Here is a 114,925-nt window from a genome sequence, read left to right on the forward strand (position 1 = left end):
GCCGATGATAGTGCGGATACCCGTGTGAAAGTAGGTAATCGTCAGGCTCCCCTTAAAAACCCCTTGCTACCAACGTAGCAAGGGGTTTTTGCTTTCGGGCCGTGCACTTTGATCCCCACCGGGCGATGCCCAGTCGCCAGGCGAAAGCCCGAAGATCCACCTTCCTGATGATCAATCGATCATCCGAACTAGCCTCGATGACGCCGCGTTTCGATATTCGCGCCAATGTCGACCATGAGGCCGAGGGGATCGATGGCATCTGGCGTGCTCGATGGTCCACACGATCAAGTGGATTGGCGAATCCATGCGCGATGTGGCCCTTCGCAGGGTTCATTGAAACGATTCGAATAACTCATCCGGCCATTTACCAACGCCATTGCCGCTCCATTCCTGTTGAATGGCGCCGGTGCGGACTGTGTTGGAAGCCTTATCCGTCCGCCTTACCGCGCCTTTCTCGGCAGAAAATGACTGCTCGTGGTGCGCGCTTGAAGAGCGAAAAGGAAAACGCGCAGGCCGTATAAGACGACTCTTAAAGCGCATGGCGCAGTGCGCGATTCGACATATTGGCGGTTTATGCTGTCCGCTGTTTCGAACAGCAATATGAGCGCTTCGCATTCTCGACGCGGTGCTCACGTAGACCATAAAAAATGAACCAGATGTATGTCCCGGGGTCGCGTCTTCCTCCCGTTATCGTCGTGTCATTAGTCGACAGCCATGAGCGTCGCGCTCACATCACGGCGCAGCTGACCAAAGCGAGCGTCCCATTCAGATTCTTCGATGCGCAGCGCATTGACCAATATCCAGTGACGTACGACGAGGCGACTCGCCTCAAAATGTATTCGAGCCATCTGACGCTCGGAGAGGTGGGCTGCTATGACAGCCACTATCGCATCTGGGAAGCCCTGGCGCGGTCTAACGACGATATCTGGTGTGTCCTGGAAGACGACGTCGAGCTGACGCCTGACTTCTCCGGACGCCTTGCGGCAGCGTTGGACGTCTCGATCCACTGGGGGATCATGAGGTTGAAGGGTGGAGGGGATTCCGGGCGTTGGAAGGTGGGTGAGCTCCCGGATGGTGGCGTCCTCCATGATCACCGCAAGCAGCCTGGCGGCACGCAGGGCTATCTCATCCGTCGCGATGCCGCGTTAGCCCTGTTGGACTACGCCAAACGGATGATCCATCCGGTCGACGATATGCTGAACCGCAATTGGGAGCACGGCGTCCGCATGATCTCGATGTCGCCAGACATTGTTGTGGATGTGGGCAATGATCTCGGTACTACGATCACCGGTCGCCGAAAGGCAGAACGGAGCCTTGTGCAAAAGCTGCGCCGAGAATTCCAAATGGGGAAAGACTGCCTGAACAGTCACATGGACGTTTGGCGTAGACGCTTGTTAGCAGGCGCTCGCTGACTCCGTCTCGGCGATTTTCCGAAATTCAAGATAATCCAACAAATCAAAGAGTTGCCGCGTTCTCGTGATTTTTTTCGGGCCGCAGGCATAGAAACTGCATATTTAATGCGTGGAAGGTGTTGACAAGGCAGGGGGACATCTCCATAATTGCAAATTCTCTGCGGAGGGGTGCCCGAGTGGCTAAAGGGGGCAGACTGTAAATCTGTTGGCTTACGCCTACGTTGGTTCGAATCCAACCTCCTCCACCAGAATGCGGAAGTAATAAGCGCCGGAAACATGAGTTCTCCGGCGCTTGTTACCAAGTGGCGAGAGTCGGAATCCAAGCGGGTGTAGCTCAATGGTAGAGCAGAAGCCTTCCAAGCTTATGACGAGGGTTCGATTCCCTTCACCCGCTCCAGGTGACGCGCAGAACCAGTAGTACAGGATTCGCCCATGTGGCTCAGTGGTAGAGCACTCCCTTGGTAAGGGAGAGGTCGGCAGTTCGATCCTGCCCATGGGCACCAAAAGATAGTGAAGCGCGGCAATCAACATGCCGAGCAACCTCGGCAATAGATAACCCGTTAGGAGTCGGAAATGGCAAAGGAAAAATTCGAGCGGACTAAGCCGCACGTGAACGTCGGTACCATTGGCCACGTTGACCATGGCAAGACCACCCTGACGGCTGCTATCGCAACGGTTCTGTCGGCCAAGTTCGGCGGCGAAGCCAAGAAGTACGACGAAATCGACGCGGCGCCGGAAGAAAAGGCACGTGGTATCACGATCAACACGGCACACATCGAGTACGAAACGGCTACGCGCCACTACGCACACGTTGACTGCCCGGGCCACGCCGACTACGTCAAGAACATGATTACCGGTGCTGCCCAGATGGACGGCGCTATCCTGGTTTGCTCGGCTGCTGACGGCCCGATGCCGCAAACGCGTGAGCACATCCTGCTCGCCCGTCAGGTCGGTGTGCCGTACATCATCGTGTTCCTGAACAAGTGCGACATGGTCGACGACGCCGAGCTGCTCGAGCTGGTCGAAATGGAAGTGCGCGAGCTTCTCTCGAAGTACGACTTCCCGGGTGACGACACCCCGATCATCAAGGGTTCGGCCAAGCTGGCGCTGGAAGGCGACAAGGGCGAACTGGGCGAAGTCGCGATCATGAACCTGGCCGATGCGCTGGATTCGTACATCCCGACGCCGGAGCGCGCTATCGATAAGCCGTTCCTGATGCCGGTGGAAGACGTGTTCTCGATCTCGGGTCGTGGCACGGTGGTGACGGGTCGTATCGAGTCGGGCATCGTCAAGGTCGGCGAAGAAATCGAAATCGTCGGTATCAAGATGGACGGTGACAAGCCGCACATCGACAAGACGACCTGCACGGGCGTTGAAATGTTCCGCAAGCTGCTCGACCAAGGTCAAGCAGGCGACAACGTTGGCCTGCTGCTGCGCGGCACGAAGCGTGAAGACGTCCAGCGTGGTCAGGTTCTGGCCAAGCCGGGCTCGATCAAGCCGCACATGAGCTTCACGGCCGAAGTGTACGTGCTGTCGAAGGACGAAGGCGGCCGTCACACGCCGTTCTTCAACAACTATCGTCCGCAGTTCTACTTCCGTACGACGGACGTGACCGGTTCGATCACCCTGCCGGAAGGCAAGGAAATGGTCATGCCGGGCGACAACGTGTCGATCAGCGTCAAGCTGATCGCTCCGATCGCCATGACCGAAGGTCTGCGCTTCGCAATCCGCGAAGGTGGCCGTACGGTGGGTTCGGGCGTCGTTGCAAAGATCGTAGCTTAAGCCGGTACCTTAACGGTCCGCGCTTACGGGGTCAGCTTTTGGCAGCTGACCTCTCTGCTGTTTTAGGGGTATAGCTCAACTGGCAGAGCGTCGGTCTCCAAAACCGAAGGTTGGGGGTTCGATTCCCTCTGCCCCTGCCAAACAACTGTCTGCAAGCTGGAAATGGCGAATTCTCCCGTAGAAACTGTACGTACGACTGGCGACAAGCTGCTGCTGGCTCTGGCCGGGCTGCTGGTGATTGCTGGCGTCGTGGCGTTCTACGCTTTGGAGCAACAAGCACTGTACGTGCGCGTTGCTGCCATCGTCGTCGTTCTGGCCATCGCAGCAGGTGTTGCATTGGCATCGCAAACTGGCAAAGGCTTCCTGGCTTTTGCCAAGGATGCGTATCGGGAAGTGGGTAAGGTCGTTTGGCCGACCCGTAAAGAGGCTGCCCAAACGACCGCGATTGTCTTCGCGTTCGTCATCATCATGGCGCTGTATCTGTGGATCAGCGACAAGACGATCGAATGGGCAGTGTTCTCTTTGATTCTTGGCTGGAAGTGATATGTCTGATACCGGAGCTGCACCGAGCAAGAAGCGCTGGTACGTCATTCATGCCTACTCCGGCATGGAAAAAAGCGTAGCCAAGCAACTGCAAGAGCGCATTACGCGTGAGGGCATGCAAGATTACTTTGGTCAGATTCTTGTTCCGACCGAAGAAGTTGTTGAAACTACGGCTGGCCATAAGAAGGTCACCGAACGTCGTTTCTTCCCCGGCTATGTGCTGTGTGAGATGGAAATGACGGATGAATCGTGGCACTTGGTGAAGAACACGCCCAAGGTCACGGGCTTTATCGGCGGCACGGGCACGCGTCCGATTCCGATCCGACAAGCTGAAGTCGACAAGATCATGTCGCAAATCAAGGATGGGGTTGAAAAGCCGCGTCCCAAGACGTTGTTCGAAGTGGGCGAGCTGGTTCGAGTCAAGGATGGTCCTTTCACGGACTTCAACGGCTCGGTGGAAGAAGTGAACTACGAAAAGTCCCGCCTCCGTGTCTCCGTCACCATTTTTGGACGGGCAACTCCGGTAGAACTGGAGTTCGGACAAGTCGAAAAGATCTAAGAATAAAATGCGCCGGCGCGACGTCCGGCGCGTTTTTGCGTTGGTGACACCCGTCGCCGAGGAGCGTCAGTAGCCCGTTTTTGGTGAACGCGCGCTATGACTCAACCCCGAATATGCGCCACATATTCGTTCCGGAGTAAACCATGGCAAAGAAAATCATCGGCTTTATCAAGCTGCAGATTCCTGCAGGTAAAGCCAACCCGTCGCCCCCCGTGGGCCCGGCCCTGGGTCAGCGTGGCCTGAACATCATGGAGTTCTGCAAGGCGTTCAACGCGCAAACGCAGAGCCTCGAACCGGGTCTTCCGATTCCGGTGGTGATCACCGCCTTCGCGGACAAGAGCTTCACGTTCGTCCTGAAGACCCCGCCGGCAACGGTGCTGATCAAGAAGGCTGCCAACCTGCAAAAGGGTTCGGCCAAGCCGCACACCGACAAGGTGGGCAAGATCACCCGCGCACAAGCGGAAGAAATCGCGAAGACCAAGATGCCTGACCTTACCGCCTCCGATCTGGACGCCGCGGTTCGCACCATCGCTGGCAGCGCACGTTCGATGGGCATCACGGTGGAGGGTCTGTAATGGCTAAGATCTCGAAGCGTCAACAAGCACTGGCCGCAAAGGTCGACCGCAACAAGCTGTACCCGGTCGGCGACGCTCTGGCCCTGGTCAAGGAATGCGCAAGCGCCAAGTTCGACGAGTCGATCGACGTCGCCGTTCAACTGGGCGTCGATGCGAAGAAGTCGGACCAAGTGGTTCGCGGTTCGGTCGTTCTGCCGGCTGGTACCGGTAAGTCGGTTCGCGTGGCCGTTTTCGCCCAAGGCGAAAAGGCTGAGCAAGCCAAGGCTGCCGGCGCTGAAATCGTCGGTATGGAAGACCTGGCCGAGCAGATCAAGGCCGGCAACATGGACTTCGACATCGTGATCGCTTCGCCGGACACGATGCGTATCGTCGGTACGCTGGGCCAGATCCTCGGCCCGCGCGGCCTGATGCCGAACCCGAAGGTTGGCACGGTCACCCCGGACGTCGCTACGGCAGTGAAGAACGCCAAGGCAGGTCAGGTGCAATACCGTGTCGACAAGGCCGGTATCATCCACGCCACGATCGGTCGCGCTTCGTTTGAAGCCGCTGCTCTGCAGCAGAACCTTTCGGCACTGCTGGAAGCCCTGACGAAGTCGAAGCCGGCTTCGAGCAAGGGTGTCTACCTGCGCAAGATCGCCCTGTCGAGCACGATGGGCGTTGGCGTGCGTGTGGACCAGGCCAGCCTGTCGGCCTAAGCGATAAGTATCGCAATCGCAGGGTGATGGCGTCCCCTGCGATGGCTGAGATCCTTGAGATCGACAGCCTGTAGCAAAAGACTTTGGGCGGAAGCGGATTCTTCGGAAGACGCTTCCGGTTATCAAAGACCGTTGGCGGGAATGGGCATTCACTGACGCTCCCTTAATACGCCAGCCAACGCAGATGGCGAACCCGAACAAGTTATGCAGTCACACCGTCGCACGCGGGCAACCGGGCGCGAGGGTTGAAACTCCAGACATGTCGGTAAGCCGTTAGTGGAACGGCATCACCATGAGGTGATGTCAATTTTGGAGGTTAACCGTGGCACTTAATCTTGATGATAAGAAAGCCGTCGTGGCAGAAGTATCGGCGCAAGTCGCCGGCGCTTCGACCATCGTTGTGGCTGAATATCGCGGAATCACGGTTGGCGATCTGACGAAGCTTCGCGCCAATGCGCGTCAGCAAGGCGTCTACCTGCGCGTTCTGAAGAACACGCTGGCACGCCGTGCAGTGGAAAACACTGCATTTGCTGACCTGGCTGAGCAGATGACCGGTCCTCTGATCTACGGTATCTCGACGGATCCCGTAGCCGCTGCGAAAGTCTTGAACGACTTTTCGAAGGGCAACGACAAGTTGATCTTGAAGGCCGGCTCGTACGACGGCAAGGTGATGGACAAGGCAGGCGTGCAAGCGCTGGCCTCGATCCCGAGCCGCGACGAACTGCTCGCGAAGTTGCTGGGTGTCATGCAAGCGCCGGTTTCCGGCTTTGCTCGCGTCCTGGCTGCCGTGGCAGAGAAGAAGCAAGCGGAAGCTGCTTAATTCTCTCCCCGGTTACACGATCGCTGACTTCGGTCCGAACACAATCTAGGAGTTTTACAAATGGCAATCACGAAAGACGAAATCATCGAAGCCGTAGGCGCGATGTCGGTTATGGAACTGAACGACCTGGTCAAGGCGTTCGAAGAAAAGTTTGGCGTGTCGGCTGCTGCGATGATGGTCGCTGGCGGTGCTGCTGGCGGCGGTGCTGCTGCAGCTGCTGAAGAGCAAACCGAATTCAACGTCATCCTGGCAGAAGTCGGTGCAAACAAGGTCGGCGTCATTAAGGCCGTCCGCGAAATCACCGGCCTGGGCCTGAAGGAAGCCAAGGATCTGGTTGATGGCGCTCCGAAGGCTGTCAAGGAAGGCGTCGACAAGGCTGCTGCTGACGAAGCCAAGAAGAAGCTGGAAGAAGCCGGCGCCAAGGTCGAAGTTAAGTAATTCGGCTCTGCGCGTAGGGAAGGCTGGCGACGAAATGTCGTCAGCCTTTTTGTGCTTTCAGGAGATGCAAATCCCAAAACCGGGATTCCAAATTCGAAAGCGGGCTTGAAGCTAAGCCAAGTTGTTGAAATTGAAGTGATTTCGCTGTGCCTCGTGCGACTCGCACGGTTTCAAACGGGCGTTCGCCCAATGAGACGAGTCCAGGGACATGCGATAGCGGCCGATGTGCCGCACTGGGGAAGTAAGCGAGAGGCCAAAGAAAAAATCGCGACGGGAAGCGTATTCGATGCGTCAGGCATCGGCCCGTGACGGTTTTCTCTTTGTCTTCTGAAGCGACTGCAGAAGGCAAGTTTGGTCGGGCGACGGGCAACACAGGCATCCGTCGCCGTCAGCCAGCGGTTGGTAGCGGCCAACCACCAAGCTCGTTGCTCCGCGGCAAGCCCGCCGTGGGGGACGTCTGGTCTCAGTCGATGAACACCCGTTGGCGATGCCTGCCGTCGTCGTCATCGTAGTGATTCGGAGATCGTAATGCACTATTCCTTCACCGAGAAGAAACGCATTCGCAAGAGTTTTGCGAAGCGTCCGACCGTGCACAAGGTGCCGTTTTTGCTGGCCACCCAGCTCGCCTCGTACACATCGTTCTTGCAAGCCGATGCGCTTGCATCGGAGCGGAAGCCGGAGGGTCTGCAAGCAGCCTTCTCCTCCATTTTCCCGATCGTTTCTCACAACGGGTTCGCACGCCTGGAGTTTGTCAGCTATCTGCTTGGCACGCCTGCGTTCGATGTCAAGGAATGTCAACAGCGCGGCCTGACCTTCTGCTCGGCCCTGCGCGCCAAGGTTCGTCTGGTGATTCTCGATAAAGAATCGCCGAACAAGCCGGTAGTCAAGGAAGTCAAGGAACAAGAAGTGTACATGGGCGAAATTCCGCTCATGACCTCGACGGGTTCCTTCGTCATCAATGGCACGGAACGTGTCATCGTCTCGCAGCTGCACCGTTCGCCGGGCGTGTTCTTCGAACACGACAAGGGCAAGACGCACAGCTCGGGCAAACTGCTGTTCTCCGCGCGTATCATCCCCTACCGCGGCTCGTGGCTCGACTTCGAATTCGATCCGAAGGACATTCTGTACTTCCGCGTTGACCGCCGTCGCAAGATGCCGGTCACGATCCTGCTCAAGGCCATTGGCCTGACGCCGGAACAGATCCTCGCGAACTTCTTCGTGTTCGACAACTTCAAGCTGATGCCGGAAGGCGCACAGATGGAGTTCGTGCCGGAGCGTCTGCGTGGTGAAGTGGCTCGCTTCGACATCACGGATCGCGAAGGCAAGGTCATTGTCCAGAAGGACAAGCGCGTCAACGCCAAGCACATCCGCGACCTCGAGAACGCCAACACCAAGTTCATCTCGGTGCCGGAAGACTATCTCCTCGGCCGTGTGCTCGCGAAGAACGTGGTCGATGGCGACACCGGCGAAGTGATCGCCAACGCTAACGACGAAATCACCGAAAGCGTGCTGCTCAAGCTGCGCGAGTCGGGTGTGTCGGACATCCAGACGCTGTACACGAACGATCTGGACCAGGGTTCGTACATCTCGGCCACGCTGCGTATCGACGAGACCGCCGACAAGACGGCCGCGCGTATCGCGATCTATCGCATGATGCGCCCGGGCGAGCCGCCGACCGAAGATGCGGTCGAAGCCCTGTTCAACCGTTTGTTCTACAGCGAAGAAGCGTACGACCTGTCGAAGGTGGGTCGTATGAAGTTCAACCGTCGTGTTGGCCGTGACGAAGTGCTCGGACCGATGACGCTGGACGACGACGATATTCTCGCGACCATCAAGATCCTCGTGGATCTTCGTAACGGCCGCGGCGAAGTCGACGACATCGACCACTTGGGTAACCGTCGTGTGCGTTGCGTCGGCGAACTGGCAGAGAACCAGTTCCGCGCCGGTCTCGTGCGTGTCGAGCGCGCTGTGAAGGAACGTCTGGGTCAGGCTGAGTCGGAAAACCTGATGCCGCACGACCTGATCAACAGCAAGCCGATTTCGTCGGCCATTCGCGAGTTCTTCGGTTCGTCGCAGCTGTCGCAGTTTATGGATCAGACCAACCCGCTGTCGGAAATCACGCACAAGCGTCGTGTTTCCGCACTGGGCCCGGGCGGTCTGACGCGCGAACGTGCAGGCTTTGAAGTCCGCGACGTGCACCCGACCCACTATGGCCGCGTGTGCCCGATCGAAACGCCGGAAGGTCCGAACATTGGTCTGATCAACTCGCTGGCACTGTACGCCCGCCTGAACGAATACGGCTTCCTCGAGACGCCGTACCGCAAGGTGGAAGACGGCAAGGTCACCGACCAGATCGACTACCTGTCGGCCATTGAAGAAGGTCGTTACGTGATCGCTCAGGCGAACGCGTCGATCGGCGCCAGCGGCGAACTCACCGACGAACTCGTGTCGTCGCGTGAAGCCGGTGAAACGCTGATGGTCACGCCGGACCGCATCCAGTACATGGACGTGGCACCGTCGCAGATCGTCTCGGTCGCAGCTTCGCTGATTCCGTTCCTCGAACACGATGACGCGAACCGCGCATTGATGGGTTCGAACATGCAGCGCCAGGCCGTGCCTTGCCTGCGTCCGGAAAAGGCGGTTGTCGGTACGGGTATCGAACGTACGGTGGCCGTTGACTCGGGTACGACCGTGCAGGCGTTCCGTGGCGGTGTGGTCGACTACGTCGATGCAGGCCGTGTGGTGATTCGCGTGAACGACGACGAAGCCGTTGCCGGTGAAGTCGGCGTGGACATCTACAACCTGATCAAGTACACGCGTTCGAACCAGAACACCAACATCAACCAGCGTCCGATCGTGGAAGTGGGCGATAAGGTTGCGCGCGGCGATGTGATCGCCGACGGCGCGTCGACCGACCTGGGTGAGCTGGCGCTGGGTCAGAACATGCTGATCGCGTTCATGCCGTGGAACGGCTACAACTTCGAAGACTCGATCCTGATCTCGGAACGTGTCGTTGCGGAAGACCGTTACACGTCGATCCACATCGAAGAACTGAACGTTGTCGCTCGCGACACGAAGCTCGGACCGGAAGAAATCACGCGCGACATCTCGAACCTGGCGGAAGTGCAACTGAGCCGTCTGGACGAGTCGGGCATCGTGTACATCGGTGCGGAAGTCGAAGCCGGTGACGTGCTGGTGGGCAAGGTCACGCCGAAGGGCGAAACCCAGCTCACGCCGGAAGAAAAGCTGCTGCGCGCGATCTTCGGCGAGAAGGCTTCGGACGTGAAGGACACCTCGCTGCGCGTGCCGTCGGGCATGAGCGGCACGGTCATCGACGTGCAAGTGTTCACGCGTGAAGGCATTCAGCGCGACAAGCGCGCTCAGCAGATCATCGACGATGAACTGAAGGGCTACCGCCTCGACCTGAACGACCAGCTGCGTATCGTGGAAGGCGACGCATTCCAGCGTCTGGAGCGTTTCCTGGTGGGCAAGACCGCCAATGGCGGTCCGAAGAAGCTCGCCAAGGGCACCAAGATCACCAAGGAATACCTGGCCGATCTGGATCGCTACCACTGGTTCGACATCCGTCTGGCAGAAGACGAAGGTGCGCAACAGCTCGAACAGATCAAGGAATCGATCGAGCAGAAGCGTCACTCGTTCGACCTGGCTTTCGAAGAGAAGCGCAAGAAGCTCACGCAAGGCGACGAACTGCCGCCGGGCGTGCTGAAGATGGTCAAGGTGTACCTGGCAGTCAAGCGTCGTCTGCAGCCTGGCGACAAGATGGCCGGCCGTCACGGTAACAAGGGTGTGGTCTCGAAGATCGTGCCGATCGAGGATATGCCGTACATGGCCGATGGCCGTCCGGCAGACATCGTGCTCAACCCGCTCGGCGTGCCGTCGCGGATGAACGTGGGTCAGATTCTCGAATCGCACCTCGGCTGGGCAGCGAAGGGTCTGGGCTGGCGTATCGGCGAAATGCTGCAAGCGCACACGAAGGTCCAGGAGCTGCGCAAGTTCCTGACGAAGATCTACAACGAGAGCGGTCAGCAAGAAGATATCGACAGCCTGTCGGACGACGAAATCATGTCGTTGGCACGCAACCTGCAGAACGGTGTTCCGTTCGCGACGCCGGTGTTCGATGGCGCGCATGAAGAGGAAATCCGTCGCATGCTGGATCTGGCGTTCCCGGATCACATCGCGAAGGAACTCGGCATGACGAAGTCAAAGAACCAGGTCACGCTGTTCGACGGTCGCACTGGCGAAGCCTTCGAGCGTACGGTCACTTGCGGCTTCATGCACATGCTCAAGCTGCACCACTTGGTCGACGACAAGATGCACGCCCGTTCGACCGGTCCGTACTCGCTGGTGACGCAACAGCCGTTGGGCGGTAAGGCTCAGTTCGGTGGTCAGCGCTTCGGTGAAATGGAAGTGTGGGCACTGGAAGCTTACGGCGCATCGTATGTGCTGCAGGAAATGCTGACGGTGAAGTCGGATGACGTGACGGGTCGTACGAAGGTGTACGAGAACCTCGTCAAGGGCGATCACGTGATCGATGCCGGCATGCCGGAATCGTTCAACGTGCTGGTCAAGGAAATCCGTTCGCTCGGTATCGATATCGACCTGGAGCGCGGTTAATCGCGTTCAGGCAACAGGAGAAAGCAATGAAAGCTTTGCTCGATCTATTCAAGCAAGTCCAGCAGGACGAACAGTTCGACGCGATCAAGATCGGTCTGGCTTCGCCGGACAAGATCCGCTCGTGGTCGTTCGGTGAAGTGAAGAAGCCGGAGACGATCAACTACCGGACCTTCAAGCCCGAACGCGACGGTCTGTTCTGCGCCAAGATCTTCGGTCCGATCAAGGACTACGAGTGCCTTTGCGGCAAGTACAAGCGCCTGAAGCACCGTGGCGTGATATGCGAGAAGTGCGGCGTTGAAGTGACGCTGGCCAAGGTGCGTCGTGAGCGCATGGGCCACATCGAACTGGCTTCGCCGGTCGCGCACATCTGGTTCCTGAAGTCGCTCCCGTCGCGTCTGGGCATGGTGCTCGACATGACGCTGCGCGACATCGAACGCGTGCTGTACTTCGAAGCATATGTGGTGCTCGAGCCGGGCATGACGCCGCTCAAGCGTTGCCAGATCATGACCGAAGAGGATTACTACAACAAGGTCGAGGAATACGGCGACGAATTCCGTGCCGAGATGGGCGCGGAAGGCGTGCGCGAGCTGCTGCGCTCGATCGACATCGACGCACAGGTCGAGCATCTGCGCGCCGAGCTGCAAGCCACGGGCTCGGAAGCCAAGATCAAGAAGTACGCCAAGCGCCTGAAGGTTCTTGAGGCATTCCAGCGCTCGGGCATCAAGCCCGAGTGGATGGTGCTCGAAGTCCTGCCGGTGCTCCCGCCTGAGCTGCGCCCGCTGGTGCCGCTCGACGGTGGCCGCTTCGCGACCTCGGACCTGAACGATCTGTATCGCCGCGTCATCAACCGTAACAACCGTCTGAAGCGTCTGCTCGAGCTGAAGGCCCCGGACATCATCGTGCGCAACGAAAAGCGCATGCTGCAAGAGTCCGTGGACTCGCTGCTCGACAACGGCCGTCGCGGTAAGGCGATGACCGGTGCGAACAAGCGCCCGCTCAAGTCGCTGGCCGACATGATCAAGGGTAAGAGCGGTCGTTTCCGTCAGAACTTGCTGGGTAAGCGCGTTGACTACTCGGGCCGTTCGGTGATTACCGTGGGCCCGACGCTCAAGCTGCATCAGTGCGGTCTGCCGAAGCTGATGGCGCTCGAACTCTTCAAGCCGTTCATCTTCCACAAGCTGGAAGTGATGGGCGTGGCCACGACCATCAAGGCCGCGAAGAAGGAAGTCGAGAACCAGACGGCGGTGGTGTGGGACATCTTGGAAGAGGTGATCCGCGAGCATCCGATCATGCTGAACCGCGCACCGACGCTTCACCGCCTGGGTATTCAGGCGTTCGAGCCGGTGCTGATCGAAGGCAAGGCAATTCAGCTTCACCCGCTGGTTTGCGCGGCGTTCAACGCCGACTTCGACGGTGACCAGATGGCTGTTCACGTGCCGCTGTCGCTCGAAGCGCAGATGGAAGCGCGTACCCTGATGCTGGCCTCGAACAACGTGTTGTTCCCGGCTAACGGCGATCCGTCGATCGTGCCGTCGCAGGATATCGTGCTGGGTCTGTACTACGCGACGCGCGACAAGATCAACGGCAAGGGCGAAGGCCTGTCGTTCATCGACGTGTCCGAAGTGCTGCGTGCGTACGACAACAAGGAAGTCGAACTGGCTTCGCGCGTGAACGTGCGTATTACGGAGTACCTGGTCGACGCGGAAACGGGCGAGAAGACGCCGAAGATCACGCTGTACCCGACGACCGTCGGCCGCGCGATCTTGTCGGAAATTCTGCCGCCGGGCCTGCCGTTCTCGGTGCTGAACAAGTCGCTCAAGAAGAAGGAAATCTCGAAGCTGATCAACACGGCGTTCCGCCGTTGCGGTCTGCGCGAGACGGTGATCTTCGTCGACAAGCTGATGCAGTCGGGCTTCAAGCTCGCAACGCGTGCCGGTATCTCGATCTGCGTCGACGACATGCTCGTGCCGACGAAGAAGGAAGAGCTGATCGGCGAAGCGTCGAAGAAGGTCAAGGAATACGACCGTCAGTACATGTCGGGTCTGGTCACGTCGCAAGAGCGTTACAACAACGTCGTGGACATTTGGGGTGCTACCGGTGACGCCGTGGGTAAGGCGATGATGGAGCAGCTCTCGAAGGAAAAGACCACCGACCGCGATGGCAACGTCGTGGATCAGGAGTCGTTCAACTCGATTTACATGATGGCCGACTCCGGTGCTCGCGGTTCGAGCGCCCAGATTCGCCAGCTCGCCGGTATGCGTGGCCTGATGGCCAAGCCGGACGGCTCGATTATCGAGACGCCGATTACCGCGAACTTCCGCGAAGGCCTGAACGTGTTGCAGTACTTCATCTCGACCCACGGTGCACGTAAGGGTCTGGCCGATACGGCACTGAAGACGGCAAACTCGGGTTACCTGACGCGTCGTCTGGTCGACGTGACGCAGGATCTGGTCGTGGTCGAAGACGACTGCGGCACGAGCAACGGCGTGGCGATGAAGGCGCTGGTCGAGGGCGGTGAAGTGGTCGAAGCCCTGCGTGACCGTATCCTGGGTCGTGTGGCTGTGGCCGACGTCGTGAATCCGGAAACGCAAGAGACGGTGTACGAAGCCGGTACGCTGCTCGACGAAGACATCGTCGAGAACATCGAAGCGCTGGGTATCGACGAAGTGCGCGTGCGCACGCCGTTGACCTGCGATACGCGTTTCGGTCTGTGCGCACTGTGCTATGGCCGTGACCTGGGTCGCGGTTCGCGTGTGAACGTCGGCGAAGCTGTCGGCGTGATCGCAGCACAGTCGATCGGTGAGCCGGGCACGCAGTTGACGATGCGTACGTTCCACATCGGTGGTGCGGCATCGCGTGCGGCAGTGGCCTCGTCGATCGAAGCCAAGTCGAACGGTACGGTTCGCTTCACGGCAACCATGCGTTACGTGACGAACGGCCGCGGCGAGCAGATCGCGATCTCGCGTTCGGGTGAAGTCCTGATCACGGACGATCACGGTCGTGAGCGCGAGCGTCACAAGGTGCCGTACGGCGCGACGCTGCTGCAACTGGACGGCGCACAGGTCAAGGCCGGTGCCCAACTGGGTACGTGGGATCCGCTGACGCGCCCGATCATTACCGAACACGGCGGTTTCGCCAAGTTCGAGAACGTTGAGGAAGGTGTCACGGTTGCCAAGCAGATCGACGATGTGACGGGTCTGTCCACGCTGGTCGTGATCGATCCGAAGCGTCGTGGTCCGGCGTCGAAGAACGTGCGTCCGCAGGTCAAGCTGCTCGACGAGAACGGCGTGGAAGTGAAGATCCCGGGTACGGATCACCCGGTGACGATCGGCTTCCAGGTCGGCGCACTGATCACCATCAAGGATGGTCAGCAAGTGCCGGTGGGTGAAGTGCTCGCACGTATCCCGACTGAAGCGCAGAAGACGCGTGACATTACCGGGGGTCTGCCGCGCGTGGCCGAACTGTTCGAAGCGCGTGCACCGAAGGACGCCGGCATTCTGGCCGAAGTCACGGGTACGACGTCGTTCGGTAAGGACACGAAGGGCAAGCAGCGTCTGGTCATTACCGATCTGGACGGCAACCAGCACGAATTCCTGATTCCGAAGGAAAAGCAGGTGCTGGTGCACGACGGTCAGGTGGTGAACAAGGGCGAAATGATCGTGGACGGCCCGGCCGACCCGCACGACATCCTGCGTCTGCAGGGTATCGAAGCGCTGTCGCGCTACATCGTCGATGAAGTGCAGGACGTGTACCGCTTGCAGGGTGTGAAGATTAACGACAAGCACATCGAGGTGATCGTTCGCCAGATGCTGCGTCGTGTGCAGATCACCGACAACGGCGATACGCGCTTCATCATCGGCGAACAGGTCGAGCGTTCGGACATGCTCTACGAGAACGACGCCATGAACGCCGCGGACAAGCGTCCGGCGCAGTACGAGAACGTGCTGCTGGGTATTACGAAGGCGTCGCTGTCGACGGATTCGTTCATCTCGGCTGCATCGTTCCAGGAAACGACGCGCGTGCTGACCGAAGCCGCCATCATGGGCAAGAAGGACGACCTGCGTGGCCTGAAGGAAAACGTTATCGTTGGCCGTCTGATCCCGGCAGGTACGGGTCTGGCGTATCACAAGGCCCGCAAGGCCCGTGAATCGTCGGATCGCGAGCGTCACGACCAGATCGCTCTGGAAGAGGCGTTTGCCCCGATCCCCACTTCGGTGGAAGAGCCGACGGCAGAGTAAGCCGGACGCGGGCGGCGCTGGCGCAAGCCGGCACCGCCGATTCGGCACTGCGCTGTATCGCTGTACCGTAGTATGAAAGCGGCACCCTTTGCGGGGTGCCGCTTTTCTTTTGCGCGACGGTAAAACATGGTGCCGACGCCCATCCGAGGCAAACTTCCGTCATCGCAATGTCGTTTTAAGTGCTTGAAATGACGATATAATTTTCGCTTCCCTAAGCGATGTGGCGTAACTTTCTACGAACCGGAATATGGCGATAACTCCTGTAATTCTGTGCGGCGGTAGTGGTACACGTTTGTGGCCTTTGTCGCGAGCCAGCTATCCAAAGCAGTATCTCGCGCTCGCCGGTTCGGACACATTGCTCCAGCAGACGGTCAAGCGCGTCGGCGCGCTCGACGGCGTGGCCGCCCCGCTGATCATCTCCAACAACGAACAGCGCTTCCTCGTGGCCGAGCAGTTGCGCGCGATCGACACGACGCCGGGCGCTATCGTGCTCGAACCTGTAGCACGCAACACTGCACCGGCCGTTGCGGCGGCGGCGCTGGTGGCCTTGCGTCAGGACGCCGATGCCACGTTGCTCGTGCTGCCTTCCGATCACGCCATCACCAACGAGGCCAAGTTCCTCGAAGCGGTGCGCGCGGCCAAGACGCTGGCCGACGACGGCTATCTCGTCACCTTCGGCATTCCGCCGACATCCCCGCACACCGGCTACGGCTACATTCGCCGCGGCGCTGCCACGCAAGTGTGCGCGAGCGGGTTCAACATCGACCAGTTCGTCGAGAAGCCGGACGCCGACAAGGCCGCAGCACTCATCGCCGCTGGCAACTGCTACTGGAACAGTGGCATGTTCATGTTCAAGGCATCGGCGTATCTCGATGAACTCGAACGCCTCGCCCCGGCGATGTTCAAGCAGGTGAAGGTGGCGGTGGAGCAGGGCGTGGTGGATATCGACTTCTTCCGTCTGGACAAGGCGAGTCTCGAAGCCTGCCCGTCGGACTCCATCGACTATGCCGTTATGGAGAAGGCGCAGCGTGCCGCTGTGGTGGATGCCGACGGTCTGGGGTGGAACGACATCGGTTCGTGGTCGGCGGTGGCGGAGATTGCCGAGCGTGACGAGAACGGCAATAGCCTGATCGGCGATGTCGTGACGCACGGTGTGAAGAACAGCTATGTCCGTGGCGAGAGCCGGATGGTCGCGGCCATCGGTGTCGAGAATCTCGTGATCGTGGAAACGCCGGACGTCGTGCTGGTCGCGTCGAAAGATCACGTGCAGGACGTCAAGCGCGTGGTCGAGACGCTGATCGCCCAAGGCCGCTCGGAGTCGGTGTTCCATCAACGCGTGTTCCGTCCGTGGGGAGATTACGAAGGCATTTGCGTGGGCGACCGCTTCCAGGTGAAGAAGATCGTCGTGAAGCCGGGCGCTTCGCTGAGCTTGCAGATGCACTTCCACCGCTCGGAGCACTGGATCGTGGTGAAGGGCACGGCGCGTGTGGTGAACGGCGACACGACGACGCTGCTGACTGAGAACCAGTCGACGTACATTCCGCTGGGCACGACGCACCGTCTGGAAAACCCGGGCCGCGTGCCGCTCGAACTGATCGAAGTGCAGTCCGGCGCGTATCTGGGCGAAGACGATATCGTCCGCTTCCAGGACGACTACGGCCGCACGAAGTAAGCACGAAGTAAGCACCGAGCAGTCCCGCTCGCCCCGGTAAAGGGGCGAGCCGCATCACGAAGGCACGCGCAGCACACAAGCCGTTGTTCGATAAAAACACGAATGACACGGGGCAGCGATGAGCGAGGGGGCGAAGGCACGAAGGCCAGCGGTGAGTGCGCGCCAGGAGGGCGCGCCGGTCGTCGGTGATGCATCCGCCGCGACGCCCGCACTCGTCGATAATCGTCCGATCAGCCGCGCCCACGCGCAAATGCGCACCACCATCGACGCCAGTCCACGCACCCGTGCGGTGGCGCAGCAGCAGGCGCTGGCGTCACCGCCGCCGCCCACATCGTCATCTGCACCCATCCAGCGCGTCATCAATTTCTCGCCCGACGTCGAGCGGCAGTACACCAAAGACGCGTATCTGACAAAGCTCATGCACGTCAGTGAGCTGACGTTCGACGAGATTCGGCGGACATGGATCGCCGCCCAAAAATCCTCAGAGCAGATCACACTGCCGGACAACATCGAAATGGCCTGGGCCATGTTGGCGCCGTTCGTGCCCAAGCGACGCCGGGGCACGAAAGCGCCCACGCGGCTGCCGCAATACCCGGAGAACGATGTCCGTCTGCTCGATCAGGCCGCCAGTGCCATTCCGCTGGCGTCGCGCTTCGACGTCGGCAAACATCAGGCCGCCATCAGCAGCCACTTTCAGACGATTTTTCCGCCCGCGAAAGAGGAGTCGGAGCAAGCGCAGCAGCCCTGGAATCCTGAGGAACCCGGCGAATTCGAGGAGCATTTGTCCACGGTCGACTTCACGACGTGGGATAACCTGCTCCCCAAACAGAAGCGGGTGCTACTGCGTAACCGGAACAATCCGAAGGTGCTGATGGGCGAGCTGAAAAGCCTCGTCGCTCACACGTCGGATGGCGCGAACGACTACCTCATCGCGCTGTACAGTCATCTCGCCGCGTTACGGGGAGACGCCCGTGCTGTAGGCGCGGAGGCGGGGCTGCCCGACAAGGGCGCATACCTTCAGACGATCGTCGATATCCGAAGCGGGAAGGCACTCGATGCCGACCCGTACAAACCGCCGAAATTCGGTCAGGTGTCGTCCATCGACTGGACCGACAGAGACGAACTGGTCGAGGATCATCCGTTCCTGCGTCAGCGAAGCGAACAGCTTTACAGGCGTCTGGACGCGCGCCGCGACAGGCGTGCGCTGGACATCCTCACCAAGTGGGCATCTCCGGTCACGGGGGTGCAGAAGAATAACGTGGGCATGGACATCGGCCTCTCGGCCAAGAGCGACACCCCGGGACATGCAGGCCATGACATCGCGTTGCTGGACTCGACACTCGCACGAATTGCGCCCATCGAAGGCACGCTTTACGCCGCCTATCCGAGAAACGATTCGCTTCAGCCGGGCCGACTGTTCAGTCAGGGGACTCCGCTGAGTGCAAGCGAGTCCGCTGGCGGCACGGTCGCCTTCTCGAAGGGCGGGATGAAGAAGAAGGGCGACCAGATGGATCGCTATCGCATCTACGCCAAGGGCATGAACGGCATTCCGATCAGCCCCGTCGCGCCGGATATCGGGCACGGGCAGCGGGAGGTCGTCTTCCGGGCGAGTGCGACGTTCAAGGTGCTCACCGTTGAGGAAGGCAACTACGGCGCGGGCGTCACACGGCTCGTGACGATGGTCGAGCAAGGCGAGTCGACATCGCACGTTGACGCTGTCAAGCAAAGTCAGGAAGCGCTGCTCAACCCCAACGACCGGTGGCTGACACAGCTCGACGGCACGGACATGGATCAGCGCACACAATCGTGGTTCATCTCCAATAGCACCGGCGGCACCGTGGAAGGGCAACGCGACGCCAGTTTTGCGTTTCCGTACGGGAAGAAGACGGCGTACGCATGGCACGACGTCATTACCGACAATGGCATCGATATCTGGTCGATCGACGGATTCCGTACGGTAACCGCGCGCCTGGCGGGTGAGACGCACAGCGAAGTGGAATTCATCACGCAGGACGACGAACCGTCATTCTGGGGCGCACCGGTGAAACTGACATCGCCGGAGAGAAAGACGCTGACCGGACACGGCCTCTCGGTGACAAGCGCGAAGGGCAAAGGCAACAAGGGCCTGTTCAACGTGAGTTACCAGCAGGAAGACAAGGCATCGGCACTCGGTGAGCTGCTTGCGCAGAGCAAGCGGGAGTTCGACACCATTCTTGCCCGGAAACCCAAACCGAAAGGACGTCGCCGGATCGATCCCGAGACGGAAAAGGAAAATGACATCGCCCGGCTGGCGGCGCATGTTCAGCAGCAGATCAGTGTGTTGCATCCGCTGCACGATACTAACGGACGCGTGAGCCGCGCTTACGCGTATCTGATTCTTCGTCGTGCGGGATATGGCGATGGGCCGCTGCGGTTGTTCGATCAGGACAAGGACCAGACCACGTCGCGGGCGGATTGGGAGAACCAGTTCGTCAGCTATCAGCCGGAGGAAGAGGAGGAAGACAACTGGCCGACGAGTAGCGCTCCTGTGACGGATATGGGCGGCGCTCGCACTTTCATCGGCACGTTGGCGGGCGGCTCCATGCCCCGACGGCTGGCGGAGGTCGAGAAAGAGGAAAAGACGCTCGGCGCTCAGCAGGACGTCGAAGACGACGACTTGTGGGTCGAGCGGGAAATGTTGGCGTACGCGTCGAATCGTCCGTCATGGTTGCCGCCGGATTTGGCGCTGGATATGGACGCGTTCGTCGCGTCCGACATGAAGCGCAGGGAGGAGGAAGAAGAGGAGGCGCCAGAAAAGAAGGGGAAGAAGAACAAGAAGAAGCGGGTGCGCGCGACACCGTCGACAAAACCCAAACGCTATGCCGATGCGGTGGCGCTTCAGCATCGGGTGACGATTGCGATATCGGACAGGATTCATACGAGTCTCAACCGGAAGCGAAACTTCGACGAGGTTGAGGAGCAGCGCGCTTCGGACGAAGAGGATTCGGACCGGGACAATGCGTCGGATATCGAGGACGATGAAGAGACGCACTTTTCGACGCGTCGCGTAGTTGTTGGCAGACGTGGCCTGCGTGGTCGCCGTGGCGGTCGCGACCTTTCGGAGGAATCGGAAGACACCGACGAGGACGCATACGAAGCGGACCACGACGACGAAGAAGAAGACCCCGACTATCGACCCGGCGACGATAGGAAGTACAAGAAGCCGAGGAGCCGTCGATAAAAAAGCCCCGCCGTCGAATCGAGGGCAGGGCTTTGTGCTGACGGCAGGGAACGTCGATCAGAACCCGAAGTGTCCTTGCACGTAGACCATGCGCGGTGCGCCGACCATGATGCCGCCGTTCTGGTCAGTGTTGCGCGTGTAGAAGCGCTTGTCGAACACGTTGTTCAGACCCACGGTGATGTCAGCGTTCTTGTAGAACGGCAGCTTGTACAGCGCCTGCAGATTCCACACACGGTAGCCCGGCACCTTGCCGTTCAGGCCGTCGGCCGACGGCGCATCGGTGTTCGCGAGATCCGAGTACTGCGAGCTTTGGTGCGTAGTGGAGACGTTGAACGTCCACTGACCGATCGTGTAGCGCGCGCCGAGGGTGTCGGTGAAGCGCGAGTAGAACGGCACGTCGAGACCTGCTGTCGCCCCCGACTTCTGGATCGCACGTACGTACGTAAAGTTCGCGTACAGGTTCAGGCCGCGCAGCGCGCTGTCACGATCGAACGTGTAATCGATGGCGGTTTCGATACCGTCGTGGTTCGTCGCACCGATGTTCTGGAACGTCGCGGGACTCACGCCCGGCACCTGCAGAATCTGGTTGTCGAACTTCATTCTGAAGGCCGTCAATTCGGCCTTCCAGCGGTTGTCCGTCCAGCGCGTGCCGATTTCATACGTGCGGGCCAGTTCCGGCTCCAGCGGGTTCGACGCCGACATCGAATTGAGCTGTGTGTTCTGCACCGGGCCGAACGACGTGCTGTAGTCCGCGAAGATCGTCCACGCACTGTTCACCAGATACGACAGGTTCACCGAAGGCAGCGGCTTGTTGTTGTCCGTGCGGAAGGTGTTGCCCGAGGCTTTGTCGACACGTTGCGACGCGATCATTTCGTAGCGCAGGCCCGGCGTGAAGCGCCAGTTGCCCCACGCCATGCGGTCGTCGATGTAGAACGCGTTGGCGCTGGTGTAGTTGTAGAACGTCGTCGTGGCGGATGTCTTGCCAGTGGACAGCGTCGTCTGGAAGTTGTTGTCGTCGCCACGCTCACGGATGAAGCGATAGCCGACCGTGACGTCATGCGCCGTCGGACCGAAGAACAGGCGCTGGGTGAAGCGCGGTTCGATGCCGAACGTCTGATAGTTACGCGGCTGGTGAATCTGCACCAGCGGCAGGACCGAGAGGTTCGTCAGCGTGCTTTGACGATAGCTCTCGTTGTAGAACGTGCGGATCTCGAATTCCTGCGTTTCCGAGATCGTGTTCAGGTAGCCGAAGTCGAGGCCGGTGCGATTGCCGCTCCAGTAGTCGGTCGGACGCGTGTTCTGGAACGGATCGGCGTTGTACTGCGCGGCCGTCAGACCGCCCGGGGTCATCGACTTTGCGTCGAAGTACGAGATCTTGCCGTACACCTGCTGGCTCGGCGTGATGTCGTAGCGCCACTTCAACGCCAGATCGTTCACGTGCTCGTCGCTGCCCTTGCGCCAGTCGCGGCCGACCATGCCGGAGTACAGCAGCGCGAGGCCCAGACCGTTGTCCATCTGCGTGCCGAGGAACAGGCCGTACTGCGTGTTCGCCCCGCCACCGGTGGTGTACATGTTTTCACGCACGGTCGCGTCGGCCGTCAGGCCCGGCGTGCTCGGGATCGAACGTGTCTTGAAGTTGATCACGCCCCCCACGTTCTGCGGACCGTAGCGCACGGCACCACCGCTACGTACGACGTCGATGCTCTCGATGTTGAACAGGCTGACCGGTGCGAACGACAACTGCGGCTGACCGTAGGGCGCGACAGCGAGTGGGATGCCGTCGAGCAGCACCGTCGAGCGCGGGCTGAAACGACCCGTGAGGCCACGCACGCCGATGTTCAGCGAGATGGCGCTGCCCGCGGTGCTGGAGTTGTCCGTCGCCTGAACGCCGGGAATGCGGCGCAGGACATCGCCGATGCTTGCGGCACCCGACGCGTCGATCTGCTCCTTCTTCACGACCGTGCGCGCGCCGGGGAACGTCTTCGCGCTGTTGTCGAGACCGGTGCCCAGCCAGTCGCCGGAAACATTCACAGCACCGAGTTCGACGTCGGCTTTGGCTTCGGCCGCCGAGGTCGCCTGTTGGGCGTGCGCGGCACCCAGCGTGGCCATCAGCAAGGCGGCGGCGCAAGCGGTTGCGCGGGGCAGGCGTTGTAGGCGATGGGCGGGAAGAACAGCGGAAATAGCGGCGGGAGCAGCGGGAACAGCGGCGTGGCGACTTGCGGACATCTTCATCTTGGCAGACCTTCGTAACTTCTGGCGGTGGCGAGCGAGGCCGCTGAGGGATGTGCGTAACGGCCATGCCTTGCGGCAAAGCACATCTGCGGCGAGCGAATCGTTATTAGTAAGACGTTGTAATAAAGCGACGCGGATTATAAATGCAAATCACTCTCATTTTTAATGGGTGTCGACGAACGTCTGTCGGTATTTGAGCGATGACATTGCGTAGGGGCGGGGACGAACGGGGAAGCGAGGCAGAATGCACGACATTACGCAGAGATGTCGTGCAATGTCGCAAGGAAACGAGAAGAAGCGATGACAAATGCCGACCGCCGTGTTTGCTTCAACGGTCGGTTGAGACCGTGGCTCCAGCACCACAACCGCACGGCGGATAGGGGTTTCAGGCGGTATCGGATTATCCAGTTTTGCTAATTAATCGCCCAAAATCGATTGATTGTTCGTGGCGCGCCGGGCCGCAAGAATAGGGGACTATTCAAAACAACGCCGACAACGGAGACCCCGCGATGACGAAGCTCGACGCCTCGACCCATCAGGCCCTTGCCCGCGAACTGCACGACGCCGAGCGCAGCCGCACGCCCGTGATGCAGTTCTCCCGCCGTTACCCCGAGATGACGATTGCCGACAGCTATGCGATTTCGCAGGCGTGGCTCGCGCTGAAGTTCGCCGAGGGGCGTCGCGTGATCGGGCACAAGATCGGGCTGACGTCGCGTGCCATGCAGGTTGCCGCCCAGATCACCGAACCCGATCACGGCACGCTGCTCGACGACATGCTGGTCGCCGACGGCGCAACGCTGGAGGCGTCGCGCTTCATCGTGCCGCGTCTCGAAGTGGAGCTGGCGTTCATTCTCGCGAAGCCGCTCAAAGGCCCGGGCGTGACGCTGTTCGACGTACTCGACGCCACCGCCTGGGTGACACCCGCACTGGAATTGATCGACGGTCGTATCGAGCTGTTCGATCGCGACACCAAAGCACCGCGCAAAGTCTTCGACACGATTGCCGACAACGCGGCGAATGCCGCCGTGATTCTCGGCGGCCGTCCCGTGAAACCGGATGCCATCGACCTGCGCTGGGCAGGCGCGTTGCTGTATCGCAACGGCGTGATCGAAGAGTCCGGGTTGAGTGCCGCCGTGCTGAACCATCCGGGCAATGGCATTGCGTGGCTCGCCAACAAGCTGGGCGCCTTCGACGAAGGGTTGCAGGCGGGCGAGATCGTGCTGGCGGGCTCGTTCACGCGACCGGTGGCATGCGCTGCGGGCGACGTCTTCCATGCGGACTACGGTCCGCTCGGCGCCATCGGTGTGCGCTTTGTCTGACGCTTCATCTGCGCTCGGATGCGGCCACCGGCCGCCGCCGAGCGCTCCTCACATCAGGAAGCCCCTGTCATGAAAACACCTCCGAATACCTTCCGTCAGGCGCTGGCACATGGCGAGCGTCAGATCGGCCTGTGGATGGGACTCGCCACGCCGTACGCCGCCGAACTGTGCGCGGGCAGCGGGTTCGACTGGCTCGTGATCGACGGCGAGCACGCGCCCAACGATCTGCGCACGATGCTGGCGACGCTGCAGGCCGTCGCACCCTACCCGGTGCACCCGGTCGTGCGTCTGCCACACGGTGATGCGGCCCTCATCAAGCAAGTGCTCGAAATCGGCGCAACGACGGTGCTCGTGCCGATGGTCGAGTCTGCCGCGATGGCGCGCGATCTCGCGAGTGCCACGCGCTATCCGCCGCAGGGCACGCGTGGTGTCGGCAGCGGGCTGGCGCGCTCGTCGCGCTGGAATCGCTATGAGGATTATCTGCACGCCGCGAACGACACGACGTGTCTGCTCGTTCAGGTAGAGACGGCCGACGCCCTCGCGCAGGTCGACGAGATTGCCGCCGTCGATGGCGTGCACGGCGTGTTCATCGGCCCGGCCGACCTCGCGGCGTCGATGGGCTATCTCGGGCAGGCCACCCACCCGGAGGTGCGAAAAGCCATCGAAGACGGCATCGCGCGCATTCGTCGCGCGGGCAAGGCGGCGGGCATTCTGTGTGTCGACGAGGCGCTCGCGAAACACTACCTCGACCTCGGCGTGACGTTCATCGCGGTCGGGATCGACACCACGTTGCTGGCCAATGCGAGCCGCGCGCTGGCCGCGAAGTTTGGAGACAAGGCATGAGTGATACCCGTTTTGACGTCGCCGGTGTGTCGGTGTCGCCGGACCACTACATCGATGGCCGCCGTGTGGCGTCTGCCGAGACGTTCGAGTGCGTCTCGCCCATCGATCAGACGCCTCTGGGCGACATCGCCAGCGGCAACCTCGGGCACGTCGATGCGGCGGTGACGTCGGCCTCGCTGGCGTTTCCCGCATGGGCGGCACTGAGCGCGGCGCAACGTCAGCCGTATCTTCAGCGCTTCGCCGACGCCATCGGCCGCCGCGCGGACGCGTTCGCCACGCTGGAGAGCGCAGACGCCGGGGTGCTGCGCTCGCGCATGGCACACGGTGTCGTGCCGCGCGCCATGCAGAACATCACGTGGTTCGCCGAGCATGCGCTGACGCTGCAAGAGCACGTGATCGAGACACCGCAGGCACGCCATCTCGTGCGTCACGATCCGGCCGGTGTCGTGGCCATCATCACGCCGTGGAATTCGCCGTTGATGCTGGCGACGTGGAAGATCGGCCCGGCGTTGGCGTCCGGTAACACGGTGGTGCTCAAAGCGCCCGAGTGGGCACCGCTGACGTCGTCGTTGCTGGCGGATTGCGCACACGAGGCGGGATTGCCGCCGGGGGTCTTCAACCTGTTGCAGGGCTCGGGCGCACAGACCGGGGCGGCGCTGGTCAGCGATGCCAGGCTCGCGCGCATCTCGTTCACCGGCTCGGTCGCCACGGCCAAATGGATTGCGAAGACGGCCGCCGACAACCTCGTGCCGTGCAGCCTCGAACTCGGCGGCAAGTCGGCGTTCATCGTGCTGGCCGACGCCGATCTCGACGCGGCCGCCGCCACCGCTGCGCTGATGTACCGCAACGCCGGGCAGGTGTGCCTCGCAGGGACGCGGCTGCTCGTACATGCAGACGTCGCCCCAGTGTTCATCGAAAAGCTGCGCGAGGTGGTCGGACGTCTCGTCGTGGGCGATCCGCGCGACGCCGCGACCGAAGTCGGGCCGATCATCCACATGCGTCAACTGGAGCGTGTGCAGGGGTTCGTCGAGCGGGCGGTTGCGGGCGGCGCTCGCCTGCTGTGGGGCGGCACGCGGCATGACTTCGGCGCGCAGTATTTCGCGCCGACGCTGCTCACCGATCTGCGTCAGCAAGACGAGATCGTGCAGCAGGAGGTCTTCGGCCCGGTGCTCACATTGCAGACATTCGCGAGCGACGACGAAGTCGTCGGCATGGCTAACGGCACCGACTACGGGCTGGGTGGCGTTTGCTACGGCGACGAGGCGCATGCCATCGCGATTGCCGAGCGCGTGCGCACGGGTTTCATCTGGATCAACAGCTTCGGCATTCGCGATCTGGCCGCGCCGTTCGGCGGCATCAAACGTTCGGGCGTCGGACGCGAAGGCGGCGATTGGAGCTTCGAATTCTTCTGCGACGTGAAGGATGTCGTCGTGCCGAAACAACCGTTCAAGGCGAGCTTCAGCCATCGCTGATGGCGCGCTGTCGCATCGTCAAAACAATTAGCAAGACAACAGGACAAGAGGAGAGCAGCATGGGACAGATCGTTGGCGCGGCGCTGGTGTCGCATCACCCCGGCCTGATGCAGTGTGAGGAGTTTCGCGTGTTGCAGGGCGCGGGTGCGGATTCGGACCTGATTCCCGGGTACGCGCGGTTGCGCGAGCGCATTGAAGCGGTGCGTCCGGACGTCGTCATGATTTTCGATTCGCACTGGTTCACGACCGGTTATCACCTGGTCGACGGCGGCGCGGGTTACTCGGGCATGTACACGTCGGACGAGATGCCGTGGTATCTGCACGGTGTGCCGTACGACTATCGCGGACATCCGGAACTGGCGCTTGCTATCGACGCCGTCGCGCGTGAGCGGGGCGTGCGTGCGCGTGCCGTGCAACACCCGGATCTCGCGCGGCATTACCCGACGATCAACGTCATCAAACAGTTGCGCCTCGAAGCAACGCCGATCGTCACCGTGAGCTCGTGCCAGAACTGCGAGACGCAGCACTTCCTGCAATCGGGCGAAGTGATCGGCGAAGCGATTCGCCGCAGCGATCTGCGGGTGGTGATGCTCGCGTCCGGTGCGCTGAGTCACAAGTTCAACGGCCTCGACTGGAAGCCCAATCATCCGCGGATCTTTCACGAGAGCAACGTGTCGCGTCCGGAGAACATCGAGAGCGACAAGCGCGCCATCGAAGCGTTTCGCGAGGGACGTCACGACCGGATTCTGGCGGACTGGGATACGGATTACCGGAAGCGTCCGTGGGAAGCGCATGGCGCGCACTACTTGCAGATGGTCGGTGCGCTCGGCGGGGCCGAGTGCCGTAGCGCGGGCACGGTGCTGTCCGACTACGAGAACGCGCGTGGCACGGGCAACGTGCACATCTGGTTCGATACGATCTGACGAGGCGACATCATGGATTTCGAATTTCCGCTGCGTGAATTGCCTGCAGTGATGCGCGGCCCGCGTGTCGAGCGTCGCCATATTCTGCTGGGCGGCAGCGCGTACTGGGGCACGATGGTCGAGGAGGCCGGTGAGGCGCACGGCATGCTGCGACTCGACGACGGACGTCTGGTCGATCCGCAAACGGTGACGCATCTCCCGCCGGTGAATCCGTCGAAGATCATCGCCGTGCACATCTCCTATCGCTCGCGTAGCATGGAGACGCGCAACAAGCCCAAGCCCACCGACACGCCGACGTACTTCATGAAGCCGACGACGTCCCTGAACGGGCATGACGGCCAGATTCTGAAGCCGACGGATTGCCGGTATCTGAACTACGAAAGCGAGTATGCCGTGGTGATCGGGCGCACGTGTCGCAATGTGCTGCCGGACGAAGCATGGGATTACATCGAGGGCTTCTGCCCGGCGCTGGACATGGGCTTGCAGGACTTTCGCGACACCGATCAGGGATCGATGCTGCGGGTGAAGGGCGCGGACACGCTGCTGCCCATCGGACCGGGTATCGTGCGGGGCGTGAACCTGTTCGAGCAGACGTTGCGCACCTATCGCAACGGACGCGTCGTGCAAGAAGCGCACATCGGAGACGAAACGATCTGGGGGCCGCATTACGTGATCGCGGACATTGCGCGTCACATCACGCTGCTGCCGGGCGACGTCATTCTGATGGGCACGCCATGCCACTCGCGTTCGGTGGATGCGGGCGATCTGGTGGAGTGCGAGATTACGGGGTTGGGACGGCTCTCTGGCCGGGTCGTGCAGATCGATGCGCCGCGTGCGGCGGCGCTCGGTGTGGGCCATCCGCCGGGCGACAGTCCGGAAGTGCGCCGTGTGGCGCTGGGCTTTGACGAACGTGTGCCGGAGCGATTCAAGGAGAACTATCGTCTCGCGGCACATCAACCGGAGTGAACGGATGAAGGTGACGATCATTGGCGCGGGCGCCATCGGTGGGCTGATCGGGCAACGACTTGCGGCGACGGGCGAAGCGCAGGTCAGCGCGCTGGCGCGTGGCGCGACGCTGGCCGCACTGCGCGAGCGGGGCTGGCGGGTAAAGCAAGGCGAGACGCTGGCGACCGGCCCGGTGGCGGCGGCGCATCCGTTGGAAGACGCGGCGAAGCTTGGCGAGCAGGATCTGGTGGTGATTGCGGTGAAGGGACCGGCGCTGGCGCAGGTCGCGTCGTCGGTGGTGCCGTTGCTCGGTCCGCAAACGCTCGTGTTGCCTGCGATGAACGGCGTGCCGTGGTGGTTCTGTCAGGGCGTGCCGGGGTTTGGCGATGCGACGCTGACGAGCATCGATCCGGAGGGTGCCATCGGTGCGGCGATTCCGCTGGCGAACGTGATCGGTTGCGTGGTGCACGCGAGTGCTTCGACGCCGGAGCCGGGGCTGGTCGATCACAAGATGGGGCGTGGGCTGATCATCGGCGAGCCGGGCGGTGGTGCGAGCGAGCGCGTGCAGCGTCTGGCGGCGTTGCTTGAGCGTGCGGGTTTCGAGGCGAAGGCGTCGGAGAACGTGCGTCTGGACATCTGGTACAAGCTCTGGGGCAATCTCACGATGAACCCGGTGTCGGCGATCACGGGCGCGACCATCGACCGGTTGCTCGACGATCCGCTGGTGCGCGATTTCTGCTCGGCAGCGATGCGCGAGGCGGCCGCCATCGGTGCGAAGATCGGCTGCGCCATCGACCAGTCGCCGGAAGACCGGCATCAGGTGACGGCAAAGCTGGGGGCGTTCAAGACGTCGATGTTGCAGGACGTGGAAGCCAACCGCCCTATCGAACTCGACGCGCTGGTTACAGTAGTGCGCGAGATCGGCCAACGTGTGGGTGTACCGACCCCGAACATCGATGCGCTGCTGGGCCTGACCCGATTGTTCGGTCGGGTGCATGGGTTGTACCCTCAGTAAGTCGTCGTTCGCTATCGTCGATATTGTCGTCGTCGATGCAAAAGAGAAGGGGCACCGAGGTGCCCCTTTGCTATTGGTCCGTCTGCTTTCCTACTTCCACCTGATCAGCGCACGCCCGTGTGGCGGTACACCTGACTCAGCGCCATCAGTCCCACGGCGGCGGCGGCCATCATGTAGAAGCTCGGGGCGAGTTTGCTGCCCGTCGCGGTGATCAGCCAGGTCAGAATGAACGGGGCGAAGCCGCCGAAGAACGTCACCGACAGGTTGTACGACAGCGACAGGCCCGTCGTGCGCGTCTTGACCGGGAAGATCTCCGAGGCCAGCGCCGGAAGCGGTGCGAAGTACATCGTCATCAATACGCCCAACACCGTTTGCAATCCCAGCATCACGCCGAAGCTCGGGTGCGTCGACAGCAGCCAGAACATCGGCCAGATCGTCACGAGCAGAAGCGCAGCGGCGATCATCATCGGTTTGGCGCGTCCCACACGGTCCGACCACGCGCCTACGACAGGCGACAGGAACATCTGCACGATCCCCGTTGCGACCGTCGCCGCGAATGCCACCGAAGCAGGCAGACCCAGCTGTTTGATGGCGTACGTCGGCATGTACAGCACGAGATACGTCGACACCGTGGCAACGACCACGGCGCCGACCGCCAGCAACAGGCGCATCTTCTGATGACTCAGCGTGTCGCGCAGCGGCGTTTGTGTCGGTTCGGATTCCAGAAACTCCGGCGTTTCGCTCACGTGACGGCGGATGTAATACGCCACCGGGCCGATCAGCAAACCGAACAGGAACGGCACGCGCCAGCCCCAGCTCATCATCTGATCCGGGGTCAACGTGCTCGTCAGCACCGCGCCGAAGCCCGCCGCGAGCAGCGTCGTCAGCCCCTGACTCGCGACCTGGAAGCTCGCGAAGAAGCCACGCCGTTGCGGCGCGTGTTCGGCGAGGAACGCGGTCGCACTGCCGAACTCACCGCCCGCCGAGAAGCCCTGAATCATGCGCGCGAGCACGATTCCAGCCGGTGCGAGTAAGCCGATGGTCTCGTACGTCGGCATGAACGCGATGATCGCCGTGCCCGCCATCATCAGCAGAATTGTGAGCGTCAGCGCTTCACGACGTCCCCGTCGATCCGCATAGACGCCAATCACAATCGCGCCCAGTGGCCGCATGAAGAACGACACGCCGAACGTGCCGAGCGTGAGCAGCAGCGAGGTCGTATCGTCGTGCGTGGGGAAGAACAGCTTCGAAATCGTGACGGCGAAGAAGCCGTACACGACCAGATCGAACCATTCGAGCGCGTTACCGATGGACGCCGATATCACCGCGCGCCAGGTGTGTGAAGTCGAGTGCCCGCGAATGTGGGCACCGGCAGCCGTTGCAGTGTTCATGATGTCTCCAGTCGTTGTTTTATGTGTTGAGCATGCTGTTCGAGCGTGGTGCGGCGAGCATGCGCGCCGTGCTAATGCCTGGTCAGCGCTGCATCAATGCTGCATAAGCACCTGCGCAATGGCGTTCGCCACGGTGTCGACGTTGCGCGTGTTCAGGCCCGCAACGCACATGCGTCCCGAGCGCAATACATAGACGCCGTGCGTCTCGCGCAGTGTGTCCGCCTGCGCGGCCGACAGGCCCGTGTACGTGAACATGCCGCGTTGCGCGATGTAGCGCGACAGCTTTTCGCCGGTCACGTGCGGTGCCAGACGCGCATGAATCTGCTCGCGCATCGATGCAATGCGCGTGCGCATGCCGTCGAGCTCGGTCTGCCAGGCGCTGCGCAGCGACGGCGTCGTCAGCACTTGCGCAACGAGCCGCGCACCGTGCGTCGGCGGATTGCTGTAGTTCGCACGCACGGTGCCCATCAACTGGCCGAACACGCGCGACGCTTCGTCCGCCGTGGCGCAGACCACCGACAACGCGCCGCAGCGCTCGCCATACAGCGAGAAGTTCTTCGAGAAGGAGTTGGCGACGACCGTCGGCACACCCGCGTCGGTCAGCGCGCGAACCGCGAAGGCATCGGCGTCGAGCCCGTCGCCGAACCCCTGATACGCCATGTCGACGAACGCGATCAGCCCGCGCTCGCGCAGTACCGGCACGAGCGCTTCCCACTGCGCTTGCGAGAGGTCCACGCCGGTCGGGTTGTGGCAGCACGCATGCAGCAGCACGATGCTTTTCGGCGGCAGCGAGGACAGCGTGTCCATCATGGCGTCGAAGCGCAGGCCGCCGGTGGCGTCGTCGTAATAGGGGTAGGACTGCACCGGAAATCCGGCGCTCTCGAACACCACGCGATGGTTGTCCCAGCTCGGGTCGCTGATCCAGAGGGTGCTTTCGGGGAAGTAGCGTTTCAGGAAATCGGCCCCGACGCGCAACGCGCCACCGCCGCCCAGCGTCTGCAAGGTGGCGATGCGTTGTTCGCGCCGTGCGGCGTTCTGCTCGCCGAAGACGAGGGCTTGCACCGCGTCGCGGTAAGCGGGCGTGCCCGCCATCGGCAGATAGGGACGGGGACCGATGTCGGCGAGGACACCCGACTCGGCGTCACGCACGGCCTGCATGACCGGCAGACGGCCGTCGTCGTCGAAGTAGATGCCGATGGACAGGTTGACCTTGTGCTGGCGGGGATCCTGGCCGAAGGCTTCGTTCAGGCTGAGGATGGGGTCGCCAGGGTAGGCGTCGACATGGGAAAACATGAGGCTCGCTCCGTCTCGATCTTCGGTTCACGGGGGAATTTTGAAAATCGATTGTGGGCGACGCCCCTTTGCGGAACAATCAATCGATTCTGGTCCATTCGTAAGTGAAACTTGATAATCGAAACGCCATGCCCCTGACCCGTGTCACGCTGCGCCAGTTCGAAGCACTGGTGGCCATCGCCGAATTGCATAGCTTTGCCGAGGCAGGCAATCGCCTGGGACTCACGTCGTCCGCCATCAGTCAGTTGGTCGCCGAGCTGGAGTCGGTGCTCGGTTTTCGCATCTTCGACCGCACCACGCGACGCGTCGCGCTCTCCAGCGCCGGGCGCGATTTTCTGTCGTCTGCCGAGTCGGTGCTGCGTTATGTGCAGGCCGCAGAGAAAACGGCCGACGACTTGCGCAACCGCGCCGCCGGTATCGTGCGTGTCGGTGCACCGCTGGTGCTGGCCAGCATGGCGTTGCCTGCGGCGATTCGCGAATACGCCGCCTCGCGGCCGAAGGTCGTGGTGCGTGTGGTCGATACCCCCGTCGATGCGCTCATCGATCATGTCGCCAACGGCGATCTCGACATTGCCATCGGTCCGAATCGCGCGACGGGGGCGCATGTGGCCGGAGCGCCCGCATTCGATAGTCCGTGGGTGTTGTGGTGTGCGCCAGAGCATCCGCTTGCGCGCCGCAAACGCGTGCGATGGACCGACCTGCGCGACACGCCGCTCGTCGCCGCCGGACGCGATCACGAGCGCAGCGTCGCGCAGATGCGTCAGTCTGCGCCGCCCGATGCACGCATCACGTCCATCGATGTCGTCGATAACGTGACGACGGCACTCGGCGTCGCCTCGCAAGGATTGGCCGCGACGCTGACGCCTGGCTATGTGGCTGCGCTCGCCCACCCGTTCGGTCTGCTGATGCGCCGTGTGATCTCGCCCGAGACGATTCGGCAAGTGTGTGTTTACCGGCCGGTGTCGCGCGCGCCGTCGCCCGCGGCGGAAGGGTTCGCGCAGTTCCTGCTGGAGTGGTTGCCGCAGTGGAACGCACGGATCATGGAGACCGCGAAGACGTGATTCACGACGCGCGCACGATGATGTTGTGCGCATCGCATGCGTGAGAAAGCAACATTCCAGTAATTAAAATTACGAAAGGAAAGTCGGGTTTGATCATTTAAATAATTAGTTCTCGATACGCGTTGAAATGACGGCGTATCGGCACCTGCGCGTGCTGTAGTTTTCGAGGCGATTGGTTTAGTGTTTACCCAAACATCCTCTGAGATGTTGTGCTTCCAATGCTTCGCATTGCTACTGATGTGTCTGCTTGACTCCATCCCCTGGGAGGTAGAGTGACCCACGCCAAGCACGAATGCTTGCCCCGCCGTCATCCCGTCGCGACGGCGGCTTCTTTGGTCTTTCTTCTCGCTGGTGCCGCAGGTGCCGCGCGCACAAACCTATCCGCTACCCGAAATCGTCTCCGGGACCACGCTCACTTACGAACAGTATTACGACGGCAATGTCGTGCCCGTCGGTGTGATTCAGGGGAGCGTGACGATTCACCCCGCACCGCCCTATCCAGCGCAACTCGGTGGTGCCGGGATCTCGGTATTTCGCGGCGCGAATGTCACGATCAATCCGAATCTCGGTGTCCCCGGAGTTGTGTCCGTGACATCGGACTACCGCGCGGGTGCGCCGAACGACGCGCTTTACATCGCGAACGGCACCGTCAATATCGTCGCGAGTACGGCCGGGGTCCTGCTCACCGGAAACGGCGCGTCGGTTCATGGTGTCTATATGCCCGAGACGTCGTCGGGAACTTCGGTGCTGACCGGTTCCAATGTGACCATCGTCACGAATGGCACGACGGCCGACGGCATGCGCCCCTATGGCGCGACGTCGAGCATCAATCTGAGCAACACGTCGATCACCGTGAATGGTCAGGACAGTTGGGGTGTGCGGTCCTGGGGCGGCAGCAACATCACGCTCACGAATTCGACAGTGACGTCGAACGGTGCGGTCGGTACGGGCACCGGTGCTGGTGCGGGCGGTGTGCAGGTGTACAACGGCTCCATTGCCACCATTAACGGAAACTCGACCATCACGACCGCCGTGGCGGGGAATCTCGGTCTGAATGCCGAGTCGGGCGGCACGCTGAACACGAACACGGATCCCGGCACATCCGGCACCGTGACCGTCAGCACGACCGGCGCGGGCAGTCACGCGGTGCGTATCGGTACGGCGAACGGCAACCTGAACCGGCTGAGTCTCTCCACCACGCAGAATTCGACGTACGGCTTGCTGGTGAACGGCACGTCGACCGTCACCGGGTCGCAGGTCGCGGTGAACACGCAAGGCACCTCCGCTTATGGCATGTGGATTTCCGGCAGCACAACGGCCACGCTGAATGGCGGTTCGATCACTACACAGGGACAGACGGCCTATGGTCTGCTCTCTGGCAGCGGCGCGGCGACGGTGAATCTCTCCGACTTCGCGATCGCCACGCACGGCACGCAGGCCTACGGCATTTATGCGTGGACGGGCAGCACGACCAACTTCGCAGGGGGCGCCATCACGACCGATCAGGCGAGTACCTACGGCGTTTACGCCAACGCGGGGACGGTCAACCTGCTGCGCAGCAGCGCGACTGGCGCGGGGACATCGATCACCACGGCGGGGACCAACGCGTACGCCGTGCGCATCCAGAACGGCGGTATGTTCAATGCGACCGGCGCAGCGATACGGGCCACGGGCGCCGGCACGGCCGCCATTGTGTTCGACGCGCCGCAGACGATCACTGGTGTGCAGACATCCGCACCGACGCCCGGCCTGCCGACCTTGCCCGCGACGACACCGCTGTCGCCATCGACCGATGCGCCGCCTCCGCTCGCCATCGTTACGCCGGTCCCCGCTGCGCCGACGGATCTTGGCAGCGATGTACCGTCGCCCGCACCGACTGCGGTGTCGCGCGCAGGCATCGCGGCCCCGCTGCGCGCAGGCGGCTACAACATGACGTTACAGGACACGACGGTGACGTCGGATAGTGGTGTCGCATTGTGGATCTACGGCGGCATCGCCAACGTCAATCTGACGAACTCGACGCTGAGCGGTGGCGGCGGGGCGATCAATGCATCGACCCGGTCCGGGCTTGGCGCGACACTCAATCTCGACGCCAGCAACTCGACCATCACGGGGCGGATTTACACGGACACCAGCAGCACGTCGGTCGTCAACCTGAGCAACAACAGCGTCTGGCATGTGACGGCGTCGTCCAACGTCACCGAGCTGAATAACACCAACAGCCTGATCGATTTTCCGGTGACGGCGCTGCTCACCTCCGCGCCAACCAGTCAGGGGTCGTATCGCAATGTGACCATCGGCAACGGCTACGTCGGCGGCAGTGGCACGGTCGCGCTCAACACGTATCTGAACGAAGGTGGCGCGCTGTCGAATCAGTACACCGACCGTCTGCTGATTCAAGGCAGCGCGAGCGGCACGACGACGCTGCGCATCAAGCCGACGACGGGCAGCCCGGGCGCGCTGACATCGCCCAGCGGAGTGATCACCAACAACGAAGGGATTTCGCTGGTGCAGGTGTCAGGGGCCTCGACGTTCAACGCGTTCAGTCTGCCGGGCGGTTATGTGGTCGCACCGAATTCGCCGTACGAATACCGGATCTATGCCTACGGTCCCGGTTCGGCGCATGGGACGGCCGACCCGACGCAGAACCTCGTCGGCACCGGTGCGGGCTATTGGGACTACCGGTTGCAGAGTGCCTACGTGTCGCCCGGAGGGGGCGTCGATCCCGAGGAGCCGGGCAACCCCGGTGGTGGCGTCGACGAGCCGGTGCCGCCGGATGCACGACGTGAGGTGGCACCACAGGTGGCGTCTTATCTGAGCGCGCCAGCGGCTTTCCTGCAAGCGGGGATGACGGACATCGACTCGTTGCACCGGCGCTTGGGCGAAGTGCGCGACGACCGGATTCTGGGCCGTGATCGCGGACCGGGTGAGATGTTCATGCGCGGTTACGGCGGTAGCTTCAAGTACCGCTCCAACCAGAGCTTTCAGGCGTTCGGTTACGACATGAACGCCGATTACGGTGCGATTCAGATCGGTGGGAATCTCTTCAAGCACTTCACCGACAACGGCACATGGCGCTTCGGTGCGGCTGGCTCGATGGGATGGCTGCATTACGAACCGACCGCCATCGACGGGCCGAGTACCACGCGTGCGAGCGTCTATCGTTTGTATGGCTACGGGACGTATCAGAGCCAGCAGGGCTGGTACGTGGACGGCATCGCGTCGGTCGGCTGGTTCAACGGGCGCACGACGACCGAAGCGCGCGGCGATGTCGCGCCGATGCGGGGCAACGCCTACGCGGCGTCCATCGAGGCCGGGTATCCGCTCGCGCTCGCGTATGGCATGAATCTCGAACCGCAATTGCAGTTCGTCGGTCAGCACCTCGGCTTCGATAACATGACCGATGCCGATGGACTCTCCGTCAACATCGGCTCACAGAACCAGTTCACCGGACGGCTTGGCGTGCGCCTCACGCGTCCCTTCGACGTCAGCACCGGACGCATCACGCCGTACTTCGGGTTCGACGTCATCCATGCGTTCGTGGGCGGCACCAGCGTGCAGGTCAGCGACGCGATGTTCCAGACCGGGAAGTACGGCGATTCGATGATGTTCTCGCTGGGGGTGAACAGCGTGCAGGGCGCGAGCTTCTCGCTGTATGGTCGTGTGTCATATCAGAAGAGCTTCGGCACGGGGGGCATGCGCGGCGTGCTGGTGAACGTCGGGGCGAAGTACGCCTTCTGAGGCGCTAGCGGCGCACCCGTTGACGCAGTGTCGCGGGGTGCGGTGCGCGTCAGCGCTTAGCGACGCTTGGCGTCGGGCGCGGGGAGCGCGGCGAGGTCTTCGCTCAGTTGCGCACGCAACGTGGCGATGGCCGCTGTGGTGTCGGCGGGCTTCAGTTCCTCACGTGCGATGGCCTCGCGCAGGTGGTGCCGCAGCATCGGATCGCGCGTTTGCGTCAGCGTCTCGCGATAGAACGGCAGGACGTTCTCCGGATGGCCGCCGATGCGATAGAGATGCGCGATCTCCTCGATGGTGCGAGCCGCAGCGAAGCCCGGACCACCGTGACCGGCCGGACCCATAGGGCCACGTGGACCGGGGCCGCCGAAGTGCGGGCCCATGCCCGGCGGCGGAGGCGGCATCTCACCCGGCGTGGCGGCTTGCGTGCGGGCGGGGGGCGGTGCATCGGTGGCGGCCGCAGCGGGCAGGCTGACGCCGGTGGCCGTCAGCGCGAGCATCAGCGCAAGCCCGCTCACGGTCTGGCGCATCGAAATCTTGATCATATGGACTCCGTATCAAATGCGTTCACTGAATTGTCGAACGACGGGGCCAAGCGTAACGCGCCTCGAATGGCAGACAGCGGGGCGGTAACGACATGTAAGGCGGGGGAATGTGTGAGGGGCGACGAGATCGGTCGGCGAAGACGGCAGACGAGTGTCGCCGGAGGCGCCTTGAGGGGATGATGCGCATCGGAGGGCGGCGGTACACTGGCGCGGCTGCCCTGCAAACTTTGCGTGGGTGTTGTTGTCTATCTCGCCTCAGCGTTCGAGGAGCCTGTATGACCACCGAAGCCACCCAAATCAACGCATCTGCCGCATCCACCGGCCATGCGCATCCGGCGAGCGTTACGTCGCTGCGCAGCCCGGTCGACTTCTACGCCACGCTCACGCGCGTGATCGACACGCTGAAGCAGCACGGCATGACCATCTTCGCCGACATCGACCAGAGCGCGGCGGCGGCCTCGGCGGGGACATCGTTGCGTCCGACCCGGCTGGTGCTGTTCGGTAATCCGAAGGGCGGCACACCCGTCATGGCCGCAAATCCCCATGCAGGACTGGAACTGCCATTGAAAGTGATGGTGTGGGCCGCGAGCGCCGACGACGTGCGGGTGGATTTCCTGAATCCCGGACCGTCGCTGAGCGCGCTGTACGGCATCGACTCCGCGCAGGTGGCGGGGTTCGGCGGCGTGGTGAAACTGCTGGAAGCGGCGCTCACGAAAGGGGCGGACTGAGCATCAGTGGGTTCGAACGTCGAAACGATGGGCGACGTAGTACGGGCGACAAGGCGTGATTTCTGCGTCGGGAGGTCGCGGGGTGCGTCGCGTGAAGTGGCGTTGAGCCTTATCTGGCGGGCTTTCCGACGCGCTGTGAATCGTCTCAAAAGTCCCTATACTGATCCGGCCTAACTGCGTCTGGCCAGTTCGAACGTATCGAGTGGCCGCGCCCGATCCCCCGCGGGCGTTGTTCGATGTCAGGGCGCAGGCATTTCCCCCTTTTTGATGGAGCAACTTCCGTGTCGAACAGTCAATGGATTCGTGTTGAAACCGTGGATGGCGCCTTCGATGCCTATCTGGCATTGCCGCCGAACGGTAAGACGGCCAACGCCCAGGGCGTTGTGCTGGTGCAGGAAATCTTCGGCGTGAACGAGCACATTCGTGGCGTGGCCGATCAGTACGCGATGGACGGTTATGTCGTGCTCGCGCCGGACATCTTCTGGCGCTCGGCGCCGCGCGTGGAACTCGGCTACTCGGGCGACGACTGGGGCCGTGCGATGGAGCTGCGCAAGGCGGTCGACGTCGAGAAAGCGGTAAAGGACGTCGAAGCGACGGTGAAGGCGCTGCGCGGCAAGCTGGACGCCAGTGCCAAGGTCGCCGCCATCGGCTACTGCTTCGGCGGTCTGCTGTCGTACCTGAGCGCCGCACGCGGTCTGGTCGACGCTGCCGTGCCGTACTACGGCGGCGGCATTCACAACTATCTGAGCGAAGCGGCCAACCTCAATGTGCCGACGCAGTTCCACTATGGCGCGCTCGACAGCCACATCACGCCGGACATCGTCACGCAGGTGAGCGAGGCGGTGAAGTCGCGTCCGAACACCGAAGTGTTCGTGTACCCGAACGCAGATCACGGTTTCAACTGCTGGTCGCGCGAGTCGTACCATCAGCCGTCGGCCGCGCTGGCCCACGGCCGTGCGCTTGAATTCCTGGCGAAGTCGTTCGCGAAGTAAGGCGTTGTTTTCCCTCGATGGCCAAGTGCTGCCATCGAGTCGGTAAACGCAAAGAAGCCCGCCAATGCGGGCTTCTTCGTTTTCGTACGTCCTGTTCATCGACCTACTGACGAGGTGTCGTCGACCTGGCGTCGGCTTTTAGCGGGTGGCGTCCCGGCTAAAAAAGCCCGTCGCCGAAGCGACGGGCAAAGTCCTGTGCGTCGAACCGCTACGCACAGCGACAGGAGTCTTAGGTCAGAGACCGGAGATCACACTGAGCACCGGCAATCGGTGCGTCGTTATGCGCAGAACGCGCGCCGCGCCGCGGCCTCTCGTCAGGCAAGAGGTCCGCAGCGCGGCGAGTTACATTACGAACCGAAGTAGGTCGTGCCAGCACGTTGCTGAGCGCCCACCGAACCCATCGTGATCGGGGCGGTGGCTGCGACCGGCTGTGCGCTCGGGGCTGCCTTCGGGTAGACGGCGTCGTGTTGCACCACGAGGCCGGCTTGTTGCGCCTGAACGAGTTCTTCACGAACCTGGGCGCGGCTCAGGGCGCTTGTTTGCGGAACCCACGAGAATTCCGAGGGACCGTCGAATGCATCGCTGGCGAAAGCCGAACCGGCCGAAACAGCCAGCATTGCGGAAACCAGAGCCGAAGTAATAAGGGTGCGCTTCATGATATTTCTCCTGTCTTGTGGAGTCTGTTCCTGTCCCATTCGGGCTCGCGTTGCCTGGCCAAAGGGGCGGTCGCGAGGAATGGACCGAAGCGAATATCGGGAATATTCGCGAGGGCCATGACGCGGCGAGCGCCCCTTTGGGTGGGCAACCCGTAGGGAACGTGCCCTGCCGGCCGTCTGGCGGCGTTGCCCGCAGCTTATTTGGGCGACCAAACGGCGCCGCGTGCGCCTTGCCAGTCAGCCGGCAGAACACGTTCGCGAGCCCGAATGGGACAGGAACAGACTCCGATGAGGCGATGTTCAATTCATCGTCGACAGTTGAAGTGTATTAATGCGAACCTTCGCGATAAAGACGACTTATTACAAGCAACTGTTGCTTAGATAGAAATAATCGTTCGGACCTTATAGGAGACATCGGATGCTCTATCTCTGGATCAAGGCGGTGCACCTGATCGCGGTCATCACGTTCATTGCGGGACTTGTGACGATGGCGCTGGGCGGGCGTCTGGCGCAGCCCGAGTGGCGTCGCGTAGCGCGACGGGCGGACTACGCACTGGCGTCGCCTGCATTGATCGTGGTGTGGATCACGGGGCCGACGCTCGCCATCATGGCCAGCTGGTGGCACGCCCCCTGGCTCATGGCCAAGCTCGTGTTCGTGATCGTTGTGTCTGCGTTGCACGGTCGGCTGTCGGCCACACTGCGGCGTCTGGAGCGCGACGCAAGCACGCAGCCGCCCGCAGTGTTCGGACGTGCGCTACCCGTCACCTTCATCTCGATGGCAATCATCGTCGTGCTCGTGATCGTCAAACCGTTTTGAGCGGTGCGCGGGATGCAATGATGCGGTAAGGGATTCGACCCGGATTCGGCCGGGTTGGGGCTTGGTAGGGGCGTGTGGGCGGTGTTACGCTGACGACGTCGCCAAATACGTCCCAAATTTCGCCTTTTTTGAGGCTTGGTCCCAATGCCGATCACCAGTGCGATACCCCTGGAGTTTCAGGCTCATGACCGCCCCGTCGGCGCGTTGGCGAAAGATTACCCCGATGGTCATGTAGTGCGCCCTCACAGTCATCGACGCGCGCAATTGATGTATGCGAGCGCCGGTATTCTGGAAGTCCGCACCGATACGTCGTTTTGGGTGATTCCGCCGCAGCGCGCGTTGTGGATTCCGGCCAACGTCACGCACGAAGTGCGCATGCGCGGCAAGGTGGAGATGCGCACGATCTATGTCGATGTCGAACGACTCGACATGGCAGCCTCCGATGTACCCGTTGTCATCCGTGTCTCGGCGCTGCTGCGAGAGCTGATTCTGCGCGCGATGACGCTGCCGCCCGACTGGTCGCCGCAGGGCAAGGATGCGCTTGTGATTGCACTGCTACTCGAAGAAGTCGAGTGGAAAAGCGATTCGCCGCTCCATTTGCAGGTGCCGCGCGATGCGCGTCTGCGCAAGATCTTCGACACCTATCTGACAACGCCCGCCGACCCCCGCAGTCTTCAGGACTGGGCCGTGGAAGTGGGGGCGTCGAGCCGTACGCTGGAGCGTCGCTTCATGACGGAGTTCGGTTTGCCGTTCCGGGAGTGGCGTCAGCAGATGCGGCTGCTGGGCGCGTTGCCGTTGCTGGGGGCCGGGCGGCCCATCACGCAAGTGGCGCTCGAAGTCGGTTACGACACGCCGAGCGCCTTTTCCACAATGTTCCGCCGTTTTATGGGCGTGACGCCAAGCGAGTACCTGACGCGCGCCCGCGGCCCGGAGTGAGCCAGTGCATGGCGTCCCACATGTCGTCGTAGACCGGGACGCCTTCGTCGAGCAGCGGCGAGCGCTGACGTTTCGAGCCGATGCCGACGAAATCGATGCCGAGCTTGCGCGCAACCTTCAGATCCCACATCCCGTCGCCGATCGAGACCACCGCCCGCGGGCGCGTAATCCCGTAGCCCGCCTGCGCCCGCTTGATCGCCTCGGCCACCAACTGGTCGCGTGAGCTGTATTCGGACGCGGTGATGAGCATCGCGTCCGTGTAATCGATGGCGACGGAGCGCAGCTTGCGGTGACTGACCTGCCGGATGCCACCCGTGGCGAACACCACACCCCAGCGCGAACGGTGCGCGGCCTCGACAAAGGCGCGCGCACCGGGGATCTCGGCCAGCCCGTGCGCGTTGAGCAGGGCGGTGAAGCGCTCGTCGATCTCGTGCTCGAAGCGGGCCAGATCGTGCGGCTGCGGCAAGGCGCGACCGTTCTCCGCGTGGGCGTGAATCAGGATCCCGGTGTCGGTGTGATGCGGATAACTTCCCCAGTCGGTGTTCAATTCATCGAACGCCAGCGATTCCATCGCGCCCAGCAAGGCGCGTTGATGGATGCGCACCGAGTCGGTCAGCGTACCGTCGACATCGAGGACCAAAATACTGTCTTTCTCGAAACTTGCCTGCATGGCGGGTAGTGGACTCGTGTCAGGGCGGAGTGGGGGAGCTGCCGCCGAAATGTGGGAGTGTACGAATTCGCCAGAGTAAGTAAAACGTGCCGAGTGACAGCGGCTACGCCTGATGCGACAGATCGGGCTACGGGAAATGATAGCTTGACGTCGCTCCGTCATTTTCCGAAGCGGGGGCGGGCAAGCCGACTGTACTCCCGATCCAGCCGCTCAAGCATCTCGACTGCCTTGGCCATTTCGTCGAGTGACATGGAGTTGCTGCGCGACGCACGACGCTTCGGAGGCTCGATGGCTTCCGTTGCTTCTGCCGCTTGCGCCGGTATCCCGGACGTCGCAGGTGCCGCCTCGGGGGCGCGGGGTAAGTGCATTGCCGCCGACGGTGTCGAGTCGTCCTGCGGCGCATCGTGTTGTACAGCGTCTACCGGCGCCTCCGACCCGTGCTGCGCGCAGAGCGGTTGCCTGACGTCGGCGTGCGATATCGGCGCGAGTGACTCGCGGGTCGCGCCGTAGGCGAAGTCGTGATATCGCCCGTGTCCGTCATGCAGATGTTTTGCGAGGGTCCGGACGAGATTGGGGCGTCGTATCTCGGCATGCATCGGTAACGGCGTCGCATCGAAATTCTCGGGAATATCGCCGAACAACTGCTGCTGGTGCCGGGTCGCGTGGATTCTGACGTCCTGATCGACCCATTCGACCGTATCCGGCGTGGCTAGCGAGACAAACAGGAGCAACTGCCGGTCGCGGGCAGGAATGCGGATGTACGCGCCTAGCGTGGCGCGTTGGATCTCCGGCGCACCCAGAGGCAGACGCAGGTTGGCGTGTTGAAACGGGACGTCGATGCCATGCCGCCGGGCTTCCGGCACGCTCGTGACCAACCGCGTCACCGACAACTGCGGGATCTCGATATAAGCCCCGGTGTTTTTCAGCAGGCGTTCCATGCCGGGTAATAACTGGTTCAGCCGCTTGGTCAGACGCTGCTCGATGGAGCGAACGGAATATTGGCCCCGCGACTCCGTAGCCCGGGCCTTGGAGAACTCGCGCTCCAATGTCGCGCTGTTACGCCGCTCACGCGACAGCGTTTTGCGCGTCTGCGCATCCAAGGACGCCTCGCAGCCTGCGAGGAGCAGACGGCTGGCGTCGACATTGACCTGAGCGTTGGCAGGCAGGTCGAGAAGACAGTTCCGTGCATCGTCGCGCGCACCGACAACGCACACCGGCCGGACATCGGCCAACCGCTCCGCGAAGACGCGAGCCCGTGTGACCGGCGGGTGCGACCAATTGGAGGATGCGGCGTTTTGCGCGGCGTGCCAGTCCCGGAGGGCAGGCGCAATCATGGTCGATGTGATGGGCGCGGAGGTGGCGCGTGTGAGGTCGTTTGCGACGCGCAGCGTATGGGCTTGTACGTGCATTGCGGGGAGCGCCTTGGCTGCGTTCGTGGCCGATGTCAGCCAATCGGACATTGAGTTGAGGATCATCGTCACTCCGGTTGAGGTCACAGGGATTTCCGTGACCCGGAGTATTCCCGCTGGGGCGAATCGGATTGTCGGGTTGAGGCCGGGATATTTGCAGATGGGGATCGGCGCTTTCGCTGCGTGAGCACGGCGTCAGCGCCGACGATCCGGTGGAACGTCTCACGGCGCGGTGACGCTCAGGCGTGCTGCTCCTTATCCATCCACCGATGCAAGCGGTCGAAGACCTGTGCCCGTTGCCGAGAGCTGAGGCCGTCGAACGTGCCCGCGTCACACAGCGCCTGACGCGCGTTGCGGTGACTGTCCCGGGCGACGCGCTCGCGTGGACCGGCCGCAGCGAACTTGTAGTAGCGCTTCACACCGTTGTGCAGATATCTGGCCAGCGTCTGTTCGATACTGCCCTTGCGGGGAATGGTGTGAAAGGTCGTGGCGTCGGGGTCTTCCGCCAGGTAGTTGGGGCGATGGCCAAACGTGTGTCCGGAGTGCCGAACGAAGTGTTCATGCAGCGCCCGGAATTCGATCTGCGAATCCGTTCGCCTTTCCTCGTCTCCATTGTCTGCGGGTGGCCCGGGCTCCCGGATGTCGTCGATGAGATAGAACCCCGCCAGCGAAACGATGTATGGCTGTACGGCGTGGTCCTTCGGTGGCACAACGTAGGCGCCCAGCATGGCGTCGCGAAGGAAACTACGTTCGTCCATCACGAGCGAGGTGCTGTCGGGCGGATTCGGTTGCACGCCATTGCGACGGGCCTCGTTCGCGCCAGAGTAGAAACGACGAAAACTGTGACGCGGCACCACGATCGATGTCTCGCTGTGGTGGAACGCCTGCTGGATGTCGTCCGGCATGGCGTGAAGCGCGGTTTTGATCCGGGCCTCCAGCGACGCTATCGAATATTTGCCCCGTAAGTCGCGGCTGTATTGCTTTCGATACGCTCGCGCGAGTTGCCAGGCTTCGCGGTCCGTACTGGCGAGTTCGCACGCTATCGCGGGTGGCAGCGACCGGCTGCATCCCGACTCGATCATACGGCTGACCGGCACTATGCTCGGCTCGCCTGGAGGCAGGTCGAGCAGGCAGTTCTTTCGGTCGTCTTGGTTGCCGACGACGCACACGTCGACCAGATCCGCCAATCGGGATTTCAGGAAATGGTGATAGGTCTGTGGTTCGAGCCCTATGGGTGGCAAAACGGGTTTGGGGACCTCGCGCTTTACGTACGGGCATCGCAAATCCGACGTGATATTGCGGGCGCTCTCAAAGGTCTGGCCAGGGCGATCCCTGTAGTTCGCGAACCAGGGGGTGGCGCTCGCCGCCGCCAACACCTGTGTCGCAATATGGCTGATGTGCATGCGCTTGCTCCGGTAGATGGCGCGCGCAACAAGGCGCGCCCGACCGGACTTTGCGTGAGCCCGCAGGCATAGGCTTCTGCCGTGCGCGCTGGGCCTGTCGGTATCGGGACGGAAGCGGGGTGGAAGCCGGACGAAAGCGCTGCGTCCCGTACCCGATGCCGACGGCAGGTCTTAGACGATCGCGGCGCGCAGGCTCGGCGGCGCTTCGCGCAGCAGCGACCGCAGACGCTTGAGCGCACTCGACAGACGCTCCGGATCGCGCACACCGCCCAATGAGATGCGGATGGCGTTGGGCGCGTCCGGCGACAGGCAGAAGGCGTCCGCGGGCGTGACGGCGAGTCCCTCGGCGCGGGCGGCCATGGTCAGTTCGCGGGCTGTCCACGGGGCGGGCAACTCATGCCAGAGGTGAATGCCCTGAGTTGACGGGGCGTTCGCGTCGCCCAAAATCTCGGCGGCGATGGCCTGACGCTGCGCGGCGGCTTCCTTCACCCCATCCATGAGACGGTCGGCGGTGCCGTCGTGGATCCACTGCGTCGCCAATCCGGACATCAACGGCGGCGCCATCAGCGCGAACGAATGCAGCGTACTGAGGAAGACGTCGCGCTTGCGACCGTCGGCCAGACGGACATACGCGGTGCGCAGGCCTGGCGTCAGGCATTTCGACAGCGTGGACACATAGTGCACGCGATGCGGCGAGAGGCGGGCGAGCGGCGGCGGGGCGTCCGGCAAGAGACGCCAGTAGGGGTCGTCTTCGATGAGCGTCAGGTCGAGCTTGTCCGCCACGGCGAGCAGTTCCCGGCGGCGGCGCTCGGGCATCGTGCGCGTGGTCGGGTTCTGGAGCGTGGGGTTCAGATAGACGAGACGCGCGCGGTGCTGGCGGGCGGCAGCGGCCAGCGCATCGGGCAGCATGCCGTCTGCGTCGGTCGCAACGCCCTCCAGACGGCGACCGAGCGAGCGTGCCGCGCCGCGTACCCCCGGATAGACGATCGGCTCACACAACACTGTTTCGTCCCGCTCGGTCTCGGTGAGCAGCAATGCCGCCAGCGTGGCCTGTGCGCCGGGGCAGACGAGCACGTCGGTCGGGGCGAGGGTGCCGAGCATCGGCGCGAGCCAGAGCGTACCGGCCTGACGGTCGGCAACGCCCCCGTCCCCCAATTGGTACGCCATAAGCATTGAAGCATCGGTATGCCGCAGGACTTCGTCGATTCCCTTTTGCAGCAACTCACCAAGGAACTGCCCGGCTGGCGCGGGTGGAATGTTCATACCCAGGTCCAGCACCTGATCGAGTGCCACGCGCGGCTTGCTGACGAAGGTGCCCAGCGGGCCGCGCCCCTCGATGGCGCTCCGGTCGCGCGCCCGGTTGTAGGCGCGCGTGACCGTGGTGAAGTCGATGCCCAGCCACGACGCCAGCTCGCGCTGCGCCGGGAGCCGGTCGCCGGGGCGCAGGCGGCCGTCCGCGACCGACTGCTCGATGAAGCTCGCCAGCCTCAGATAGCGGGGGCCTTTGCCCGCGGTGAGCGCAGGTTTCCAGAAGGTGGCGCGAAGCGTGTCGTGAGAAGTGTCCATAGCCATGTCGGTGTTATGTATGGAAATTCGTACGTAAATCGGCTGTGTATGCAGTGTAGTTTGCATACATATGAGTCGCAAGTCTTGAATTTGGGAGGGGGAGACGCACCTTGAGGCGGTGCCTGCGGCGGTGTGCGATGCGTGGTGACGAAGACCGTGACCTGACCATGACCGTTAACAATCAACGACTTACGGCGAGAATTTGCGCGCGACTGCGTTGACACTTGCCAATAGCGGGGGTATAGTCGCAGGCTCCGGTTTTTCCGGCGGCATGCCCGTGCCTAATGCAAAGTGCTTATGCATCAAGCGTTTAGATGCGGACTATCCGCAAGAGCAGCCGGGGAGTACGCAGTAAAGTCGCATGACGGCCCGCCTTGGCTTTCATGCTTTTGACACGTTTAGGAAATCACAATGCCAACGATTAACCAATTGGTCCGCAAGCCGCGCACCTCTGCTCAAATCAAGAGCAAGAGCCCGGCCCTGCAGGACTGCCCGCAGCGTCGCGGCGTGTGCACCCGTGTGTACACCACGACGCCGAAGAAGCCGAACTCCGCACTTCGTAAGGTTGCCAAGGTGCGCCTGACGAACGGTTTCGAAGTCATTTCGTACATCGGCGGTGAAGGCCACAACCTGCAGGAACACTCGGTCGTGCTGATTCGCGGCGGTCGTGTGAAGGACTTGCCGGGTGTGCGTTACCACATGGTGCGCGGTAGCCTCGACACGCAAGGCGTCAAGGACCGTAAGCAAGCCCGTTCGAAGTACGGCGCGAAGCGTCCGAAGGCCTAAGCGGCTTAGCGGATATACGTTCGGTGATGGTGGTACATCGTCACTGAGTAAGTGGTCACTCGGCCAAAGAATGGCTAGTAGGTGGCCTGGAGCTCTGCTCCAACTGAATTGATTAAGGAAGAAATCATGCCGCGTCGTCGCGAAGTCCCCAAGCGCGAAGTGTTGCCCGATCCGAAGTTCGGCAACGTTGAAGTCGCTAAATTCATGAACGTGCTCATGCTTGCCGGCAAGAAGTCGGTTGCAGAGCGCATCGTTTATGGTGCTTTCGAGCAGATCCAAACCAAGGCGGGCAAGGATCCGCTGGAAGTCTTCAACACGGCTCTCGGTAACGTGAAGCCCGTGGTTGAAGTCAAGAGCCGCCGTGTTGGCGGTGCAAACTATCAAGTTCCGGTCGAAGTGCGTCCGTCGCGTCGTATGGCATTGGCGATGCGTTGGTTGCGTGAGGCCGCGAAGAAGCGTAGCGAGAAGTCGATGGCCCTGCGCCTGGCTGGTGAGCTGATTGAAGCCTCGGAAGGTCGTGGCGGCGCCATGAAGAAGCGTGACGAAGTTCACCGCATGGCTGAAGCCAACAAGGCCTTCTCGCACTTCCGCTTCTGACGCTGGCAAGCAGTACCTAGAGCAGAAACCGGGGCGGGTGCGCATGAGAAATTGCGCCTCGCCCGTTTGTGTTAGTAGCCCCCTCAAAAATGGCGGCTACATTGAAAGAGGCTTAAAGTGGCTCGTACAACCCCTATCGAGCGCTACCGCAACATCGGTATTAGCGCTCACATCGACGCAGGTAAAACCACGACGACCGAGCGCATTTTGTTCTACACCGGTGTGAACCACAAAATCGGTGAAGTGCACGATGGCGCGGCGACGATGGACTGGATGGAGCAGGAACAGGAGCGCGGCATCACGATTACGTCGGCTGCCACGACCTGCTTCTGGTCCGGCATGGCCAACAACTATCAAAAGCACCGCATCAACATCATCGACACCCCGGGTCACGTCGACTTCACGATTGAAGTCGAGCGCTCGATGCGTGTTCTCGATGGTGCATGCATGGTGTATTGCGCCGTGGGTGGTGTTCAGCCCCAGTCGGAAACCGTGTGGCGTCAGGCCAACAAGTACGGCGTGCCGCGTCTGGCATTCGTCAACAAGATGGACCGTACCGGCGCGAACTTCTTCAAGGTCTACGACCAACTGAAGAACCGCCTGAAGGCCAACCCGGTGCCGGTGGTGGTGCCGATCGGCGCTGAAGAAAACTTCAAGGGCGTGGTCGACCTCATCAAGATGAAGGCGATCATTTGGGACGAAGCTTCGCAAGGCATGAAGTTCGACTACGTCGACATCCCGGCCGAGCTGCAAGCAGAAGCCCAGAAGTGGCGCGAAGGCATGGTCGAGGCCGCTGCCGAGTCGAGCGAAGAGATGATGAACAAGTACCTCGAAGAGGGTGACCTCTCCGAAGCTGACATCATCGAAGGCATTCGTCTGCGTACCATCGCTTGCGAAATCCAGCCGATGCTGTGCGGTACCGCGTTCAAGAACAAGGGTGTGCAGCGTATGCTGGACGCCGTGATCGACTTCCTGCCGTCGCCGGTCGACATCCCGCCGGTCAAGGGCACGGATGACAAGGAACAGCCGACGGAGCGTCGCGCTTCGGACGAAGAGAAGTTCTCGTCGCTGGCGTTCAAGATCATGACGGACCCGTTCGTTGGCCAGCTGATCTTCTTCCGCGTCTACTCGGGCGTTGTGAACAAGGGCGACACGCTGCTGAACTCGGTCAAGGGCAAGAAGGAACGCCTGGGTCGCATCGTGCAGATGCACGCGAACCAGCGTGAAGAAATCGACGAAGTGCGCGCTGGCGACATCGCCGCTGCTGTCGGCCTGAAGGATGCGACGACGGGTGACACGCTGTGCGATCCGTCGGCACCGATCGTGCTCGAGCGCATGGTGTTCCCGGAGCCGGTGATTTCGCAGGCTGTCGAGCCGAAGACCAAGGTCGACCAGGAAAAGATGGGCCTCGCCCTGAACCGCCTGGCGCAGGAAGACCCGTCGTTCCGCGTGCAGACCGATGAAGAATCGGGTCAGACCATCATTTCGGGTATGGGCGAGCTCCACCTCGAAATTCTGGTCGATCGCATGAAGCGCGAATTCGGCGTGGAAGCCAACATCGGCGCTCCGCAGGTTGCTTACCGCGAAACCATTCGCGCAACGGCAGCCGACGTGGAAGGCAAGTTCGTCAAGCAGTCGGGCGGTCGCGGCCAGTTCGGTCACGCTGTCATTACGCTTGAGCCGAGCGAGCAAGGCGCTGGTTACAAGTTCTTCGACGAAATCAAGGGTGGTGTGATTCCGCGTGAATACATTCCGGCCGTTGATAAGGGTATCCAGGACACGCTCAAGAGCGGTGTGCTTGCTGGCTTCCCGGTCGTCGACGTGACGGTCCACCTGACGTTCGGTTCGTACCACGATGTGGACTCGAACGAAAACGCGTTCCGTATGGCTGGTTCGATGGCTTTCAAGGAAGCTATGCGCCGTGCCAAGCCGGTCATCCTCGAGCCGATGATGGCCGTGGAAGTGGAAACGCCGGAAGACTACATGGGTAACGTGATGGGCGACTTGTCGAGCCGTCGCGGCATTATCCAGGGCATGGACGACATGGTCGGCGGCGGCAAGATCGTGCGCGCTGAAGTTCCGCTGTCGGAAATGTTCGGCTATTCGACGTCGCTGCGTTCGGCCACGCAAGGCCGCGCCACGTACACGATGGAGTTCAAGCACTACGCTGAAGCTCCGAAGAACGTGAGCGAAGCCATCATCAGCAACAAGAGCAAGTAATTCATTTGTAGGGTGACCGCATCATCCGGTGCGGCACCCGACACACTGTTTAATCGTCTATTCAGTATCTGAGGATTCGGAAATGGCAAAGGAAAAATTCGAGCGGACTAAGCCGCACGTGAACGTCGGTACCATTGGCCACGTTGACCACGGCAAGACCACCCTGACGGCTGCTATCGCAACGGTTCTGTCGGCCAAGTTCGGCGGCGAAGCCAAGAAGTACGACGAAATCGACGCGGCGCCGGAAGAAAAGGCACGTGGTATCACGATCAACACGGCTCACATCGAGTACGAAACGGCTGCGCGTCACTACGCACACGTTGACTGCCCGGGCCACGCCGACTACGTCAAGAACATGATTACCGGTGCTGCCCAGATGGACGGCGCTATCCTGGTTTGCTCGGCTGCTGACGGCCCGATGCCGCAAACGCGTGAGCACATCCTGTTGGCTCGTCAGGTTGGCGTGCCGTACATCATCGTGTTCCTGAACAAGTGCGACATGGTCGACGACGCCGAGCTGCTCGAGCTGGTCGAAATGGAAGTGCGCGAGCTTCTCTCGAAGTACGACTTCCCGGGCGACGACACCCCGATCATCAAGGGTTCGGCCAAGCTGGCGCTGGAAGGCGACAAGGGCGAACTGGGCGAAGTGGCCATCATGAACCTGGCCGACGCACTGGACACGTACATCCCGACGCCGGAACGCGCTGTTGACAAGCCGTTCCTGATGCCGGTGGAAGACGTGTTCTCGATCTCGGGTCGCGGCACGGTGGTGACGGGTCGTATCGAGTCGGGCGTGGTCAAGGTCGGCGAAGAAATCGAAATCGTCGGTATCAAGATGGACGGCGGCAAGCCGGTCATCGACAAGACGACCTGCACGGGCGTTGAAATGTTCCGCAAGCTGCTCGACCAAGGTCAAGCGGGCGACAACGTTGGTCTGCTGCTGCGCGGCACGAAGCGTGAAGACGTCCAGCGTGGTCAAGTTCTGGCCAAGCCGAACTCGATCAAGCCGCACACGGACTTCACGGCCGAAGTGTACGTGCTGTCGAAGGACGAAGGCGGCCGTCACACGCCGTTCTTCAACAACTACCGTCCGCAGTTCTACTTCCGTACGACGGACGTGACGGGCTCGATCAGCCTGCCGGCCGACAAGGAAATGGTCATGCCGGGCGATAACGTGTCGATCACCGTCAAGCTGATCGCCCCGATCGCCATGACCGAAGGTCTGCGCTTCGCAATCCGCGAAGGTGGCCGTACGGTTGGCTCGGGCGTCGTTGCCAAGATCGTCGCCTAATAGCGGATTGAACGACGGTGCGGGGTTTCGGCCCCCATCGTCGTGATTCTGTTTGCTCTTTGTGATTTACCCGGCGCCCGAACGAGGGTTGCCATGCTCTTTGGAGAAATTCCATGCAGAACCAAAAGATCCGTATCCGCCTGAAGGCTTTCGACTACCGCCTGATCGACCAGTCGGCTGCCGAAATCGTTGAAACCGCCAAGCGCACTGGCGCAATCGTCAAGGGCCCGGTGCCCCTGCCGACGCGCATCGAGCGTTTCGACATCCTGCGTTCGCCGCACGTCAACAAGACGTCGCGCGACCAGCTCGAAATCCGCACGCACCAGCGCCTGATGGACATCGTCGATCCGACGGACAAGACGGTTGACGCGCTGATGAAGCTCGATCTGCCGGCTGGCGTCGACGTCGAAATCAAGCTGCAGTAAGGCTTGCGAGCGAATTCGCTCTTGAAAGCCCCGCCAATGCTGGACCGGCGGGGCTTTTGTTATGTGATTTAGCAACACTTGTCAAGCGATAAAAGTCCGCCTATAATGGCGGGCTCAAGTGTAGTTTTGAAAAGATGGCCCACATCCGTGGACCATCCTTTTGTCATTTAGCCCCGGCCAATCGCAGTCGGGAATGGAGAAAATCATGAGCCTTGGCCTTGTCGGTCGCAAGGTTGGCATGACGCGTATTTTCACGGACGACGGCGATTCGATTCCCGTCACCGTGCTCGACGTGTCTAACAACCGTGTGACGCAAATCAAGACGGATGAAACGGACGGCTATACCGCCGTTCAAGTCACTTTTGGCAATCGTCGCGCTTCGCGCGTGACCAAAGCCGCCGCCGGTCACTATGCGAAAGCTGGTGTTGAAGCCGGTGAAATCCTCAAGGAATTCCGCATCGATGCTGCCAAAGCTGCTGAACTGCAGCCGGGCGCAGCCGTTGGTGTCGATCTGTTCCAAGTAGGCCAGAAGGTCGACGTGCAAGGCGTGTCGATCGGTAAGGGCTACGCAGGTACCATCAAGCGTTACAACTTCGCTTCGGGCCGCGCATCGCACGGTAACTCGCGTTCGCACAACGTGCCGGGTTCGATCGGTATGGCGCAGGATCCGGGCCGTGTGTTCCCGGGTAAGCGCATGACGGGTCACCTGGGTGACGTCACGACGACGGTACAGAATCTCGAAATCGCGCGCATTGACGCTGAACGTGGCCTGATCTTCGTGAAGGGTGCCGTTCCGGGCGCCAACGAAGGCAAGGTTTTCGTGACCTCGGCAGTCAAGGCCAAACTCGCGAAGGGAGCGTAACAATGGAACTGAAGCTCCTGAATGAGCAAGGTCAGGAAGGCGCTGCTGTCAACGCGTCGGACGTCGTGTTCGGCCGTGACTACAACGAAGCGCTGATCCATCAGGTTGTGGTGGCTTATCAAGCCAACGCCCGCAGCGGCAATCGTGCGCAGAAGGACCGTGAACAGGTCAAGCACACGACGAAGAAGCCGTGGCGTCAGAAGGGTACGGGCCGTGCTCGTGCCGGTATGTCGTCGAGCCCGCTGTGGCGCGGCGGTGGCCGTATCTTCCCGAATTCGCCGGAAGAGAACTTCACCCACAAGGTCAACAAGAAGATGTACCGCGCCGGTGTGTGCTCGATTCTGTCGCAGCTCGCCCGTGAAGGTCGTCTGTCGGTGGTCGAGGACATCAAGCTGGATGCGCCGAAGACCAAACTGCTCGCTGAAAAGATCAAGGCCATGGGTCTTGAGTCGGTGCTGCTGATCACGGATAGCGTGGACGAGAACCTGTTCCTGGCCTCGCGCAATCTGGCTCACGTTGCCGTCACCGAGCCGCGTTTCGCCGACCCGCTGTCGCTCATCTACTTCAAGAAGGTGCTGCTGACGAAGGGCGCGATCGCCAAGATTGAGGAGATGCTGTCATGAGCGACGTGCGTAAAAACGACCATCGTCTGTACCAGGTCTTGCTCGCGCCGGTGATCTCCGAAAAGGCGACGCTGGTGGCTGACAAGAATGAACAAGTGGTGTTCCAAGTTGCACGCGACGCGAACAAGCAAGAAGTGAAGGCTGCTGTTGAGCTTCTCTTCAAGGTTGAAGTCGAGTCGGTGCAGATCCTGAACCGTAAGGGCAAGCAAAAGCGCTTTGGCCGCTTCATGGGTCGTCGCGACCACGAGAAGAAGGCTTACGTGAGCTTGAAGCCGGGTCAGGAAATCAATTTTGAAGCGGAGGCCAAGTAATCATGGCACTCGTCAAAACGAAACCGACGTCGCCGGGCCGCCGTTCGCTGGTCAAGGTCGTCAACAAGGATCTGCATAAGGGCAAGCCGTTCGCCCCGCTGCTCGATACCAAGAGCAAGACCGCTGGCCGTAACAACAACGGTCACATCACCACCCGTCATATGGGTGGCGGTCACAAGCAGCACTACCGTATCGTCGATTTCCGTCGCAACAAGGACGGCATCACGGCGAAGGTTGAGCGTCTTGAGTACGATCCGAACCGCAGCGCGAACATCGCACTGCTTTGCTACGCCGACGGCGAGCGTCGTTACATTCTTGCTCCGAAGGGTATGACCGTCGGCCAGCAAGTGGTGAGCGGCTCCGAAGCCCCGATCAAGGCTGGCAATGCACTGCCGATCCGCAACATTCCGGTCGGTACCACGATTCACGGCATCGAACTGCTGCCGGGTAAGGGCGCGCAAATTGCCCGTGCCGCTGGTACGTCGGCAATGCTGCTGGCTCGTGAAGGCACGTACGCTCAAGTGCGTCTGCGTTCGGGCGAAGTCCGTCGCGTGCACATCGAGTGCCGCGCCACCATCGGTGAAGTCGGCAACGAAGAGCACAGCCTGCGCCAGTTGGGCAAGGCCGGTGCTAAGCGTTGGCGCGGTATTCGCCCGACCGTTCGCGGTGTGGCGATGAACCCGGTGGATCACCCGCACGGTGGTGGTGAAGGTCGTACGGCAGCTGGTCGTCATCCGGTCAGCCCGTGGGGTCAGCATACCAAGGGTAAGCGTACCCGTTCGACCAAGCGCACCGACAGCATGATCGTTCAGCGTCGCAAGAAGCGCTAATTGGAGCTAGCAAATGACTCGTTCTGTTAAAAAAGGTCCGTTTTGCGACGCTCATCTGCTGAAGAAAGTGGAAGCGGCAGCTGCATCGCGTGACAAGAAGCCGATCAAGACCTGGTCGCGTCGTTCGACCGTCCTGCCCGATTTCATCGGCCTGACGATCGCCGTACACAATGGCCGTCAACACGTGCCGGTGTACGTGACGGAAAACATGGTCGGCCACAAGCTGGGTGAGTTCGCACTTACCCGTACCTTCAAGGGCCATGCGGCCGACAAGAAGGCGAAGAAATAAGGGGCCGATCATGGAAGTGAAAGCAATTCACCGCGGTGCCCGTATCTCGGCGCAGAAGACGCGTCTGGTCGCTGACCAGATTCGCGGCCTGCCGCTGGAGCGTGCGCTGAATGTACTGACCTTCTCGCCGAAGAAGGCCGCGGTCATCATCAAGAAGGTGCTGGAGTCGGCTATCGCCAACGCCGAGCACAATGAAGGTGCTGACATCGACGAACTGCGCGTTAAGGGCATCTTCGTTGACAAGGCGACCTCGCTCAAGCGTTTCACCGCGCGCGCTAAGGGCCGTGGTAACCGCATCGAGAAGCAAACCTGTCACATCACTGTGACGCTGGGCAACTAAGGGGTCACGATGGGACAGAAAATTCATCCGACTGGCTTCCGTCTGGCTGTCAGTCGTAACTGGGCTTCGCGTTGGTACGCGAACAACCAGGACTTCGCGAAAATGCTGCAGGAAGATATCGGCGTTCGCGATTACCTGAAGAAGAAGCTGAAGAACGCTTCGGTTGGCCGCGTGGTCATCGAACGTCCGGCCAAGAATGCTCGCATCACGATTTTCAGCTCGCGTCCGGGCGTTGTGATCGGCAAGAAGGGCGAGGACATCGAAATCCTCAAGGCTGAGCTGCAGAAGCGCATGGGCGTGCCCGTGCACGTGAACATCGAAGAAATCCGCAAGCCGGAAACCGATGCGCAGCTGATCGCCGATTCGATCGCTCAGCAGCTTGAGCGCCGTATCATGTTCCGTCGCGCAATGAAGCGCGCGATGCAGAACGCGATGCGTCTGGGTGCCCAAGGCATCAAGATCATGAGCGCTGGCCGTCTGAACGGTATCGAAATCGCCCGTACCGAGTGGTACCGCGAAGGCCGTGTGCCCCTGCACACCCTGCGCGCTGACATCGACTACGCAACCTCGGAAGCGAAGACGACGTACGGCATCATCGGTATCAAGGTGTGGGTCTACAAGGGTGACACGCTGGGCCGCAACGACGCTCCGGTGGCTGAAGAGCCGGCCGAAGAAAAGCGTCCGCGCCGCAACGCGCGTCCGGGCGACCGTCGCCCCCGTCGTGACGATGCTGGCGACAAGGCCGGTGCGAAGCGCGGTGGTGCACGCCGTCCGGCTGGCAAGCCTGAAGGCGACGCCAAGACTGGAGAATAATCATGCTGCAACCGAAACGCAGAAAGTATCGCAAAGAGCAGAAGGGCCGTAACACTGGCGTCGCCACCCGTGGCAACGAAGTGTCGTTCGGCGAATTCGGTCTGAAGGCGGTCGGTCGTGGTCGTCTGACGGCTCGCCAGATCGAAGCTGCTCGTCGTGCTATGACCCGCCACATCAAGCGTGGTGGCCGTATCTGGATCCGTATTTTCCCGGACAAGCCGATCTCGCAAAAGCCGGCAGAAGTGCGTATGGGTAACGGTAAGGGTAACCCCGAGTACTACGTCGCCGAGATTCAGCCGGGCAAGATGCTGTACGAAATGGACGGTGTGGATGAAGCGCTGGCGCGCGAGGCGTTCCGCCTGGCTGCTGCCAAGCTGCCGATTCAGACGACGTTCTTCGTCCGTCGCCTTGGCGCCTGAAGGGAGAATTTGAAATGAAAGCATCCGAACTTCGTGCCAAGGATGTCGACGGCCTGAACAAGGAACTGTCGGATCTGTTGAAGGCCCAATTCGGTCTTCGCATGCAAGCGGGCACCCAACAGCTGAGCAACACCAGCCAGCTGAAGAAGGTGCGCAAGGACATCGCGCGTGTGCGTACCGTGTTGACTGAGAAGGCGAGCCAGAAATGAACGATACCGCTAAGACTTCGCTGAAGCGCACCCTCGTTGGTCGCGTTGTCAGCGATAAGATGGACAAGACGGTTACCGTGCTGATCGAGCGTCAAATGAAGCACCCGCTCTACGGCAAGTACATCGTGCGCTCGAAGAAGTACCACGCGCACGACGAAACCAACCAGTACAAGGAAGGCGACCTGGTCGAGATTCAAGAATCCCGTCCGTTGTCGAAGACCAAGGCCTGGACGGTTGCCCGTCTCGTGGAAGCTGCCCGTATCATCTAAGGCAGTCTGAAGCGAAGGCATGACTTGCAAGTCCGGAATTACCGATGTATAATTCCGGACTTTCCGCTTCTTTCGCCAAAACCGGTCTTTGGTTTCGCAAGGGAGTGGATGGCTTCCGAAGCCGATTCGTATCCTCTACGGGTCTGGACGAGGTAGCAAGGTTGTCCACTTTTGAACGACTCAACCCAAACGGCACCCTTTGGTGCTGACGGGGACCAAGACTGACCGACGCCTAGGTGTCGGATTAAGTTGGGAAGATAACACCATGATTCAAACTGAAACCCGGCTCGAAGTAGCCGACAACACCGGTGCGCGCGAAGTGATGTGCATCAAGGTGCTGGGCGGCTCCAAGCGTCGCTACGCCGGCATTGGCGACATCATCAAGGTCAGCGTGAAGGATGCTGCCCCGCGCGGTCGCGTCAAGAAGGGCGAAATCTACAACGCAGTGGTCGTGCGCACCGCCAAGGGCGTGCGTCGCCAGGACGGCTCGCTGGTCAAATTCGACGGCAACGCCGCCGTGCTGCTTAACACCAAGCTCGAGCCGATCGGCACCCGTATCTTCGGGCCGGTTACGCGTGAACTGCGTACCGAACGCTTCATGAAGATCGTGTCGCTGGCCCCGGAAGTGCTGTAAGGAGCCGACACATGAACAAGATTCGTAAGGGTGACCAAGTCATCGTTCTGACGGGTAAGGACAAGGCCAAGCGTGGCACGGTTCTGATCGTTGATGGTGACAAGCTGGTCGTCGAAGGCGTGAACGTCGCCAAGAAGCACGTCAAGCCGAACCCGATGAAGGGTACGCAAGGTGGCGTGGTCGACAAAACGATGCCGATCCACGTTTCGAACGTGGCGCTGGTGGATGCCAATGGCAAGCCGTCGCGCGTGGGCATCAAGGTCGAAGACGGCAAGAAGGTCCGCTTCCTCAAGACGACCGGTGCGGTCGTCGGTGCCTAAGGGAGTATAGATAATGGCCCGTTTGCAAGAATTCTATAAGGACAAGATTGTCGCCGAGCTCACCAAGCAGTTCGGTTACAAGTCCGTGATGGAAGTGCCGCGCATTACCAAGATCACCCTGAACATGGGCCTTGGTCAAGCCGTCGCTGACAAGAAGATCATTGAGCACGCCGTTGGCGACCTGACGAAGATTGCCGGTCAAAAGCCGGTGGTGACGAAGGCTCGTAAGGCTATCGCCGGTTTCAAGATCCGCGAAGGTTACCCGATCGGTACGATGGTGACGCTGCGCGGTGAGCGTATGTTCGAATTCCTGGATCGTTTCATCACCGTGGCTCTGCCGCGCGTGCGTGACTTCCGCGGTATTTCGGGTCGTGCGTTCGACGGTCGTGGCAACTACAACATCGGTGTGAAAGAGCAGATCATTTTCCCCGAAATCGAATACGACAAAATCGACGCACTGCGTGGTCTGAACATCAGCATCACGACGACTGCGAAGACTGACGAAGAAGCCAAGGCTCTTCTGTCGGCGTTCAAATTCCCGTTCCGTAACTGAGGTAATCGTGGCTAAACTGGCACTTATCGAACGCGAAAAGAAGCGCGCCCGTCTGGCGGCGAAGTACGCTGGCAAGCGTGCTGACCTCAAAGCGATCATCGAAGACACCAGCAAGTCGGAAGACGAGCGTTATGAAGCACGCCTGGCGCTGCAACAGCTGCCGCGTAACGCCAACCCGACGCGTCAACGCAATCGTTGCGAGCTGACCGGTCGTCCGCGCGGCACGTTCCGCAAATTCGGCCTGGCCCGTAACAAGATCCGTGAAATCGCCTTCCGTGGCGAAATCCCGGGCGTGACCAAAGCAAGCTGGTAATAGGAGAAGCACCATGAGCATGAGCGATCCTATCGCCGATATGCTGACTCGCATCCGCAACGCTCAGATGGTTGAGAAAGCATCGGTGAAGATGCCCTCGTCCAAGCTGAAGGTCTCGATCGCCAAGGTCCTCAAGGACGAAGGCTACATCGAAGACTTCGCGGTTGAAGCAGAAGAAACCAAGCCGGTGCTGAACATCGCACTGAAGTACTACGCTGGCCGTCCGGTGATCGAGCGCCTCGAGCGCGTTTCGCGCCCGGGTCTGCGTGTGTACAAGAGCCGCAACGATATCCCGCAGGTCATGAATGGCCTGGGCGTTGCAATCGTCTCGACCCCGAAGGGCGTGATGACGGATCGCAAAGCACGCGCCACTGGCGTGGGCGGCGAAGTCATCTGCTACGTGGCCTAACCGAGGAGAGTTGAAATGTCTCGAGTAGGTAAGAGTCCCATTGCACTGCCGAAGGGCGTTGAAACGACGCTGGCTGGCAATGTGCTGACGGTCAAGGGTGCCCTGGGTTCGTTGACCCGCGGCGTCAACACCCTTGTGAACGTCAAGATTGAAGACGGCACCATCACCTTCGCCCCGGCTGACGAAAGCCGTGAAGCGAATGCGCTGTATGGTACGGAACGTGCACTGGTCAACAATATGGTGACCGGTGTGAGCAAGGGTTTCGAAAAGAAGCTGCAACTCGTTGGCGTGGGTTACCGTGCCAAGGCTGAAGGTAACAACCTGAAGCTCGAGCTGGGTTTCTCGCACGATGTTGTGCACGCCATGCCGGAAGGCGTGAAGGTAGAGACCCCCACGCAGACTGAGATCATCATCAAAGGCGTTGACAAGCAACGCGTCGGACAAGTGGCTGCGGAAGTTCGCGGTTACCGTCCGCCCGAGCCCTACAAGGGTAAGGGTGTCCGCTATGCGGACGAGACGGTGATCCTCAAGGAAACCAAGAAGAAGTAAGGGTGCGAAACATGGACAAGAAACAATCACGTGTGCGCCGCGCTCGCCAGACTCGTATCAAGCTGGCAGCTCAGAAGGTGCATCGCCTTTCCGTGCATCGCACCAACGTGCACATTTACGCGCAAGTATTCTCGGAAGACGGCACGCAAGTGCTGGCCAGCGCTTCGACGCTGGAAGCCGAAGTGCGCAAGGAACTGGGCGACAAGGAAGGCAAGGGTGGCAACGCTGCCGCTGCTGCGTTGATCGGTCGTCGTATCGCCGAAAAGGCGAAGGCTGCCGGCATCGAAAGCGTGTCTTTCGACCGCTCGGGCTTCCGCTATCACGGTCGCGTTAAGGCTCTCGCCGACGCAGCCCGTGAAGCCGGCCTCAAGTTCTAAGTAAGGATCCGTCATGGCAAAGATGCAAGCGAAAGTTCAGGCTGACGAACGCGACGACGGCCTTCGCGAGAAGATGATCGCGGTCAACCGTGTCACGAAGGTTGTGAAGGGTGGCCGTATTCTCGGTTTTGCCGCGTTGACCGTGGTTGGTGACGGCGATGGCCGCATCGGCATGGGCAAGGGCAAGGCGAAGGAAGTCCCGGTTGCCGTTCAAAAGGCAATGGAACAAGCCCGCCGCAATATGTTCAAGGTTGCTCTGAAGAACGGCACCCTTCAACACAACGTTCTCGGCCAGCATGGCGCCTCGCGTGTCCTGATGTCGCCGGCGAAGGACGGTACTGGCGTGATCGCCGGTGGCCCGATGCGCGCGGTGTTCGAGGTGATGGGCGTGACCAACGTGGTGACGAAGAGCCTTGGCTCGACGAACCCGTACAACCTGGTCCGCGCCACGCTCGACGGCCTGAAGAAACAATCGACTCCTGCTGACATCGCCGCTAAGCGTGGCAAGTCGGTGGAAGAGATCCTCGGCTAAGGGTGATCAATATGTCGCAGCAAACTGTGAAAGTTAAGCTGGTCAAGAGCCTGATCGGTACGCGCGAAGAACATCGCGCCACCGTGAAGGGCCTCGGCCTGCGTCGCCTCAATTCGGTCAGCGAGTTGCAGGATACGCCCGCTGTGCGGGGCATGATCAACAAGGTCTCGTACCTTGTGAAGATCGTCGACTGAGCGAGGGCAAAATGGAATTGAATTCGATTAAGCCGGCAGAAGGCGCCAAGCACGCCAAGCGCCGCGTTGGCCGTGGCATCGGTTCGGGTCTGGGTAAAACCGCCGGCCGTGGTCACAAGGGTCAGAAGTCGCGTTCGGGTGGCTTCCACAAGGTGGGCTTCGAAGGCGGTCAAATGCCGCTGCAACGTCGTCTGCCGAAGCGTGGTTTCAAGTCGCTGACGCGTCGTTTCGTGGGCGAAGTTCGCCTGTCGGACCTGAACAACCTGCCGGTCGACGAGATCGATCTGTTGGTTCTGAAGCAGGCCGGTCTGGTGAGCGAGCTGTCGCTTTCGGCCAAGATCATCGCCGCTGGCGAGATCACCCGCAAGGTCGTTGTGAAGGGTCTGGGCGTCACCAAGGGTGCGCTCACGGCAATTCAAGCGGCTGGCGGTTCGGTCGCAGAGTAAGTTAGGACGCCCCGGAGCCATCATTGGCCAAGTCTCCTAATCTCGCTAAGCCTGGTACGCAGGGCCCGAAGTATGCGGATCTGCGCCGGCGGCTGGTTTTCCTGCTGCTGGCGTTGATCGTCTACCGTATTGGTGCGCATATCCCGGTGCCGGGCATCGACCCCGATCAGCTGGCGCAGTTGTTCCAGCGCCAGTCGGGCGGGATCCTGGGCATGTTCAACATGTTCTCTGGCGGTGCGTTGTCGCGTTTCACGATCTTCGCGCTGGGGATCATGCCGTACATTTCGGCGTCGATCATCATGCAGTTGCTGGCGATGGTTTCGCCTCAACTGGAAGCATTGCGTAAGGAAGGCCAGGCCGGACAACGCAAGATCACGCAGTACACCCGGTATTTCACGGTGGTGCTTGCGCTCTTCCAGGCAGCTGCAATTGCTGTGACGTTGGAAAGCGAGCCGGGGCTCGTCGTCGATCCGGGCATGCTGTTCCGCCTGACGACGGTGATCACGCTCGTGACCGGCACGATGTTCCTGATGTGGCTTGGTGAGCAGATCACCGAACGCGGTCTCGGTAACGGCATTTCGATCATCATCTTCGGTGGTATTGCGGCAGGTTTGCCGAACGCTGTGGGTGGCTTGTTCGAGTTGGTCGGTACCGGTTCGATCGGTCCGTTCTCGGCGATCGTGATCTGTGCCCTGGTGGTGCTCGTGACGTTCTTCGTCGTTTTCGTCGAACGTGGTCAACGCAAGATACTGGTCAACTACGCGAAGCGTCAGGTCGGCAACAAGGTGTACGGTGGTCAGGCTTCGCACCTGCCGCTCAAGCTGAATATGGCAGGCGTGATTCCGCCGATCTTTGCATCGTCGATCATCCTGTTCCCGGCAACGATCGCGAATTGGTTCGGCGCAGGTGATAACGCGCGCTGGCTCAAGGATATCGCGGCGAAGTTGTCGCCGGGTCAGCCGATCTACGTGATGCTCTACGCACTGGCGATCGTGTTCTTCTGCTTCTTTTACACCGCTCTGGTGTTTAACAGCAAGGAGACCGCCGAGAACCTGAAGAAGAGCGGCGCGTTTGTTCCGGGCATCCGCCCGGGCGACCAGACCGCGCGTTATATCGATAAGATCCTGACGCGATTGACACTGGCCGGTGCAGCTTACGTCACCTTGGTGTGTTTGCTGCCTGAGTTCCTGGTGTTGCGCTGGAATGTCCCGTTCTACTTCGGTGGAACCTCACTGCTGATTATCGTGGTGGTGACGATGGACTTCATGGCGCAAGTGCAGTCGTATGTGATGTCGCAACAATATGAGTCGCTGCTCCGCAAGGCGAATTTCAAGGGCGGCAATAACATGACGCTTCGCTGATCATCCAGGATCATGTCGAAAGACGACGTTATTCAAATGCAGGGTGAGGTCGTTGAAAACCTCCCCAATGCCACCTTCCGGGTAAAGCTGGAAAATGGCCATGTAGTACTCGGACATATTTCCGGCAAGATGCGGATGCATTACATCCGCATCCTTCCCGGAGATAAGGTGACGGTAGAGTTGACGCCCTACGATCTGTCGCGTGCGCGGATCGTCTTCCGGGCGAAGTGATTAGAGAGAGGGAATTGTCATGAAAGTTTTGGCATCTGTTAAGTGCATCTGCCGCAATTGCAAGTTTGTGAAGCGCAAAGGCGTGCTGCGCGTGATCTGCAGCTCGGATCCGCGCCACAAGCAACGTCAGGGCTAATCGGCCTTTAACGCTATTTAGTTGGGGAATTACGAATGGCTCGTATCGCAGGGGTTAACATCCCGAACCACCAGCACACTGTCATTGGCCTGACGGCTATTTACGGTGTCGGTCGCACGCGCGCTCGCCAAATTTGCGACGCAGCCGGTGTGGCTCACTCGAAGAAGGTCAAGGACCTCGACGACGCTGATCTCGAAAAGCTGCGTGATCAAGTTGGTCAACTGACGGTTGAGGGTGACCTTCGCCGTGAGACGACCATGAGCATCAAGCGCCTGATGGACCTGGGCTGCTATCGTGGTATGCGTCACCGCAAGGGCTTGCCGCTTCGCGGTCAGCGCACCCGTACCAATGCGCGTACCCGTAAGGGCCCGCGTAAGGCCGGCGTCTCGCTGAAGAAGTAACCAGAGGATAGGAACTCATGGCTAAGCAACAGAACAACGCCGCTTCGCAGCGCGTTCGCAAGAAGGTCAAGAAGAGCGTTGCCGAAGGCGTCGTGCACGTCCACGCTTCGTTCAACAACACCATCATCACGATCACCGATCGTCAGGGCAATGCGCTGGCATGGGCGACGTCGGGTGGCCAGGGCTTCAAGGGTTCGCGTAAATCGACCCCGTTCGCTGCCCAGGTTGCTGCTGAGTCGGCTGGCCGCGTGGCACTGGAATACGGCGTGAAGAACCTCGAAGTTCGCATCAAGGGCCCGGGCCCGGGTCGCGAATCCGCGGTTCGTGCGCTGAATGCGCTGGGTATCAAGATCACGGCCATCTCGGACGTGACGCCGGTCCCGCACAACGGCTGCCGCCCGCCGAAGCGTCGTCGTATCTAAGACGCTTTAGAAAATCCTGCTATAATCGCGGGTTCGCGCACGGTCTCGGCCGTGCGCGTAGTAATTTCTAAGACCACCGTCCGGTACATTGGTACCGGACTTGCGTAGTGGACAAAGTTCGCTGCGTCAAATTTTGAGATAAAGGAACAACCGTGGCACGTTATATCGGCCCGAAGGCCAAACTCTCCCGTCGTGAAGGTACTGACCTCTTCCTGAAGAGCGCACGTCGCTCGCTCGCCGACAAGTGCAAGCTGGATAGCAAGCCGGGTCAGCATGGCCGCACGTCGGGTGCTCGTACGTCGGACTACGGCAACCAGCTGCGCGAAAAGCAGAAGGTTAAGCGTATTTACGGCGTGCTTGAGCGTCAGTTCCGTCGTTATTTCGCGGAAGCCGACCGCGTCAAGGGCAACACGGGTGAAAACCTGCTGCAACTGCTCGAGTCGCGCCTGGACAACGTCGTGTACCGCATGGGCTTTGGTTCGACGCGCGCTGAAGCGCGCCAACTCGTTGGCCACAAGGCCATCGTGGTGAACGGTGTCGTTTCGAACATCCCGTCGATCAAGGTCAAGGCCGGCGACGTGATCAGCATTCGCGAAAAGTCCAAGAAGCAAGTGCGTATTCAAGAAGCGCTGACGCTGGCTGAGCAAGTCGGTTTCCCGATCTGGGTTTCGGTTGACGCCAAGAAGATGGAAGGCACTTTCAAGGCACTGCCGGAACGTAGCGATATCGCGGGCGACATCAACGAAAGCCTGATCGTCGAATTGTATTCGCGTTAATCCGTATGATGCTTGACGCGCCTCACGGCGCGTTTTGCGTTCCGTGCAGGTTGTCACCCATCAGCCTTATCGGTGTAACGAGCCGAGGGTATTGAAAAGGAAACCTATGCAAACCAGTTTGTTGAAGCCCAAGATTATTGCGGTTGAGCCGGTCGGTGAGCATCACGCCAAAGTCGTGATGGAGCCGTTCGAACGTGGCTACGGCCACACCTTGGGCAACGCGCTTCGCCGCGTGCTGTTGTCGTCGATGGTGGGCTACGCGCCGACCGAAGTGACGATCGCCGGCGTTGTGCATGAGTATTCCACCATCGATGGTGTCCAGGAAGATGTCGTCAACTTCCTGCTGAACCTGAAGGGTGTCGTGTTCAAGCTGCATAACCGTGACGAAGTCACCGTTACGCTGCGCAAGGATGGTGAAGGTGTGGTGCGCGCTTCGGATATCGAAGTGCCGCATGATGTGGAACTGATCAACCCCGATCACGTGATCGCGCATCTGGCGAAGGGCGGCAAGCTCGACGTTCAGATCAAGATCGAAAAGGGTCGTGGTTATGTCCCGGGTAACGTGCGCCGTTATGGCGACGAATCGGCCAAGGTTATCGGCCGCATCGTCCTCGACGCGTCGTTCTCGCCGGTCAAGCGTGTGAGCTACGCGGTCGAATCGGCCCGTGTGGAACAGCGTACGGACCTGGACAAGCTCGTGATGAACATCGAAACCAACGGTGTGGTGTCGCCGGAAGAAGCGATCCGTCAATCGGCTCGCATCCTCGTCGACCAGCTGTCGGTGTTCGCTGCGCTGGAAGGCACGGAAGCTGCCAGCGAAGCGCCGTCGCGTGCGCCGCAGATCGATCCGATCCTGCTGCGTCCGGTGGACGATCTCGAGTTGACGGTGCGTTCGGCCAACTGCTTGAAGGCCGAAAACATCTACTACATCGGCGACCTGATCCAGCGTACCGAGAACGAATTGCTCAAGACCCCGAATCTGGGTCGCAAGTCGCTCAACGAGATCAAGGAAGTGCTTGCCTCGCGTGGTCTCACGCTCGGCATGAAGCTCGAAAACTGGCCGCCGGCTGGTCTCGAGAAGTAATGTAACGACATGGCCGCCTTCGGGCGGCCGTGTTGCTACGTAAGTGCGGCACGTCGGGATGTCCGATACGGCCGATTGCGAAGGTACCGGCCCGCGGTGGTTGTCACCGATAGAAGAGCTTGGTCGAAAACTCTGTTTAAAGGAAAGTTAAAATGCGTCACCGTCATGGTTTGCGTAAACTGAACCGTACCAGCAGCCACCGTCTGGCCATGCTGCGTAACATGTCGAATTCGCTGCTCCAGCACGAAGCCATCAAGACCACGCTGCCGAAGGCTAAGGAACTGCGTAAGGTCGTCGAGCCCCTCATCACGCTGGGCAAGAAGGACTCCCTCGCTAACCGTCGCCTGGCGTTCAACCGCCTGCGCGATCGTGAAATGGTCACGAAGCTGTTCAACGAACTCGGCCCGCGTTTTGCCAACCGTCCGGGCGGCTACCTGCGTATCCTGAAGATGGGTTTCCGCGTGGGTGACAACGCTCCGATGGCTTTCGTCGAACTGCTGGATCGTCCGGAAGTCGACACGGAAGCACCGGAAGTCGCTGAGTAAGCGATTCGCGCAACGGTCTTTTGAAGGCCGTCAGCCGTAGAAAGAAGCCAGGTCATTGACCTGGCTTTTTTTGTTTCTGGGCATCGTCCGAGCAGGCATCGGAGCCAGTCCGGAAATCGTTGGCCGCGCGTACATCTTTGCCTGTGTCGGTGTACAGTGAACAACTCTCACGCCTGAACGGTCTACAGCACACCATGGACGCCCTTCTCATCGTCATGACGACCTTTCCCGACGAGGCCAGCGCAGAAGCGGCCATCGACGGCATGCTTGCCGGACGTCTGGCGGCCTGCGTGCAGCAAATGGCGCCGGTGCGGTCGAGTTATCGCTGGCAAGGCAAGCGTGAAACGAGCGTGGAAGTGCCGCTCATGATCAAGACGACTGCCGCGCGTTATGGCGCGCTGGAGCAGTACATCAAAGAACACCATCCATACGACGTCCCGGAGATTGTGGCGTGGCCTGCCACGGCTGCACTGCCTGCTTACGCGCGATGGGTCGAGAATGAAACGCGGGGGGAACTGCATGTTTGATGTGAAGACGTTGGCCGAGCCGGAATTGACGGTTTCTAGCGGCACCGGGAGAGCGACCGTGTCGCATCGTGTTCAGCGACTCTGGATGCTTGCACTGACTGTGCTGGCGATCATGCTGACGTTGGGGGTAGGCCGTGCCCATGCAGCCGACGACTTCCTCGATCCTGACGTCGCCTTCAAGGTGTCGAAATCGGAGCAGCCCAGAGTCGTGGTGCTGCGTTTCGACGTAGCGAAGGGGTATTACCTCTATCGTGAGCGGTTCGCCTTCGCTGCGGATAACCCCGCCGTCAAACTCGGTGCGCCGGTGTTCCCGAAAGGCGAGGTCAAGCACGACGACACCTTCGGCAAGGACATGGAGGTGTATCACGAGCCGATTGATGTTCGGATTCCGGTCGATCAGGCGAACGGACCGTTTACGCTGAACGTCACGATGCAGGGATGCGCAGACAAGGGCCTGTGCTATCCGCCGATGGACAAGCCGCTGAAGATTTCCGCTGCGGCGATTGGCAATGCGGGCGGCGGTACTTCGAGCGCCGGTTCTGCCGTCGGCCCAGCGACGCAGGCACTGCTGGGCGGTGGTGCGCAAGGGGCTGGAAGCGCTTCGCTCGTGTCCCCCGCCGTGGTCGCTCCCGCGGGTGGCTCTGCAGGCGGATGGTTGTCCGCGCGAGACGACTACAACGAAGCGGAGCGGATTCTCTCGGGTGGTAGCTTTGCGTTGGCGCTGGGGATTTTCTTCGTGCTAGGCCTCGGGCTCGCTTTCACCCCGTGCGTTTTGCCAATGGTGCCGATTCTTCTGTCGATCGTCGCAGGTCAGGAAGCCAGTCGTGGGAAGGCGGTGCGTCTGGCCATCGCGTACGTCCTCGGTATGGCCATCGTGAACACCGTCATTGGTGTGGCAGCCGGATTGCTCGGGCAGGGCCTGATTGCCTTCTTGCAGGCCCCTTGGGTGCTTGCCTTGTTCGCGTTGCTGATGGTGGTTCTGTCCCTTTCGATGTTTGGGATGTACGAGATCCAACTGCCTGCCGCGCTGCGTGACCGAATCGATAATGCCGCGCGCAAACAGCAGTCGGGACAGTGGGTCGGTGCGGCAATGATGGGCGTGCTGTCAGGGCTGATCGTCAGTCCGTGCGTGACGGCGCCCCTGGCAGCGGCGTTGGCGTTCATCGCCAAAACCGGGGATGCCGTTTTCGGTGGCGCGACGCTCTTTGCGCTGTCGCTGGGGATGGGACTGCCGCTTGTGATCCTTGCTGGTGGTGGAGGGACGTTGTTGCCGCGCGCGGGCGCATGGATGGACGGCGTGAAGCGGTTCTTCGGTTTCCTGCTGCTCGGCGTTGCGCTGTGGATCGTTCGCCCCCTGCTGTCGACGCCGGTGCTGCTTCTCGGCGCGGGCGTCCTCTTGCTGGTCGCGGCCACGTTCATGCGCGTGTTCGACAACTTGCCCGATGGGGTTAGCGGCGCGCGACGTCTTTTGAAAGGTCTCGGCGTTGCCGTGGCGTTGCTGGGTGCCGTTGCGCTCGTCGGTGCAGCCGCCGGAGCGCGCGATCCGTTAGCGCCGCTGGCTGGTTTGTCGATCGTGGCGTCGGGGAGTGCCAATGCTGGCGCACCCACTGTCGAAGGCGTGAAATTCCAGCGCGTTCGTAGTGTGGCGGAGCTGGATCAGGTGGTGGCGAGCGCCGGGCGTCCGGTGATGTTCGACTTCTATGCGGACTGGTGCATTAGCTGCAAGGAGATGGAGCGTTTCGTTTTTACAGATCCGCGAGTGAAAGCCCGCCTCGATCGGGTAGTGCTCGTACAGGCTGACGTCACGGCCAACAATGCAGACGATCAGGCGCTACTCAAGCGCTTCGGTTTGTTCGGGCCGCCGGGCATCATCTTCTTCGATGGCAGTGGCAAGGAAGTCACCGGAACGCGCGTGATCGGCGCGCAGTCAGCCGATCTGTTCCTGCGAAGCCTCGAAAAAGCATTCGGGCCGGCTGCCTGAGGCACCGACCCGAATCGATCCGAAGCGACTGGCGCCTAGCGAAACACCTTACGCCTGTGCACGAAGCAAGCGTGCGGCGTCGAGTGCGAAGTAAGTCAAAATGCCGTCCGCACCGGCTCGCTTGAACGCCAGCAACGATTCCATCATCACCTTGTCGTGATCGAGCCAGCCGTTCTGTGCGGCGGCCTTGAGCATCGCGTACTCGCCACTGACCTGATAGGCGTACGTGGGGAAACGGAACTCGTCCTTCACGCGCCGCACGATGTCGAGGTACGGCATGCCGGGCTTGACCATCACCATGTCGGCACCTTCCTCGATGTCGAGCGCCACTTCACGGATCGCTTCGTCCGAGTTGGCCGGGTCCATCTGGTAGGTCATCTTGTTGCTCTTGCCGAGGTTCGCGGCCGAGCCGACAGCGTCCCGGAACGGACCATAGAACGCCGATGCGTACTTTGCCGCGTACGCCATGATCCGCGTATGAATATAGCCACCGGCCTCCAGGGCTTCGCGCACGGCACCAATGCGTCCGTCCATCATGTCCGAAGGCGCAACGATATCCACGCCCGCTTCCGCTTGCGTGAGCGCTTGCTTCACGAGCAGGTCCGTCGTCACGTCATTGATGACGTAGCCGTTCTCGTCCAGCACACCGTCCTGTCCGTGGCTGGTGTACGGATCGAGCGCGACGTCGGTCAGAACGCCGAGATCGGGGAAGTTGCGCTTGAGCTCGCGCACTGCACGGGGGATGAGGCCGTCGGGGTTAGTCGCCTCGATGCCGTCCGGCGTCTTGAGCGAAGCTTCGATGTTCGGGAACAGCGCTATGACTGGGACGCCGAGCGTGACGCATGTGTCGGCCACACGCATCAATTCGTCGACGGAAACACGTTCGACGCCGGGCATCGAATCGACAGCCTCGCGGCGGTTCTCACCTTCGAGCACGAACACCGGGTAGATAAGGTCGTCGCAAGTCAGGCGGTTTTCGCGCATCAGACGGCGCGAGAAGTCATCGCGTCGCATGCGGCGCGGACGAAGCAGGGGGTAGGAACTCATGCGATCGGTCCTTTGGACGAAGAATGGCGCGTCGGAAATTCCCGTGAATCGGACGTTTTGACGTGTCCCGAAAACGGTGCTGTCGTTGCGACTGGCTCAACGATTCCGTAAGAGGGAAGGCGCGCAAAAAAGGGCGCTTGCCGGGAAACTTTCGAACGCATGGTATATCATACCAACCGGATGTTCGCACTGCGTGTGACGTCCCCCGCTTCTCCTCCCTGAGCGGGCGCCTGTCGTTCTACGATAAGGCTTATTTAAACCCGCCGTGCCTACACGGCGGTTTTTTTATGTGCGCTCGAATCGTGTCATAACAGCACGGCAACCGCCCGGATCGTCTCGCTTTCCGGTGAGTTCACGCAGACATCATCCGTTCGGCCGATACGACGACTCGCAGCGTCGGCCCGCTCGATTCCCCCGAGACGATCCCGAAACGTCGGTCACCCACCGGCCATCGCCGCGACGATTTGTCGCGCACGGCCGGGGTGCCGAACGTCTACCTTTGGAAGCTGATCCAGCGAACGGGTTGCCAACAGGCGTTTATTTCTTGGCCTTCTCGCGCGCCGGAATGGCAAGCCAGTCTTCGAGAATGCGCTGCGCGGCATCGACGCCGGTGCGCTTGAGCGACGAGAACAGTTGCGCCGTGAATTGCGGTGCAATCGTCGGATCGTCGGACGGCAGTCCATCGGTACGCGGCAGTGCGGACAGGCGTTTCTGCGTCTCCCGCAACACGTTCGTGGCTTCCTGACGCGTCAGCTTGTCGGCTTTCGTCAGCAGGGCATGGATCGGACGTCCGGTGGGCATGAACCAGTCGATCAGCTCGCAATCGAGGTCCGTGAACGGGCGGCGCGAGTCCATCACCAGCACGAGGCCGCGCAATTGCGGACGCTGGACGAGGTAGTCGCCGAGAAGCTGTTGCCAGTGCACCTTCACACCACCGCCGACCTCGGCATAGCCGTACCCCGGCAAATCGACGAGGTAGCCGTAAAGGTGTTCGAGGTGGGCGATCTCGAAATAGTTGATGTGCTGCGTGCGGCCCGGCGTCTTGCTCGAGAAGGCCAGCCGCTTCTGATTGCACAGGATGTTGAGCGCGCTGGATTTGCCCGCGTTCGAGCGACCCGCGAAGGCGACCTCGGGCACGGCCGTAGGCGGCAGATCGCGCAGATGATTGACGGTCGTAAAGAAGCGGGCTTGATGAAGTAGGGACATGACGGAAACCGGGGAGCGCCGCAGCCACTGGAATCGGGCCGCAACGCGGGCGCAGGCACGCAAGACGGTGGGGTTGAACACTCACCGGCGACAGGCCGGGAAGCCCCGTTCTGCGGCCTTCTACATGGAAATCCCCTAAAGCCGGGGAAAGTCTTTATTGTACAATATGAAAGTTAACCTTGGCCTTGCCAAGGCTTGCCCGAACGTCTCGCGCGCCGTGAGGTTGGAGGAGAAACGCGGCGTCGGACGGTGAGTTCGAACGACCGATTTCCCGACAAAACAGATATAAGGTGTGCGAATGAACCGAGGAGTGTGGAAGTCTCTCGCTGCAACACCGTTGGCGCTGGCATGCATTCTTCTGAGCGGTGCAGCACAAGCCGCCGAGCCCCAGACGCCCGCAAAGCCGGACTTGGCCCGGGGACAGGCCATCGCCACGCAAGTATGTGCGGCCTGCCACGCGGCAGACGGCAATAGCCCTGGCGGCGCGTATCCGAAGCTGGCCGGTCAGCATGCCGAATATCTCTACAAGCAGCTCGTCGACTTCAAGGCGCAGCCCGGCAAGACCCCTGCACGTAACAACCCCATCATGGCCGGTATGGTCGCGGCATTGAACGAGCAGGACATGCGTAACGTGTCCGCTTACTTCGCCTCGCAGACCGAAAAGCCGGGCGTCGCCCGCAACAAGGACACCGTGCCGCTCGGCGAGAAGATCTACCGTGGCGGCATCGCGGAGAAGGGCGTGCCGGCGTGTGCGTCATGCCACGGCCCGACCGGTGCTGGCATGCCGTCGCAATACCCGCGCCTGTCCGGGCAATGGGCGGAATACACCGAGGCACAACTCATCGCCTTCCGTAACGAGACGCGCGGCAACAACGCGCCGATGCATACGATTGGCGGACGTCTTTCGGATAAGGAAATCAAGGCCGTCTCCGATTACGTGGCCGGTCTGCGCTAAGCGTGATGATCGGGAGCCCTGCCCTGACATCATGTGAACGTCAGGGTATATTCGCTGACTTATAACGAAACCCACCACGGTGCCGCAGAGCGACCGGGGGTAACTGGTTTAGCATACACAGGGTGGCGGGCGCGTGAGATACGCGTCCCCGCCCTTTTTTGTTGTCGGAAACAGAATGAGCATCAGTACCTCCGGAATGCAGATCAAGGGAGCGCAGCGTTGGGTGCGCGATGGCGTCGAGCTTGTCAGTTCGATGCGTTTCGCCATCAGTCTGCTGACCGTGCTCGCGATTGCCAGCATCGTCGGCACCGTGCTCAAGCAGGGCGACCCTTACCCCAATTACGTCAATCAGTTCGGCCCGTTCTGGGCCGACGTTTTCCGCTCGCTCGGCCTGTACACGGTGTACAGCTCGTGGTGGTTCCTGCTGATCCTCTTCTTCCTGATGGCGTCCACGACGCTGTGCATCGTGCGCAATGCGCCGAAGATGATCGCGGATATCCGCAGCTGGCGCGATCACGTGCGCGAAGGGAGTTTGCGCGCGTTCGGTCACAAGGCCGAGTATGTCGGGCCCCTCTCTCGCCCGGATCTGCTCAAGCGTGTGACGGGCTATCTCGGGCATCGCGGCTACCGCTTTGTCGTGCGCGAGCGTGAAGGGGCGACGCTGGTGGCCGCCAAGGCCGGGGCCATCAACAAGATCGGCTACATCTTCGCGCACAGCGCCATCGTGATCATCTGTCTGGGCGGTCTGGTCGACAGCGACTTGCTGATCCGCGTCCAGATGGCGCTGTTCGGCAAGTCGCCGCTGCAAGGCAATGCCGTCATCGCACAGATTCCCGAGAACCATCGTTTGTCGGCGAACAACCCCGCGTTTCGCGGCTACGCATTCGTACCGGAAGGCGGTAAGTCCACCACGGCGATTCTGAATTTTCAGGATGGCTCGGTCGTGCAGGATCTGCCGTTCTCCATCGAGCTGAAGAAATTCCACGTCGACTATTACTCGACGGGCATGCCGAAGCTGTTCGCCAGTGACATCGTGGTGACGGACCCCGAAACCGGTAAGTCGATGGATGCGACGGTCAAGGTTAACGAACCGTTCATCTTCAAGGGCGTGGCGATCTATCAGTCGAGCTTCGAGGACGGCGGCAGCAAATTGAAGCTGACCGGCTACCCGATGCGCGGTGCCACCGATCGCCCGTTCGCATTCTCCGGCGACATCGGCGGGTCGACCCAACTGCGCGGCGGCGCGGCGGGTAAGGACGCCTACACCGTCGAGTTCAGCGACTTCCGCGCTATCAACGTCGAGAACATCAGCAACGGCGGCGGCGAGCGCGACGTGCGCGGCGTTGCCCGTAAATCGTTGCGCGACGAACTGGGGGCGCAACTGGGTTCCGGTGCGCGAACCGACGTGGGCAAGGATCTGCGCAACGTCGGTCCGTCTGTGCAATACAAGGTGCGCGACCGCAGCGGTCAGGCCAAGGAGTACCGCAACTACATGCTGCCGATTCTGGTGGAAGACGGCGAGCGTGTATTCATGACGGGCGTACGCGATACGCCCGACGGTCCGTTCCAGTACCTGCGCATTCCGGCGGATGCCGATGGCTCCGTCAAGCAATGGATGTTGCTGCGTGCGGCGCTTCAGGACGACGGCGCGCGGACCGAAGCGGCTCGTCGCTTTGCGATGCAATCGCTGCCGTCGCAGACGTCCGCCGAATTGCGCGGGCAACTGCAGGAAAGCGCCAAGCGCGAACTGGACCTTTTCGCCGGTGCGATGCCCGCGAGCAAGAACGGCCACGCGACGGGCGGTTTGCAGGCGATTGCCGAGTTCGTGAACGAGAAGGTGCCGCAGGAACAGCAGTCGAGTGCAGCCGACATGTTCCGTCGGATTCTGGACGGCACGATCTGGCAACTGTGGCAGGTCGCACGCGAGCAGGCGGGGCAGCCGGCGGCGGTACCGTCGCCGGAGACCGAGCGCTTCGTGCACACGGCCACTAACGCGCTGTCCGACAATTTCCTGTATGACGCTCCGGTGTTCCTGCAACTCGATTCGTTCGAGCAGATCCAGGCGAGCGTCTTCCAGCTCACGCGCTCGCCGGGCAAGAAGATCGTGTATCTTGGCAGCTTGCTGCTCGTACTGGGCATCTTCTCGATGTTCTACGTGCGTGAGCGGCGTCTGTGGCTGTGGGTCAAGGACACGCCGGAAGGTGGCAGTTCGGTATTGATGGCAGTGTCGACGACGCGTCGCACCCTGGATTTCGAAAAGGAATTCGCCCGCACGAAGGCGGAGATGAACGAGATCGTCACAAAACGATGAAGGTGAGACAGATGGAGTTATCCCAAGGCTATTCAGAGGTCTCGTGGCTGCGCCGTCGCAGCATCGGCGACTGGTTGTTCGCGCTGGCGCTGGCGCTTGGCGCGGGCTTCGCGCTCAACCGCTACGGCCACTTCATGGACTATTACGAGCACACGATTCTGGTGCTCTCCGTCCCGACGTTTGCGCTGCTCGGCTGGCACTGGCGCTCGGTGCGCTGGCTGATGGCGGGGATCGCGATTCTCGCGCTCTCGGGCATCGGGATGTATCACCACGATCTGGCGCGCGCCGATCAGGCGTTCTTCCTCAAGTACTTCCTGTCGAGCCAGTCCGCCATTTTGTGGATGAGCGCGCTGTTCTTCCTGTCGACACTCTTCTACTGGGGCGGCCTCCTTGCCCGCTCGCCGTTCGGTGCGAGCGTCGGTTCGTCGCTGTGCTGGGCGGCCGTGCTGCTCGGCTTCACCGGCATGATGGTGCGCTGGTATGAGTCCTATCTGGTGGGTGCAGACGTCGGCCATATTCCGATCTCGAATCTGTACGAAGTCTTCGTCCTGTTCTGCCTGATTACATCGCTGTTCTATCTGTACTACGAGCAGCGCTACGAGACGCGCTCGCTCGGCCCGTTCGTGCTGCTCGTGATCAGTGCGGCGGTCGGTTTCAACCTCTGGTACAGCGTGGCGCGCAGCGCCTACGAAATTCAACCGCTGGTGCCTGCGCTGCAAAGCTGGTGGATGAAGATTCATGTGCCCGCGAACTTCATCGGCTACGGCACGTTCGCCCTCGCTGCGATGGTGGCGGTGGCCTACTTGCTCAAGTCGGGGGAGAACAAGCGTCTGGCGGCCAATGGCAAGCCGCTCGACAGCGGATTCTTCTCCTCGCGCCTGCCGTCGCTCGAATTGCTCGACGACGTGATGTACAAGGCGATTGCGGTCGGTTTCGCGTTCTTCACGATCGCCACGATTCTCGGGGCGCTGTGGGCGGCGGATGCCTGGGGCGGTTACTGGAGCTGGGATCCGAAGGAGACCTGGGCGCTGATCGTCTGGTTGAACTACGCGGCCTGGTTGCACATGCGCCTGATGAAGGGCTTGCGTGGCGTGGTGGCGGCATGGTGGTCGCTGACCGGCCTGCTGATCACGACGTTCGCCTTCCTTGGCGTGAACATGTTCCTCTCCGGACTGCATAGTTACGGACAGCTCTGATGCCGCAACGCCCCCTTCACTTTGGGGGGGCGCCTGAAGGGCCATCGCGTTTGAAAAGCCGCCTCACTCACGTGCAGGCGGCTTTTTTCATCCTCATATGTGATTTTTCACAACGCAGCGCCGGGAACGGCATTCTTTGGATGTCGGTCACATCGCCTATAGGTGACAATTGGGCGGCGCGTAGACCGCAACTTGGTGGCACGTCGGTCGGTGTAGACAACTCGGATACGTTCGGGAGGCAGGCATCATGAGTACGAGCAAAGCGCGTCTGCGCGGGGCAGATATCCCGGCGAGCAGCATTACGCCGCGGGAAGTGGCAACAGGTCGGCGGCGTTTCTTGCAGGCGTCCGGTATTGGCTTGACAGGGATGGGCGGTGCGGCACTCGGTTTGCTTCCATCCGGTGGAGCCTTCGCGGCCGACAGTCCTGGCACCGGGCTTGCCAAGCTGGCGGCGACGCGCAACGCACAGTACGTCGTGACCGACAAGCCGACCGATATCAAGGACGTCACCACTTACAACAACTTCTACGAATTCGGCACCGACAAGTCCGATCCGGCACGTCGCGCAGGCACGCTGAAGCCGCGTCCCTGGCAAGTGGCCATCGAGGGCGAGGTCAAGCAACCGAAGATCTACGATCTCGATGCGTTGCTGAAACTCGCGCCGCTCGAAGAGCGTGTCTATCGGATGCGCTGCGTCGAGGGCTGGTCGATGGTGATTCCGTGGGTCGGTTACTCGCTCTCAGCGCTCATCAAGCAGGTGCAGCCGACAGGCAACGCCAGGTATGTGGAGTTCGTGACGCTGGCCGATCCGAAGCAAATGCCAGGATTGTCGTATCCGGTGCTGAGCTGGCCGTACGTGGAGGGACTGCGTATGGACGAAGCCATGCACCCGCTTTCACTGCTGACGTTCGGCCTATACGGCGAAGTGCTGCCGAATCAGAACGGCGCGCCGGTGCGCATGGTGGTGCCGTGGAAGTACGGATTCAAGAGCGCCAAGTCCATCGTGAAGATCCGTTTCGTCGAGAAGATGCCGCTCACGAGCTGGAATCGCGCGGCGTCGAACGAATACGGCTTTTATTCGAACGTGAATCCCGAGGTCGATCATCCTCGCTGGAGTCAGGCCACGGAGCGCCGAATCGGCGAGGGCGGCATCTTCACGCCCAAGCGCAAGACGCTGATGTTCAACGGGTACGCCGACCAGGTCGCCAGCCTGTATCAGGGCATGGATCTACGTAAATTCTTCTGAATCGACGCGCCGTGCTGCCATCCCCTTCTCGATTGCCTCCTACGTCGACACCCGGCAACGCTACCTCGATGTCCAATGCCCGAGACGGCAGTCGCTCAGCGAACCGTCCGAATCGGTGGGTGCCGTGGGCTAAGGTCGTTGTCTTCCTGCTCGCGCTTGCGCCTCTGTTGCGGCTCGTCGTCTACGGACTGACAGACCAGCTAGGCGCGAACCCGGTCGAATTCATCACGCGTTCGACGGGCACGTGGACGCTCGTGATGCTCTGCATCACCCTCGCCGTCACGCCAGTGCGACGCGTGACAGGCATGTCGTGGCTGCTGCGATTTCGTCGCATGCTCGGGCTATTCGCGTGCTTTTACGCGGCCTTGCATTTCGCGACGTATTTCTGGCTCGACCAATGGTTCGACTGGGCCAGCATTTTGCGCGACGTGACGGGCAAACGGCCCTTCATCACGGTGGGATTTGTGGCGTTTGTCCTGATGACGCTGCTCGCGATAACGTCACCGCAAGCGGTGATGCGTCGTCTGGGCGGGCGGCGCTGGCAGCGGCTGCATCGTGCGATTTATGCGATCGCCGTGCTCTCGATCCTGCATTACTGGTGGATGAAGGCGGGCAAGAACGATCTTGCCGAGCCGCTGATCTACGCGATCGTGATGACAGGCCTGCTGGGCGCCCGTGTGATCTGGGCGCTGCGCAGGCCGTCGCGGCGGCAGTCTTAGGCCGGGATGCGGTGTATCCGGCCGATCGCGAGGGTCAGGCCGGGAGCAGCCGTTCGCCTGCGAAGAGCGATTCGACCGTCTCGCGTTCGCGCACGAGATAGGCTTCATTGCCGTCGACCATGACTTCGGCGGCGCGCGGACGCGTGTTGTAGTTCGAGCTCATCGTGAACCCATAGGCACCGGCGGACCGAATGGCGAGCAGGTCGCCAGCGTCGATCGCCAATACGCGGTTACGGCCGAGCCAATCGCCACTCTCGCAAACCGGGCCGACGACGTCGAAGGTTGCGGCATCCCCGGCGCGACGCACCACCGGATCGATCCCGTGGTACGCCTCGTACATGGCAGGACGGGCCAGATCGTTCATCGCGGCATCGACGATGGCGAAGTTCTTCGTCTCGCCATGCTTGAGGAATTCCACGCGCGTGAGCAGCACGCCGGCGTTGCCGACCAGCGAGCGGCCCGGTTCGAACAGCACCTGACGGTGGCCGTGGCCACGCTTGGCGATGTGGTCGAGCAGTGTCGTGGCGAACGCCGTGATGTCCGGCGGCGTCTCGTCGGTATAGGTGATGCCCAGGCCGCCACCCACGTCGATGTGATGCAGCGAAATGCCAGCCGCTTCGAGTTTCTCGACGAGATCGAGCACCTTGTCGGTCGCGTCGAGGTACGGCGAGATTTCGGTGATTTGCGAGCCGATGTGGCAGTCGATGCCGACGACTTCGAGGTGGGGCATGGCGGCCGCCGCGCGATAGGCGTCGAAGGCTTCTTCATACGCTACGCCGAACTTGTTGCCGCGCAGGCCCGTGGAGATGTACGGATGCGTCTTTGCATCGACGTTCGGGTTCACGCGCAACGACACGCGCGCCCGCTTGCCGACTTGCCCGGCCACCGCGTTCAGGCGATCCAGTTCCGGACGCGATTCCACGTTGAAGCAGAACACGTCCTTTTCCAGTGCGAAACGCATTTCGTCTGCGTGCTTGCCGACGCCGGAAAACACAGCGCGCTTCGGATCTCCGCCTGCCGCGATGACGCGTGCGAGCTCACCTGCCGAAACAATGTCGAAGCCCGCGCCCAATTTGGCGAACACGCCGAGGACTGCAAGGTTCGAATTGGCCTTGGCGGCGTAGTGAACTGCGGCGTTACGACCTTCGCAGGCCTTTGCATAGGCCTGATAGGCGTTCGTCAGAGCCGCCTTCGAGTAGACATACAGCGGCGTGCCGAAGCGCTCGGCGAGGGCGGGCAGCGCTACGCCTTCGGCGTGAAGTACGTCGTCGCGGTAGGAGAAGATGGCGTCGGACATCGGAGGTGCTCGGTAATCAACGGGAAAAACAAGGGGCCGCAAGACGGGCCGAAGGCGATGTACCCCGAATGTCGAGGGCACATCCGCCGGAATTCGGCCAACATCGGCTAATTTACGCTTATTCCGGTTTTGCTGCGGGGCGCGACGCGGCCGGGGGCACATCGACGGACGGCCCACGCTCAGGCGTGGGCACGAGCGGCGGCGGAGGCAGCGGCGCGCCCGGGGGCGGCGTCGGTTTCACCGGCTTGGCGGGGAAGTAAAGCGGGCCAGCCTGGCCGCAGCCAGCCAATGCGCTCAACAGAGCAATCGACGCTACAATCGCGCAGGTTCGAATAGGTGCAGTCATGGGGGTATCGCCGCGTGGTGCGGCATGCTAACGATGACGCAAACCGTGGAGTTTAGCATGACGGAAAGTGAATTCCTGGCGCTCGCCGAGGCAGTGTTGACGCAGGTGGAGGCGGCGGTCGAGGCGGTGGTCGACGACAGCGATGTGGATATCGATTGCGAGCGTACGGGGAATGTCCTGACGCTCGAATTCGACGATGGCAGCAAGATCATCGTCAATGTCCAGACGCCGATGAGCGAGATCTGGATTGCCGCACGCTCAGGCGGTTTCCACTTCCGCCTGAAGGGCGACAAGTGGCGCGACACGCGCGACGATTCCGAGTTGTTCGAAGCCTTGTCGCGCTTTGCGTCGCAGCAGGCCGGAGAAACGGTCACGCTTCAGCCGGCCTGATCGAACGTCCCGCTATCCCTGAGTTCGTCAGGGCTTGCTGTTGAACATGTCCAGGATGCGTTGACGCTCCTGGCGGTCCACAGGGGCCGGTGCGGGTGCCGGCATTGTTCCCGGCTGCGCCGGCATCTGACCGGGCAGGGCGCCCGTCGACGGACCTGGGGCTGCCGAGCCGTCCGGTGCCGTCTCGGCACTCAGGCCGACAGTACTGACGGCGCGACCCGGCGGGTAGTCGTCGTAGTAATAATCGCCATTCGCCTGAATGACGCCCGGTGGCATCGCGCGAGGCGACTCCGGCACCCCACGCAGCGCCTTCGACATGTAGTCGATCCAGATTGGCAACGCCAGACCGCCACCGGTTTCACGATCGCCCAGATTGCGCGGCTGATCGAAACCGATCCAGGCAACCCCCACCAACTGAGACTGATACCCGGCGAACCATGCGTCGTGCGAATCGTTCGTCGTGCCCGTCTTGCCCGCGAGGTCGCTGCGCTTGAGCACATTGGTCTTCGCTGCGGTGCCGCGCGTCGCCACGTCGTGCAACATCGAATTCATGATGAAGGCGTTACGCGCCGGAATGGCACGAATCGACTCGTCACCTGCCGCGACCGGCTTCTCTTCCATGATCACGTTGCCCTTCGAATCGGTGATGCGGGCCACAATGAATGGATTGACGCGGAAGCCGCCGTTGGCGAACACCGCAAAACCGCTCGCCATTTGCAGCGGTGTCACCATACCCGCGCCCAGCGCCATCGGCAGATAGGCCGGATGCTTGTCTGCTTCGAAGCCGAATCGCCCGATGAACTTCTGGGCATAGGCCGGCGTAATGCTTTGCAGAATGCGGATCGACACGAGGTTGCGAGACCGCATCAGCGCCACGCGCATCGGTTCCGGTCCGTCGAAGCCGCCGCCGTAGTTCTTGGGCTCCCACGGCTGTCCGCCGGTCTGTGCTGCCGAGAAGTACAGCGGAGCGTCGTTGATGATGGTCGCTGGCGCAAAGCCTTTCTCCAGCGCGGCCGAGTAGATGAACGGCTTGAAGCTCGACCCCGGCTGACGCCATGCCTGCGTCACGTGGTTGAACTTGTTGCGGTTGAAGTCGAACCCGCCGACCAACGAGCGGATGGCGCCGTTCTGCGGATCGAGCGACACGAAGGCTGCTTCGATGTCCGGCATCTGTACGATGCGCCAATTGTCCTTCGCATCCTTCGTCACGCGAATGACCGAGCCCGGACGAATCCGCTGTTTCGGCTGCGCCTTAGCGCTTAACCCGGCGGCCGCGAATCGCAGTCCGTCGCCCGTCACGGTGACATCGTCGCCATTCAGAAGCACGGCTTTCACTTGCTGGGGAGACGCGGCGAGCACTACGGCCGCGACCATGTCGCCACTGTCCGGATGCTCGACCAGCGTGTCGTCGATCAGCTGTTCGCGCTCGTCCTTGCCGTCCGGCAAGTCGATATTCGCTTCGGGGCCGCGATAGCCGTGGCGCAGCTCGTACGCCATGACACCCGCGCGCAGCGCTTCGTATGCCGCTTCCTGATCCGCCGAGTTGATGGTCGTGTAGACGTTAAAGCCACGCGTGTAGATCTCGTCCTTGAACTGCGCGTAGAGCAGTTGACGCACCATTTCCGCAACATAACCGGCGTGCACGCTGAATTCACTGCCCAGCCCGCGCACTACCAGCTCTTGTGCGATTGCCTGATCGTATTCGGCCTTGGATGCGTACCCGAGGTCGTACATGCGCTTCAGGATGTATTCCTGACGCACGCGTGCACGCTTGTAATTGACGATCGGGTTATAGGCCGACGGCGCTTTCGGCAGACCGGCAAGCATGGCGGCCTCGGCAAGCGTGATGTCCTTCAGATCCTTGCCGAAATAGACGCGCGCTGCGCTGGCGAAGCCGTAGGCACGCTCTCCGAGGTAGATCTGATTCATGTACAGCTCGAGAATCTGATCTTTTGTCAGGCGCGATTCGATCTTGTAGGCGAGCAGCGCTTCGTAAATCTTGCGCGTGTACGTCTTCTCGCTGGACAGGAAGAAGTTGCGCGCCACCTGCATGGTGATCGTACTCGCACCCTGCGACGAGCCGCCGCGGGTGAAGTTTGCGAGGCCCGCGCGGAAGATCCCGATGAAGTCGACGCCGCCGTGCTGATAGAAGCGGTCGTCCTCGATGGCGAGGACGGCTTTCTTCATGACGTCGGGAATATCGGCGAAGCGCACGAGATTGCGACGCTCCTCGCCGAATTCGCCGATCTGGATTTCGTCGGCCGTGTAGATGCGCAGCGGAATCTTCGGCCGATAGTCGACGATCGTGTCGAGCGACGGCAGCTGTGGCGTCATCACCACCAGGATGTACCCCGCGAGCAACGCGCCGCAGACGGCCATCGCAGCGATCAGGCCTACGAACCATAGTGCGATGCGCAGCCAGATGGAGCGGCGCGGCTTGGGCGGACGCTTGTCGCGGGGTGTCTCGGTTTGGGGAGTGCTTGCCATGGGAGAACCGGAAAAAACGATGGGCCGATTATAACGAACGCCCCGCAACCTCCCTCGACAGCCCCCGAAATCGGAGTTTGAGCCTATGGGGGCTAGGAATCGTCCGAGCCAAAAACGGCATGAATTCCGAAAGCGCCTTTCGTTCGCCTTTCCCTCGCCAGTATTCGGAATCGTCCGATTGGACCGCCTTGCCGTGCCCGATAGCATCGATCGCATCGATACGACGAAGAGCGGGAGGAAGTCATGATCGCAGCGGTTTTGCGCGGGATGCGTCACATGGGAAGGCAGTGGGCGGCGAGGGGGGTGAGCAACGGTGGTGGCGGTTGTGGTATCCACTTCGACGCCAATGGCATGCAATTCGTTCGCGTCACACGTACCCCGGGAGGCGATCGATTGCGTCTGGACGCGTATGGCGCTGCCGCGCTGGAAGACGACATGCTGCGTGGCGCACTGATCGTCAAGCCGGAGGCTGTGGCGCGTCGCCTGGATGAATTGCTGGAGCGTCTGGGCACGCGGGCGGCGGCGTTGCAGGACGACGCCATCGTCCTGGCACTGCCATCGCACGGACTGAAAACGCAGGTGATCGACTGTCCGGCGGACCTGCCACCGCGCGCGCTGCGGGCGTGGTGCCAGCATCGCGCGGCGCTTTTGCTGCCCGGCGATGGCGACCCCGATTTGCGCAGCCGTGTCGGCGTGGCGTGGGCTGAACCGGGCAGCCATCGTCTCCGGTTGTATGCATGCGAAGCGACGCCGGTCGACGACAGGATGGCCGTGCTTGAAATGTCAGGGCTACGCGCACAAGCCATCGATGCCGCGCATCAGGCGGGGCGGCGTGCGTTTCTGTGGGCGCAGCGTGCAGCACGGCGAACGTCCACATCCAACGAGCGCGACACCTTTGTGCCTGACGCCTCCACCGGCAAAGCGCGATCAGGCGGGCCAGGTGCGTTCTTGCAGATCGATGCCCAGACACTCGATCTGGCGGTATTCGATGGTGCGGTTTGCGTCGGGGATGTTCGTGAGCGCTTTGACGGCGTTCGCGGGCACCCGGAGGCGTTGGCAAGCGTGGTTCGCGATCTGACGCGAGCATTGCCGGTCGCGCCGCGCGTCATCGACATCGCGACGCAAGGGGCCAGCCCGGCGGAACTGGCGGCGATCTGTGACGCTGTGGCAAGCGCATGTGACATGGCTGTGCGTCCTTTCGACCCGCTCGCGACATTCGAGGCTTCCGACCCCGCCGCGCAGCGTCAGGAGACGTTCGTGCCGCGTGCGGCGCTCGCTGTGCCTTGTGGGCTGGCGCTGCGAGCCATGTCGATGCAGGGGGTGGCATGCGAGTGACGAAGGCACTTCCGCCGCTCGATTTCCTTCCCACGCTGGCACAGTGGCGACGCCGCGATATGCGTCGGCAATGGCGAGTCTGGGCGTGCGTTGCGGCGTGCGGCGCCACCGTTTCGCTGGTGCCCATTGCGTGGGACCTTCACCAGCGCCGCGAAATGCAGGCGCAGCAAACGGCATTGCGCGCGACGAACGAGAGGCTGGCCAGTGAGGTGGCAGCGTTCGACATGACGCGGCGGCAGCTCGCCGAACTGCGGGCTCACCGCAGAGCCGTCGTTGCGCTGGTTGAGCGTCGGCCTGCTGTGGCCGAGCGTTTGCTCGACATCATGCGGGCGTGCGCCGATGGCGTGCGGCTGTCGATGGTGAAGACGGTCGACGCGCATCTGCGAATCGAAGGCTATGCGACGACGCAATCACGGGTGCGCGAAACGCAGAAGCGGCTGCGCGCGTTGCCCTGGGTGCGCAAGGTTACCGAGGTGGAATCGAGTGTGGTGCCGGAGAGCGTCCGGCGACAATGGACTGACGCACAGACGCAGGCCGGGGCACTGAACGTTCGTCGCTTTACGCTACGCATTGAGTTAAAACCCGCACCAACACCCGTCGTGCTGGCGGGTGTCGCCGATCTCGACGGCCAAACGACGGAGGAGGTGCCGGATGTACGGTGAAAATCACCCTCCAGACGATGTGCGTGACATGTTTCATGACGTGAAGGCGCGTTGGCGGGCGCGCTGGGTGACATGGTTTTCCCTTTCACCCACCGAATGGTCGCCGGGTATACGGTGGGGTCTCGCGGTTGCTGCGGCCCTGACGGGTTTCTGCCTTGCGTGGTCGATTGGGTGGTTGATGAGTCTCCCGGCGCGTGCAGCCCTGAAACAAGGGCTCGAAGTCGAGCAGCAGATGTTGGCGCGTGCCAACGATGCTGCCGACCGTGTACCCGCGCTCATGCGCCGACTTCGGAACGAAGAGGCAGAAACCAGAACATGGCAACGCATGCTGCCCGTCGTCGAGCCGGGGTCAGGGGAGGTTGCAGGGGCGACCGCAGGCGAGTCGTCAGACTCGTCTACCATGTCAAAGCATGCAAGCGACGCTTCCGAGGCTGACGATGAGACCCTTACGGCATGGCGTGCCGATCTTGAGCGGCTGGTTTCCCGGAGCGGGCTGACGTTGGCGTTTTCGCGACCGGGTCCGGCGGCAGTATCCGGCGAACTGGAAATCGAGCGCGCCGAGTTGCGCGTTCGAGGCACAGTCGCGAATTTGCTCGGCTGGCTTGCCGAGGTGGACCAGCTTCCACGGCATCTGGCGGTCGAGCAGTTTTCGCTGGACGGCCCTCGCGTGCCAACCGGCATAACCGGTACAACCGGCAGCGCAACGCATCCCGACAGCGCAGAAGCTTCGTTAAGTGCCACCGTGTCTGCGTATCGGTGGCGCCGCACGGCCGCACCCGCCGAGTCGCTCGACATGTCGATGACCCATGCGCTCCCTGCGTTGCCGGAACCGCCACCGCGATGGGAGATGCCGACGGATACCGTCGACGTGTTTCGCACGCCCATGACACGTCGGTCTGCCCAAGATGCCGTGATCATGGCCCAATCGATGCCTCACGTGCCCGTCGAGAATGCCGAGCCCGTGGGGGCAATGCGTGCGGGGGCGCGTCGCGTCGTGTTGCGCCGGACCGCAACGGCCGGGCTGTCGGCCACCTGGAGCGATGACGGGGCATTGCCGGGTAAGGCGCTGTCGAATCGTGACCCTTCCGACCCTTCGACGGTGGACGTGGTGTTGCACGGTGCTGACGCAGCCGATGCGCTGCGGGTGTTTGCGAGGTTGACCGGCCGGAGCGTGGCGATTGGCGAGCGCGTCACGGGGCGACTCGAAATGGAGGTGACGGGGGTGCCTGCGGCGACGGCGTTTGACGTCATGATCCGAAGTGCGGGCCTGGGGGTGCAATCCGTGAACGGCGTCGACTGGATTGCGCCGCGCGCCGATCTGCTGGCCGACGAGCGAACGCAACTGGAAGCTGCGGCGAAACGTGAGGCATTGCAGCCACTGGCCGCGCGCCGGTTCCGGCTGAACTATCCGCGGGCCGAGGCGTTGCGGGAGATCATTCTCGGACAGAAGGACAGCAAAGGGCAGCGTCTCTTGTCCGCGCGCGGCGGTCTCATTGCGGATCCCCGGACAAATCAGCTATTCGTCACCGACCTGCCTGAAAAGCTCGATGCGCTGGCGTCGTTTATCGAGCGCATCGATGTGCCCGTTCGACAGGTGCTGATCGAAGCCCGCATCGTCGAAGCCGACGACCGGTTCAGCGAGTCGCTCGGCGTCCGCCTAGCGGGGCAACACAGTGCCGCGAGTACGGACCGTAGCGGCGACAAGCGTCCGACACCGGATGCGGGATCGTTCGATGTGTCAGCGGGCGGGCGCGTCGCGAACGGTGGCACCCGCGGAACGGGCGGCGACACGAACGCTCCCGGCAGCGCGGTGGATGTTGGGCTTTCAGCGGCGGCGCTGGCGGGCGTGGCGCCGCCGAGTCTTGCGATTACGTTGTTCGGCCGGTCCGCAAGCCGTTTCCTGCAACTGGAGCTCTCCGCACTGGAGACCAGTGGACGAGGGCGAGTAGTCTCCCGCCCGCGCGTGGTCACGGCAGACAAGGTGCAGGCGCTCATCGAGCAAGGCACGGAATTGCCATACCAAACGCGCAACGGTCGGCGCAACGTGGCATCCGTGCAGTTCCGCAAGGCGACCCTAAGACTCGAGGTCACGCCCTTGATTACGCCGGACGGGCAAGTGATATTGGATGTGGATGTGCGCAAGGACAGCGTGGGGCAGGCCGTCGCCGAAGGCTTCGCCGTCGATACCCGGCATGTCCGGACACAGGTGCAAGTCGAAAGCGGCGGTACGGTCGCGATCGGTGGGATTTACCAGGAGGTGAAGCGGGGCAGCCGCGCAAGCGTTCCCTGGCTGGGAGACGTACCGGTGCTGGGCGCACTTTTCCGTAACCGCGCCAATGAGGACCGGCGTACGGAGTTGCTGGTGTTCCTGACGCCTAGCGTGGTGCCGGACGGCGCGCCGGTCAGTGCTCCCGGCGCGTTGGGCGACGGCACACCGGAGCGGACAGCCTCGGCGGAAGCCGCGACAGACGCGGACGCAATGTCTGACGTGTCCGGGGAGCCCGATGGGCCCGGCGTGAGCGCCAGCGCGGCGTCGCCGCGTCTGTCGGACGACCTGCGTGGTGACCTGCGTTATGACCTTCCCCCGGGCCATCCCCGGCTTCTCGGGGTGTTCCCCGAGGCGACGCGTTCCGCACGCCCGACGCAGATACCGGTATCATCAGGGATTGGAACCCAAATATCAGCGATTTATGCTGGAAAACGTAATACTTGTCGGACTGATGGGGGCGGGCAAGACCACGGTTGGACGCGCAGTGGCACGACGTCTTGGACGGCAGTTCTATGACTCCGACCATGAGATCGAGGCGCGCACGGGCGTGCGCATTCCGGTCATCTTCGAGCACGAAGGCGAGGACGGCTTCCGTCAGCGCGAAACCCAGACCATCGACGAACTCACCCAACGCAGCGGAATCGTGCTCGCCACCGGCGGCGGCGCGGTGTTGCGCGCAGAAAACCGCGAGTACATCAAATCGCGCGGCACGGTGGTGTACCTGCGCGCCAATCCGCACGATCTGTGGTTACGCACGCGTCGCGATAAGAATCGTCCGTTGCTGCAAACGGCAGATCCGCGTGCGCGACTCGAACAGTTGTATCAGGAGCGCGACGGGCTCTACCGGGAATGCGCGACGTTCGTCATCGAAACCGGGCGGCCAAGCGTCAATGCACTCGTCAATATGGTGCTGATGCAACTGGAAATGGCGGGCATCGTACCGAGCAACGCTGCGCTATTGCCTGATGCGACGGATGCGCTGGATGCAGCGGATGCGACGGACACCTCAGAGAGCGGTCATGGCGATGCCGAAGCGGAACAGCTGCCTCCGGATGATGTCGACGCGACGCATCCCGTGGACACCGGCGAGGCGGTAACGACCGCGCCTGTGACGCCTGGCCGTGATACCTTTCCTCGCTGACAGTGGCCCGCACGGACCAATTTCGCTGAACATGACAACAAGCCAACAAGCGGCATGATTACCCTGAAACTCGACCTTGGCGAGCGCGCCTATCCCATTCATATCGGCACCGATCTGCTGACGCAGGACGCGCTGTTTGCGCCGCACGTGCGTGGCACGCATGCCGTGATCGTGACGAACACGACCGTCGATCCGCTTTATGCGGAACGGGTGGCGGCGACGTTGCAACGTCTCGGTAAGCGCGTGGTGAAGGCGGTGCTGCCCGATGGCGAGGCCTACAAGAACTGGCAGACGCTCAACCTGATCTTCGATGAGCTGCTCGGCGCGCAGGCGGACCGCAAGGCCACGCTGATCGCTCTGGGTGGCGGCGTGGTCGGTGACATGACCGGGTTCGCCGCAGCGTGCTATATGCGCGGCGTGCCCTTCGTTCAGGTGCCGACGACGCTGCTTTCGCAGGTCGACTCTTCGGTTGGCGGCAAGACGGGTATCAATCACCCGCTCGGTAAGAACATGATCGGCGCCTTCTGGCAGCCGAGCGCCGTGCTGGCCGATATCGGCACGCTGTCGACGTTGCCGGATCGTGAGCTGGCCGCCGGTATGGCCGAAGTGATCAAGCACGGCGCGATTGCAGACGAGAAGTATTTCGACTGGATCGAAGCCAATATCGATGCCCTGAACGGTCGCGACACGGCGGCGCTGACGTATGCCGTGCAACGCTCTTGCGAAATCAAGGCGCAGGTCGTGGCCAGCGACGAACGCGAGCAGGGGCTGCGCGCCACGCTCAACTTCGGTCACACGTTCGGTCACGCGATCGAATCCGGCCTGGGCTATGGCGAATGGCTGCACGGCGAGGCCGTGGGCTGCGGCATGGTGATGGGGGCTGACTTGTCGGCGCGTCTGGGCTTTATCGACGAGACGATGGTGCAGCGAATCAAGGCGCTGGTCGCGGCGGCCAAGCTGCCCGTGACGGGACCGGACCTCGGCGAGGACCGGTATATCGATCTGATGCGCGTCGACAAGAAGGCGGAAGGCGGCGATATCCGCTTTGTGCTGCTCAACCGGTTGGGGCAGGCGTTCATGACGAGCGTGCCCGACGCCGAACTTCGCGCCACGCTGCGCGCTAACGTCTGAGACAAGAGGGCTGGCGATGATCGATTACGAAGCGTCGCTTGCCCCCTACGCGGCGCGCTCCACTGCGTCACGTGGCCGTCGCTTCGCGGAAAGCGCGCCCACGACACGCACCGAGTTTCAGCGCGACCGCGACCGCATCATTCACTCGACGGCATTTCGGCGTCTCGAATACAAGACACAGGTCTTCGTGAATCACGAAGGCGATTTGTTCCGCACGCGCCTCACGCACAGTCTCGAAGTGGCGCAAATCGGGCGGTCGATCGCGCGAAATCTGCGCGTCAACGAAGATCTGGTCGAAGCGGTCGCGTTGGCGCACGATCTCGGCCATACGCCGTTCGGTCATGCGGGTCAGGACGCGTTGAATGTCTGCATGCAGGACTACGGCGGGTTCGAGCACAACTTGCAGAGCCTCATCGTGGTCGATGAGCTCGAAGAGCACTACGGCGGCTTTAACGGGCTGAACCTATGCTTCGAGACGCGCGAAGGCATTCTGAAGCACTGCTCGCGAGCGAACGCGCGCGGGCTTGGCGAACTGGGCGAGCGATTCCTTAAAGGGCTTCAGCCTGGCATCGAGGCGCAGATCGCGAATCTGGCGGACGAGATCGCCTATAACAACCACGACATCGACGACGGTGTGAGATCCGGTCTGCTGACGCTCGAACAGCTCGACGAGGTGCCGCTCTGGCACCGGTACTGCACGGAAGCGAAGCTAGCATGGCCGGACATCTCCGGTCGACGTCTGGTGCATGAGACGACGCGACGCATCATCAACGCGCTGATCGTCGATCTGATTGCGACGACACGTCAGCGCGTGGCCGACGCCTCACCGTTCTCCATGGATGACGTACGCGCTTCGGGGCCGCTCGTCGCATTCAGTGCCGAGATGCGCGAACAGGCGGGCAGTCTCAAGCGGTTCCTGTTCGATAACCTTTACCGCCACTATCTCGTGATGCGGATGGCTGCCAAGGCGCAGCGCATCGTGCAGGAGTTGTTCGAGGCCTTCATTTCCGAGCCGCGCCTGTTGCCGCCGAACTACCGTCCGGAGAATCCGGAAGATCAGCCGCGCTGGATTGCTCACTATGTGGCCGGTATGACCGACCGCTATGCGATTAAGGAATACCGCAGACTGTTCAGCGTTGAGCCGACGCTTTGAGTCACGGATGTCGGACGTTCCCTGGCGTTCGGTGACGAGACTGGCGACGAGGGGACGAGAACAAACAAAAAAACAGCCGGCATTTGCCGGCTGTTTTCATTTCAAATCTGATTCAACTGCGGCCGAGGATAAAGCCGAGTACCAGTGCGGCTGCGGCTACCGTGCCGACGGTCTGCCACGGGCGCTCATGCACGTAGCCATCGGCCTCTTCCCAGACTTCATTGGCGCGACGGCGCAGATTCGCACGTGCATCGCCGAAGTCGTCGCGCGCCTGACGCAGCTTATCGCCGATCTCCGCACGAAGCGCTTCGACATCCGACGCCGACTTGGCGTTGGACAGCGCGTGGTCCAGATCGTCGAGCAGATCGCGGACTCGCGACGACACGTCGCCACTTGCCAACCGCGCGGCGCGTGCCGTACGACGACCGGCAAAGCGTGCGTCTTCCATGCTGCTGTTGAGTGCCGTTTCCGCTTTCGAGGCAATTCCCATTTTCAGACTCCCAAGAGGTGGTATTGAAATGCGACGTCCGGTAAACCCGGGAGGACGAACGTCGGTGGAACCCTGAGGCGAGCGGCCATTATGGCCCGCCCACTTGCGTGCGTACACCTGGACAGACAGTTTTGGAAAAAGGAAAGTTGCGGCGTGTTGGCTGAAGATGGTGTCGGAATACGCTGACATGCGCTGAGATGGCGGTTATCCCACCCAGAAATGCGAAAACGCCGCACAAGGCGGCGTTTCCAGTACAGCTTGATGCGACTCGGTGTAACTTGCGTCGTGCGGCGACTTAGAAGCGGTAGCCGAGCGACAGGAACGTCACGACCGGGTTCAGCTTGACCTTGGCTTCGCTGGTCGTCGTGATCGGACCGCGCGTCGTCGTCAGCTTGGCCGTCGTGCTCACCGGGATGTACGACACCGAGAACGCCAGCGTCCAGCGCTTGTCGACGTTCCAGTTAATACCTGCGTTGAACACCGGTGCCCACGAGTTGGTCAGTTGAGCCGTCGTGTTGCCGCCGGCACCGCCGGTCAGGCTTGCGCTGGCGAGCTGCTGGAAGCCCGGCGTCAGTTCGATGTTCGAGTACCAGAAGTAGCTCGCACCGACACCGACGAACGGACGCCACGTATCGCCTGCCTTACCGAAGTAGTACTTCAGCAAGATGGCCGGGCTCCACTGCTTGGCCGAAGCCAGCGAGCTTCCGCCCGGCAGCGCCAGGTTGCCCGTGCCGTACAGGCGGAACTTGGGCGGCACGCCGAACACGCCTTCGACGGCGATGTTGTCGGTGAAGAAGTGGGTCAACGTGAGGCCGAGCGTATCGGCGTCATCGACATTGGCACCCGTGTTGCCCAGACGGCTGTTCACCAGATTTGCCAGTCCCGGAACATTCGATCCCGTCACATGCAGCGGATCACTCGAAACCTGGGGCGAGAGATGGAACCAGCCTGCGCTGACCATCGTATCCCCGGCTTGCTGTGCGAAGGCGGCCCCCGATGCCGTCAGCATAGCCGCGGCAGCAATCGTCAAATGCTTCAACTTCATCGATTTCGTCTCCTGCTCAAGATTCTTTATTGTCGAGAATTTCGTTAAATGAAATTCAGGGCCATTATGCCGACCGTGCAAATTCGCGGATAGCGCGACTCTGGAGGTGTCGCTCTAAAGGTGTTGTATCCACGCATCGACCTATGGAATGCCCTTAGAAAAAAGCGCTGGACGAAAGAAAAGCGTGCCCTTATATGTCAGGCACGCTTTCGGAAATAACTGCGGAGTCCGATATTCTGGCCGCAGCTAGCGGAACGCAATTAGCGTCCCGCCTGCTGGGTTTAGAACTTGTAGCCGACGGATACGAAGGTCACAATCGGGTTGAGCTTGATTTCGGCGTCGGACGACGAGAGTACCGTGCCGTCCTGCGCCTTGATTTTGATGTTCGCAGTGGTTTTGAGCGGCAGGTAGGAGACCGACGCGCTGGCAACCCAGTGCTTGTCGAATGCATAAGAAACACCGGCGTTGAAAACCGGTTGCCACGACGCCGACGATTTGGCTTCGACCGTCGTCGGCCCGTTATGTCCGGAAGTAAAAGCCAGCACACTGCCGAAATTCTGATTCAGCGCCGCTTCAAAATTCGGATTGAGACTGACGTTCGTGAAGAACGTATAACTCACGCCGACACCCAGAAAAGGGCGCCACGTCGAATTGGCTTGTCCAAAGTAGTACTGCAGCACGAGCGCCGGGCTCCACTGGCGCACACTTTGCACGATCGGGTTGTTTTGTGCCGCGCCGAGGTCGATACTCGTGAGCGCGCCGGCCAGTCCCGGTGGCGCAATCACGCCTTGTCCGGTGAGCTTGAATTTGGCGGGCACGCCAGCCACGGTCTGCAAGGCGATGTTGTCTGTGAAGAAGTGCGTGATGACGAGCCCGAGCGTGTCGGCGTTGCTGACCTTCGCGCCGCTGCCGGGTGAAGTAAAGTTCGATGGCACCAGGGTGGGCGTTAAGCCCTCCTGAGTGACGCTGGTGGTCATCGGTTTGCTGGAGTCCTGCGGGGCGATGTGGAACCAACCGAGGTTGACGACGTTATCGCCTGCTTGTTGTGCACTGGCGCTGGTGGACGCCAGGGAAATGCCGAGTCCGAGCGCGCATAAGCACGCCGCGGACCGATAGGTCCGAGTTGTCATTTGTCTTTCCTCCCAAGATTATTTATTTATTTTTCGATGCATTATGCGCTTGGGATTTCGGTGCGCAATCGTCGGATCTAGAACTTTTGTACGAATCAACGGGGTTTAGCTAGATATCAGTATTTAAAGAGATTTTTCATGGTGAAACTCTCTCGCAAATCGTGATGTCCAGCTTTAAAGCATTACATTTGAATCAGCATGGCCCGATTACCGAGACTCTTCATTCCGCGTCAGCCGCAGCACGTGATTCTGCGGGGCAATAACCGGCAAGCCATCTTCGTCGACGACGAGGATCGGCGCGTGTTCCACGACCGTCTGCGCGACGCCGCACGCGCCAACGGCCTGGCCATCCACGCCTGGTGCATGATGCCTAACCATCTGCATCTGGTTGCGACGCCCGCCGACGAGCGCAGCCTTCCCGCCACGTTGCAGGCGGTCGGCCGCTACTACGTGCTCTATTTCAACCGGCGCCATCAGCGCACGGGCACGTTGTGGGAGGGCCGATATCGCGCCACGGTGATCGAGGCGGAGCACTATCTGTTACTCGCCAGCCGCTATGTCGAGCTCAATCCCGTTCGTGCCGGTCTGGTCGACGCTCCGGGTAATTACCTGTGGTCGAGTTACAACCATCACGTCGGTTTGACGGTCGACAGCCTCGTGACGGACCACGCGCTCTATTGGGAATTGGGCAACACGCCGTTCGAGCGTCAGCGCGCTTACGCGGAGGGGTTCTCGATCCCGCTACCGGCATATGAAGTCGACGCATTGCGTACAGCGACGCAAAAGGGATGGCTCCTCGGCGGTCCCGAATATCAGGCGAGAATGTCGCTCGCCGCGAATCGTCGGGTGAGTCCACTCACACGCGGGCGTCCCCGCAAACCGGCACCCAACACCCTCTGATGCAAGAACCCGACAGGCCGGTTCAGGCCTGTCGCTCTCCCTAAGAAGTTCTCCAAGCGTTTGAAATTACGGATTTTTCTGTCATATCTTCATTACATGAAATTAATCTGACCCCAATAAAAACAAGCCTTCTTTTGGTGCGGTTTTTAATTGAAATCTGACCCCATTAAATTCTTTTGTCATTGTGAATTTCATGGCGTATATTCCAACTTCGGCCGATTGGTGCGATGCGGAAAACCGTGCGCGCTGAGTCGGCGCCCTGTGGCGACGCCCGAGAACGACCTTCGACGCGCGCGAATCCGCAGTTCTGGCCCGCCCGGCCAACCCCACTTAACCCGGTCGACCGCGACGATCATGCGCGCGGCGGCCTCGCCAAGAGACGGTGTAACTCGTGGAAAAGAAACAGCAACCGATTGCGACGGCAGCAGCGCTGCCGGGTGAGGCGTACTTGGCGCCGGACGCACAGGGCATGTACGACCCGGCCAACGAACACGATGCCTGCGGCGTCGGCTTCGTGGCACACATCAAGGGCGTGAAGAGCCACGCCATCGTCGAACAGGGTCTGAAGATTCTCGAAAACCTGGATCACCGGGGTGCCGTGGGCGCCGATCCGTTGATGGGCGACGGCGCAGGTATCCTGCTCCAGATCCCCGACCAGTTCTATCGCGAAGAGATGGCCAAGCAAGGCGTGACGTTGCCGCCGGCTGGCGAATATGGCGTCGGCATGATCTTCCTGCCGAAGGAACACGCGTCGCGTCTGGCCTGCGAACAGGAACTCGAGCGCACCGTGAAGGCGGAAGGTCAGGTCGTGCTGGGCTGGCGCGATGTCGCGATCGATCGCGACATGCCGATGTCGCCCAACGTGAAGGCCACTGAGCCGATCATCCGTCAGATCTTCATCGGTCGCGGTCAGGACATCATGGTGACGGACGCCCTCGAGCGTAAGCTGTACGTCATCCGCAAGACCGCCAGCCACCGCATTCAGGCGCTCAAGCTCAAGCACGGCAAGGAATACTTCGTGCCGTCGATGTCGGCGCGCACGATCGTCTACAAGGGCCTGTTGCTGTGCGATCAGGTCGGCCGCTACTACCGCGATCTGTCCGATCCGCGCACGGTTTCGGCACTCGCCCTTGTTCACCAGCGTTTCTCGACGAACACGTTCCCGGCATGGGAACTGGCGCACCCGTACCGCATGGTCGCGCACAACGGTGAAATCAACACCGTGAAGGGCAACGTCAACTGGATCAACGCCCGCACGGGTGCGATCTCGTCGGCCGTGCTCGGCAACGATCTGCAAAAGCTGTGGCCGCTGATCTACCCGGGCCAGTCGGACACGGCATCGTTCGACAACTGCCTCGAAATGCTCACGATGGCAGGCTACCCGCTCGCCCACGCCGTGATGATGATGATCCCGGAAGCCTGGGAACAGCACACGCTGATGGACGAGAACCGCCGCGCGTTCTACGAGTACCACGCTGCGATGATGGAGCCGTGGGACGGCCCCGCCGCCATCGCATTTACCGACGGCCGTCAGATCGGCGCGACGCTCGACCGTAACGGTCTGCGTCCGGCGCGTTTCGTGATCACGGACGACGACGTCGTCATCCTGGCCTCGGAATCGGGCGTGCTGCCGATCCCCGAGTCGAAGATTGTCAAGAAGTGGCGTCTGCAGCCGGGCAAGATGTTCCTGATCGATATGGATCAGGGCCGCATCATCGACGACAAGGAACTCAAGGACAACCTCGCCAACGCGAAGCCGTACAAGAGCTGGATCGACGCCGTGCGCATCAAGCTCGACGAGATCGATTCCAAGGTCGAGGAAGCTGGCGTGCATCACGACACGGCGACGCCGCTGCTCGATCTGCAACAGGCGTTCGGCTACACGCAGGAAGACGTGAAGCTGTTGATGACGCCGATGGCGATTAACGGCGAAGAAGCCACGGGCTCGATGGGCAACGACAGCCCGCTCGCGGTCATGAGCAACAAGAACAAGACGCTCTATCACTACTTCCGTCAGCTGTTCGCGCAGGTGACGAACCCGCCGATCGACCCGATCCGCGAAAACATGGTGATGTCGCTGGTGTCGTTCATCGGCCCGAAGCCGAACCTGCTCGACACGAACAACATCAACCCGCCGATGCGTCTAGAAGTGTCGCAGCCGGTGCTGGACTTCAAGGAAATCTCGAAGATCCGTCACATTGACAAGTACACCGGCGGCAAATTCCGCTCGTACGAGCTGAACATCTGCTACCCGGTCGCATGGGGCAAGGAAGGTATCGAAGCGCGTCTCGCCTCGCTGTGCGCGGAAGCGGTCGATGCCGTGAAGTCGGGCTACAACATCCTCATCGTTTCGGACCGTCTGACGAACCGCGAACAAGTGGCGATGCCTGCGTTGCTCGCCACGTCGGCCGTCCACCAGCATCTGGTCGCACAGGGTCTGCGTACGAGCACGGGCCTCGTGGTCGAAACGGGTTCGGCGCGTGAAGTGCACCACTTCGCATTGCTCGCGGGCTACGGCGCGGAAGCCGTTCACCCGTACCTCGCGATGGAAACGCTCGCGCAGATCGCGCGCAAGCAAGGCGGCGACCTGACGCCCGAGAAGGCCATCAAGCACTTCGTGAAGGCCGTCGGCAAGGGTCTGCACAAGGTCATGTCGAAGATGGGCATCTCGACGTACATGTCGTACACGGGCGCACAGATCTTCGAAGCGATCGGTCTGTCGCAGGAACTGATTCAGAAGTACTTCCAGGGCACGGCGTCGAACGTCGGCGGTATCGGCATCTTCGAAGTGGCCGAAGAAGCGGTGCGTCTGCATCGCGACGCATTCGGCGACAACCCGGTGCTTGCGAACATGCTCGACGCTGGTGGCGAGTACGCGTTCCGTATCCGTGGCGAAGACCACATGTGGTCGCCGGACGCCATTGCCAAGCTCCAGCATTCGACCCGCTCGAACTCGTACCAGACGTACAAGGAATACGCGAATCTGATCAACGACCAGAGCAAGCGTCACATGACGCTGCGCGGCCTGTTCGAGTTCCGCGTCGATCCGCAACGTGCGATCCCGCTCGATCAGGTGGAGTCGGCGAAGGACATCGTCAAGCGTTTCGCCACGGGTGCCATGTCGCTCGGTTCGATCTCGACCGAAGCGCACGCCACGCTGGCCGTTGCCATGAACCGTATCGGCGGCAAGTCGAACACGGGTGAAGGCGGCGAAGATCCGCGTCGCTACCGCAACGAACTCAAGGGCATTCCGATCAAGAAGGGCGAATCGCTCGCCTCGATCGTGGGCCGCGACGTCATCGAGACCGACATCGAACTGCAAGATGGCGACTCGCTGCGCTCGAAGATCAAGCAGGTCGCGTCGGGCCGCTTCGGTGTGACGGCAGACTATCTGGTCTCCGCCGATCAGATTCAGATCAAGATGGCGCAGGGCGCGAAGCCGGGCGAAGGCGGTCAGTTGCCGGGTCACAAGGTGACCGAGTACATCGGCAAGCTGCGTTACTCGGTGCCGGGCGTGGGGCTGATCTCGCCGCCGCCGCACCATGACATCTACTCGATCGAAGATCTGGCGCAGCTCATTCACGATCTGAAGAACGTGAATGCGTCGTCGTCGATCTCGGTGAAACTCGTGTCGGAAGTCGGTGTGGGCACGGTGGCTGCCGGTGTCGCGAAGGCCAAGGCCGATCACGTGGTGATCGCCGGTCACGACGGCGGTACGGGTGCATCGCCGCTGTCGTCGGTGAAGTACGCCGGCACGCCGTGGGAACTGGGCCTGGCCGAGACGCAACAGACGCTGGTGCTCAACCGCCTGCGTGGTCGCATCCGCGTGCAGGCCGACGGTCAGATGAAGACCGGCCGCGACGTGGTGATCGGCGCGCTGCTCGGCGCAGACGAATTCGGCTTCGCGACGGCACCGCTCGTCGTCGAGGGCTGCATCATGATGCGCAAGTGCCATCTGAACACCTGCCCGGTCGGCGTCGCGACGCAAGATCCGGTGCTGCGCCAGAAATTCCAGGGCAAGCCGGAACACGTCGTCAATTACTTCTTCTTCGTGGCCGAGGAAGTGCGCGAAATCATGGCGCAACTGGGCATCGCGAAGTTCGACGACCTGATCGGTCGCGCCGATCTTCTCAACACCAAGTCGGGTGTGGAGCACTGGAAGGCGAAGGGCCTCGATTTCAGCCGCATCTTCCACCTGCCGGAAATGGAAGCCGACGTGCCGCGTCTGCATGTCGAGACGCAGGACCATGGTCTGGCCGGTGCACTCGATCACGCGCTGATCGAGAAGGCAATGCCTGCGCTGGAGAAGGGCGAGCACGTCTCGTTCATCCAGCCGGTGCGTAACCGCAACCGTACGGTCGGCGCGATGCTCTCGGGCGAAGTGGCCAAGCGCTACGGTCACGAAGGTCTGCCGCAAGACACGATCCACGTGCAGCTCAAGGGCACGGCGGGTCAGAGCTTCGGCGCGTTCCTCGCACGCGGCATCACGCTGGATCTCGTGGGCGACGGTAACGACTACGTCGGCAAGGGGCTGTCGGGCGGCCGCATCATCGTGCGTCCGACCAACGACTTCCGCGGCAATGCCGAAGACAACATCATCGTGGGCAACACCGTGATGATCGGCGCCATCGAAGGCGAAGCGTTCTTCAACGGCGTGGCCGGTGAGCGTTTCTGCGTGCGTAACTCGGGCGCCACGGCGGTCGTGGAAGGCACGGGCGACCACGGTTGCGAATACATGACGGGCGGCACGGTGGTCGTGCTGGGCGAGACCGGCCGTAACTTCTCGGCAGGTATGTCGGGCGGTGTGGCCTACGTGTACGACGCTGACGGCACGTTCGCCGCCAAGTGCAACACGGCGATGGTCGCGCTCGATCCGGTGCTGCCGCACGGCGAGCAGGAGCGTACGGTGAGCCAGGGTCTGTGGCATCGCGGCCAGACGGACGAGGCACAGCTGCGCGAGCTCATCGAGCGTCACTTCCAGTACACGGGCTCCACGCGTGCAAAGGCGCTGCTCGAAGACTGGGACGGCGCACGCCGCAAGTTCGTGAAGGTGTTCCCGAGCGAATACAAACGCGCGTTGGGCGAAATGGCCAAGGCGGGCGACAAACAAGCACTGGCGGCCTAAAACCGTTGGCGCGGTCACGCCGCGCGGGGTGAGGGCCCCGCAGGCGTGCCGCGCGCGGGTGAGGCACGGTAACCACAAAACTTTCCGACTGAAGAAACATGGGCAAGGTCACAGGTTTTCTCGAATTCGAGCGCCAGAGCGAGTCTTACGAAGCACCGCTGGCACGCGTGAAGCACTACAAGGAGTTCGTGCTCGCGCTCTCCGACGATCAGGCAAAGGTGCAGGGCGCACGCTGCATGGACTGCGGCATTCCGTTCTGCAACAACGGTTGCCCGGTCAACAACATCATTCCCGACTTCAACGATCTGGTGTATCGCCAGGACTGGAAGTCGGCCATCTCGGTCTTGCACTCGACCAACAACTTCCCGGAATTCACGGGACGTATCTGCCCCGCGCCGTGTGAAGCGGCCTGCACGCTGAACATCAACAGCGACGCAGTGGGTATCAAGTCGATCGAGCACGCGATCATCGACAAGGCCTGGAGCGAAGGCTGGGTCGAGCCGCAACCGGCGAAGCACAAGACCGGCAAGATGGTCGCCGTGGTCGGCTCCGGCCCCGCAGGCATGGCGGTCGCGCAGCAACTCGCGCGCGCCGGTCACGACGTCACCGTGTTCGAGAAGAACGATCGCGTGGGCGGCCTGCTGCGTTACGGCATCCCCGACTTCAAGCTGGAGAAGTGGCTGATCGACCGCCGCATGCGCCAGATGGAAGCCGAAGGCGTGACGTTCCGCACCGGCGTCTACGTGGGCAAAGACGCCCCCGAAGCGCACATCAACAACTTCTCGAAAGAGACGATCACGCCGGACCAGTTGCAGGCGCAGTTCGACGCCGTGGTCATCGCTGGCGGTGCGGAACAGCCGCGCGATCTGCCGGTGCCGGGCCGCGAGCTCGAAGGCATCCATTACGCGATGGAATTCCTGCCGCAGCAAAACAAGGTCAACGCGGGCGATAAGCTGGCGAACCAGATGCTGGCGACGGGCAAGAACGTGATCGTGATCGGCGGTGGCGACACCGGCTCGGATTGCGTGGGCACGTCGAACCGTCACGGCGCGAAGGCAGTCACGCAGTTCGAACTGCTGCCGCAACCGCCGGAGCAGGAAAACAAGCCGATGGTGTGGCCGTACTGGCCGACCAAGCTGCGCACGTCGTCGAGCCACGAAGAGGGCTGCGAGCGCGACTGGTCGGTAGCCACGAAGCGCTTCGAAGGCAAGAACGGCAAGGTCGAAAAGCTGATCGCCGTACGTCTCGAATGGAAGGACGGCAAGATGCAGGAAGTGCCGGGTTCGGAGTTCGAGTTGAAGGCCGACCTCGTGCTGCTCGCGATGGGCTTCGTCTCGCCGCTGCAAACGGTGCTCGACGCGTTCGGTGTGGACAAGGATGCGCGCGGCAACGTGCGTGCCTCGACCGAAGGCGAACGCGCCTACACGACGAACCTGCCGAAGGTGTTCGCGGCCGGTGACGTGCGTCGCGGTCAGTCGCTGGTGGTGTGGGCGATTCGCGAAGGCCGTCAGTGCGCCCGTGCCGTGGACGAGTTCCTGATGGGCCATTCGGAACTGCCGCGCTAAGTCTGGCTAAGTTGGATACGCGCACCTTCGGGTGCGCGCAGGTTTGTGCCTGCCAAAACCACAAATACGGGGTGGTTGTGATTTGAGAGGAGGGGGCGCGGAGGTAGGCATCTGCGTCACTGTGAAGAAGCCGTCCGGATGGAAACGTCCGGGCGGTTTTTTCTTGCCTGTTCCTCCTGTGTTCCCCCTGGTCCGTCGCGATCCCATCTGCCGCCGAAATTCTGTAGGTGGCTAAATATAAGACGTCATACAACAAGACGTCATTTCGTCACATTCACATGTGAGATAACTCTCCCAACATGTGCAAACTTCAACACCTATAAGGCTTATGACGCTGCGGTGATGAATCCGGTCAAAGACTAGGGATTATCCGTAAACCACGTAATCTTTCATTGTCATCGTACATCGTCTCACGTAGGATGCCTCTCCAAGCAAGCGCGATGCTTGCCATAAAAATATCCACGAAAGAGAGACAACCATCATGGCACTGAAGATCAAAGGCCTGCGCTGGTGGATGATCGGACTGCTGACGCTCGGCACCGTCATGAACTACCTCGCACGCAGCTCACTTGCCGTAGCCGCCCCCACGGTGATGAAGGATCTCCACATCACGACCCAGCAGTACGGCTGGATCACGGGCGCTTTCCTTGTGCTGTATCCGATCGGTGCCCCCATCACCGGTTATCTGATGGACCGTATCGGCCTGCGTCTGGGCTTCCTGTTGTGCGGTGTGATGTGGTCGATAGTGTGCATGCTGCACGGTCTGGCCGACGGCTGGGTCGGGTTGTTCGTGCTGCGTGGTCTGCTGGGTCTGGCGGAAGCGTCGTTCATTCCGGCGGGCATGCGTGCCGCCGCGTTCTGGTTCCCGTCGAAGGAGCGTGCGCTCGCGGCCGGTATCTTCAACATCGGCACGTCCATCGGCGCGATTCTCGCGCCGCCGCTGATTGCGTGGTCGATCCTGCGCTACAACTGGGAGACGGCATTCGTCATCGCCGGTGCGCTCGGGCTCGTGTGGGGCGTGCTGTGGTTCGCGTTTTATCGTCACCCGACCGATCACCCGGCGCTCTCGCAGGCCGAATCCGATTACATCAACGAAGGCCGCGTGGTCGATGCCGCCGCCGATGCCCGCAAGCCGAACCTCGGCTCGATCCTGCGTCAGCGCAACTTCTGGGGCATTGCGCTGCCGCGCTTCTTCGCCGATCCGGTGTGGGGCACGATCGTGTTCTGGATGCCGCTGTACCTCAATCAGGCGCGCGGTTTCGATCTGAAGACGATTGCCGCGACCGCGTGGCTGCCGTTCGTCGCGGCCGACATCGGGTGCCTGATGGGCGGCACGGTGTCGGTGTGGCTGAACAAGCACTTCAAGATTACGATCTTCAACGGCAAGCGTGTGGTGTTCACCATCGGCGCGATCATCATGACGGCGATGTGCGGTGTGGGCTTCGTGAAAGACCCGATGATGGCGATCTTCCTGCTGTGCCTTGGCGGCTTCGCGCACCAGACGCTCTCCGTCACCGTGATCTCGATGTCGGCCGACCTGTTCCCGCGTAACGAAGTGGCGACAGTCACCGGTCTGGCGGGGCTGTCCGCCGGGATCGGCAACCTGCTCTTCACGCTGGTGATCGGCACGTTCGTGACGGCAGTCGGCTACGCGCCGTTCTTCGTGGCGTTGGGGTTGGGCGATCTGATCGGCGCGGTGATTCTGTGGACGGTGGTCAAGCCGCACATCACGGGCACGGCCACGCCGTCACCGGTGCAGACTCGCCAAGGCAGCAGCGGTATGGATGTGAACCGGACCGCGAATGCGTAGCGACCAAGACGTTTGATGATTTAGCGTACGCCGCGCTGCACACTCCCCCTTGGGTGTGCGGCGCGGCGTCGGTTTTGTTGTACCGATGAATCAGGAGCAATAAGGATCACTATGAGCCAGACTTCCGGCAAACCCTTCCGCCGTCTTCTGCTGACCGGCGCTGCGGGCAACCTTGGTAAACAACTGCGCGGCAAGCTCGCGGAGTGGGCTGACATCGTGCGCGTGAGCGACATCGTGCCGATCACCGACACCGCTGCGCACGAAGAGTCGATGCAGGTCGACCTCGCCGACCGTGCGGCCGTGCATGCGCTGCTCGAAGGCGTCGATGCGCTGGTGCACCTCGGCGGCGTGTCCGTCGAAGCGCCGTTCGACGACATCCTGCAAGCGAACATCCTCGGGCTGTACAACGTCTACAGCGCCGCGCAGAAGCAAGGCGTGAAGCGCATCGTCTACGCCAGCTCGAACCACGCCGTCGGTTTCCATCCCGTGACGGAAGTGCTCGACGTCGACGCCCCGCATCGTCCCGACGGCATGTACGGCATTTCGAAGTGCTTCGGCGAAGACCTTTCACGCTACTACTTCGACCGCTTCGGTCTGGAGACCGTGTGTCTGCGCATCGGCTCGTCGTTCGAGCAGCCGAAGAATCCGCGCATGATGGTGACGTATCTGAGCTACCGCGACTTCGTCGAACTCGTACGTTGCTCGCTGTTCACGAATCGCGTCGGCCACGCGATCATTTACGGCGTGTCGGATAACCCGACGCTGTGGGTCGACAACACCAAGGCGGCGTTCCTCGGCTTCCGTCCGCAAGACAGCTCGGCCGAATTCGCCGGTCTGTTCCCGGCCAAGGCCCCCGATCCGCAAATGGACGACTGGACGCAACGCTTCCAGGGCGGCCCGTTCGTGCTGATGGGGCCGATGGAGCCCAAGGCGTGAGTGTGGCCGCAGTCTCCATCGAACGGTTGGAGCCGTCGCGCGAGACACCGCATGCGGTCGGCGAAAGCCCGCTTTGGCGCGCTGACGAACAGGCGCTCTACTGGGTCGACATCCCGGCAAAGCAGCTGCATCGCGTGACGCCCGCCGACGGCGAACACCGTCAGTGGACGTTCCCCGAACAGGTCGCGTGCTTCTCGTTCGACACGGCGGGCACGTTGCTCGCCGCGTGTGAAACAGGTGTGTTCGCCGTACGGCTGGGCGCACCGGGCGACGTGGCTGCGTTCGCGTTGACGCGTCTGGCCGCACCGGAATTTCCGGCCTCGGGCATGCGCTTTAACGATGGACGTTGCGACCGTCAGGGCCGCTTCTGGGCGGGCACGATGGTCGCGGATATGTCGCTCGCAAGCGACGCGGGTTCGCTCTATCGCTTCGACGCAAAGGACGGGCTGTCCGCACCGCTCGTCGACGGACTCGTCACGCAGAACGGTCTCGGCTTTTCGCCGGACAGCCGCACGATGTATCTGAGCGATTCGCATCCGACGGTGCGTCGCGTGTGGGCGTTCGATTTCGATGCGGACAGCGGCGCGATCCGCAACCGCCGTCTGTTCGTCGACATGAACCAGTATCCGGGACGCCCCGACGGCGCAGCCGTCGACGCCGACGGGTGTTACTGGACATGCGCCAACGACGGTGGCCGTCTGCTGCGCTTCACGCCAGCGGGTGTGCTGGACCGGGAGATCGTGTTGCCGGTGTCGAAGCCGTCGATGTGCGCGTTTGGCGGGCGCGACTTCGACACGTTGTTCGTCACGTCGATTCGCCCCGGCGCGAATGCGAACGAACACGACGGTCATGTCTTCGCCGTGCGATGCGGTGTGCAAGGATTACCGGAAGTGCCCTATTCAGGCGTGCTGCCGGTGGCAAGAGTGTAGGCGGGGGTACGAAGGTGGCGACGCCGCGCAGTAGTGCATAAGCGGCGCGCACTGAAGCGGTTCCGGGTTGGCTGGCTTACACAATGGCCATCCGGTGAGGCGGCGGGACGTCGGAGCGATCGTGGTGTTCGATCCGGCGTCCCGTTTTGCCATGCTGACCGTTAATGAACGAAGTCGGTCGAGACAAGCGACTTGCCGCGCGTCTCGGGCAGCAGCAGCGCGCACACGACGACGAGCAGATAGCCGCCGCCCGCGACCATCCCGATGGCCTTCACGAGCGAGCCGGTCTGCGCGAGCGTGCCCACTGCGATGGGGAAGAACGAACCGATGCCGCGCCCGAGGTTGTAGCAGAAGCCCTGACCCGAGCCGCGAATGTGGTTCGGATACAGCTCCGTGAGATACGCCCCGATGCCCGCGAAAATGCCCTGCACGACGATGCCCAGCGGGAAGCCGAGCAGCAGCATGGCACTGTCGGTGATCGGCAGCATCGTGTACACCATGCCGAGCACGAACGACGCGATGGCGAAGAAGATGAACGCGCCACGGCGTCCCAGTTTGTCCGAGAGAATCGCACCGACGATATAGCCCACGAACGAGCCGACGATCAGCACGATCAGATAGGCGCTCGTGTTGAACACGGACAGGCCGCGCACCGTCTTCAGATACGTCGGCAGCCACGTCGTGATCGCGTAATAGCCGCCGAGCATCCCGGTGCACAGCAGGCTGCCGAGGATCGTCGTCTTCAGATGCGCCGGTGCGAAGATCTGCGTGAAGTTGCTTTGCAACTGGCCCTCGGCGATCTTGCGGCGCGTTTGCGTGAAGATCTCCGGGTCCGACACGTTGCGACGCACATACGTGATCCACACCGCGGGCAGAATCCCGATCCAGAAGCACGCACGCCATGCGTAGCCTTCATCGAGCACGGCGAAGAAGAACCAGTACAGCAATGCGGCGGCGGCCCAGCCGACCGACCAGCTGCTTTGCACGGTGCCGACCGCTTTCGCGCGATGCTGCGGCGAGCGAATCATCTCGCCCATCATCATCGTGACGACGGTCCATTCGCCGCCGAAGCCGATGCCCTGCAACGTGCGCGTCACGAGCAACTGCCAGAACGAATTCGTGAAGCCCGAGAGGAACGTGAACAGGCAGAAGGTGGCAATCGTCCATTGCAGCACGCGCACGCGGCCGTAGCGATCCGCAAGAATGCCCGCGAGCCATCCCCCGACGGCAGACGAGATCAGCGAACTGGTCGCGATCATGCCCGCCTCGCCCTTCGTCATTCCCCATGCGGCAATGAGCGTGGGGATCAGGAAAGAATAGATCATGAAGTCGAACGCGTCGACGGCATAGCCGCCAAAGCCCGCATACAGGGCCTTGCGCTCCTTCGTGTTGAGTTCTTGGAACCAGGAAAAAAACGCCATGAAGACTCCTCGGTGGATCGTGTGCTTGTCGTTATGTGTGCGACGTGTGGTTGTTGTGTATCGATGTCGGGCATCGAGGGTCGGGTCCACGTCTGACCCGGTGTTCGGCGATCAGTGAGTTGTCAGGGCAGCATCAGAGTGTCAGGCCACCATCGACGTGAATCACCTGACCGGTGATTTGTCGTGCGTGCGGCCCGAGCAGGAAGACGGCAAGGGCGGCGATGTCGTCGGGCTCGCAGAGGCGTCCGGTCGGTGTGGCGTCGGCTGCGCGTTGCCATGCGGCCGGATCGATGGCCGAGTGGCCGCTGTCCTTGCGCGTGTAGCCCGGCGCGACGCAATTGATCGTCACCCCTGCGCGCGCGTATTCGGCGGCGGTGCTTTTCGCCAACGCTTCGATAGCCGCCTTGGCGGCGGCCGTCGCGGGAAAACCGGATTGGTTCGGCGCGAAACGATGCGCCACGAACGAGCTGACGGCGACCACGCTGCCTTGCGACGAACGTTGGAGATCGGGCAGCGCGTGGCGCAACAACGCGGCGAATGCACCGGGCATGGCGGCGAGCGTGCGTGCGAAGGCCTCGTCGTCGATGTCGGCCAGCGACTGACGCGTAGCGAAGCCTGCATTGCTCACGATTTGGTCGACGGGACCGAAGGCGTTATGCGCGGCGTCGACGAGTCGTGCGGCGGACTGCGCGTCCGTCAGGTCGCCGAACCATGTGGCGCACTGCGCACCGGCGTCTTCGCATGCGCGACGCACTTCGGCGAGCCGCGCCTGACTGGCGTCGGACGCGCCGCGTGTGTGGAGCAGCAAGCGGGTGTCAGGGGAGGCGAGACGGCGGGCGATGGCCGCGCCGATGCCGGAAGCGGCACCGGTAACCACGACGGTGCGTCCGTCACGCTGAGGTGAATTCGGCGACTGGCCGGACGAGGTAGCTGAAGTAGTCACGATAAGCCCGGAGTTTGCCTGATGGGGTGCTCGTGATTATGCCAAACCGCCTCGGTGCCGGAACAGCCGCGTCAATATTATTTACGAAGTGAACAAAGTGGAAGAATCGCCCGGTGGGAATGGTGCGGGGCGGCGTGGGATCGTCCGCCCCTTGCACCGTCATTACACCGCGCCGACCACCCGGGGCGGCTCGATCTCGCTCACCGAGTGCAACGTCATCGTGTGCTGATGGAAGCGGGCCAGCGTGTCGCGATGCGCCACACTGACGATGGCTGTATCGGGCAGTTGCGCGTGCAATGCGTCGTACACGGCTTCTTCGGTCTCCACGTCGAGTGCGCTCGTCGCTTCGTCAAGAAACAGGAAGTCGGGCTTTTGCAGCAGTGCGCGCGCGGCTGCCAGTCGCTGTTGCTCGCCGCCGGAGAGACGTCGGGCCCAATGCGCCGAGGTCAGCAGGTCGTCGCCGTATTGCCCGAGGTTCACGGCGTTCAGGGCGTCGCGACACTCGGCGTCGGAAAACGTGTCCGGCGACGACGGGAACGCGAGCGCGGCTTTGAGCGTGTCGATGGGCAGATAGCTTTGCTGCGAGAGGAACAACACGCGGGCGTTGGCGGGGACTTCGATGCGTCCGCTGCCGAACGGCCACAGACCGGCAAGTGCGCGCAGCATCGTGCTCTTGCCGCAACCCGAGCGACCGCGCACCAGCCAGCGCGATCCCGGCGCGAAGGCGAACGATCCGGTGGCGGCGAGCGGTACACCGTTAGGCAACGACAGCCGCAAGTCGGCGGCCGTGAAGGCGGGGACGTCACTGGCGGTCACCACGGCGATGCCGCCTTCAGGGTGCGGTGTGGCGTCGATGACGCGTGTGAATTCGCGCAGACGATTGATCGTCGCCTTCCAGTCGGCCAGTGTCGAGAAGCTGTTCACGAACCAGGAGAATCCATCGCTCACTTGTCCGAAGGCGTCGATGATTCGCATCAGCACACCCAGCGTGAATGCGCCTGCAAAGTAACGGGGTGCTGCCGCCATGATCGGAAAGACGATGGCGATCTGCGCGTAGATCGAGTTCGCGAAGATCAGGCGTTTCGTCACGACCATGATCTGCCACCAGTTGTCGCGCACCGCGCCGAACGCTGACTTTAGTCGCGACAACTCCGCGCCTTCGCCACGATAGAGCGCGACCTGCTCAGCGGATTCACGCAGCCGCACCAGCAGAAAACGAAAGTCGGCTTCGACCTGTTGCTGCCGGTAGCTGAGTCCGACGAGCGGGCGGCCGACCTTGAAGATCAGGAACGAGCCGACGATGGCGTACAGCGCCGCGACCCACACCATGTAGCCCGGAATCGTCACATTCATGCCTGCCAGCGCGAAGGACACCGCGCCCGAGATCGTCCACAGAATCGTGATGAAGGAGAACAGCGAGACGAGCGTCGTCAACAGATCGAGCGACAGCGCGAGCGACGAATTGACGAGCGTGCGGATGTCTTCGGAAATACGCTGATCGGGGTTGTCGGCGAGGTGATCGCGCTCGATGCGGTAGTAGGCGCGATGGGCGAACCACTTCGTGAGGTTCGCGTCCGTCACCCACTGTCGCCAGCGGATCTCCAGCATCTGACGGAAGTAAGTGCGAAACGTCGCGATGATGATGAAGCTGAATGCCAGCACCGCAAATTCGACGAGCGACGACTTGAAGACCGGCCAGTTGCGCTTGTCGAGCGCGTCGTAAAAGCTGGCGTTCCACGCGTTGAGCCGCACGTTGATGAACACGACGGCAAGGTTCAGGGCGATCACGAGCGCAAGCAAGCGTCGGCCCTCCCAACGCTTCTCCGAGACCCAGTAGGGACGGATCAGTTGCCAGGCGGTGGGATGTTTGGGTGGTTTGGGCGGCGGTGCGGCGGTGTCGCCCGAGGGGTGCGGGGCGAGTGGCGTGTGGGTCGGCGTGTTGGCCATGATCGTCGGGCGGCGCGGCCGCAGTGGGGCAACGTTGTTATCTATACGTTTCGCACATATGGCCCATTTGACCGCAGTTCCCGATGGTGCGTTGCACGATTTGCGTCCTGAGCCGCGCGTGACGGGGATTTTCAGTTTACGGACCGTTACAAGCGGCCCGAATCAGGGGCTGAGGATCTCAAAAAACGAGACGCGACGAGCGTGCAATCGCCCGGGAAGCCAGCTTGCACGGGCGTCGGCATCTATGTTGTAATGGCTGCGGGCGAAACAGGGGTGCTCCGTAACTGGCGTAGTCACGTCAAAGAAGTCACGGGGCTGAGAGAGACCCTTTGCACCCGACCCGGGTAATACCGGCGTGGGAAGTTTCCGACTCCTCCATTGGGGTAAGGTGGCCATCACCGTTTCGTCCTTTTGCTTTCATGAGGAAAGGGCCCCATGCGTTGCCTTCCACAACATTCTTCGTATTCCCCTGAGTGCCTGCGCGCCGTGATGGCTTGCGCGGCAATGTGCGTATGAGCGCGACGGCTGCTATTTCTACGTCGCGTCCTGACATTGCCGTGCTGGGCGGCGGGCTGTCCGGCCGTCTGCTGGCGTGGCAACTGATTCGCGCAGGCGCGCGCGTCGCGCTGTACGAGCGGGGCGATGCCGATGGCTCGTCCGCTGCTGGCTGGGTCGCTGCCGCCATGCTCGCGCCACTGGCCGAGGCCGCCGTGGCCGAGCCGAGCATCGTCGAGATGGGCGCGGTCGGACTTGAGCGCTGGCCCGCGCTGATCGACGGCCTTCCCGAACACGTCTTCTTCCAACGCAACGGCACGCTGGTCGTGTGGCATCAGCCCGACCGCGCCGAGGCCGTGATGTTCGATCGTCGGATGCGCGCGAATGCGCCGCCCGAACTGCTGCGTGGCGGCGTCGAACGGATTTCCGGCGCACAACTGAAGGATGTGGAGCCGGCGCTCGCGGGACGTTTCCAGGAAAGCTGGCTGCTGCCGAACGAAGGGCAGCTCGACAACCGTCAGTTGTTGCGTGCGCTGGCCGCAGGCCTTGCGAAGGCGGGTGCGGACCTGCACTGGAACACGGAAATTGCCGAGGGCGCATATCCGGATGCCGGTCTGGTCATCGACTGTCGCGGACTGGGCGCGCGCGAAGCGCTCACTCAACTGCGCGGTGTGCGTGGCGAGGTTGTGCGCATTCACGCGCCGGGGATCGGTCTGCGTCGCCCGGTGCGCTTGCTGCACCCGCGCTATCCGATCTACATCGCGCCCAAGGAAAACGATCTGTACGTGATCGGGGCGACCGAACTCGAATCGGAAGACATGTCGCCGATGACCGTGCGCTCGGCGCTCGAACTGCTCTCGGCGGCGCACTCGCTGAACCCGGCGTTCGGCGAAGCGCGCATTGTCGAGCTGAACGTCAATTGCCGCCCGGCGCTGCCCGACCATCTGCCGCGCGTGCAGTGGGACGGCGCACGGTTGCTGCGCGTGAACGGTCTGTACCGTCACGGCTATCTGCTCGCCCCGGCGGTCACCGGCGAGGCGTGCGCACTGGCGCAGGCATTGATGCAAACGAAGGACGCGCCGTCGGGATCGGCGGACGCGTTCGACTGGGAGACGTGGCGAGCCAGCCGGCCGTGGCCGGACCTGTTTCGTCAGGCATGAGAGGAAGCGGTAGTCAATGGACATCCATATCAATCAACAGATGCTGAGCGTGGCCGATACGGCGACGCTGGCCGAGGCGCTCGCCGCCTACGGCGCCAAGCCGCCTTTCGCGGCGGCGATCAACGGGCAATTCGTGCCCAAGACGCAGTACGCCGCGCGCACGCTCGCGCAGGGCGACAAGATCGATGTCGTGCAACCGGTGGCCGGAGGCTGAAATGAACGCATTCACCGAATCGAACAACGTGGCGGCCAGCAGCACGCGTGACGCGCTCACGCTCTACGACACCCGCTTCGGCAGCCGCTTTTTGCTCGGCACGGCGCGTTATCCGTCGCTGCAAGCGCTGAACGATTCCATCGACGCGGCGCGCCCGGGCATGGTGACGGTGGCATTGCGCCGTCAACTCTCGGGCACCGGGGCGCAAGCGTCGGAAGGTCATTTCTGGGACACGCTGCGCCGCCTTGCGGTGCCGGTGCTGCCCAATACGGCGGGCTGCCATTCGGTGCAGGAAGCGGTGACGACGGCGCAAATGGCGCGCGAAGTCTTCGAGACCGACTGGATCAAGCTCGAACTCATCGGCGACGACTACACGCTTCAGCCCGATCCGTTCGGTCTGGTGACGGCCGCCGAGCAACTGATTCGCGAGGGCTTCAAGGTCCTGCCGTACTGCACGGAAGATCTGGTGCTGTGCCGTCGACTGCTCGACGTCGGCTGTCAGGCGCTGATGCCGTGGGGTGCGCCGATCGGCACCGGCAAGGGCGTGATCAATCCGTACGGTCTGCGTCTGTTGCGTGATCGTCTGCCGGATACGCCGCTGATCGTCGACGCGGGCCTCGGTCTGCCGTCGCACGCCTGTCAGGTGATGGAATGGGGTTACGACGGCGTGCTGCTCAACACCGCCGTTGCGCTCGCCGCGCAACCGGTGGAGATGGCCGGTGCGTTCGCCGGTGCGATCAAGGCAGGGCGCGCCGCGTGGCTCGCGGGTCCGATGGCCGAGCGTGAGAGCGCCGAAGCCAGCACCCCGGTCGTCGGCGTGCCGTTCTGGCATCAGTCCGGTAGCTGAGCGCGCCTGATTTCATGACTAACGGCCGCGCGATGCGGGGCCGGATCAACAAGGATTTTCCATGACGACGCACGCTGGTGCCGCCGGGCCTGTGCCTATGCAGCACGTGCAATGCCTGCCCGCCGACGCACCGCTCGCAGTGGCCTGGCAGCAGGCCGCCGACGCGATCCGCGCGCGCCTTGCACCTTGGCCGGATACGGCGACCTCGCCGCAATGGCGTCTGCATGCTGAGACACCGGTTAGCGCAGGACAGGGCGATGTCGTCTGGATGCCGCTCGTGCCTGAGCATGGATTAGGTACGGCAGCGTCCGTCCGCGTGGATGCATGGCGCGCGAATGGCGCGGTCGTGCTTTGCTCGCACCCGCTCGCGCAGGGGCACGTGGAAGACACGCTGTACACGTCGGACGGCGTCTATCGTGTGGCGAGTGTGGACGATCATGCATTCTTTCCCGCGTTCGCGGCCTTTCTGGACTGCGGATTTGCCCCGCACGACGCACTGGTCCTCGGTCGCGCATGGCGCACGGACGGCAGTCATGCGCGCGCGGAAGACGTCGACACGCTGGGCGCATGGCCGACTGTGCTGGAGACGTTCCCCGCCGTGCTGGGTCAGGTGTCGTCGCCGGGACGCTTTCCGGCATGCCCGGCGCGACTGGGTCTCTACCCGGTGCTGCCCGACGCCGATTGGTGCGAGCGGATGGCCGATCTTCAGGTCGGCACCGTGCAGTTGCGCATCAAGGACCCGGCGCACCTGGGGCTGCGCAGCGAGATCGAACGCACGGTGGCGGCCAGTCGCCGCGTGACGCACGACAGCGCGTGGTTCATCAACGATCACTGGCGCGAGGCGGCGCAGGCCGACGCCTACGGCGTGCATCTCGGTCAGGAAGACATGGCGGCGCTCTCGGCCGACGAAGTCGCGACGCTGCATGCGAGCGGCATGCGGCTGGGCATCAGCACGCACGGCTATTACGAGATTCTCGCGGCGCATCACTTCCGTCCGAGCTATCTGGCCGTCGGCGCGGTGTTCCCGACGACGACCAAGGTCATCGCTACGGCACCGCAAGGGCTGGCGAAGCTGGCGCGTTACGTGAAGCTCATTGCACCGCATTACCCGCTGGTGGCGATTGGCGGTATCGACGCCGCCAACCTGCCGCAGGTGCTCGAAACCGGTGTGGGATGCACGGCCGTCGTGCGCGCCGTGACGGAAGCCGACGACGTGGCAGCAGCGGTCCGTTCGATGCAGCAGGAATTCGCGCGGCGCGCGTGAGTTTGCGAGACGCCGTGAGCGGTGGCTACAGTTCGCGCGTCATGAAGACTGCGCCATCGCCATAGCCCGCCAGTTTGGCGGCGATCTGCGGCGAGACATCCGCGGCGACCCGATACCCGAAGCGGGCCCAGAACCCCTGCGATTGCTGTACTGCCACCAACGCCGAGGCGCGCAGGCCGAGCGATTGTGCCGCCGACAACGCGGCGGCGTAAAGCTGACCGGCCACGCCCGCGCCACGTGTGCGCGGTGCAAGTGCCATGTCGTGCACGTACCAGCAGTCGGGGGCGTCAGGCAGCGTGTCGAGGACGGTGTCCAGCGGCGGCGGTGCGGCGAGACGCCAGGGGTGCGTGAACAGGTAGCCTGCGATGCCCGCGTCCGTGCGCCCGGTCGTTTCAGCATCTGACGCATCCACCGCCACCCAGCAAGTCTTTGGCGACAAGGCCAGACGCGAGGCGAGGGTGGCTTCCGACTCCAGCATCAGGTCGGCGTATGCCAGGGCCTGGACCGTCAGCACATTGGGAAGATCGCCCGGTTGCATCGGACGAATCCGAAAGTCCGGTGTCGCCGTAGTCTGCGGCGCGACGGGGCGGAAAGAGGGAGGGGTAGCGGAAGACATCCCGAGGAACGTTGACAAGGGCGAAACGTCGTATTGTAGCAACGGCGCAACACCAGCGCGGGGCCGGAAGACGATAAGTCCTTGGTGTCGTTGGGTTTTTGCGGCGTTGCGGCTATTGGAACGTTATCGCAGCAATACGTCTGGGGCCTGTAGAATCCCGCGGGGCAGCGTCATTCCTTGCTTTCGCCGATCCGGCGTGGACGGCATCGATTGGTAAACCCCCCTATAATTGGCGTTTTGCGCCGCACTATAAGACCCGAAACGTGCCTACCCCGAATCCGGAAAATCTGCTCGAACTGCGCGACGTCAGCTTTGGTTATGGCGAACGTCTGGTGCTTTCCGGGCTGAATATGCGGTTTCCCCGCGGCAAGGTCATTGCGGTCATGGGCGGTTCCGGTTGCGGTAAAACGACCGTGCTGCGTCTGATCGGCGGTCTCGTGCACGCCAGTAAAGGTCAGGTCGAATTCGACGGGACCGACGTTTCCACGCTCGACCGCGACGGCTGGTACCGCCTGCGTCGCCGCATGGGCATGCTGTTCCAGTTCGGCGCGCTGTTTACCGACATGACGGTGTTCGACAATGTGGCGTTTCCGCTGCGCGAACACACCCGTCTCGACGAAGAACTGATTCGCGACCTCGTACTGATGAAGCTCAATGCCGTGGGCCTGCGTGGCGCTCGCGACATGAAGCCCGCCGAGATCTCGGGCGGGATGGCGCGCCGTGTGGCGCTGGCTCGCACGATTGCGCTCGATCCGGACCTCGTCATGTACGACGAGCCGTTCACGGGTCTGGACCCGATCTCGATGGGGATTACGGCGAATCTGATCCGTAAGCTGAACGACGCGCTGGGTGCGACGTCGATCATCGTCTCGCACGATGTCGCCGAAACGTTCGCCATCGCCGACTACATCTACTTCATTAGCGAAGGCCGTATCGCCGCCGAGGGCGCGCCCGACGCGCTGCGCGCCTCGAACGACCCGACGGTGCGCCAGTTCATCGACGCGCAGCCGGACGGCCCCGTGAAATTCCAGTATCCCGCGCCGCCGCTCGCGGAAGACTTCGGTATCGGAGCGCGTGCATGATTACCACCATCGGCAGTTTTGTTCGCGGCCACGTCGAGCGCCTGGGTTACGGAGCGCGCATGTTCCTGCGCATGCTCGGATCGAGCACCGCGCTGCTGCGCCGTCCGCGTCTGGTGACGGACCAGATTCACTTCGTCGGCAATTATTCGTTCGTCATCATCGCCGTCTCGGGCCTGTTCGTCGGTTTCGTGCTCGGCCTGCAAGGCTATTACACGCTCAACAAGTACGGCTCGGAGCAGGCCCTCGGTCTGCTCGTGGCGCTGTCGCTGGTGCGTGAGCTGGGGCCGGTCGTCACGGCGCTGCTGTTCGCCGGGCGCGCGGGCACGTCGCTCACCGCCGAGATCGGCCTGATGAAGGCGGGCGAACAACTGACCGCGATGGAGATGATGGCAATTGACCCGATCGCCCGCGTGGTCGCGCCGCGTTTCTGGGCGGGCGTGATCGCCATGCCGATCCTGGCTGCGATCTTCTCGGCAGTCGGTATTTTCGGGGGCTACCTCGTCGGCGTCGAGATGATCGGCGTGGATTCCGGTGCGTTCTGGTCGCAGATGCAAGGCGGCGTGGACGTATGGTCGGACGTCGCGAACGGCGTCATCAAGAGCATCGTGTTCGGCATTGCCGTCACCTTCATCGCGCTTTATCAGGGCTTCGAAGCACAGCCGACGCCGGAAGGCGTGTCGCGTGCTACGACGCGTACGGTCGTGCAGGCATCGCTGGCCGTGCTCGGCCTCGACTTCCTGCTTACGGCACTCATGTTCAGCTAAGAGGCCGGCTCGCCTGCCAAGACATAGACAGACAGTTTGCGCACACTGACACAATGAAAAAACACCCTCTCGACTTCTGGGTCGGCCTGTTCGTGGTCCTCGGCTTTGCCGCCCTCCTGTTCCTCGCGCTCAAAGCGGGCAACATGAGTTCGCTGTCGTTCTCGAATACCTATCCGGTCACGGTGCGGTTCGATAACATCGGCGGTCTCAAGCCGCGTGCGGCGGTCAAGAGCGCCGGCGTAGTGGTGGGGCGCGTGGCGTCGATCAAGTTCGACGACAAGCGTTATCTGGCCGACGTCACGCTCAATCTGGATTCGCAGTACCAGTTCCCGAAGGACTCGTCGGCGAAGATTCTGACGTCGGGTCTGCTCGGCGAGCAATACATCGGACTTGAGCCGGGTGGTGATGATCAGATGCTCAAGGGCGGTGATACGATCACGCTCACGCAGTCTGCCATCGTGCTGGAAAACCTGATTGGCCAGTTCCTGTACAACAAGGCAGCAGATGCCGGCGGCGCCCAGGCGGGCGGCGCATCGGCAGCACCGGCGGCAGCGCCGGCGGCTGGGGCAGCACCGGTAACCCAAGGAAAATAAGAGAAAATGACCAGCTTCCGTACTTCGGCAGTGTTGGCCGCTGGCGCGTTGGCGCTGGCAGGCTGTGCCACTGTCACGAACCCCAACCCCGCTGACCCCATCGAAGGTTTCAACCGTTCGATGTACAAGTTCAACGACACGCT

105 protein-coding genes, 4 tRNA genes, 1 pseudogene and 1 riboswitch (1 of these 111 cut by a window edge) are annotated in these 114,925 nt (G+C 61.8%); of the genes and pseudogenes, 89 read left to right on the forward strand and 21 right to left on the reverse strand.

What is annotated here, in order from left to right:
• Positions 1-647: 647 nt before the first annotated feature.
• The 16 genes from ACIQWO_RS24215 (at position 648) to ACIQWO_RS24290 (ending at position 20,589) form a co-directional block, all read left to right on the forward strand.
• Positions 648-1,412, forward strand: a complete 765-nt coding sequence (locus ACIQWO_RS24215; protein ID WP_402829673.1) for a glycosyltransferase family 25 protein — start codon at positions 648-650, stop codon at positions 1,410-1,412.
• Between the two features lie 162 nt (positions 1,413-1,574).
• Positions 1,575-1,660 (forward strand) — tRNA-Tyr (locus ACIQWO_RS24220).
• Positions 1,661-1,735: 75 nt separating this feature from the next.
• A tRNA-Gly gene (locus tag ACIQWO_RS24225) sits at positions 1,736-1,809 on the forward strand.
• 31 nt (positions 1,810-1,840) lie between these two features.
• Positions 1,841-1,915 (forward strand) — tRNA-Thr (locus ACIQWO_RS24230).
• Positions 1,916-1,985: 70 nt separating this feature from the next.
• The gene (tuf, locus tag ACIQWO_RS24235; protein WP_233328418.1) at positions 1,986-3,194 is read left to right on the forward strand and encodes an elongation factor Tu; all 1,209 of its coding nucleotides are present in this window, start codon (positions 1,986-1,988) and stop codon (positions 3,192-3,194) included.
• A 64-nt stretch (positions 3,195-3,258) separates the two neighbouring features.
• Positions 3,259-3,334: transfer RNA gene (locus ACIQWO_RS24240), tRNA-Trp, on the forward strand.
• A 22-nt stretch (positions 3,335-3,356) separates the two neighbouring features.
• A complete protein-coding gene (gene secE / locus ACIQWO_RS24245; RefSeq protein WP_039393786.1) occupies positions 3,357-3,737 on the forward strand; it encodes a preprotein translocase subunit SecE in 381 nt (126 codons plus the stop codon).
• A 1-nt stretch (position 3,738) separates the two neighbouring features.
• Positions 3,739-4,296 carry a transcription termination/antitermination protein NusG gene (nusG, locus tag ACIQWO_RS24250; protein ID WP_039393784.1) on the forward strand — a complete coding sequence of 186 codons (558 nt, stop codon included), beginning with the start codon at positions 3,739-3,741 and terminating at the stop codon, positions 4,294-4,296.
• A 143-nt stretch (positions 4,297-4,439) separates the two neighbouring features.
• The gene (gene rplK / locus ACIQWO_RS24255; RefSeq protein ID WP_039393782.1) at positions 4,440-4,871 is read left to right on the forward strand and encodes a 50S ribosomal protein L11; all 432 of its coding nucleotides are present in this window, start codon (positions 4,440-4,442) and stop codon (positions 4,869-4,871) included.
• Positions 4,871-5,566, forward strand: coding sequence for a 50S ribosomal protein L1 (rplA, locus tag ACIQWO_RS24260; RefSeq protein ID WP_046290063.1), 696 nt, complete (start codon positions 4,871-4,873; stop codon positions 5,564-5,566). The genes rplK and rplA overlap by 1 nt, the downstream gene beginning before the upstream one ends.
• Positions 5,567-5,888: 322 nt before the next feature.
• Entirely contained in the window at positions 5,889-6,386 is a 498-nt protein-coding gene (gene rplJ, locus ACIQWO_RS24265; protein ID WP_046290062.1) for a 50S ribosomal protein L10, read from the forward strand.
• Between the two features lie 60 nt (positions 6,387-6,446).
• Positions 6,447-6,824 (forward strand): 50S ribosomal protein L7/L12, encoded by a 378-nt coding sequence (rplL, locus tag ACIQWO_RS24270; RefSeq protein ID WP_046290061.1) that lies wholly within the window; start codon positions 6,447-6,449, stop codon positions 6,822-6,824.
• Positions 6,825-7,352: 528 nt separating this feature from the next.
• Positions 7,353-11,459, forward strand: coding sequence for a DNA-directed RNA polymerase subunit beta (rpoB, locus tag ACIQWO_RS24275; RefSeq protein WP_150666800.1), 4,107 nt, complete (start codon positions 7,353-7,355; stop codon positions 11,457-11,459).
• 26 nt (positions 11,460-11,485) lie between these two features.
• Positions 11,486-15,697 carry a DNA-directed RNA polymerase subunit beta' gene (gene rpoC / locus ACIQWO_RS24280; RefSeq protein WP_402829683.1) on the forward strand — a complete coding sequence of 1,404 codons (4,212 nt, stop codon included), beginning with the start codon at positions 11,486-11,488 and terminating at the stop codon, positions 15,695-15,697.
• 247 nt (positions 15,698-15,944) lie between these two features.
• On the forward strand, positions 15,945-17,369 hold the full coding sequence (locus ACIQWO_RS24285) for a mannose-1-phosphate guanylyltransferase/mannose-6-phosphate isomerase (protein ID WP_402829686.1): 1,425 nt from the start codon (positions 15,945-15,947) through the stop codon (positions 17,367-17,369).
• 151 nt (positions 17,370-17,520) lie between these two features.
• The gene (locus tag ACIQWO_RS24290) at positions 17,521-20,589 is read left to right on the forward strand and encodes a hypothetical protein (RefSeq protein WP_402829688.1); all 3,069 of its coding nucleotides are present in this window, start codon (positions 17,521-17,523) and stop codon (positions 20,587-20,589) included.
• Between the two features lie 57 nt (positions 20,590-20,646).
• On the opposite strand, the gene ACIQWO_RS24295 is transcribed toward ACIQWO_RS24290, so the two are convergent.
• On the reverse strand, positions 20,647-22,815 hold the full coding sequence (locus ACIQWO_RS24295; RefSeq protein WP_402829691.1) for a TonB-dependent receptor family protein: 2,169 nt from the start codon (positions 22,813-22,815) through the stop codon (positions 20,647-20,649).
• A 515-nt stretch (positions 22,816-23,330) separates the two neighbouring features.
• On the opposite strand from ACIQWO_RS24295, the gene hpaH reads away from it, so the two are divergent.
• The 6 genes from hpaH (at position 23,331) to ACIQWO_RS24325 (ending at position 29,338) form a co-directional block, all read left to right on the forward strand.
• On the forward strand, positions 23,331-24,140 hold the full coding sequence (gene hpaH, locus ACIQWO_RS24300; protein WP_402829693.1) for a 2-oxo-hept-4-ene-1,7-dioate hydratase: 810 nt from the start codon (positions 23,331-23,333) through the stop codon (positions 24,138-24,140).
• 69 nt (positions 24,141-24,209) lie between these two features.
• A complete protein-coding gene (gene hpaI / locus ACIQWO_RS24305) occupies positions 24,210-24,983 on the forward strand; it encodes a 4-hydroxy-2-oxoheptanedioate aldolase (RefSeq protein WP_402829696.1) in 774 nt (257 codons plus the stop codon).
• Entirely contained in the window at positions 24,980-26,455 is a 1,476-nt protein-coding gene (locus ACIQWO_RS24310) for an aldehyde dehydrogenase family protein (RefSeq protein WP_402829698.1), read from the forward strand. Before hpaI ends, ACIQWO_RS24310 begins: the two co-directional genes overlap by 4 nt.
• A 59-nt stretch (positions 26,456-26,514) precedes the next feature.
• A complete protein-coding gene (locus tag ACIQWO_RS24315; RefSeq protein WP_402829700.1) occupies positions 26,515-27,378 on the forward strand; it encodes an extradiol ring-cleavage dioxygenase in 864 nt (287 codons plus the stop codon).
• A 12-nt stretch (positions 27,379-27,390) separates the two neighbouring features.
• Positions 27,391-28,344 carry a fumarylacetoacetate hydrolase family protein gene (locus ACIQWO_RS24320; RefSeq protein WP_402829702.1) on the forward strand — a complete coding sequence of 318 codons (954 nt, stop codon included), beginning with the start codon at positions 27,391-27,393 and terminating at the stop codon, positions 28,342-28,344.
• Positions 28,345-28,348: 4 nt separating this feature from the next.
• On the forward strand, positions 28,349-29,338 hold the full coding sequence (locus tag ACIQWO_RS24325) for a 2-dehydropantoate 2-reductase (protein WP_402829704.1): 990 nt from the start codon (positions 28,349-28,351) through the stop codon (positions 29,336-29,338).
• 104 nt (positions 29,339-29,442) lie between these two features.
• On the opposite strand, the gene ACIQWO_RS24330 is transcribed toward ACIQWO_RS24325, so the two are convergent.
• Both ACIQWO_RS24330 and ACIQWO_RS24335 read right to left on the reverse strand, forming a co-directional pair.
• Complete coding sequence (locus ACIQWO_RS24330) at positions 29,443-30,729, reverse strand: MFS transporter (protein ID WP_402829707.1); 1,287 nt, start codon at positions 30,727-30,729, stop codon at positions 29,443-29,445.
• Positions 30,730-30,822: 93 nt separating this feature from the next.
• Positions 30,823-32,022, reverse strand: a complete 1,200-nt coding sequence (locus tag ACIQWO_RS24335) for an aromatic amino acid transaminase (RefSeq protein WP_402829710.1) — start codon at positions 32,020-32,022, stop codon at positions 30,823-30,825.
• A 128-nt stretch (positions 32,023-32,150) separates the two neighbouring features.
• On the opposite strand from ACIQWO_RS24335, the gene ACIQWO_RS24340 reads away from it, so the two are divergent.
• Together ACIQWO_RS24340 and ACIQWO_RS24345 are read left to right on the forward strand one after the other, a co-directional pair.
• Positions 32,151-33,083 (forward strand): LysR family transcriptional regulator, encoded by a 933-nt coding sequence (locus tag ACIQWO_RS24340; protein WP_402829713.1) that lies wholly within the window; start codon positions 32,151-32,153, stop codon positions 33,081-33,083.
• A gap of 360 nt (positions 33,084-33,443) precedes the next feature.
• Positions 33,444-36,824, forward strand: a complete 3,381-nt coding sequence (locus ACIQWO_RS24345; RefSeq protein ID WP_402829716.1) for an autotransporter outer membrane beta-barrel domain-containing protein — start codon at positions 33,444-33,446, stop codon at positions 36,822-36,824.
• Positions 36,825-36,880: 56 nt separating this feature from the next.
• Here ACIQWO_RS24345 and ACIQWO_RS24350 read toward each other — a convergent pair whose 3' ends face one another.
• Positions 36,881-37,363, reverse strand: a complete 483-nt coding sequence (locus tag ACIQWO_RS24350; RefSeq protein ID WP_402829719.1) for a hypothetical protein — start codon at positions 37,361-37,363, stop codon at positions 36,881-36,883.
• 275 nt (positions 37,364-37,638) lie between these two features.
• On the opposite strand from ACIQWO_RS24350, the gene ACIQWO_RS24355 reads away from it, so the two are divergent.
• Positions 37,639-38,091 carry a DUF302 domain-containing protein gene (locus tag ACIQWO_RS24355; protein ID WP_402829722.1) on the forward strand — a complete coding sequence of 151 codons (453 nt, stop codon included), beginning with the start codon at positions 37,639-37,641 and terminating at the stop codon, positions 38,089-38,091.
• 236 nt (positions 38,092-38,327) lie between these two features.
• Positions 38,328-39,083: a dienelactone hydrolase family protein gene (locus ACIQWO_RS24360; protein ID WP_402829725.1), complete on the forward strand. Its 756-nt coding sequence runs from the start codon at positions 38,328-38,330 to the stop codon at positions 39,081-39,083.
• Between the two features lie 347 nt (positions 39,084-39,430).
• On the opposite strand, the gene ACIQWO_RS24365 is transcribed toward ACIQWO_RS24360, so the two are convergent.
• Positions 39,431-39,739, reverse strand: a complete 309-nt coding sequence (locus tag ACIQWO_RS24365) for a DUF4148 domain-containing protein (RefSeq protein WP_402829728.1) — start codon at positions 39,737-39,739, stop codon at positions 39,431-39,433.
• A gap of 418 nt (positions 39,740-40,157) precedes the next feature.
• On the opposite strand from ACIQWO_RS24365, the gene ACIQWO_RS24370 reads away from it, so the two are divergent.
• Positions 40,158-40,556, forward strand: a complete 399-nt coding sequence (locus tag ACIQWO_RS24370; RefSeq protein WP_402829730.1) for a CopD family protein — start codon at positions 40,158-40,160, stop codon at positions 40,554-40,556.
• Positions 40,557-40,700: 144 nt separating this feature from the next.
• Complete coding sequence (locus ACIQWO_RS24375; protein ID WP_402829731.1) at positions 40,701-41,492, forward strand: AraC family transcriptional regulator; 792 nt, start codon at positions 40,701-40,703, stop codon at positions 41,490-41,492.
• Here the strand turns inward: ACIQWO_RS24375 and ACIQWO_RS24380 are convergent.
• From ACIQWO_RS24380 to ACIQWO_RS24395, 4 genes are all read right to left on the reverse strand, one after another.
• The gene (locus ACIQWO_RS24380; RefSeq protein WP_150578287.1) at positions 41,440-42,162 is read right to left on the reverse strand and encodes an HAD family hydrolase; all 723 of its coding nucleotides are present in this window, start codon (positions 42,160-42,162) and stop codon (positions 41,440-41,442) included. The genes ACIQWO_RS24375 and ACIQWO_RS24380 overlap by 53 nt on opposite strands.
• Before the next feature lie 158 nt (positions 42,163-42,320).
• Entirely contained in the window at positions 42,321-43,637 is a 1,317-nt protein-coding gene (locus tag ACIQWO_RS24385; protein ID WP_402829734.1) for a hypothetical protein, read from the reverse strand.
• A 173-nt stretch (positions 43,638-43,810) separates the two neighbouring features.
• Entirely contained in the window at positions 43,811-44,944 is a 1,134-nt protein-coding gene (locus ACIQWO_RS24390) for a hypothetical protein (protein ID WP_402829737.1), read from the reverse strand.
• 201 nt (positions 44,945-45,145) lie between these two features.
• Entirely contained in the window at positions 45,146-46,540 is a 1,395-nt protein-coding gene (locus ACIQWO_RS24395; protein ID WP_402829739.1) for a PLP-dependent aminotransferase family protein, read from the reverse strand.
• A gap of 411 nt (positions 46,541-46,951) precedes the next feature.
• On the opposite strand from ACIQWO_RS24395, the gene rpsL reads away from it, so the two are divergent.
• The 35 genes from rpsL (at position 46,952) to dsbD (ending at position 68,615) form a co-directional block, all read left to right on the forward strand.
• The gene (rpsL, locus tag ACIQWO_RS24400; RefSeq protein ID WP_010804142.1) at positions 46,952-47,326 is read left to right on the forward strand and encodes a 30S ribosomal protein S12; all 375 of its coding nucleotides are present in this window, start codon (positions 46,952-46,954) and stop codon (positions 47,324-47,326) included.
• Positions 47,327-47,452: 126 nt separating this feature from the next.
• Positions 47,453-47,923 (forward strand): 30S ribosomal protein S7, encoded by a 471-nt coding sequence (gene rpsG / locus ACIQWO_RS24405; RefSeq protein ID WP_023593821.1) that lies wholly within the window; start codon positions 47,453-47,455, stop codon positions 47,921-47,923.
• 117 nt (positions 47,924-48,040) lie between these two features.
• Complete coding sequence (fusA, locus tag ACIQWO_RS24410) at positions 48,041-50,143, forward strand: elongation factor G (protein WP_402829744.1); 2,103 nt, start codon at positions 48,041-48,043, stop codon at positions 50,141-50,143.
• A gap of 82 nt (positions 50,144-50,225) precedes the next feature.
• Positions 50,226-51,434 (forward strand): elongation factor Tu, encoded by a 1,209-nt coding sequence (gene tuf, locus ACIQWO_RS24415; protein WP_402829747.1) that lies wholly within the window; start codon positions 50,226-50,228, stop codon positions 51,432-51,434.
• 113 nt (positions 51,435-51,547) lie between these two features.
• Positions 51,548-51,859, forward strand: coding sequence for a 30S ribosomal protein S10 (rpsJ, locus tag ACIQWO_RS24420; RefSeq protein ID WP_010804138.1), 312 nt, complete (start codon positions 51,548-51,550; stop codon positions 51,857-51,859).
• Between the two features lie 205 nt (positions 51,860-52,064).
• Complete coding sequence (gene rplC / locus ACIQWO_RS24425; protein WP_039401616.1) at positions 52,065-52,721, forward strand: 50S ribosomal protein L3; 657 nt, start codon at positions 52,065-52,067, stop codon at positions 52,719-52,721.
• 2 nt (positions 52,722-52,723) lie between these two features.
• On the forward strand, positions 52,724-53,344 hold the full coding sequence (gene rplD, locus ACIQWO_RS24430; protein ID WP_010804136.1) for a 50S ribosomal protein L4: 621 nt from the start codon (positions 52,724-52,726) through the stop codon (positions 53,342-53,344).
• Entirely contained in the window at positions 53,341-53,655 is a 315-nt protein-coding gene (gene rplW, locus ACIQWO_RS24435) for a 50S ribosomal protein L23 (protein ID WP_010804135.1), read from the forward strand. The genes rplD and rplW overlap by 4 nt, the downstream gene beginning before the upstream one ends.
• A 2-nt stretch (positions 53,656-53,657) precedes the next feature.
• The gene (gene rplB / locus ACIQWO_RS24440; RefSeq protein ID WP_039393727.1) at positions 53,658-54,485 is read left to right on the forward strand and encodes a 50S ribosomal protein L2; all 828 of its coding nucleotides are present in this window, start codon (positions 53,658-53,660) and stop codon (positions 54,483-54,485) included.
• A gap of 13 nt (positions 54,486-54,498) precedes the next feature.
• Positions 54,499-54,774, forward strand: coding sequence for a 30S ribosomal protein S19 (rpsS, locus tag ACIQWO_RS24445; protein ID WP_010804133.1), 276 nt, complete (start codon positions 54,499-54,501; stop codon positions 54,772-54,774).
• A 10-nt stretch (positions 54,775-54,784) separates the two neighbouring features.
• Entirely contained in the window at positions 54,785-55,114 is a 330-nt protein-coding gene (gene rplV / locus ACIQWO_RS24450; protein WP_039393726.1) for a 50S ribosomal protein L22, read from the forward strand.
• Positions 55,115-55,123: 9 nt separating this feature from the next.
• Positions 55,124-55,927: a 30S ribosomal protein S3 gene (rpsC, locus tag ACIQWO_RS24455; RefSeq protein WP_039393724.1), complete on the forward strand. Its 804-nt coding sequence runs from the start codon at positions 55,124-55,126 to the stop codon at positions 55,925-55,927.
• 2 nt (positions 55,928-55,929) lie between these two features.
• A complete protein-coding gene (rplP, locus tag ACIQWO_RS24460; RefSeq protein WP_010804130.1) occupies positions 55,930-56,346 on the forward strand; it encodes a 50S ribosomal protein L16 in 417 nt (138 codons plus the stop codon).
• Between the two features lie 14 nt (positions 56,347-56,360).
• The gene (rpmC, locus tag ACIQWO_RS24465; RefSeq protein WP_010804129.1) at positions 56,361-56,555 is read left to right on the forward strand and encodes a 50S ribosomal protein L29; all 195 of its coding nucleotides are present in this window, start codon (positions 56,361-56,363) and stop codon (positions 56,553-56,555) included.
• The gene (gene rpsQ, locus ACIQWO_RS24470; protein WP_039393722.1) at positions 56,552-56,824 is read left to right on the forward strand and encodes a 30S ribosomal protein S17; all 273 of its coding nucleotides are present in this window, start codon (positions 56,552-56,554) and stop codon (positions 56,822-56,824) included. The genes rpmC and rpsQ overlap by 4 nt, the downstream gene beginning before the upstream one ends.
• Positions 56,825-57,089: 265 nt before the next feature.
• On the forward strand, positions 57,090-57,458 hold the full coding sequence (rplN, locus tag ACIQWO_RS24475; RefSeq protein ID WP_010804127.1) for a 50S ribosomal protein L14: 369 nt from the start codon (positions 57,090-57,092) through the stop codon (positions 57,456-57,458).
• Positions 57,459-57,469: 11 nt separating this feature from the next.
• Positions 57,470-57,778, forward strand: a complete 309-nt coding sequence (gene rplX / locus ACIQWO_RS24480) for a 50S ribosomal protein L24 (protein WP_402829756.1) — start codon at positions 57,470-57,472, stop codon at positions 57,776-57,778.
• A gap of 13 nt (positions 57,779-57,791) precedes the next feature.
• Entirely contained in the window at positions 57,792-58,331 is a 540-nt protein-coding gene (gene rplE, locus ACIQWO_RS24485; RefSeq protein ID WP_023593829.1) for a 50S ribosomal protein L5, read from the forward strand.
• Positions 58,332-58,338: 7 nt separating this feature from the next.
• On the forward strand, positions 58,339-58,644 hold the full coding sequence (gene rpsN / locus ACIQWO_RS24490) for a 30S ribosomal protein S14 (protein WP_039393717.1): 306 nt from the start codon (positions 58,339-58,341) through the stop codon (positions 58,642-58,644).
• A 13-nt stretch (positions 58,645-58,657) separates the two neighbouring features.
• Positions 58,658-59,053: a 30S ribosomal protein S8 gene (gene rpsH / locus ACIQWO_RS24495; RefSeq protein WP_010804123.1), complete on the forward strand. Its 396-nt coding sequence runs from the start codon at positions 58,658-58,660 to the stop codon at positions 59,051-59,053.
• 15 nt (positions 59,054-59,068) lie between these two features.
• Positions 59,069-59,602, forward strand: coding sequence for a 50S ribosomal protein L6 (rplF, locus tag ACIQWO_RS24500; RefSeq protein WP_402829760.1), 534 nt, complete (start codon positions 59,069-59,071; stop codon positions 59,600-59,602).
• 11 nt (positions 59,603-59,613) lie between these two features.
• Positions 59,614-59,979 carry a 50S ribosomal protein L18 gene (rplR, locus tag ACIQWO_RS24505; RefSeq protein ID WP_039393713.1) on the forward strand — a complete coding sequence of 122 codons (366 nt, stop codon included), beginning with the start codon at positions 59,614-59,616 and terminating at the stop codon, positions 59,977-59,979.
• Between the two features lie 13 nt (positions 59,980-59,992).
• Complete coding sequence (gene rpsE / locus ACIQWO_RS24510) at positions 59,993-60,511, forward strand: 30S ribosomal protein S5 (protein WP_039393711.1); 519 nt, start codon at positions 59,993-59,995, stop codon at positions 60,509-60,511.
• A gap of 11 nt (positions 60,512-60,522) precedes the next feature.
• Positions 60,523-60,705: a 50S ribosomal protein L30 gene (rpmD, locus tag ACIQWO_RS24515; protein WP_010804119.1), complete on the forward strand. Its 183-nt coding sequence runs from the start codon at positions 60,523-60,525 to the stop codon at positions 60,703-60,705.
• 11 nt (positions 60,706-60,716) lie between these two features.
• The gene (gene rplO / locus ACIQWO_RS24520) at positions 60,717-61,151 is read left to right on the forward strand and encodes a 50S ribosomal protein L15 (protein WP_039393709.1); all 435 of its coding nucleotides are present in this window, start codon (positions 60,717-60,719) and stop codon (positions 61,149-61,151) included.
• 23 nt (positions 61,152-61,174) lie between these two features.
• Entirely contained in the window at positions 61,175-62,512 is a 1,338-nt protein-coding gene (gene secY / locus ACIQWO_RS24525; RefSeq protein WP_010804117.1) for a preprotein translocase subunit SecY, read from the forward strand.
• A gap of 12 nt (positions 62,513-62,524) precedes the next feature.
• Positions 62,525-62,743, forward strand: a complete 219-nt coding sequence (gene infA, locus ACIQWO_RS24530; protein ID WP_007869286.1) for a translation initiation factor IF-1 — start codon at positions 62,525-62,527, stop codon at positions 62,741-62,743.
• 19 nt (positions 62,744-62,762) lie between these two features.
• Positions 62,763-62,879: a 50S ribosomal protein L36 gene (rpmJ, locus tag ACIQWO_RS24535; RefSeq protein ID WP_010804115.1), complete on the forward strand. Its 117-nt coding sequence runs from the start codon at positions 62,763-62,765 to the stop codon at positions 62,877-62,879.
• A 35-nt stretch (positions 62,880-62,914) separates the two neighbouring features.
• A complete protein-coding gene (gene rpsM / locus ACIQWO_RS24540) occupies positions 62,915-63,280 on the forward strand; it encodes a 30S ribosomal protein S13 (protein WP_039393701.1) in 366 nt (121 codons plus the stop codon).
• Positions 63,281-63,297: 17 nt separating this feature from the next.
• Positions 63,298-63,702: a 30S ribosomal protein S11 gene (rpsK, locus tag ACIQWO_RS24545; RefSeq protein WP_010804113.1), complete on the forward strand. Its 405-nt coding sequence runs from the start codon at positions 63,298-63,300 to the stop codon at positions 63,700-63,702.
• 152 nt (positions 63,703-63,854) lie between these two features.
• Positions 63,855-64,478: a 30S ribosomal protein S4 gene (gene rpsD / locus ACIQWO_RS24550; RefSeq protein ID WP_402829782.1), complete on the forward strand. Its 624-nt coding sequence runs from the start codon at positions 63,855-63,857 to the stop codon at positions 64,476-64,478.
• Positions 64,479-64,584: 106 nt separating this feature from the next.
• Positions 64,585-65,562: a DNA-directed RNA polymerase subunit alpha gene (locus ACIQWO_RS24555; protein WP_039393697.1), complete on the forward strand. Its 978-nt coding sequence runs from the start codon at positions 64,585-64,587 to the stop codon at positions 65,560-65,562.
• A gap of 152 nt (positions 65,563-65,714) precedes the next feature.
• The gene (gene rplQ / locus ACIQWO_RS24560; protein ID WP_402829787.1) at positions 65,715-66,107 is read left to right on the forward strand and encodes a 50S ribosomal protein L17; all 393 of its coding nucleotides are present in this window, start codon (positions 65,715-65,717) and stop codon (positions 66,105-66,107) included.
• A gap of 194 nt (positions 66,108-66,301) precedes the next feature.
• Positions 66,302-66,634, forward strand: a complete 333-nt coding sequence (cutA, locus tag ACIQWO_RS24565) for a divalent-cation tolerance protein CutA (protein WP_402829790.1) — start codon at positions 66,302-66,304, stop codon at positions 66,632-66,634.
• An 85-nt stretch (positions 66,635-66,719) separates the two neighbouring features.
• Positions 66,720-68,615, forward strand: a complete 1,896-nt coding sequence (gene dsbD / locus ACIQWO_RS24570; RefSeq protein ID WP_402830162.1) for a protein-disulfide reductase DsbD — start codon at positions 66,720-66,722, stop codon at positions 68,613-68,615.
• Positions 68,616-68,663: 48 nt separating this feature from the next.
• Here the strand turns inward: dsbD and hemB are convergent, their stop codons facing one another.
• Together hemB and yihA are read right to left on the reverse strand one after the other, a co-directional pair.
• Positions 68,664-69,662: a porphobilinogen synthase gene (gene hemB / locus ACIQWO_RS24575; RefSeq protein WP_402829792.1), complete on the reverse strand. Its 999-nt coding sequence runs from the start codon at positions 69,660-69,662 to the stop codon at positions 68,664-68,666.
• Between the two features lie 537 nt (positions 69,663-70,199).
• Complete coding sequence (gene yihA / locus ACIQWO_RS24580; RefSeq protein WP_402829795.1) at positions 70,200-70,868, reverse strand: ribosome biogenesis GTP-binding protein YihA/YsxC; 669 nt, start codon at positions 70,866-70,868, stop codon at positions 70,200-70,202.
• A 298-nt stretch (positions 70,869-71,166) separates the two neighbouring features.
• Here yihA and ACIQWO_RS24585 point away from each other — a divergent pair, with 298 nt between their 5' ends.
• The 5 genes from ACIQWO_RS24585 to ACIQWO_RS24605 all read left to right on the forward strand — a co-directional run bounded on the left by ACIQWO_RS24585 (position 71,167) and on the right by ACIQWO_RS24605 (position 77,295).
• A complete protein-coding gene (locus ACIQWO_RS24585; RefSeq protein WP_150666277.1) occupies positions 71,167-71,823 on the forward strand; it encodes a cytochrome c in 657 nt (218 codons plus the stop codon).
• A 175-nt stretch (positions 71,824-71,998) separates the two neighbouring features.
• The gene (locus tag ACIQWO_RS24590; protein ID WP_402829800.1) at positions 71,999-74,134 is read left to right on the forward strand and encodes a cytochrome c biogenesis protein ResB; all 2,136 of its coding nucleotides are present in this window, start codon (positions 71,999-72,001) and stop codon (positions 74,132-74,134) included.
• 11 nt (positions 74,135-74,145) lie between these two features.
• Complete coding sequence (ccsB, locus tag ACIQWO_RS24595; protein ID WP_257958799.1) at positions 74,146-75,330, forward strand: c-type cytochrome biogenesis protein CcsB; 1,185 nt, start codon at positions 74,146-74,148, stop codon at positions 75,328-75,330.
• A 247-nt stretch (positions 75,331-75,577) separates the two neighbouring features.
• The gene (gene msrP, locus ACIQWO_RS24600) at positions 75,578-76,576 is read left to right on the forward strand and encodes a protein-methionine-sulfoxide reductase catalytic subunit MsrP (RefSeq protein WP_402829803.1); all 999 of its coding nucleotides are present in this window, start codon (positions 75,578-75,580) and stop codon (positions 76,574-76,576) included.
• Positions 76,577-76,644: 68 nt separating this feature from the next.
• Positions 76,645-77,295: a sulfite oxidase heme-binding subunit YedZ gene (locus ACIQWO_RS24605; RefSeq protein ID WP_402829806.1), complete on the forward strand. Its 651-nt coding sequence runs from the start codon at positions 76,645-76,647 to the stop codon at positions 77,293-77,295.
• 34 nt (positions 77,296-77,329) lie between these two features.
• On the opposite strand, the gene lysA is transcribed toward ACIQWO_RS24605, so the two are convergent.
• Both lysA and ACIQWO_RS24615 read right to left on the reverse strand, forming a co-directional pair.
• The gene (gene lysA / locus ACIQWO_RS24610; protein WP_402829808.1) at positions 77,330-78,592 is read right to left on the reverse strand and encodes a diaminopimelate decarboxylase; all 1,263 of its coding nucleotides are present in this window, start codon (positions 78,590-78,592) and stop codon (positions 77,330-77,332) included.
• 118 nt (positions 78,593-78,710) lie between these two features.
• Complete coding sequence (locus ACIQWO_RS24615) at positions 78,711-78,938, reverse strand: lipoprotein (protein ID WP_157122823.1); 228 nt, start codon at positions 78,936-78,938, stop codon at positions 78,711-78,713.
• A 57-nt stretch (positions 78,939-78,995) separates the two neighbouring features.
• On the opposite strand from ACIQWO_RS24615, the gene cyaY reads away from it, so the two are divergent.
• Positions 78,996-79,328, forward strand: coding sequence for an iron donor protein CyaY (gene cyaY, locus ACIQWO_RS24620; RefSeq protein WP_150578303.1), 333 nt, complete (start codon positions 78,996-78,998; stop codon positions 79,326-79,328).
• A gap of 27 nt (positions 79,329-79,355) precedes the next feature.
• Here the strand turns inward: cyaY and ACIQWO_RS24625 are convergent, their stop codons facing one another.
• Complete coding sequence (locus ACIQWO_RS24625) at positions 79,356-81,815, reverse strand: penicillin-binding protein 1A (RefSeq protein WP_402829812.1); 2,460 nt, start codon at positions 81,813-81,815, stop codon at positions 79,356-79,358.
• A 243-nt stretch (positions 81,816-82,058) separates the two neighbouring features.
• On the opposite strand from ACIQWO_RS24625, the gene pilM reads away from it, so the two are divergent.
• From pilM to ACIQWO_RS24655, 6 genes and pseudogenes are all read left to right on the forward strand, one after another.
• Positions 82,059-83,150 carry a type IV pilus biogenesis protein PilM gene (gene pilM, locus ACIQWO_RS24630; RefSeq protein WP_402829815.1) on the forward strand — a complete coding sequence of 364 codons (1,092 nt, stop codon included), beginning with the start codon at positions 82,059-82,061 and terminating at the stop codon, positions 83,148-83,150.
• Positions 83,141-83,812 (forward strand): PilN domain-containing protein, encoded by a 672-nt coding sequence (locus ACIQWO_RS24635; RefSeq protein ID WP_402829818.1) that lies wholly within the window; start codon positions 83,141-83,143, stop codon positions 83,810-83,812. The genes pilM and ACIQWO_RS24635 overlap by 10 nt, the downstream gene beginning before the upstream one ends.
• A gap of 589 nt (positions 83,813-84,401) precedes the next feature.
• Positions 84,402-86,597 carry a type IV pilus secretin PilQ gene (locus ACIQWO_RS24640; protein ID WP_402829820.1) on the forward strand — a complete coding sequence of 732 codons (2,196 nt, stop codon included), beginning with the start codon at positions 84,402-84,404 and terminating at the stop codon, positions 86,595-86,597.
• A pseudogene (locus ACIQWO_RS24645) lies at positions 86,503-87,021 on the forward strand (shikimate kinase); the annotation flags it as partial. The gene ACIQWO_RS24640 and the pseudogene ACIQWO_RS24645, both read left to right, overlap by 95 nt.
• Positions 87,022-87,276: 255 nt before the next feature.
• Positions 87,277-88,353: a 3-dehydroquinate synthase gene (aroB, locus tag ACIQWO_RS24650; protein ID WP_046290014.1), complete on the forward strand. Its 1,077-nt coding sequence runs from the start codon at positions 87,277-87,279 to the stop codon at positions 88,351-88,353.
• A gap of 16 nt (positions 88,354-88,369) precedes the next feature.
• A complete protein-coding gene (locus ACIQWO_RS24655) occupies positions 88,370-89,506 on the forward strand; it encodes a deoxyguanosinetriphosphate triphosphohydrolase (RefSeq protein WP_402829822.1) in 1,137 nt (378 codons plus the stop codon).
• A gap of 112 nt (positions 89,507-89,618) precedes the next feature.
• Here ACIQWO_RS24655 and ACIQWO_RS24660 read toward each other — a convergent pair whose 3' ends face one another.
• The 3 genes from ACIQWO_RS24660 to ACIQWO_RS24670 form a co-directional block, all read right to left on the reverse strand.
• A complete protein-coding gene (locus ACIQWO_RS24660) occupies positions 89,619-89,996 on the reverse strand; it encodes a YqjD family protein (protein WP_174985062.1) in 378 nt (125 codons plus the stop codon).
• A 295-nt stretch (positions 89,997-90,291) separates the two neighbouring features.
• On the reverse strand, positions 90,292-91,041 hold the full coding sequence (locus ACIQWO_RS24665; protein ID WP_402829825.1) for an OmpW family protein: 750 nt from the start codon (positions 91,039-91,041) through the stop codon (positions 90,292-90,294).
• Between the two features lie 281 nt (positions 91,042-91,322).
• Positions 91,323-92,171, reverse strand: coding sequence for an OmpW family protein (locus ACIQWO_RS24670; protein ID WP_402829828.1), 849 nt, complete (start codon positions 92,169-92,171; stop codon positions 91,323-91,325).
• 198 nt (positions 92,172-92,369) lie between these two features.
• Here ACIQWO_RS24670 and ACIQWO_RS24675 point away from each other — a divergent pair, with 198 nt between their 5' ends.
• From ACIQWO_RS24675 to ACIQWO_RS24700, 6 genes are all read left to right on the forward strand, one after another.
• Complete coding sequence (locus ACIQWO_RS24675; RefSeq protein WP_402829831.1) at positions 92,370-93,071, forward strand: transposase; 702 nt, start codon at positions 92,370-92,372, stop codon at positions 93,069-93,071.
• 391 nt (positions 93,072-93,462) lie between these two features.
• Positions 93,463-98,196 (forward strand): glutamate synthase-related protein, encoded by a 4,734-nt coding sequence (locus tag ACIQWO_RS24680; RefSeq protein ID WP_402829834.1) that lies wholly within the window; start codon positions 93,463-93,465, stop codon positions 98,194-98,196.
• Between the two features lie 98 nt (positions 98,197-98,294).
• Positions 98,295-99,761 carry a glutamate synthase subunit beta gene (locus tag ACIQWO_RS24685; protein WP_402829836.1) on the forward strand — a complete coding sequence of 489 codons (1,467 nt, stop codon included), beginning with the start codon at positions 98,295-98,297 and terminating at the stop codon, positions 99,759-99,761.
• Between the two features lie 481 nt (positions 99,762-100,242).
• Positions 100,243-101,571 carry an MFS transporter gene (locus tag ACIQWO_RS24690; protein WP_402829838.1) on the forward strand — a complete coding sequence of 443 codons (1,329 nt, stop codon included), beginning with the start codon at positions 100,243-100,245 and terminating at the stop codon, positions 101,569-101,571.
• A 111-nt stretch (positions 101,572-101,682) separates the two neighbouring features.
• The gene (locus tag ACIQWO_RS24695; protein WP_402829841.1) at positions 101,683-102,507 is read left to right on the forward strand and encodes an NAD-dependent epimerase/dehydratase family protein; all 825 of its coding nucleotides are present in this window, start codon (positions 101,683-101,685) and stop codon (positions 102,505-102,507) included.
• Positions 102,504-103,436: an SMP-30/gluconolactonase/LRE family protein gene (locus ACIQWO_RS24700; protein ID WP_402829843.1), complete on the forward strand. Its 933-nt coding sequence runs from the start codon at positions 102,504-102,506 to the stop codon at positions 103,434-103,436. Before ACIQWO_RS24695 ends, ACIQWO_RS24700 begins: the two co-directional genes overlap by 4 nt.
• A gap of 161 nt (positions 103,437-103,597) precedes the next feature.
• Here the strand turns inward: ACIQWO_RS24700 and ACIQWO_RS24705 are convergent, their stop codons facing one another.
• The 3 genes from ACIQWO_RS24705 to ACIQWO_RS24715 form a co-directional block, all read right to left on the reverse strand.
• Positions 103,598-104,857, reverse strand: a complete 1,260-nt coding sequence (locus ACIQWO_RS24705) for an MFS transporter (RefSeq protein ID WP_150578318.1) — start codon at positions 104,855-104,857, stop codon at positions 103,598-103,600.
• A 133-nt stretch (positions 104,858-104,990) separates the two neighbouring features.
• Positions 104,991-105,800, reverse strand: coding sequence for an SDR family NAD(P)-dependent oxidoreductase (locus ACIQWO_RS24710; protein ID WP_402829846.1), 810 nt, complete (start codon positions 105,798-105,800; stop codon positions 104,991-104,993).
• 162 nt (positions 105,801-105,962) lie between these two features.
• Positions 105,963-107,747, reverse strand: coding sequence for an ABC transporter ATP-binding protein/permease (locus tag ACIQWO_RS24715; protein WP_402829849.1), 1,785 nt, complete (start codon positions 107,745-107,747; stop codon positions 105,963-105,965).
• Positions 107,748-108,006: 259 nt separating this feature from the next.
• Positions 108,007-108,126, forward strand: a riboswitch (TPP riboswitch).
• Between the two features lie 133 nt (positions 108,127-108,259).
• Here ACIQWO_RS24715 and ACIQWO_RS24720 point away from each other — a divergent pair.
• The 4 genes from ACIQWO_RS24720 to ACIQWO_RS24735 all read left to right on the forward strand — a co-directional run bounded on the left by ACIQWO_RS24720 (position 108,260) and on the right by ACIQWO_RS24735 (position 111,727).
• Entirely contained in the window at positions 108,260-109,402 is a 1,143-nt protein-coding gene (locus ACIQWO_RS24720; RefSeq protein WP_402829852.1) for an FAD-dependent oxidoreductase, read from the forward strand.
• A gap of 16 nt (positions 109,403-109,418) precedes the next feature.
• Positions 109,419-109,616 carry a sulfur carrier protein ThiS gene (gene thiS / locus ACIQWO_RS24725; protein ID WP_039393642.1) on the forward strand — a complete coding sequence of 66 codons (198 nt, stop codon included), beginning with the start codon at positions 109,419-109,421 and terminating at the stop codon, positions 109,614-109,616.
• A 1-nt stretch (position 109,617) separates the two neighbouring features.
• A complete protein-coding gene (locus ACIQWO_RS24730; RefSeq protein WP_150666256.1) occupies positions 109,618-110,463 on the forward strand; it encodes a thiazole synthase in 846 nt (281 codons plus the stop codon).
• Between the two features lie 61 nt (positions 110,464-110,524).
• Positions 110,525-111,727 carry a thiamine phosphate synthase gene (locus tag ACIQWO_RS24735; RefSeq protein ID WP_402829857.1) on the forward strand — a complete coding sequence of 401 codons (1,203 nt, stop codon included), beginning with the start codon at positions 110,525-110,527 and terminating at the stop codon, positions 111,725-111,727.
• Positions 111,728-111,752: 25 nt separating this feature from the next.
• Here ACIQWO_RS24735 and ACIQWO_RS24740 read toward each other — a convergent pair whose 3' ends face one another.
• On the reverse strand, positions 111,753-112,265 hold the full coding sequence (locus ACIQWO_RS24740; RefSeq protein ID WP_402829860.1) for a GNAT family N-acetyltransferase: 513 nt from the start codon (positions 112,263-112,265) through the stop codon (positions 111,753-111,755).
• Positions 112,266-112,606: 341 nt separating this feature from the next.
• On the opposite strand from ACIQWO_RS24740, the gene ACIQWO_RS24745 reads away from it, so the two are divergent.
• The 4 genes in view from ACIQWO_RS24745 to ACIQWO_RS24760 are tightly spaced (at most 53 nt apart) and all read left to right on the forward strand, a layout consistent with a single transcriptional unit that may run on beyond the window.
• Entirely contained in the window at positions 112,607-113,425 is an 819-nt protein-coding gene (locus ACIQWO_RS24745) for an ABC transporter ATP-binding protein (protein ID WP_402829863.1), read from the forward strand.
• Complete coding sequence (mlaE, locus tag ACIQWO_RS24750; protein ID WP_402829866.1) at positions 113,422-114,189, forward strand: lipid asymmetry maintenance ABC transporter permease subunit MlaE; 768 nt, start codon at positions 113,422-113,424, stop codon at positions 114,187-114,189. The genes ACIQWO_RS24745 and mlaE overlap by 4 nt, the downstream gene beginning before the upstream one ends.
• Positions 114,190-114,242: 53 nt before the next feature.
• Positions 114,243-114,782, forward strand: coding sequence for an outer membrane lipid asymmetry maintenance protein MlaD (gene mlaD, locus ACIQWO_RS24755; RefSeq protein WP_150578325.1), 540 nt, complete (start codon positions 114,243-114,245; stop codon positions 114,780-114,782).
• A 6-nt stretch (positions 114,783-114,788) separates the two neighbouring features.
• Positions 114,789-114,925, forward strand: partial view of a VacJ family lipoprotein gene (locus ACIQWO_RS24760; RefSeq protein ID WP_402829869.1) — the 5' end (the start) only. Its footprint extends 778 nt past the window's final position; the window shows 137 of its 915 coding nt (coding positions 1-137); it begins with the start codon at positions 114,789-114,791; its stop codon lies beyond the right edge, outside the window.

This window comes from Pandoraea sp. NPDC090278 (assembly GCF_044772185.1).
Lineage (GTDB): Bacteria > Pseudomonadota > Gammaproteobacteria > Burkholderiales > Burkholderiaceae > Pandoraea.

Bases quoted from the DNA above. Each gene is read 5' to 3' on its own strand.
- ACIQWO_RS24215 (WP_402829673.1), top strand. From the start codon at position 648: ATGAACCAGATGTATGTCCCGGGGTCGCGTCTTCCTCCCGTTATCGTC.
- tuf (WP_233328418.1), top strand. From the start codon at position 1,986: ATGGCAAAGGAAAAATTCGAGCGGACTAAGCCGCACGTGAACGTCGGT.
- secE (WP_039393786.1), top strand. From the start codon at position 3,357: ATGGCGAATTCTCCCGTAGAAACTGTACGTACGACTGGCGACAAGCTG.
- nusG (WP_039393784.1), top strand. From the start codon at position 3,739: ATGTCTGATACCGGAGCTGCACCGAGCAAGAAGCGCTGGTACGTCATT.
- rplK (WP_039393782.1), top strand. From the start codon at position 4,440: ATGGCAAAGAAAATCATCGGCTTTATCAAGCTGCAGATTCCTGCAGGT.
- rplA (WP_046290063.1), top strand. From the start codon at position 4,871: ATGGCTAAGATCTCGAAGCGTCAACAAGCACTGGCCGCAAAGGTCGAC.
- rplL (WP_046290061.1), top strand. From the start codon at position 6,447: ATGGCAATCACGAAAGACGAAATCATCGAAGCCGTAGGCGCGATGTCG.
- rpoB (WP_150666800.1), top strand. From the start codon at position 7,353: ATGCACTATTCCTTCACCGAGAAGAAACGCATTCGCAAGAGTTTTGCG.
- rpoC (WP_402829683.1), top strand. From the start codon at position 11,486: ATGAAAGCTTTGCTCGATCTATTCAAGCAAGTCCAGCAGGACGAACAG.
- ACIQWO_RS24285 (WP_402829686.1), top strand. From the start codon at position 15,945: ATGGCGATAACTCCTGTAATTCTGTGCGGCGGTAGTGGTACACGTTTG.
- ACIQWO_RS24295 (WP_402829691.1), bottom strand. From the start codon at position 22,815: ATGTCCGCAAGTCGCCACGCCGCTGTTCCCGCTGCTCCCGCCGCTATT.
- hpaH (WP_402829693.1), top strand. From the start codon at position 23,331: ATGACGAAGCTCGACGCCTCGACCCATCAGGCCCTTGCCCGCGAACTG.
- hpaI (WP_402829696.1), top strand. From the start codon at position 24,210: ATGAAAACACCTCCGAATACCTTCCGTCAGGCGCTGGCACATGGCGAG.
- ACIQWO_RS24310 (WP_402829698.1), top strand. From the start codon at position 24,980: ATGAGTGATACCCGTTTTGACGTCGCCGGTGTGTCGGTGTCGCCGGAC.
- ACIQWO_RS24315 (WP_402829700.1), top strand. From the start codon at position 26,515: ATGGGACAGATCGTTGGCGCGGCGCTGGTGTCGCATCACCCCGGCCTG.
- ACIQWO_RS24320 (WP_402829702.1), top strand. From the start codon at position 27,391: ATGGATTTCGAATTTCCGCTGCGTGAATTGCCTGCAGTGATGCGCGGC.
- ACIQWO_RS24325 (WP_402829704.1), top strand. From the start codon at position 28,349: ATGAAGGTGACGATCATTGGCGCGGGCGCCATCGGTGGGCTGATCGGG.
- ACIQWO_RS24330 (WP_402829707.1), bottom strand. From the start codon at position 30,729: ATGAACACTGCAACGGCTGCCGGTGCCCACATTCGCGGGCACTCGACT.
- ACIQWO_RS24335 (WP_402829710.1), bottom strand. From the start codon at position 32,022: ATGTTTTCCCATGTCGACGCCTACCCTGGCGACCCCATCCTCAGCCTG.
- ACIQWO_RS24340 (WP_402829713.1), top strand. From the start codon at position 32,151: ATGCCCCTGACCCGTGTCACGCTGCGCCAGTTCGAAGCACTGGTGGCC.
- ACIQWO_RS24350 (WP_402829719.1), bottom strand. From the start codon at position 37,363: ATGATCAAGATTTCGATGCGCCAGACCGTGAGCGGGCTTGCGCTGATG.
- ACIQWO_RS24355 (WP_402829722.1), top strand. From the start codon at position 37,639: ATGACCACCGAAGCCACCCAAATCAACGCATCTGCCGCATCCACCGGC.
- ACIQWO_RS24360 (WP_402829725.1), top strand. From the start codon at position 38,328: ATGTCAGGGCGCAGGCATTTCCCCCTTTTTGATGGAGCAACTTCCGTG.
- ACIQWO_RS24365 (WP_402829728.1), bottom strand. From the start codon at position 39,739: ATGAAGCGCACCCTTATTACTTCGGCTCTGGTTTCCGCAATGCTGGCT.
- ACIQWO_RS24370 (WP_402829730.1), top strand. From the start codon at position 40,158: ATGCTCTATCTCTGGATCAAGGCGGTGCACCTGATCGCGGTCATCACG.
- ACIQWO_RS24375 (WP_402829731.1), top strand. From the start codon at position 40,701: ATGCCGATCACCAGTGCGATACCCCTGGAGTTTCAGGCTCATGACCGC.
- ACIQWO_RS24380 (WP_150578287.1), bottom strand. From the start codon at position 42,162: ATGCAGGCAAGTTTCGAGAAAGACAGTATTTTGGTCCTCGATGTCGAC.
- ACIQWO_RS24385 (WP_402829734.1), bottom strand. From the start codon at position 43,637: ATGATCCTCAACTCAATGTCCGATTGGCTGACATCGGCCACGAACGCA.
- ACIQWO_RS24395 (WP_402829739.1), bottom strand. From the start codon at position 46,540: ATGGACACTTCTCACGACACGCTTCGCGCCACCTTCTGGAAACCTGCG.
- rpsL (WP_010804142.1), top strand. From the start codon at position 46,952: ATGCCAACGATTAACCAATTGGTCCGCAAGCCGCGCACCTCTGCTCAA.
- rpsG (WP_023593821.1), top strand. From the start codon at position 47,453: ATGCCGCGTCGTCGCGAAGTCCCCAAGCGCGAAGTGTTGCCCGATCCG.
- tuf (WP_402829747.1), top strand. From the start codon at position 50,226: ATGGCAAAGGAAAAATTCGAGCGGACTAAGCCGCACGTGAACGTCGGT.
- rpsJ (WP_010804138.1), top strand. From the start codon at position 51,548: ATGCAGAACCAAAAGATCCGTATCCGCCTGAAGGCTTTCGACTACCGC.
- rplC (WP_039401616.1), top strand. From the start codon at position 52,065: ATGAGCCTTGGCCTTGTCGGTCGCAAGGTTGGCATGACGCGTATTTTC.
- rplD (WP_010804136.1), top strand. From the start codon at position 52,724: ATGGAACTGAAGCTCCTGAATGAGCAAGGTCAGGAAGGCGCTGCTGTC.
- rplW (WP_010804135.1), top strand. From the start codon at position 53,341: ATGAGCGACGTGCGTAAAAACGACCATCGTCTGTACCAGGTCTTGCTC.
- rplB (WP_039393727.1), top strand. From the start codon at position 53,658: ATGGCACTCGTCAAAACGAAACCGACGTCGCCGGGCCGCCGTTCGCTG.
- rpsS (WP_010804133.1), top strand. From the start codon at position 54,499: ATGACTCGTTCTGTTAAAAAAGGTCCGTTTTGCGACGCTCATCTGCTG.
- rplV (WP_039393726.1), top strand. From the start codon at position 54,785: ATGGAAGTGAAAGCAATTCACCGCGGTGCCCGTATCTCGGCGCAGAAG.
- rpsC (WP_039393724.1), top strand. From the start codon at position 55,124: ATGGGACAGAAAATTCATCCGACTGGCTTCCGTCTGGCTGTCAGTCGT.
- rplP (WP_010804130.1), top strand. From the start codon at position 55,930: ATGCTGCAACCGAAACGCAGAAAGTATCGCAAAGAGCAGAAGGGCCGT.
- rpmC (WP_010804129.1), top strand. From the start codon at position 56,361: ATGAAAGCATCCGAACTTCGTGCCAAGGATGTCGACGGCCTGAACAAG.
- rpsQ (WP_039393722.1), top strand. From the start codon at position 56,552: ATGAACGATACCGCTAAGACTTCGCTGAAGCGCACCCTCGTTGGTCGC.
- rplN (WP_010804127.1), top strand. From the start codon at position 57,090: ATGATTCAAACTGAAACCCGGCTCGAAGTAGCCGACAACACCGGTGCG.
- rplX (WP_402829756.1), top strand. From the start codon at position 57,470: ATGAACAAGATTCGTAAGGGTGACCAAGTCATCGTTCTGACGGGTAAG.
- rplE (WP_023593829.1), top strand. From the start codon at position 57,792: ATGGCCCGTTTGCAAGAATTCTATAAGGACAAGATTGTCGCCGAGCTC.
- rpsH (WP_010804123.1), top strand. From the start codon at position 58,658: ATGAGCATGAGCGATCCTATCGCCGATATGCTGACTCGCATCCGCAAC.
- rplF (WP_402829760.1), top strand. From the start codon at position 59,069: ATGTCTCGAGTAGGTAAGAGTCCCATTGCACTGCCGAAGGGCGTTGAA.
- rplR (WP_039393713.1), top strand. From the start codon at position 59,614: ATGGACAAGAAACAATCACGTGTGCGCCGCGCTCGCCAGACTCGTATC.
- rpsE (WP_039393711.1), top strand. From the start codon at position 59,993: ATGGCAAAGATGCAAGCGAAAGTTCAGGCTGACGAACGCGACGACGGC.
- rpmD (WP_010804119.1), top strand. From the start codon at position 60,523: ATGTCGCAGCAAACTGTGAAAGTTAAGCTGGTCAAGAGCCTGATCGGT.
- rplO (WP_039393709.1), top strand. From the start codon at position 60,717: ATGGAATTGAATTCGATTAAGCCGGCAGAAGGCGCCAAGCACGCCAAG.
- infA (WP_007869286.1), top strand. From the start codon at position 62,525: ATGTCGAAAGACGACGTTATTCAAATGCAGGGTGAGGTCGTTGAAAAC.
- rpmJ (WP_010804115.1), top strand. From the start codon at position 62,763: ATGAAAGTTTTGGCATCTGTTAAGTGCATCTGCCGCAATTGCAAGTTT.
- rpsM (WP_039393701.1), top strand. From the start codon at position 62,915: ATGGCTCGTATCGCAGGGGTTAACATCCCGAACCACCAGCACACTGTC.
- rpsK (WP_010804113.1), top strand. From the start codon at position 63,298: ATGGCTAAGCAACAGAACAACGCCGCTTCGCAGCGCGTTCGCAAGAAG.
- ACIQWO_RS24555 (WP_039393697.1), top strand. From the start codon at position 64,585: ATGCAAACCAGTTTGTTGAAGCCCAAGATTATTGCGGTTGAGCCGGTC.
- rplQ (WP_402829787.1), top strand. From the start codon at position 65,715: ATGCGTCACCGTCATGGTTTGCGTAAACTGAACCGTACCAGCAGCCAC.
- cutA (WP_402829790.1), top strand. From the start codon at position 66,302: ATGGACGCCCTTCTCATCGTCATGACGACCTTTCCCGACGAGGCCAGC.
- dsbD (WP_402830162.1), top strand. From the start codon at position 66,720: ATGCTTGCACTGACTGTGCTGGCGATCATGCTGACGTTGGGGGTAGGC.
- hemB (WP_402829792.1), bottom strand. From the start codon at position 69,662: ATGAGTTCCTACCCCCTGCTTCGTCCGCGCCGCATGCGACGCGATGAC.
- yihA (WP_402829795.1), bottom strand. From the start codon at position 70,868: ATGTCCCTACTTCATCAAGCCCGCTTCTTTACGACCGTCAATCATCTG.
- ACIQWO_RS24585 (WP_150666277.1), top strand. From the start codon at position 71,167: ATGAACCGAGGAGTGTGGAAGTCTCTCGCTGCAACACCGTTGGCGCTG.
- ACIQWO_RS24590 (WP_402829800.1), top strand. From the start codon at position 71,999: ATGAGCATCAGTACCTCCGGAATGCAGATCAAGGGAGCGCAGCGTTGG.
- ccsB (WP_257958799.1), top strand. From the start codon at position 74,146: ATGGAGTTATCCCAAGGCTATTCAGAGGTCTCGTGGCTGCGCCGTCGC.
- msrP (WP_402829803.1), top strand. From the start codon at position 75,578: ATGAGTACGAGCAAAGCGCGTCTGCGCGGGGCAGATATCCCGGCGAGC.
- ACIQWO_RS24605 (WP_402829806.1), top strand. From the start codon at position 76,645: ATGTCCAATGCCCGAGACGGCAGTCGCTCAGCGAACCGTCCGAATCGG.
- lysA (WP_402829808.1), bottom strand. From the start codon at position 78,592: ATGTCCGACGCCATCTTCTCCTACCGCGACGACGTACTTCACGCCGAA.
- ACIQWO_RS24615 (WP_157122823.1), bottom strand. From the start codon at position 78,938: ATGACTGCACCTATTCGAACCTGCGCGATTGTAGCGTCGATTGCTCTG.
- cyaY (WP_150578303.1), top strand. From the start codon at position 78,996: ATGACGGAAAGTGAATTCCTGGCGCTCGCCGAGGCAGTGTTGACGCAG.
- ACIQWO_RS24625 (WP_402829812.1), bottom strand. From the start codon at position 81,815: ATGGCAAGCACTCCCCAAACCGAGACACCCCGCGACAAGCGTCCGCCC.
- pilM (WP_402829815.1), top strand. From the start codon at position 82,059: ATGATCGCAGCGGTTTTGCGCGGGATGCGTCACATGGGAAGGCAGTGG.
- ACIQWO_RS24635 (WP_402829818.1), top strand. From the start codon at position 83,141: ATGCGAGTGACGAAGGCACTTCCGCCGCTCGATTTCCTTCCCACGCTG.
- aroB (WP_046290014.1), top strand. From the start codon at position 87,277: ATGATTACCCTGAAACTCGACCTTGGCGAGCGCGCCTATCCCATTCAT.
- ACIQWO_RS24655 (WP_402829822.1), top strand. From the start codon at position 88,370: ATGATCGATTACGAAGCGTCGCTTGCCCCCTACGCGGCGCGCTCCACT.
- ACIQWO_RS24660 (WP_174985062.1), bottom strand. From the start codon at position 89,996: ATGGGAATTGCCTCGAAAGCGGAAACGGCACTCAACAGCAGCATGGAA.
- ACIQWO_RS24665 (WP_402829825.1), bottom strand. From the start codon at position 91,041: ATGAAGTTGAAGCATTTGACGATTGCTGCCGCGGCTATGCTGACGGCA.
- ACIQWO_RS24670 (WP_402829828.1), bottom strand. From the start codon at position 92,171: ATGACAACTCGGACCTATCGGTCCGCGGCGTGCTTATGCGCGCTCGGA.
- ACIQWO_RS24675 (WP_402829831.1), top strand. From the start codon at position 92,370: ATGGCCCGATTACCGAGACTCTTCATTCCGCGTCAGCCGCAGCACGTG.
- ACIQWO_RS24685 (WP_402829836.1), top strand. From the start codon at position 98,295: ATGGGCAAGGTCACAGGTTTTCTCGAATTCGAGCGCCAGAGCGAGTCT.
- ACIQWO_RS24690 (WP_402829838.1), top strand. From the start codon at position 100,243: ATGGCACTGAAGATCAAAGGCCTGCGCTGGTGGATGATCGGACTGCTG.
- ACIQWO_RS24695 (WP_402829841.1), top strand. From the start codon at position 101,683: ATGAGCCAGACTTCCGGCAAACCCTTCCGCCGTCTTCTGCTGACCGGC.
- ACIQWO_RS24705 (WP_150578318.1), bottom strand. From the start codon at position 104,857: ATGGCGTTTTTTTCCTGGTTCCAAGAACTCAACACGAAGGAGCGCAAG.
- ACIQWO_RS24715 (WP_402829849.1), bottom strand. From the start codon at position 107,747: ATGGCCAACACGCCGACCCACACGCCACTCGCCCCGCACCCCTCGGGC.
- ACIQWO_RS24720 (WP_402829852.1), top strand. From the start codon at position 108,260: ATGAGCGCGACGGCTGCTATTTCTACGTCGCGTCCTGACATTGCCGTG.
- thiS (WP_039393642.1), top strand. From the start codon at position 109,419: ATGGACATCCATATCAATCAACAGATGCTGAGCGTGGCCGATACGGCG.
- ACIQWO_RS24730 (WP_150666256.1), top strand. From the start codon at position 109,618: ATGAACGCATTCACCGAATCGAACAACGTGGCGGCCAGCAGCACGCGT.
- ACIQWO_RS24735 (WP_402829857.1), top strand. From the start codon at position 110,525: ATGACGACGCACGCTGGTGCCGCCGGGCCTGTGCCTATGCAGCACGTG.
- ACIQWO_RS24740 (WP_402829860.1), bottom strand. From the start codon at position 112,265: ATGCAACCGGGCGATCTTCCCAATGTGCTGACGGTCCAGGCCCTGGCA.
- mlaE (WP_402829866.1), top strand. From the start codon at position 113,422: ATGATTACCACCATCGGCAGTTTTGTTCGCGGCCACGTCGAGCGCCTG.
- mlaD (WP_150578325.1), top strand. From the start codon at position 114,243: ATGAAAAAACACCCTCTCGACTTCTGGGTCGGCCTGTTCGTGGTCCTC.